97 protein-coding genes and 5 tRNA genes (2 of these 102 cut by a window edge) are annotated in these 115,343 nt (G+C 56.4%); 23 read left to right on the plus strand and 79 right to left on the minus strand.

Translation table 11 applies throughout. The features are described 5' to 3' along the window. The 10 genes from kdsB to PHACT_RS12885 form a co-directional block, all read right to left on the minus strand. Positions 1-385: the 5' portion of a 3-deoxy-manno-octulosonate cytidylyltransferase gene (gene kdsB / locus PHACT_RS12840; RefSeq protein ID WP_070118679.1), read on the minus strand. The gene continues 359 nt to the left of window position 1, outside the view; only the first 385 of its 744 coding nucleotides appear in the window; its start codon is at positions 383-385; the stop codon falls past the left edge of the window. Continuing rightward, complete coding sequence (locus PHACT_RS12845; RefSeq protein ID WP_070118681.1) at positions 382-570, minus strand: Trm112 family protein; 189 nt, start codon at positions 568-570, stop codon at positions 382-384. Before PHACT_RS12845 ends, kdsB begins: the two co-directional genes overlap by 4 nt. A 38-nt stretch (positions 571-608) precedes the next feature. Next, positions 609-1,676 (minus strand): tetraacyldisaccharide 4'-kinase, encoded by a 1,068-nt coding sequence (gene lpxK, locus PHACT_RS12850; protein ID WP_070118682.1) that lies wholly within the window; start codon positions 1,674-1,676, stop codon positions 609-611. Continuing rightward, positions 1,676-3,568, minus strand: a complete 1,893-nt coding sequence (msbA, locus tag PHACT_RS12855; protein WP_070118683.1) for a lipid A export permease/ATP-binding protein MsbA — start codon at positions 3,566-3,568, stop codon at positions 1,676-1,678. Before msbA ends, lpxK begins: the two co-directional genes overlap by 1 nt. After that, positions 3,565-4,005 carry an ExbD/TolR family protein gene (locus PHACT_RS12860; protein ID WP_070118684.1) on the minus strand — a complete coding sequence of 147 codons (441 nt, stop codon included), beginning with the start codon at positions 4,003-4,005 and terminating at the stop codon, positions 3,565-3,567. Before PHACT_RS12860 ends, msbA begins: the two co-directional genes overlap by 4 nt. After that, entirely contained in the window at positions 4,002-4,679 is a 678-nt protein-coding gene (locus PHACT_RS12865) for a MotA/TolQ/ExbB proton channel family protein (protein ID WP_070118685.1), read from the minus strand. Before PHACT_RS12865 ends, PHACT_RS12860 begins: the two co-directional genes overlap by 4 nt. Beyond that, positions 4,597-7,176, minus strand: a complete 2,580-nt coding sequence (locus tag PHACT_RS12870; protein ID WP_070118686.1) for a DNA internalization-related competence protein ComEC/Rec2 — start codon at positions 7,174-7,176, stop codon at positions 4,597-4,599. The genes PHACT_RS12865 and PHACT_RS12870 overlap by 83 nt, the downstream gene beginning before the upstream one ends. 123 nt (positions 7,177-7,299) lie before the next feature. After that, complete coding sequence (locus PHACT_RS12875; RefSeq protein ID WP_070118687.1) at positions 7,300-8,550, minus strand: lipoprotein-releasing ABC transporter permease subunit; 1,251 nt, start codon at positions 8,548-8,550, stop codon at positions 7,300-7,302. Further along, positions 8,547-9,395 carry a lipoprotein-releasing ABC transporter ATP-binding protein LolD gene (gene lolD, locus PHACT_RS12880; protein ID WP_397389520.1) on the minus strand — a complete coding sequence of 283 codons (849 nt, stop codon included), beginning with the start codon at positions 9,393-9,395 and terminating at the stop codon, positions 8,547-8,549. Before lolD ends, PHACT_RS12875 begins: the two co-directional genes overlap by 4 nt. Continuing rightward, complete coding sequence (locus PHACT_RS12885) at positions 9,396-10,643, minus strand: FtsX-like permease family protein (protein ID WP_070118688.1); 1,248 nt, start codon at positions 10,641-10,643, stop codon at positions 9,396-9,398. Positions 10,644-11,537: 894 nt separating this feature from the next. Here PHACT_RS12885 and PHACT_RS12890 point away from each other — a divergent pair. Then, positions 11,538-14,867, plus strand: a complete 3,330-nt coding sequence (locus tag PHACT_RS12890) for an Rne/Rng family ribonuclease (protein WP_245730796.1) — start codon at positions 11,538-11,540, stop codon at positions 14,865-14,867. Positions 14,868-15,060: 193 nt separating this feature from the next. On the opposite strand, the gene PHACT_RS12895 is transcribed toward PHACT_RS12890, so the two are convergent. The 5 genes from PHACT_RS12895 to nagZ form a co-directional block, all read right to left on the minus strand. Beyond that, positions 15,061-15,990, minus strand: coding sequence for an electron transfer flavoprotein subunit alpha/FixB family protein (locus PHACT_RS12895; protein ID WP_070118690.1), 930 nt, complete (start codon positions 15,988-15,990; stop codon positions 15,061-15,063). A gap of 14 nt (positions 15,991-16,004) precedes the next feature. After that, positions 16,005-16,754 carry an electron transfer flavoprotein subunit beta/FixA family protein gene (locus PHACT_RS12900; RefSeq protein WP_070118691.1) on the minus strand — a complete coding sequence of 250 codons (750 nt, stop codon included), beginning with the start codon at positions 16,752-16,754 and terminating at the stop codon, positions 16,005-16,007. 176 nt (positions 16,755-16,930) lie between these two features. Beyond that, positions 16,931-17,524 (minus strand): DUF1285 domain-containing protein, encoded by a 594-nt coding sequence (locus tag PHACT_RS12905; RefSeq protein ID WP_070118692.1) that lies wholly within the window; start codon positions 17,522-17,524, stop codon positions 16,931-16,933. Between the two features lie 26 nt (positions 17,525-17,550). Continuing rightward, positions 17,551-18,099, minus strand: a complete 549-nt coding sequence (locus PHACT_RS12910; RefSeq protein WP_281201750.1) for a hypoxanthine-guanine phosphoribosyltransferase — start codon at positions 18,097-18,099, stop codon at positions 17,551-17,553. A gap of 11 nt (positions 18,100-18,110) precedes the next feature. After that, a complete protein-coding gene (gene nagZ, locus PHACT_RS12915; RefSeq protein WP_070118694.1) occupies positions 18,111-19,145 on the minus strand; it encodes a beta-N-acetylhexosaminidase in 1,035 nt (344 codons plus the stop codon). A gap of 153 nt (positions 19,146-19,298) precedes the next feature. Between nagZ and lexA the strand changes: the two genes are divergently transcribed. Then, positions 19,299-19,913 carry a transcriptional repressor LexA gene (gene lexA, locus PHACT_RS12920; protein WP_070118695.1) on the plus strand — a complete coding sequence of 205 codons (615 nt, stop codon included), beginning with the start codon at positions 19,299-19,301 and terminating at the stop codon, positions 19,911-19,913. A gap of 328 nt (positions 19,914-20,241) precedes the next feature. On the opposite strand, the gene topA is transcribed toward lexA, so the two are convergent. After that, positions 20,242-22,872, minus strand: a complete 2,631-nt coding sequence (gene topA, locus PHACT_RS12925) for a type I DNA topoisomerase (protein ID WP_070118696.1) — start codon at positions 22,870-22,872, stop codon at positions 20,242-20,244. Positions 22,873-23,092: 220 nt separating this feature from the next. Further along, a complete protein-coding gene (locus PHACT_RS12930) occupies positions 23,093-24,157 on the minus strand; it encodes a branched-chain amino acid aminotransferase (RefSeq protein ID WP_070118697.1) in 1,065 nt (354 codons plus the stop codon). Between the two features lie 148 nt (positions 24,158-24,305). Here PHACT_RS12930 and PHACT_RS12935 point away from each other — a divergent pair, with 148 nt between their 5' ends. Next, positions 24,306-25,160 carry a TatD family hydrolase gene (locus PHACT_RS12935; RefSeq protein ID WP_070118698.1) on the plus strand — a complete coding sequence of 285 codons (855 nt, stop codon included), beginning with the start codon at positions 24,306-24,308 and terminating at the stop codon, positions 25,158-25,160. Here PHACT_RS12935 and PHACT_RS12940 read toward each other — a convergent pair. After that, the gene (locus PHACT_RS12940) at positions 25,129-25,383 is read right to left on the minus strand and encodes a glutaredoxin family protein (RefSeq protein WP_070118699.1); all 255 of its coding nucleotides are present in this window, start codon (positions 25,381-25,383) and stop codon (positions 25,129-25,131) included. The genes PHACT_RS12935 and PHACT_RS12940 overlap by 32 nt on opposite strands. Further along, a complete protein-coding gene (locus PHACT_RS12945; RefSeq protein ID WP_070118700.1) occupies positions 25,383-26,414 on the minus strand; it encodes a quinone-dependent dihydroorotate dehydrogenase in 1,032 nt (343 codons plus the stop codon). The genes PHACT_RS12940 and PHACT_RS12945 overlap by 1 nt, the downstream gene beginning before the upstream one ends. Before the next feature lie 257 nt (positions 26,415-26,671). On the opposite strand from PHACT_RS12945, the gene PHACT_RS12950 reads away from it, so the two are divergent. From PHACT_RS12950 to PHACT_RS12980, 7 genes are all read left to right on the plus strand, one after another. Continuing rightward, positions 26,672-27,631, plus strand: a complete 960-nt coding sequence (locus PHACT_RS12950; RefSeq protein WP_070118701.1) for an AAA family ATPase — start codon at positions 26,672-26,674, stop codon at positions 27,629-27,631. Positions 27,632-27,775: 144 nt separating this feature from the next. Beyond that, positions 27,776-28,747, plus strand: coding sequence for a DUF58 domain-containing protein (locus tag PHACT_RS12955; protein ID WP_070118702.1), 972 nt, complete (start codon positions 27,776-27,778; stop codon positions 28,745-28,747). A 5-nt stretch (positions 28,748-28,752) separates the two neighbouring features. Next, complete coding sequence (locus PHACT_RS12960; protein ID WP_169819477.1) at positions 28,753-29,319, plus strand: DUF4381 domain-containing protein; 567 nt, start codon at positions 28,753-28,755, stop codon at positions 29,317-29,319. Next, positions 29,312-30,373, plus strand: a complete 1,062-nt coding sequence (locus PHACT_RS12965) for a VWA domain-containing protein (RefSeq protein ID WP_070118704.1) — start codon at positions 29,312-29,314, stop codon at positions 30,371-30,373. Before PHACT_RS12960 ends, PHACT_RS12965 begins: the two co-directional genes overlap by 8 nt. Beyond that, positions 30,370-32,292: a vWA domain-containing protein gene (locus tag PHACT_RS12970; protein WP_070118705.1), complete on the plus strand. Its 1,923-nt coding sequence runs from the start codon at positions 30,370-30,372 to the stop codon at positions 32,290-32,292. The genes PHACT_RS12965 and PHACT_RS12970 overlap by 4 nt, the downstream gene beginning before the upstream one ends. Before the next feature lie 37 nt (positions 32,293-32,329). Further along, positions 32,330-34,111, plus strand: a complete 1,782-nt coding sequence (locus PHACT_RS12975; protein ID WP_211284408.1) for a BatD family protein — start codon at positions 32,330-32,332, stop codon at positions 34,109-34,111. A gap of 21 nt (positions 34,112-34,132) precedes the next feature. Beyond that, positions 34,133-34,486: a translation initiation factor Sui1 gene (locus PHACT_RS12980; protein ID WP_070118707.1), complete on the plus strand. Its 354-nt coding sequence runs from the start codon at positions 34,133-34,135 to the stop codon at positions 34,484-34,486. 17 nt (positions 34,487-34,503) lie between these two features. Here PHACT_RS12980 and purF read toward each other — a convergent pair whose 3' ends face one another. The 15 genes from purF to prmB form a co-directional block, all read right to left on the minus strand. Further along, positions 34,504-36,009 (minus strand): amidophosphoribosyltransferase, encoded by a 1,506-nt coding sequence (gene purF, locus PHACT_RS12985; RefSeq protein ID WP_070118708.1) that lies wholly within the window; start codon positions 36,007-36,009, stop codon positions 34,504-34,506. Positions 36,010-36,054: 45 nt separating this feature from the next. Continuing rightward, positions 36,055-36,531, minus strand: coding sequence for a CvpA family protein (locus tag PHACT_RS12990; RefSeq protein WP_070118709.1), 477 nt, complete (start codon positions 36,529-36,531; stop codon positions 36,055-36,057). A 79-nt stretch (positions 36,532-36,610) separates the two neighbouring features. After that, positions 36,611-37,294 (minus strand): SPOR domain-containing protein, encoded by a 684-nt coding sequence (locus tag PHACT_RS12995; protein WP_070118710.1) that lies wholly within the window; start codon positions 37,292-37,294, stop codon positions 36,611-36,613. A gap of 20 nt (positions 37,295-37,314) precedes the next feature. Next, positions 37,315-38,703 carry a bifunctional tetrahydrofolate synthase/dihydrofolate synthase gene (gene folC, locus PHACT_RS13000; RefSeq protein WP_070118711.1) on the minus strand — a complete coding sequence of 463 codons (1,389 nt, stop codon included), beginning with the start codon at positions 38,701-38,703 and terminating at the stop codon, positions 37,315-37,317. Positions 38,704-38,705: 2 nt separating this feature from the next. Continuing rightward, positions 38,706-39,587: an acetyl-CoA carboxylase, carboxyltransferase subunit beta gene (gene accD / locus PHACT_RS13005; protein ID WP_070118712.1), complete on the minus strand. Its 882-nt coding sequence runs from the start codon at positions 39,585-39,587 to the stop codon at positions 38,706-38,708. Positions 39,588-39,683: 96 nt separating this feature from the next. Continuing rightward, positions 39,684-40,517 (minus strand): tryptophan synthase subunit alpha, encoded by an 834-nt coding sequence (trpA, locus tag PHACT_RS13010; RefSeq protein WP_070118713.1) that lies wholly within the window; start codon positions 40,515-40,517, stop codon positions 39,684-39,686. A gap of 9 nt (positions 40,518-40,526) precedes the next feature. Continuing rightward, complete coding sequence (gene trpB, locus PHACT_RS13015) at positions 40,527-41,759, minus strand: tryptophan synthase subunit beta (RefSeq protein ID WP_070118714.1); 1,233 nt, start codon at positions 41,757-41,759, stop codon at positions 40,527-40,529. Beyond that, positions 41,746-42,384 (minus strand): phosphoribosylanthranilate isomerase, encoded by a 639-nt coding sequence (locus tag PHACT_RS13020; protein ID WP_070118715.1) that lies wholly within the window; start codon positions 42,382-42,384, stop codon positions 41,746-41,748. Before PHACT_RS13020 ends, trpB begins: the two co-directional genes overlap by 14 nt. Positions 42,385-42,527: 143 nt before the next feature. Next, positions 42,528-43,328, minus strand: coding sequence for a tRNA pseudouridine(38-40) synthase TruA (gene truA / locus PHACT_RS13025; protein ID WP_070118716.1), 801 nt, complete (start codon positions 43,326-43,328; stop codon positions 42,528-42,530). A 21-nt stretch (positions 43,329-43,349) separates the two neighbouring features. Further along, complete coding sequence (locus PHACT_RS16640) at positions 43,350-46,031, minus strand: FimV/HubP family polar landmark protein (RefSeq protein WP_070118717.1); 2,682 nt, start codon at positions 46,029-46,031, stop codon at positions 43,350-43,352. A 198-nt stretch (positions 46,032-46,229) separates the two neighbouring features. Continuing rightward, a complete protein-coding gene (locus tag PHACT_RS13035) occupies positions 46,230-47,249 on the minus strand; it encodes an aspartate-semialdehyde dehydrogenase (protein ID WP_070118718.1) in 1,020 nt (339 codons plus the stop codon). An 87-nt stretch (positions 47,250-47,336) separates the two neighbouring features. Continuing rightward, a complete protein-coding gene (leuD, locus tag PHACT_RS13040) occupies positions 47,337-47,984 on the minus strand; it encodes a 3-isopropylmalate dehydratase small subunit (RefSeq protein WP_070118719.1) in 648 nt (215 codons plus the stop codon). Between the two features lie 36 nt (positions 47,985-48,020). Beyond that, positions 48,021-49,463 carry a 3-isopropylmalate dehydratase large subunit gene (leuC, locus tag PHACT_RS13045; RefSeq protein WP_070118720.1) on the minus strand — a complete coding sequence of 481 codons (1,443 nt, stop codon included), beginning with the start codon at positions 49,461-49,463 and terminating at the stop codon, positions 48,021-48,023. Between the two features lie 88 nt (positions 49,464-49,551). Beyond that, positions 49,552-50,637: a chorismate synthase gene (gene aroC, locus PHACT_RS13050; RefSeq protein WP_070118721.1), complete on the minus strand. Its 1,086-nt coding sequence runs from the start codon at positions 50,635-50,637 to the stop codon at positions 49,552-49,554. Positions 50,638-50,708: 71 nt separating this feature from the next. Further along, a complete protein-coding gene (gene prmB / locus PHACT_RS13055; protein ID WP_245730797.1) occupies positions 50,709-51,590 on the minus strand; it encodes a 50S ribosomal protein L3 N(5)-glutamine methyltransferase in 882 nt (293 codons plus the stop codon). 157 nt (positions 51,591-51,747) lie between these two features. On the opposite strand from prmB, the gene folE reads away from it, so the two are divergent. After that, positions 51,748-52,296 carry a GTP cyclohydrolase I FolE gene (gene folE, locus PHACT_RS13060; RefSeq protein WP_070118722.1) on the plus strand — a complete coding sequence of 183 codons (549 nt, stop codon included), beginning with the start codon at positions 51,748-51,750 and terminating at the stop codon, positions 52,294-52,296. On the opposite strand, the gene PHACT_RS13065 is transcribed toward folE, so the two are convergent. From PHACT_RS13065 to PHACT_RS13125, 13 genes are all read right to left on the minus strand, one after another. Then, complete coding sequence (locus tag PHACT_RS13065; RefSeq protein WP_070118723.1) at positions 52,279-53,232, minus strand: DUF4892 domain-containing protein; 954 nt, start codon at positions 53,230-53,232, stop codon at positions 52,279-52,281. The two genes, folE and PHACT_RS13065, sit on opposite strands and share 18 nt — an antisense overlap. After that, a complete protein-coding gene (locus PHACT_RS13070; protein ID WP_070118724.1) occupies positions 53,225-53,824 on the minus strand; it encodes a DUF4389 domain-containing protein in 600 nt (199 codons plus the stop codon). Before PHACT_RS13070 ends, PHACT_RS13065 begins: the two co-directional genes overlap by 8 nt. Before the next feature lie 55 nt (positions 53,825-53,879). After that, entirely contained in the window at positions 53,880-54,911 is a 1,032-nt protein-coding gene (locus PHACT_RS13075) for an NAD(P)H-dependent glycerol-3-phosphate dehydrogenase (RefSeq protein ID WP_070118725.1), read from the minus strand. A gap of 30 nt (positions 54,912-54,941) precedes the next feature. Further along, positions 54,942-56,327, minus strand: coding sequence for a Si-specific NAD(P)(+) transhydrogenase (sthA, locus tag PHACT_RS13080; RefSeq protein ID WP_070118726.1), 1,386 nt, complete (start codon positions 56,325-56,327; stop codon positions 54,942-54,944). Positions 56,328-56,350: 23 nt separating this feature from the next. Next, complete coding sequence (nqrM, locus tag PHACT_RS13085) at positions 56,351-56,536, minus strand: (Na+)-NQR maturation NqrM (RefSeq protein WP_245730798.1); 186 nt, start codon at positions 56,534-56,536, stop codon at positions 56,351-56,353. Next, entirely contained in the window at positions 56,536-57,627 is a 1,092-nt protein-coding gene (locus tag PHACT_RS13090; RefSeq protein WP_070118727.1) for an FAD:protein FMN transferase, read from the minus strand. Before PHACT_RS13090 ends, nqrM begins: the two co-directional genes overlap by 1 nt. A gap of 203 nt (positions 57,628-57,830) precedes the next feature. Next, positions 57,831-59,057, minus strand: coding sequence for an NADH:ubiquinone reductase (Na(+)-transporting) subunit F (gene nqrF, locus PHACT_RS13095; protein ID WP_070118728.1), 1,227 nt, complete (start codon positions 59,055-59,057; stop codon positions 57,831-57,833). A gap of 43 nt (positions 59,058-59,100) precedes the next feature. Continuing rightward, positions 59,101-59,709: an NADH:ubiquinone reductase (Na(+)-transporting) subunit E gene (gene nqrE / locus PHACT_RS13100; protein WP_070118729.1), complete on the minus strand. Its 609-nt coding sequence runs from the start codon at positions 59,707-59,709 to the stop codon at positions 59,101-59,103. Next, positions 59,709-60,371: an NADH:ubiquinone reductase (Na(+)-transporting) subunit D gene (locus PHACT_RS13105; RefSeq protein ID WP_070118730.1), complete on the minus strand. Its 663-nt coding sequence runs from the start codon at positions 60,369-60,371 to the stop codon at positions 59,709-59,711. The genes nqrE and PHACT_RS13105 overlap by 1 nt, the downstream gene beginning before the upstream one ends. 13 nt (positions 60,372-60,384) lie before the next feature. Then, on the minus strand, positions 60,385-61,176 hold the full coding sequence (locus PHACT_RS13110; protein ID WP_070118731.1) for a Na(+)-translocating NADH-quinone reductase subunit C: 792 nt from the start codon (positions 61,174-61,176) through the stop codon (positions 60,385-60,387). Continuing rightward, entirely contained in the window at positions 61,166-62,383 is a 1,218-nt protein-coding gene (locus PHACT_RS13115) for an NADH:ubiquinone reductase (Na(+)-transporting) subunit B (protein WP_070118732.1), read from the minus strand. The genes PHACT_RS13110 and PHACT_RS13115 overlap by 11 nt, the downstream gene beginning before the upstream one ends. Positions 62,384-62,397: 14 nt before the next feature. Then, complete coding sequence (locus PHACT_RS13120; protein WP_070118733.1) at positions 62,398-63,756, minus strand: Na(+)-translocating NADH-quinone reductase subunit A; 1,359 nt, start codon at positions 63,754-63,756, stop codon at positions 62,398-62,400. A gap of 260 nt (positions 63,757-64,016) precedes the next feature. Continuing rightward, entirely contained in the window at positions 64,017-65,477 is a 1,461-nt protein-coding gene (locus tag PHACT_RS13125) for a glyceraldehyde-3-phosphate dehydrogenase (RefSeq protein ID WP_070118734.1), read from the minus strand. Positions 65,478-65,712: 235 nt separating this feature from the next. Here PHACT_RS13125 and mfd point away from each other — a divergent pair, with 235 nt between their 5' ends. After that, positions 65,713-69,192 (plus strand): transcription-repair coupling factor, encoded by a 3,480-nt coding sequence (mfd, locus tag PHACT_RS13130; protein WP_070118924.1) that lies wholly within the window; start codon positions 65,713-65,715, stop codon positions 69,190-69,192. Here the strand turns inward: mfd and PHACT_RS13135 are convergent. Beyond that, the gene (locus tag PHACT_RS13135) at positions 69,176-70,588 is read right to left on the minus strand and encodes an alanine/glycine:cation symporter family protein (RefSeq protein WP_070118735.1); all 1,413 of its coding nucleotides are present in this window, start codon (positions 70,586-70,588) and stop codon (positions 69,176-69,178) included. The two genes, mfd and PHACT_RS13135, sit on opposite strands and share 17 nt — an antisense overlap. Positions 70,589-70,849: 261 nt before the next feature. Between PHACT_RS13135 and PHACT_RS13140 the strand changes: the two genes are divergently transcribed. Then, complete coding sequence (locus PHACT_RS13140) at positions 70,850-72,100, plus strand: EAL domain-containing response regulator (RefSeq protein ID WP_070118736.1); 1,251 nt, start codon at positions 70,850-70,852, stop codon at positions 72,098-72,100. A gap of 15 nt (positions 72,101-72,115) precedes the next feature. On the opposite strand, the gene PHACT_RS13145 is transcribed toward PHACT_RS13140, so the two are convergent. Beyond that, complete coding sequence (locus PHACT_RS13145) at positions 72,116-73,552, minus strand: EAL domain-containing protein (RefSeq protein ID WP_245730812.1); 1,437 nt, start codon at positions 73,550-73,552, stop codon at positions 72,116-72,118. A gap of 494 nt (positions 73,553-74,046) precedes the next feature. On the opposite strand from PHACT_RS13145, the gene PHACT_RS13150 reads away from it, so the two are divergent. After that, positions 74,047-74,940, plus strand: coding sequence for a CsiV family protein (locus PHACT_RS13150; RefSeq protein WP_070118738.1), 894 nt, complete (start codon positions 74,047-74,049; stop codon positions 74,938-74,940). On the opposite strand, the gene PHACT_RS13155 is transcribed toward PHACT_RS13150, so the two are convergent. Then, entirely contained in the window at positions 74,906-75,688 is a 783-nt protein-coding gene (locus PHACT_RS13155) for an S-methyl-5'-thioinosine phosphorylase (RefSeq protein ID WP_070118739.1), read from the minus strand. The two genes, PHACT_RS13150 and PHACT_RS13155, sit on opposite strands and share 35 nt — an antisense overlap. A gap of 120 nt (positions 75,689-75,808) precedes the next feature. Here PHACT_RS13155 and PHACT_RS13160 point away from each other — a divergent pair, with 120 nt between their 5' ends. Beyond that, entirely contained in the window at positions 75,809-76,738 is a 930-nt protein-coding gene (locus PHACT_RS13160; protein WP_070118740.1) for an FkbM family methyltransferase, read from the plus strand. A gap of 396 nt (positions 76,739-77,134) precedes the next feature. On the opposite strand, the gene PHACT_RS13165 is transcribed toward PHACT_RS13160, so the two are convergent. The 5 genes from PHACT_RS13165 to PHACT_RS13185 all read right to left on the minus strand — a co-directional run bounded on the left by PHACT_RS13165 (position 77,135) and on the right by PHACT_RS13185 (position 80,768). Beyond that, positions 77,135-77,211 (minus strand) — tRNA-Arg (locus PHACT_RS13165). A gap of 82 nt (positions 77,212-77,293) precedes the next feature. Continuing rightward, positions 77,294-77,369 (minus strand) — tRNA-His (locus PHACT_RS13170). A 48-nt stretch (positions 77,370-77,417) separates the two neighbouring features. Continuing rightward, positions 77,418-77,494, minus strand: a tRNA-Pro gene (locus PHACT_RS13175). An 86-nt stretch (positions 77,495-77,580) separates the two neighbouring features. After that, positions 77,581-78,978: a cysteine--tRNA ligase gene (gene cysS / locus PHACT_RS13180; protein ID WP_070118741.1), complete on the minus strand. Its 1,398-nt coding sequence runs from the start codon at positions 78,976-78,978 to the stop codon at positions 77,581-77,583. After that, positions 78,978-80,768 carry a glutamine--tRNA ligase/YqeY domain fusion protein gene (locus tag PHACT_RS13185; protein ID WP_070118742.1) on the minus strand — a complete coding sequence of 597 codons (1,791 nt, stop codon included), beginning with the start codon at positions 80,766-80,768 and terminating at the stop codon, positions 78,978-78,980. Before PHACT_RS13185 ends, cysS begins: the two co-directional genes overlap by 1 nt. 201 nt (positions 80,769-80,969) lie before the next feature. On the opposite strand from PHACT_RS13185, the gene PHACT_RS13190 reads away from it, so the two are divergent. Both PHACT_RS13190 and PHACT_RS13195 read left to right on the plus strand, forming a co-directional pair. Beyond that, complete coding sequence (locus tag PHACT_RS13190; protein ID WP_070118743.1) at positions 80,970-81,476, plus strand: peptidylprolyl isomerase; 507 nt, start codon at positions 80,970-80,972, stop codon at positions 81,474-81,476. A 40-nt stretch (positions 81,477-81,516) separates the two neighbouring features. Further along, complete coding sequence (locus PHACT_RS13195) at positions 81,517-82,299, plus strand: UDP-2,3-diacylglucosamine diphosphatase (RefSeq protein WP_070118744.1); 783 nt, start codon at positions 81,517-81,519, stop codon at positions 82,297-82,299. 44 nt (positions 82,300-82,343) lie between these two features. Here PHACT_RS13195 and PHACT_RS13200 read toward each other — a convergent pair whose 3' ends face one another. Further along, positions 82,344-82,799 carry a DUF1289 domain-containing protein gene (locus tag PHACT_RS13200; protein WP_070118745.1) on the minus strand — a complete coding sequence of 152 codons (456 nt, stop codon included), beginning with the start codon at positions 82,797-82,799 and terminating at the stop codon, positions 82,344-82,346. Positions 82,800-82,992: 193 nt separating this feature from the next. On the opposite strand from PHACT_RS13200, the gene acnB reads away from it, so the two are divergent. Continuing rightward, positions 82,993-85,587 carry a bifunctional aconitate hydratase 2/2-methylisocitrate dehydratase gene (gene acnB / locus PHACT_RS13205; RefSeq protein ID WP_070118746.1) on the plus strand — a complete coding sequence of 865 codons (2,595 nt, stop codon included), beginning with the start codon at positions 82,993-82,995 and terminating at the stop codon, positions 85,585-85,587. 563 nt (positions 85,588-86,150) lie between these two features. Here the strand turns inward: acnB and PHACT_RS13210 are convergent. Continuing rightward, positions 86,151-86,504, minus strand: coding sequence for a hypothetical protein (locus PHACT_RS13210; RefSeq protein WP_070118747.1), 354 nt, complete (start codon positions 86,502-86,504; stop codon positions 86,151-86,153). A 354-nt stretch (positions 86,505-86,858) separates the two neighbouring features. Here PHACT_RS13210 and PHACT_RS13215 point away from each other — a divergent pair, with 354 nt between their 5' ends. Continuing rightward, positions 86,859-88,100 (plus strand): PQQ-dependent sugar dehydrogenase, encoded by a 1,242-nt coding sequence (locus PHACT_RS13215; protein WP_211284409.1) that lies wholly within the window; start codon positions 86,859-86,861, stop codon positions 88,098-88,100. A gap of 92 nt (positions 88,101-88,192) precedes the next feature. Here the strand turns inward: PHACT_RS13215 and pepN are convergent, their stop codons facing one another. The 9 genes from pepN to PHACT_RS13260 all read right to left on the minus strand — a co-directional run bounded on the left by pepN (position 88,193) and on the right by PHACT_RS13260 (position 97,695). Further along, positions 88,193-90,913 carry an aminopeptidase N gene (gene pepN, locus PHACT_RS13220; protein ID WP_070118749.1) on the minus strand — a complete coding sequence of 907 codons (2,721 nt, stop codon included), beginning with the start codon at positions 90,911-90,913 and terminating at the stop codon, positions 88,193-88,195. A gap of 29 nt (positions 90,914-90,942) precedes the next feature. Beyond that, entirely contained in the window at positions 90,943-91,773 is an 831-nt protein-coding gene (locus PHACT_RS13225) for a DUF2797 domain-containing protein (protein ID WP_070118750.1), read from the minus strand. Positions 91,774-91,840: 67 nt separating this feature from the next. Continuing rightward, the gene (locus tag PHACT_RS13230) at positions 91,841-92,107 is read right to left on the minus strand and encodes a YeaC family protein (protein WP_397389521.1); all 267 of its coding nucleotides are present in this window, start codon (positions 92,105-92,107) and stop codon (positions 91,841-91,843) included. Positions 92,108-92,210: 103 nt separating this feature from the next. Beyond that, positions 92,211-93,047 carry a rhomboid family intramembrane serine protease gene (locus PHACT_RS13235; RefSeq protein ID WP_070118752.1) on the minus strand — a complete coding sequence of 279 codons (837 nt, stop codon included), beginning with the start codon at positions 93,045-93,047 and terminating at the stop codon, positions 92,211-92,213. Further along, complete coding sequence (locus PHACT_RS13240) at positions 93,040-93,930, minus strand: NAD(+) kinase (RefSeq protein WP_070118753.1); 891 nt, start codon at positions 93,928-93,930, stop codon at positions 93,040-93,042. Before PHACT_RS13240 ends, PHACT_RS13235 begins: the two co-directional genes overlap by 8 nt. Before the next feature lie 174 nt (positions 93,931-94,104). Next, positions 94,105-96,387, minus strand: a complete 2,283-nt coding sequence (locus tag PHACT_RS13245; protein ID WP_083264638.1) for a M12 family metallo-peptidase — start codon at positions 96,385-96,387, stop codon at positions 94,105-94,107. A 54-nt stretch (positions 96,388-96,441) separates the two neighbouring features. After that, entirely contained in the window at positions 96,442-97,368 is a 927-nt protein-coding gene (locus PHACT_RS13250) for a 1-aminocyclopropane-1-carboxylate deaminase/D-cysteine desulfhydrase (protein WP_070118755.1), read from the minus strand. Positions 97,369-97,491: 123 nt separating this feature from the next. After that, positions 97,492-97,568, minus strand: a tRNA-Asp gene (locus PHACT_RS13255). Positions 97,569-97,619: 51 nt separating this feature from the next. Further along, positions 97,620-97,695, minus strand: a tRNA-Val gene (locus tag PHACT_RS13260). Between the two features lie 139 nt (positions 97,696-97,834). On the opposite strand from PHACT_RS13260, the gene queD reads away from it, so the two are divergent. Continuing rightward, a complete protein-coding gene (gene queD, locus PHACT_RS13265; protein WP_070118756.1) occupies positions 97,835-98,191 on the plus strand; it encodes a 6-carboxytetrahydropterin synthase QueD in 357 nt (118 codons plus the stop codon). A 38-nt stretch (positions 98,192-98,229) separates the two neighbouring features. Here queD and PHACT_RS13270 read toward each other — a convergent pair whose 3' ends face one another. The 4 genes from PHACT_RS13270 to prfB form a co-directional block, all read right to left on the minus strand. Then, entirely contained in the window at positions 98,230-99,417 is a 1,188-nt protein-coding gene (locus PHACT_RS13270; RefSeq protein ID WP_083264639.1) for an NAD(P)/FAD-dependent oxidoreductase, read from the minus strand. 3 nt (positions 99,418-99,420) lie between these two features. Next, positions 99,421-100,134, minus strand: a complete 714-nt coding sequence (gene ung / locus PHACT_RS13275) for a uracil-DNA glycosylase (protein ID WP_245730799.1) — start codon at positions 100,132-100,134, stop codon at positions 99,421-99,423. 13 nt (positions 100,135-100,147) lie between these two features. Next, positions 100,148-101,695, minus strand: a complete 1,548-nt coding sequence (gene lysS / locus PHACT_RS13280) for a lysine--tRNA ligase (RefSeq protein WP_070118757.1) — start codon at positions 101,693-101,695, stop codon at positions 100,148-100,150. A gap of 4 nt (positions 101,696-101,699) precedes the next feature. After that, a protein-coding gene (gene prfB, locus PHACT_RS13285) for a peptide chain release factor 2 (protein WP_139141581.1) occupies positions 101,700-102,795 on the minus strand; the annotation gives its coding sequence in 2 pieces (ribosomal slippage) (positions 101,700-102,722 and positions 102,724-102,795; 1,095 coding nt in all). Between the two features lie 180 nt (positions 102,796-102,975). On the opposite strand from prfB, the gene mnmC reads away from it, so the two are divergent. Continuing rightward, entirely contained in the window at positions 102,976-104,988 is a 2,013-nt protein-coding gene (gene mnmC / locus PHACT_RS13290) for a bifunctional tRNA (5-methylaminomethyl-2-thiouridine)(34)-methyltransferase MnmD/FAD-dependent 5-carboxymethylaminomethyl-2-thiouridine(34) oxidoreductase MnmC (protein WP_070118759.1), read from the plus strand. 1 nt (position 104,989) lies between these two features. Here the strand turns inward: mnmC and PHACT_RS13295 are convergent, their stop codons facing one another. Beyond that, on the minus strand, positions 104,990-106,315 hold the full coding sequence (locus PHACT_RS13295; RefSeq protein WP_070118760.1) for a M18 family aminopeptidase: 1,326 nt from the start codon (positions 106,313-106,315) through the stop codon (positions 104,990-104,992). A gap of 98 nt (positions 106,316-106,413) precedes the next feature. After that, positions 106,414-107,109, minus strand: a complete 696-nt coding sequence (locus PHACT_RS13300; protein WP_070118761.1) for an FKBP-type peptidyl-prolyl cis-trans isomerase — start codon at positions 107,107-107,109, stop codon at positions 106,414-106,416. A 143-nt stretch (positions 107,110-107,252) separates the two neighbouring features. Here PHACT_RS13300 and PHACT_RS13305 point away from each other — a divergent pair, with 143 nt between their 5' ends. Continuing rightward, positions 107,253-107,867, plus strand: a complete 615-nt coding sequence (locus tag PHACT_RS13305) for a leucine-rich repeat domain-containing protein (protein ID WP_070118762.1) — start codon at positions 107,253-107,255, stop codon at positions 107,865-107,867. Between the two features lie 61 nt (positions 107,868-107,928). Here PHACT_RS13305 and miaE read toward each other — a convergent pair whose 3' ends face one another. The 6 genes from miaE to PHACT_RS13335 all read right to left on the minus strand — a co-directional run bounded on the left by miaE (position 107,929) and on the right by PHACT_RS13335 (position 113,250). Continuing rightward, positions 107,929-108,585 (minus strand): tRNA-(ms[2]io[6]A)-hydroxylase, encoded by a 657-nt coding sequence (miaE, locus tag PHACT_RS13310; protein ID WP_245730800.1) that lies wholly within the window; start codon positions 108,583-108,585, stop codon positions 107,929-107,931. Further along, positions 108,569-109,828 (minus strand): DNA recombination protein RmuC, encoded by a 1,260-nt coding sequence (locus PHACT_RS13315; RefSeq protein ID WP_070118764.1) that lies wholly within the window; start codon positions 109,826-109,828, stop codon positions 108,569-108,571. Before PHACT_RS13315 ends, miaE begins: the two co-directional genes overlap by 17 nt. Before the next feature lie 8 nt (positions 109,829-109,836). After that, entirely contained in the window at positions 109,837-110,907 is a 1,071-nt protein-coding gene (gene bamC, locus PHACT_RS13320; RefSeq protein ID WP_169819480.1) for an outer membrane protein assembly factor BamC, read from the minus strand. A 30-nt stretch (positions 110,908-110,937) separates the two neighbouring features. Continuing rightward, a complete protein-coding gene (gene dapA / locus PHACT_RS13325; RefSeq protein WP_070118766.1) occupies positions 110,938-111,813 on the minus strand; it encodes a 4-hydroxy-tetrahydrodipicolinate synthase in 876 nt (291 codons plus the stop codon). Positions 111,814-111,944: 131 nt separating this feature from the next. Beyond that, complete coding sequence (locus tag PHACT_RS13330) at positions 111,945-113,009, minus strand: AI-2E family transporter (protein ID WP_070118767.1); 1,065 nt, start codon at positions 113,007-113,009, stop codon at positions 111,945-111,947. A 7-nt stretch (positions 113,010-113,016) separates the two neighbouring features. Continuing rightward, entirely contained in the window at positions 113,017-113,250 is a 234-nt protein-coding gene (locus PHACT_RS13335; protein ID WP_070118768.1) for a sulfurtransferase TusA family protein, read from the minus strand. Positions 113,251-113,403: 153 nt separating this feature from the next. Here PHACT_RS13335 and PHACT_RS13340 point away from each other — a divergent pair, with 153 nt between their 5' ends. Continuing rightward, on the plus strand, positions 113,404-114,858 hold the full coding sequence (locus PHACT_RS13340) for a M48 family metalloprotease (RefSeq protein WP_070118769.1): 1,455 nt from the start codon (positions 113,404-113,406) through the stop codon (positions 114,856-114,858). Positions 114,859-114,884: 26 nt separating this feature from the next. Here PHACT_RS13340 and nadA read toward each other — a convergent pair whose 3' ends face one another. After that, positions 114,885-115,343 carry the end of a quinolinate synthase NadA gene (nadA, locus tag PHACT_RS13345; RefSeq protein WP_070118770.1) on the minus strand. Its footprint extends 627 nt past the window's final position, so only the last 459 of its 1,086 coding nucleotides appear in the window; its start codon lies off the right edge, out of view; its stop codon occupies positions 114,885-114,887.

The raw sequence follows: 115,343 nt of genomic DNA on the forward strand, positions 1-115,343 counted from the left end.
GATACAGACTGCTGATACCAGCACCGGCATGATGTTCCAGATTTGCGGCCACCTGATTGATGGTGGCCGGCGGAATCAGGGGTTCATCACCCTGCACATTAACAACAATGGCTGAGGCCGGCAGTGCCAGTGCCTGTGCAACTTCCTGAATACGGTCAGTGCCCGACTGGTGATCCTCGCGAGTCATCACCACTTCGGCGCCAAACTCGCGCGCGGCACTGGCGATCCGTTCATCATCGGTTGCGATGTAAACCGCCGAGGCACCGCTTTCGCAGGCACGCTCGTAGACATGACGGATCATCGGCTTGCCGGCAATATCCAGTAACGGTTTACCCGGCAGCCGGGTCGACGCATGACGCGCCGGTATCACCACAATAAAACTCATTTGCGATTCTCACGCTCATCAGAACTCAGGGTTCGGGCTTCGTTTTCCAGCATCACCGGAATATCGTCGCGAATCGGGTAAGCCAGGGCATCGGCATAACAGATCATCTCGCTCTGTTCACGCACAAATACCAGCGGTCCTTTACAGACCGGACATACCAGTATGCTGAGTAATTTTTTATCCACGCTTATTCTCCGCGTTTATCTGATTGCTGCCAAATAAATTATTGCTGCTGTGCTTCCTGCTCGCTGACGGCCATGTGTGTCTGCTGTTTGCGCACCGCAAGCATGTGTGCCACCTGATCACAGAAGGCTTCGCTGAATCCCTGGTCAAGTTCTGCGCTGACCACCAGAGACCACCAATGCTCGCCCGCAAACGACTCGCATTTGACGGCGTCCTTTTCTGTCATCAGTAAAACCTTATCACGGGCAAAGGCCAGCTCAACAGCGCTGTATGCATGATGATCATCGTAGGCATGACATTGTGCCTGCCAGCCCAGGTCCTGCAAACTGTCAAAGAAACGCTGCGGGTTGCCAATACCGGCCAGCGCGTGAATATCCTGGCTCAGCGCCGTGGGCACCGGCAGTGACTGCAACTCGGCTCGGGCACCGGTTTTAACATTAACCCAGTACTCGGGCACCAGGCGCATGGTGGTGACCGGGGTCTCGCCCGCTGACAGCGCATCCTCGTTGAGTGCCCGGTTGGCGCCATTAATAACAATATAATCCACCTGCGTCAGTCGTGCCGGTGGTTCGCGCAGCGGCCCTGCCGGCAGACACCAGCCATTGCCCAGGCCACGTGTGCCATCCACCACCGCGATCTCCATATCGCGCCACAACCGGTAGTGCTGCAGACCATCATCGCTGATCACAACATCACATTGATGGCTGTCGATCAATGCCTGCAGGCCGCGCCGACGTTGCGGGTCTACCCACATCGGGCCGTCATGGTGACGGCGAAGCAGACGGGCTTCATCGCCGCTATGACGGACATCGCTGTCGACAGTGACTACAAAAGGATACTGCGGCGCCCTGCCGCCATAACCCCGGCTCAACACACCGGTGCTTATGCCGCGCTCATGCAGCGCCTGGCTCAGTGCCAGTACCAGTGGCGTTTTGCCGGTACCACCCACCGAGATATTGCCCACGACAATAACCGGAACCGCTGCCTGTTGCTGCGATGCTTGCTGTCGCTGCCGTCGCCCCCGCGCCAGTGCACTGAACAAAAAACTCAGCGGCCGCAACAGGATCAACCAGCCTGCCTTGTTGTACCAGGCGCGGACCAGAAACATCAGTCTGCTGCTCCAGACTCAGTGCTGTTGTTATCGTCAGAAGATCTCTCGCTGGCTGAAGGCTCGCTGTCAGCAGAATCATCAAGCGACGACTCGGCAAACTGCATCCGGTGCAGACGCGCATAATGCTGACCCAGCGCCAGCAGTTCTGCGTGAGTGCCTGATTCAACAATCCGGCCTTTGTCCATCACCAGAATGACATCGGCGTTTTCAATGGTCGACAGACGATGGGCAATGACAAAGGTGGTGCGGCCGCGCATCAATTCATTCAGGGCTTGCTGAATACGCTGCTCGGATTCGGTATCCAGTGCTGAGGTGGCTTCATCCAGAATCAGCACCGGGGCATCTTTCAGGAATGCCCGGGCAATCGCCAGACGCTGCCGCTGACCGCCGGACAACAAGGTACCGCCGTCACCGACCTGGGAATCAAACCCTGCCGGCAACTGAGACGCAAACTCGGTGACGTGGGCGTTGTCCGCCGCGCGCTGAATCTGTTCCGGAGTGACTTTGTCGGCAATGCCATAGGCGATGTTTTCCGCCACACTGCCCTCAAACAACACGACATCCTGCGTGACAATGGCAATCTGTTCGCGCAGGTTGGCGAGCCGGTAATCCGTCAATGACACATCGTCCAGACGGATATCGCCGCTGCTGAGGTCATAAAACCGTGGCAATAAACTGACCAGTGTCGACTTGCCGCTGCCGGAGCGACCCACCAGCGCCACCGTGGTGCCCGGCTCCACCTGCAGGCTGAATCCCTGCAGCACCGGTTCGTCTTCATTATAGCAAAAACCAACATCGCTAAATTCAATCTGGCCACGGGCGCGTTTCGTTTCATCTGTTCCCTGATCGTTCTCGGGCGGTGTGTCGATCAGCTCAAAAATACTGGTAGCCGCAGAGATACCACGCTGTATCACCGCGTTCACGCCGGACAACTGCCGCATGGGTGAACTGAGCATGCCGGCCACAGTCAGGAATGACACCAGTTCACCGGGCGTGGACGAGGCCAGCAGCTCTGGCGACAGCGCAAACCAGATAAGAATGGCCATGGCGATGCTGACAAACAACTGGATCAGAGGTTTTGCGGTCGACTCAGTCACCACCATTTTCATGTTCTGCCGACGGTTCTTTTCACTGGCCGTGGTGAAGCGGCCGGACACGTAATCGCTGGCATTAAAGGTACGGATGACGCGCTGGCCTTTGATGGATTCGTTGGTGATCTGGGTGACGTCGCCCATGGAATCCTGCATCTGCCGACTGTAGCGGCGATAGCGTACCGTCGCAAGGTGCACAATATAGGCGACACAGGGTGCCACCAGCAGAAACACCAGACTCAGGCGCCAGTTCACCCAGAAAAGATAGACCAGCAGGCCGATCACGGTCAGACCCTCGCGCATGATCACGGTAATGGCGTTGGTTGAGGCACCCTTGATCTGGGCAACATCGTAAGTGACCTTGGACACCAGACGGCCAATGCTGTTTTTGTCGTAGTAGCGCACCGGCACGGTCAGCAATTTTTCCACGATCTGGCAACGCAGTTTGTGCACCACATGATTGGCAACATGCTCCAGCGCATAATGGCCCAGAAAACCGCCAATGCCCCGACACACCACAATCAGGATACAAAGTGCCGGCGCCAGAATGCGCGCATCGGGATTACGGATGGCGACCTGGTCAATGGTCCAGCCCAGCCAGGCTGCTGTGGCAGGTGTGGTGGCAGCAAAGATCAGGTAACCCAGCACACTGATGCCCATAAAACCCATGTAGGGCAGGATGTAAGCCAACAGCCGTTTATAAACCTGCCAACCGGTCATCTGCGACACGGCGGATTCATCGGCGCCAGCGCTTTGATCTGATGATGGTTCGGGTTGTGGTATACCGGATTTACTCATGGGGTAGCTCCGGCACCGTTGCTTTCATCGGCGCGGCGCGTGGCAATACTGAGCCGGCTGAAGCCGGACTGACCGATAGCATCCATGGCGGTCACCACGGATTGATGCGTGGCTTCAGCATCAGCGATCAACAATACCGGCGTGCTGCGATCACCACCGGCGGCATCAATCAGGGCACGGCCCAGGGTCAGCAACTGACTGTCGGAAAGAACCTGGTCATTGACGCTGTAACGCCCCCCCTGGCTCACCAGCACTTCAATCTGATTGGGAAGGGACTCGGCCTGTTCGGCATCGGCTTCCGGCAGATTAACCGCGATTCGGGTTTCCCGGGTAAACGTGGTTGTGACCATAAAAAAGATCAGCAACAGAAACACCACATCAATCAGTGGCGTCAGATTGATGGCGGGATCCTCCAGGGTGCGCCGGGGAAATTTCACGCCGGATGCTCTTGTTCAGGGGCGGTGGTTGCCGGGGCCGGAGTGTCGCTGGCTTTTAAGTCCAGTTCAACCGGCACCTTGTCGAGGGCATCAACCAGTTTTGCCGACTCCTGCTCCAGCGCCAGCACCAGCGAATCCACTTTGCGAATAAAATACCGGTGACAGGCGTAGGATGGAATCGCCACACACAGACCGGCAGCCGTGGTAATCAGTGCTTCGGAAATGCCGCCAGCCAAGGCGCTGGCATTACCGGTGCCCTGAATCATGATCTCGGTAAACACCCTGATCATGCCAATCACGGTGCCCAGCAGGCCCAGCAACGGTGTTATCGCGGCAATGGTGCCCAATGTACTGAGATAACGCTCCAGCTCATGAATGACCACCGAGGCACTGTGGGCAATGGCGTCCTGCATCTGCGCACGGCCCTGCCGGGCGTGCAACAGGCCGGCGGCCAGAATCTGCCCCAACGGTGACGACAGGCGCAATTCACGCATGCGGGTGGAATCCAGCTCGTTGTTCTTGATCCACGTCCATACCTGACCTACGGCATAACGCGGCGCGATCCGGTTGGCCGATAGAGACCAGGACCGCTCAATGACAATCGCAATCGCCAGAATGGAACACAGAATTATTGGCAGCATCAACCAGCCACCCGCCATCACGATCTCTACCACAAATGTCGCCTCCCGCTGTTTCGGTCGCTACTTTACCATATTCGCCCGACGGGATGTTATGCCAGAAACGGCGATATTGCTGACGATGCGTCGCTGACAATCGTGGCCCGGCGGCCCCGCCCAGCTCGACCTGAACGGCGCCCGTGGACGGCGTTTGACAGACCACACTGCCAACGTTGTATAAACGCTCAAGCACCACCGGCGCCGGATGTGAAAACCGGTTGCGATAACCCGCCGACACCACTGTCAATTTGGGCTGCACGGCCTGCAGGAATGCCGGCAAGGATGAACTGGCGCTGCCGTGATGCGCCGCCTGCAGGACATCCGCACGCAACCCTGAGGTCCTGGCATGATCCTGTAGCAGGTCGCGTTCAGCTTCACGTTCGATATCACCGGTCAACAGCACGTGCTGGTCACCGGCACTGACCCGCAACACACAGGCGTTATTATTTTCACCGGCATAACGCTGCCCGGCCGGGTGCAATATCTCGAATACCACGCCGTCCCATTGCCAGCGCATGCCAGCCCGGCAACGTTCAAAGGACGCCGGTCCACCCAACGCCTCCGGCGCCGATTCCGAGCCGCCCGCCAGTCGGCGCTTTATGGCAAACTGCTGCGCCACCGACGCCGCCCCGCCGCTGTGATCCTGATGCCAGTGACTGATGATAAGCATGTCCAGCGCCCGCACATGCCGTGCACGCAAGTACGGGACGATGACTGCACGGCCGGTATCGAATTGCGGCCCCATGGCCGGACCGGTATCAAACAGCAGATGGTGATTGTGTGTATGCACCACCACGGCAAGGCCCTGACCGACGTCGAGAAACTGCAGTTGCGCCTGTCCCGGTGGCGGTCGCACTGCTTCGGCCGGCCACAGCAGAGGCATCAACAGGCAGCCGGGCAACAACCAGGGAGTCCGCGTTGGTATCAGCCCTCTGGGCGCCAGCAACAGCACCACCGCCAGCGCTGCCAGCGTTGACGCCATCAGGCCCGGCGGTGAGGGTTGCCACAGCGCAGGCCCGAACTCGACCACGCCGGCCAGTGCCACAAACAATCCGTTCAACAGCCAGTCAGCCAATGCCAGTGGCCAGATCGCCAGTGAGGGTATGAGCATCAACAATACGGCGCCAAGCAATGCCAGCGGCACCACCAGCAAACTCACCAACGGGATGGCCAGAACATTGGTCAGCGGTGATATCAGCGACATCTGCCCGGTCCACAGCAATAGGGGCAACAACAGTCCGACACTGACTGCCCACTGCGGTTGCACCCAGTTGTGCCACAGCCATTGGCCTGGTGATGCCAGCGATGGCGACGCTGGCCGACGATAGCCGCTGAAGGCAAATAACAGAGCCGCCACGGCGGTGAATGACAGCCAGAAACCGGCCTGGGTCACACTCATGGGCGCCAGCAGCAACACCAGCGAAGCTGCCAGCAACAGGCTGTAGCTGGGCAAAAACCGTCGTCCCAGCACATGCCCCGACATCAACACCAGCACCATGATCAAGGCTCGCTGGGTCGGTAGCGAAAAACCCGCCAGACCGCTGTATACCAGAGCCGCCAGTACCGCAGCCAGGGCGCCGTAATGCTGCGCCGGCAACCGCAACAGTAAGGCCGGCAGCAGCCTCACCAGCAGGTTGATCACGGTATAGGCGGTCAAGGCAACAAAGCCGACATGCAGGCCGGAGATGACCAGCAGATGATTGGTGCCGGTGCGGGTCAGCAGTTCCCATTGCGCTGAACTGACACCGTCACGATCGCCCAGGATCAGGGCACTGAGCAGGCCCGGGTTCTGCAACCGCGGCGCCAGCGCAAACAGACGTGCGCGCAGACCGGCGCGGGCCGACTGTAACCCAGGCCCGGCCGCGCTCAGGCGTTTGTTGAAAGCGGTATCACGCACATACCCCCGAGCCATAATGCCCCGCCCGAACAGGGCGGCTTCGTAGTCATAACCGCCGGGATTGGCAAAACCATGCGGCCGGTTCAGCCGCACCCGAAAGCGCCAGCGCTCGCCGGGCCACAGCGTCAGACCGGCATACTCGTTGAGACTGATCCGCGCCCCGCGCATTGGTGTCGGCTGGTCTGAGTCGGGGATTGCATCCGGGGAGACACAATCGCGAGGATGCAGACGATAGCAGGTAGAGTCGATACGCAACTCAAACTGCTGAAACTGCGCCCGCGGTGAGGGCAGACTGACAATGCGCCCGCTGACCCAGAAATCCACCCCTTCCAGTTCGGACGGCAACTGCTGCTGCATCTGGCGAGAGGCATCAAAGCAGAACCACAACAGACCCAGCACCAGGGCCATGACGAGTTGCAGGCTCAAGGCCGCAAGGCGCCATCGGCCCCTTTCTGGAGACCACGCCACCGCGACCAGCAGCACAGTAGTGGCCAGCAGCATCAAACAAACAATGGCGGCCACCGGCCAGGGCGGCAACACCGGCAACCGACTGAACAGCCAGATGCCCAGACAAAACGCCAGCATCCCTGCGCGCATAACACGTCATGGCCGCCATCGTAGCGGCTTCCTGTTCAGATTGGGGTTAATCAGTGTGTAATGGCAGATATAGCAGATGCACCGGGGCTTTACCGGAAAAACCAGGGCTGATCACAGACGGCGCTATTCGCTGCGCAGGGCTTCCGCAGGCAACACACGGGCTGCTCGCCAGGCAGGATAGAGGCTGGCCAGCAGGCACAGGACCAGCACACCCAGGCTGACGCCAAGCAGATCGGACACACGCAATTGCGACGGCAGGAAATCGACCGGGTAGACATCAGCACTGAGCAGTTGGGCACCGGAAAGCTGTTCAATCCAGGCGAACAGATCACTGACACTGAGAGCCAGCCCAATGCCCAGCACCAGCCCGGCCAGTGTACCCAGCAACCCCACCAGGCAACCCTGCAATACAAAAATGCGGCCAATCATGCCGGGAGATGCGCCCATCGTGCGCAAAATGGCGATATCGCCGCGTTTGTCACGCACAATCATGATCAGGCTCACCACCAGATTAAACGCCGCCACCGCGACCAGCAGCCACAATAAAAAGCCTACGATGGTGCGGGACAGACGGATATTCTCGTATATTGCGCCAAACCACTGGGTCCAGGTTTCCAGATAAACACCCTGCGGCAACAGCACCTCAATGTTATCGCGCAGCGCATTCACCGCCAGCACGTCATCGGTGCGCAGGCGCAGACCCGTGAAGCGGTCAGGCTGGCGATACAGGGCCTGGGCATCGGGCAGCGCAATCATCACCAGCCGCTCATCAAGCTCCTGCGTGCCCACCCGGTAAATGCCACCCACGGTAAAGCGTCGTTGCACCGGCAGCGGCGCCACCGGGTTGATGGACACATTCAGTGAGTACAGTGTGACGTTGTCGCCCAGACCGACGCCCAGACGTTGCGCCAGCGTTTCGCCAAGCACCAGCTGAAAACGTGATTCCGCCAGCGACATCAGGCTTCCTTGCCGCATAAAACGGGACAGGCGGGAAATGTCAGCTTCGCGCGCCGGATCAACACCATTGACCAGTACGCCGACATTGTCTTCCGGCCCGGCAATCACGCCATTGGCCTCCAGTACCGGCGCACTCAGATTGACACCGGGCACCGCCAGCACCTCACTGTCGAGCTGCGCCCAGCGCTCACTGTCGATATGCTCTGGCGTGCGCAGGGTGGCGTGCGGCATGATACCGAGCACATTCTCCCGCACTTCGCGATCAAAGCCATTCATGACCGACAACACGGTGATCAGAATACAGACGCTGAGTGCCAGCCCGCCAATGGTCAGCATGGACATAAAGCTCACCAGTTCACTGCGTCGCCCCACGCTGACATAGCGCAAGGCAATAAATGCTGACAGGGAGCGCGTCATGCCTGCAGACACCCGTTGTTCAGCAGCAGCACACGGTCCAGGCTGGCAGCGAACTGTTCATCATGGGTCACCACCACAAAACTGGTGGCCAGTTGCTGATTCAGGTCCTGCATCAATTCGTGAATACCACTGGCGGTGCGGCGATCAAGGTTGCCTGTGGGCTCGTCCATCAGCACACAACGCGGGGAAGCCACCAACGCGCGGGCAATCGCCACACGCTGCCGCTCGCCGCCCGACAGTTCCGCCGGTTTGTGACTGAGCCGGTGCTGCAAACCGACCCGGCGCAACAGTTCTGCTGCCCGGTCTCGGGCATCAGCCACCCTGGCGCCGCCGATCAGCAGTGGCATGGCAACATTTTCCAGCGCACTGAATTCACCGAGCAAATGGTGAAACTGGTAAACAAACCCCAGATAACGATTACGCAGCAAACCACGCTCTTTGTCTGACAGCGCCGACAATGCCTGACCGGCGACGTCGATTTCGCCACCACTGGGCATATCCAGCCCGCCCAACATGTTGAGCAAGGTGGTTTTGCCCGAGCCCGAACTGCCCACGATGGCGATGCGCTCACCGGGCATGACGTTGAGGTTGATGTCCGTCAACACTTCGACCTGCTGCGGCCCCTGCGTGTAGATTTTGCTTAAATGGCGGCAACTGATCACCGCGCCGCGTGCCACGGATTGCTCCGGACTGCTGTCGTTAGGCTGTCTTCGCTCTGTGTAGCGCGGCTCTTGCCCTGTGTCACGTGGCTCTTGCCTTTGGTCGCGTGGCTCTTGCCTTTTGTCGCGTGGCTCTGGCCCTTTATCGCCCGGCTCTGGCAGTGTCATATCTGGCTCCAGCGTCATTTATTCGTACCTGAGAACATCGGCGGGCTGGATGCGCGAGGCACGCCAGGCCGGGTAAAGCGTTGCCAGCAGGCTGACCAGCAACGCACTGGCGCAGACCAGCGCCACATCAGCCCACTGCAATTCCGACTGCAGGTGAGCAATCATGTAAACATCGCCGGGCGCCAGTGCACTGTTGAGCAGCGACTGGACGGCCTGGGTCAGGTCACCAATGCTGGCTGCCAGCGCCACACCCCCGAGCGCGCCCAGCAGGGTACCAAACACCCCGGCGGCCAGGCCCTGAATCACAAACACGGCCATCACCGTGCCGCGCCCGGCGCCCATGGTGCGCAGAATCGCAATGTCGGCGCTTTTATCAGCCACTGTCATCACCAGTGTGGCCACAATGTTAACGGCGCCAATAATGACAATCATCAATAACATGAACCCGGTCAGCACCTTTTCCAGGCGCAGGGCATCAAACAGGCTGCGACGGCTCTGATCCCAGCTGTTGACCCGATAGTCAGCCGGTGGCAGCGCCTGCGCTGCACGAGAGCTCAAGGCAGCGGCATTAAACAGATCATCCACCCGCAATCGCATCTGCATGCGCCCGGTGCCCGGACCGCTGCCGGCAAACAGGGCCTGCGCCGCCGGCAAATTCACCAGCGCCGTGCTGGCATTGTCATAAAACCCGAAGTCGGCGACACCCAGCACCCGAAAACTGCGGGCATCGCCGGTATCCCGACTCAGCAGACTGGACAGGGGCGTCACCGACAACTGCATGCCATTAAACAGTGCCAGCCGGGAGGCCAGGCGGGTTCCGAGAATAATGCCATCCGGCGTTTCTGCCAGCGCCGCCAGCAACTGCTCCAGATGAGGACTGTCCTGCTGCAACACAGCTGGCTCCGAGGCCGGATCGACACCGCGCACGGCAACAAACTCGCCATTACCATCAGCGCGCAGCCAGGCTTCGCCCTCAACAAACGGCGCTGCCGCGACTATGCCGCTCTGTTGCTGCAGGGTCCGCGCCGCTTGCTGCCAGCCGATACCACCGGCAGGCAACACCAGGCCGGCATGCGGCACTGACTTCAGGGTTTCGTTACGCATGGTGCTGGTCGATGCATTGATTACCGACATCACCGCAATCAGAGCCAGCACACCCAGTGCTATGCCCAGCATGGAGATCAGCGAGACAAAGGACATCAGCTGATTTTTTTTGCGGGCTCTGACAAAACGCAGCCCGACAAACAGGACCAGAGGTTGGTACATGAACGGTTTATCCTGAACGGCACGGGATCGACGGCAAGGATTCTAGTCGAGGCACCGGAGTAAAACAAACTTCCATCGCCAGTGCCTGACCGCCTGCCCCGGCACAGTTAAAAACGGACTGTGAATAAGTAACACAGGTGATTGAATGGGAAAGGTTTTGCTGTTATAGTCGCGGAGCTGTGAAAGTGGTTGGTTGCCAAACCGTGTATACACAAATTGTAGAACTTGCAGCACGGGACATGTCGATTACATGTCAGCGCCAACACGTTGTTAACACAGCAGTTATGCGAAACAAACATCGTGACAACGAATTTTGCAGTACCGGATTTTTAAAAGCAGTACTTAACCGAGCAACCAGACTGAAGACTCGGGTGAATGATTTTTGCGCGGGGGCACACCGAAAGTGAATGCCCCGCCGCATCCCGCTCCAGCAGGATCTCAACCACACAAGTTGAGCCGCTGAGCCGGAAAGCCGGGCACACAAACGGCGACAACATACAAGCAAGGCGCTGCACTGATTTTGATGTTTGGGCTCTGATTTGCGAGCTCTGATTTTCGAGCAGATGCAGCCACCGAAAGACCGTGACCTCGACACGACCGGGCAACGATTCATCGACCCGATTCCGATACCGAAACACGGTTGCAGTGACAGCAGGACACCTGAACTTTATCCATGGGTTCGGTTAGCAGTAGCGGCAATACCAGTCCACCGGGCCCGGCAGTTTAAGGCACCGAGACCGGACACCGCCCTCTTTGCGCCCCCTGTCACCGGCATGTCCCACAGCCTTATTCCGGCTGTTTGCGCATGCTCTCGGCTTGTCCTGTCCCGCCCCGCCTGCGCAAATCATCTCCCCCGAATTGACTGATCTGGTTCAACAGAGATGTGAATTCACTATGAAAAGAATGTTGATCAATGCCACACAGGAAGAAGAGTTGCGGGTTGCCCTCGTTGACGGCCAGAAACTTTACGACCTGGATATTGAAAACCGCACCCGTGTACAGAAAAAGGCCAGCATCTTCAAAGGCCGTATTACCCGCGTAGAACCCAGCCTGGAGGCCGCCTTTGTTGATTTCGGCGCCGAGCGTCACGGCTTCCTGCCCCTGAAAGAAATTGCCCCTTCGTATTTCCGTAAAGGCATCGAAGGCGGCCGCGTCAATATCAAAGAAGCGGTTGCTGAAGGCACTGAAGTGATTGTGCAGGTAGAAAAGGAAGAGCGCGGCAACAAAGGCGCGGCGCTGACCACCTTTATCAGCCTGGCCGGTCGTTACCTGGTGCTGATGCCAAACAACCCGCGCGCCGGTGGTATCTCCCGCCGCATCGAAGGTGACGAACGCTCCGAGATCCGCGAAGCTATCAATGGTCTGAATATTCCTGACGGCATGGGCATCATTGTGCGCACCGCAGGTGTCGGCAAGCAACAGGAAGAACTGCAGTGGGACCTGGATTACCTGCTGTCGCTGTGGCAGTCGATCACAGAAGCTGCCGAGAAAAAATCAGCGCCCTTCCTGATCTATCAGGAAAGCAACGTCATTATCCGTACCATTCGTGATTACCTGCGCCAGGACATCGGCGAAGTGTTATTCGACACCCAGGAATCCTATGCCGAAGCCATCGACTTTGTACGTCAGGTGATGCCGCATTACGAATCGCGTATCAAGTTGTATCAGGAAGCCCTGCCGCTGTTCAATCGCTTCCAGATTGAAGCCCAGATTGAATCGGCGTTTCAGCGCGAAGTAAAACTGCCTTCGGGCGGCTCCATTGTCATCGACCCGACTGAAGCGTTGATCTCCATCGACATCAACTCTTCTCGCGCCACGCGCGGGTCGGACATCGAAGAAACCGCCTTGAACACCAACCTGGAAGCGGCCGATGAAATTGCCCGCCAGCTGCGCCTGCGCGACATGGGCGGCCTGGTGGTTATCGATTTCATCGACATGAGCGCTGCCAGAAACCAGAAAGAAGTTGAAAACCGCATGCGCGATGCGCTGGAAGCGGACCGTGCACGAGTACAGGTCGGCCGCATCTCCCGCTTCGGCCTGCTGGAAATGTCACGTCAGCGTCTACGTCCATCGCTGGAAGAAACCAGCGCCGTGGTATGCCCACGCTGCAATGGCCAGGGTGCGATTCGCGATGTGAAATCGCTGTGCCTGTCCATTCTTCGAATCCTGCAGGAAGAAGCCAACAAAAAGAAAAGCGCCGAGATCCATGCCATTGTGCCGTTGTCGGTCGCCTCTTACCTGCTGAACGAAAAGCGTTCTGCAGTGCTGGCCATTGAAGCACAGAGCAAAACCCGCCTGCTGATCATTGCCAACCCGGCCATGGAAACACCGCACTACGAAATCCAGAGCATCAGCGCACAGGATGGCAGCACCTCGTCGCATCGCGCCAGTTTCGAAATTGAAACCGGTGGTCCGGATGACGATGTCATTCAGGCGAAGAAATCGGCGCCGGCACAACAGGCCGCCGTACAGGCGCCAACGCTGGCCCAGGCACCGGCCCATGTGCCGACCACTCGTCTGGCACCGCCCGCACCAAAGAAAAAAGGTTTCCTGGGATCACTGATCTCCGTCTTCACCGAAGTCTTTACAGGCGCGGCCAATGACGAAGAAGATGAGAAAGAGGAAGAAAACAAGGATCGCAACTCGCGCAATCGCGAGCGTCGCCCGCAGAACAACCAGCAGCGACACCAGAAGCAGGGTCGCGGCAATCAGCGCGGCAACCGCAATGATCGTGGTGACAAGGCGGAGCGCGGCGAAAAATCGGAGAGAAACGACAAAGGCGGCGACGACAGGTCCGATCGCTCCGAGTCCTCGCAGGGCCAGAGTCAAGGGCAAGGCCAGGGTCGTCGACGTGGCGGCCGCAATCGTTCACAGAACGACGAGTCGGACACTCGCAAGGACAACAACGCTGCAAACAGCAACAACGATGCCGCGTCCGGTGACGCGTCAGACGACAACAAGGGCGGCGAAGGTCAGAGCCGTCGCCGTCGTGGCGATCGCCGTCCGCGCAACACCACCAAGCGTCAGCGTGGACCACATCCCGATGCGGCCGAGAATGAAAATGCAGTGACAGACACTGCCGCCAGCGACGATCAGTCCGCTAATCAGGACAACAAGGCTGCGGACGATAAAGGCAGCAAGCCCGGCGCTCGCACAAAGGCGGCTGACACGTCAGACGACAGCAGCAACACTGAGAACTCAGGTGACAATTCGGCGAGCGAAACCAACGAAGACGGCACAGCAAAACCCCGTCGTCGTCGCAGCCGTGGTGGCAGCCGCCGCCGTGGCCGCGGCAACAACGCCGAGTCGCAGGACAAAGATGGCAACACCAGTGATGGCCAGGAGAGCCAGGAGAGCCAAAACAGCCAGGACGGCAATAGTGCTGCCGACGCTGATGGCAACACAGCAGACGAGCAGAAAAAACCCGCTGCTGCAAAAGCCAAAGACAGCAGCGATGATCTGCCCGAGGCGGCAAAAGCTGTGCAGGAAGCACAGGCCGCCGAAGCAGCCCTGAGAGAACCGAAGGCCAAAGCAGCGGGCGAAGACAAAGCCGCGGCCTCAGGTGAGGAAAAGGCCTCTGGCGAAGAGAAAGCCACTGACGAAGCGAAGGCCCCTAGCGAGAAGAAAGCTTCTAGCGCAGAAAAAGCCTCAAGCAAAACAAAGGCCGACGCAGCTGCGAGTGATGAGAAAGCCGTGAGCGAAGAAGCAGCCGTGAGCGATAAGAAAGCCGCGAGCAACGAAGCAGCCTCGAGCGATAAAGCCGTCGACGGTGCCTCCGAGAAAGCATCTGCTCAGGCCGACCTCGACAAATCTGCTGGCACGCCCGAAGATGCGGAGCCCGAGAAAAAGCCGACTCGTAAACGCGCACCTGCTCGCAAGCGCGCCACCACCAACAAGAGCAAAAAATCTGCAGACGCTGAGGCTCAGGCCAACGCAGAGCCGGCAAGTGATAAAGTTGCCGCTGCGGATTCAACGCCCGAGGCCCAGAGAGCTGAGCAGACAACTGAACAGCCTGCCCCGAAAAAGGCGGAATCAGACAAGTCTGGCATCGACACAAAGGCAGCGCCACTGGCTCCGACTCCGGAAGAAGCCAAGCAGGCTCCCGCCACCTCTCAGGGAGCCATCCCCGAAGGCGGCCGTGCACCCAATGACCCGCGCGAAATCAAACGCCGACGCCTGGAAGAGGAAGCCCGCAAAAAGGCTGAATCAGAAGGCAACGAGTAAACGACTGGGCACGGAGGAGAATCTCTCCTCCGTAAACAAACAAAAAGGGGCGGATGAGTTATTTCTCATCCGCCCCTTTTTGTTGTGACTTCTAGAGGATTTTAAGGGGACGTTTTAAGGGGACGGAGGAGATACTTTTTCCGGAAAGTATCTCCTCCGTCCCCTTAAAATCCCCGCCCCCTTAAAATTTATATCACAGCTTTTCTTCCAGCTCCGGTATCGCCTGGAACAGGTCTGCGACCAGACCATAATCAGCCACCTGGAAGATCGGTGCCTCTTCGTCCTTGTTGATGGCAACAATCACCTTGCTGTCCTTCATGCCGGCCAGGTGCTGAATCGCGCCGGAGATGCCCACCGCAATGTACAGATCTGGCGCCACGATTTTACCGGTCTGGCCTACCTGCATGTCGTTGGGGACAAAGCCCGCGTCGACCGCTGCGCGCGACGCACCAATGGCAGCGCCGAGTTTGTCAGCGACTTTTTCCAGCATGGCAAAGTTCTCACCGTTCTGCATGCCACGGCCACCGGAGATAACGATCTTGGCGCCGGTCAATTCGGGACGCTCAGATTCAGTCAGCTCTTCACCGACAAAGGTGGCAATGTCCTGAGATTTGACGATGTCGAGTGCTTCAACGCTACCAGAGCCACCCTCTTTGGCTGCCTCATCGAACGCCGTGCCACGCACCGTGATCACCTTGACGGCGTCACTGGACTGGACTGTTGCCAGTGCGTTGCCCGCATAAATCGGTCGCACAAAGGTGTCCGCACCTTTAACTGCGGTAATGTCTGAAATCTGGGCAACACCCAGCAAGGCTGCCACACGGGGCATGAAGTTTTTGCCGGAGGTGGAAGCCGGTGCCAGAATGTGTGAAGAATCCTTGCCCACTTCCGCAATCAGCTCAGCCAGGTTTTCCGGCAGCTGATTCTCGTAGGCGGCATTGTCGGCCACCAGCACTTTGCTGACGCCATTGACGGCAGCGGCCTGCTGCGCGACTGCATCGCAGCCAGAGCCAGCAACCAGTACCGTAATGTCGCCGCCGATTTCGCTGGCTGCGGTGATGGTGTTCAAGGTCGCCGGTTTCAGGGCGGCATTATCGTGTTCTGCAATTACCAAAATACTCATATCTGCTCGTCCCCTTAAATCACTTTGGCTTCGGTTTTCAATTTGCTGATCAGCTCGTCTATGCTTTCCACCTTGATGCCGGCAGAACGCGCGGGCGGTGCTTCAACAGACACGACTTTCAGACCGGAACTGACATCAACACCCAGCTCATCCGGAGTGACCGTGTCGATCTGCTTTTTCTTGGCCTTCATGATGTTCGGCAATGAAGCATAGCGCGGCTCGTTCAGTCGCAGATCCGTAGTCACTACGGCTGGCAGCTTCAGTGACACGGTCTGCTCACCGCCATCAACTTCACGCGTGACCACCGCTTTACCATCAGCCACTTCCAGCTTGCAGGCAAATGTACCCTGCGGCATGCCAGTCAGTGCGCCCAGCATCTGTCCAACCTGGTTGTTGTCGGAATCAATGGACTGCTTGCCCAGCAGCACCAGATCGATGCCTTCTTTCTCGACCAGCTTCTGCAGCACGCGGGCCACGGCCAGTGGCTGCACATCGGCAGCGGCATCAACGTGTATGCCCCGGTCGGCACCCAGTGCCAGTGCCGTACGGATCTGTTCCTGGCAGCTCTTCTCGCCAATGGACACGGCAATGACTTCGTCAGCCACGCCTTTCTCTTTCAGACGAATGGCCTCTTCAATGGCAATTTCGCAGAATGGATTAACCGCCATTTTGGCATTCGCCAGATCAACGCCACTGCCATCTGACTTGACTCGGATTTTAACGTACGCATCAACAACACGTTTAACTGCTACCAGAATCTTCATGGATTCTCCAATTTACTGTTTTAAATTAGCTCTTTAAAACCCAGGGCCCATTGGGATCCAGATCTATTACCTGAACCTGAGTAAGCGAAACAGAGGCAACAAAGCCCCCAGAAAAGGCCGCCAATGATGCCGGTTTTAATTGCCCTCGTCAATAAAAAGGCTCAGCCGGGAGCCGCTCAGCGGCCACTCAATGCGAAAAAAACGCCATCACTGACGACACCAATATCATCTTCAGAGTTGTTATTTTTCAAAGCCTTAGTGTCAGCCGAAGCATCCCTGCCAGACTCGGCCAATGCCACCATCTGATAAAAAACCGAACGGCTGATCAGTGCTTTGAGGCCATGACGAACCTCGATCACCGGGTGTGGTTGACCGGCTTCGTCGGTGGTCACTTCGATCGCATTATCGGCGCCTGCAATCACCGTTTCACCGGTATTCAGGGTGAAGGTCAACTGCTGCCCCGAACCCTCTCCGCTAACATCCAGTAACTGGGCGACAAAGGGACAGTCATCCACTGTGATGCGCACCTTCTCCACCGGCGTCACCAGATAATGATGGCCGTCATCGTCCAGTCTCAGGATAGAGGAAAACAGCCGCACCATGGCGATGCGACCGATAGGCGAACTTTCGTGGTACCAGCGGCCATCGGCCGCGATACGCATGTCCATCTCACCGCAGTAAGGTGGGTCCCAGTCATGAACAGGTGCCGGACCTTTCTGTTTACCAATCTGCTTGAGCAGATTATCAGGACTTGCCGTCTTCTCTGTCATAATCGCCTCCAGTCTCTTTAGCGCCTTCAGAAGTTGACTGCGTAAATGCCCGGCGCGTTTCTCCAGTAACCTTTGTAATCCATGCCGTAGCCAAACAGGTATTTGTCTTCAGCGGTCAACGCCGTGAAATCCGCTTTCTTCAGGGTCGCTGTTTTACGGTCATGTTGTTTATCCACCAGCACCGCGGTATAGACTGCCGAAGCACCCTTGCCTTCACACCAGCTCTTGATGCCCGCCAGTGTTTCGCCTTCATCAAAAATGTCATCCAGCACCAAGACCACCCGGCCCTTGACCTCAGTAGCAGGTGTCACCCGCCACTGCAGGTCACTGCCCTGCAGCTGCTCGCGGTAACGCGTGGCATGAATATAATCCAGCTGTAGCAGGAAATTCAGTTTTGGCACCAGCTGCCCGGTAAGCACAATGCCGCCGTTCATGACGCACAGGACCAGTGGATTCTGATCCGCCATCACCTCACTGATCTGTGATGCCAGCGCGTCCAGGGCCTGATCTATGTCGCGGCCGGTATACAGGCACTGCGCCTCATCCATGACCTGCTGCAGATGTTGCTTGTTCACGTCTTCTCCACTCATTTTACGGTTTCCGCCTGTATCAGGGCCTCCAGCCGGTCGCGCGTCTGCTGCCAGCGTGGTGTCGCCTGCAGCGCTGCAAAATCCAGATGCTGTTTACCCTGCATACGCAGGAGCCGGGCGTTGGGTTCAGTGTTCAGGCCTTCCAGCGCAGCCAATGCCTGCAGCGCCGCTTCCCGATCATTGCAGACCAGCAACATGTCGCAGCCGGCTGCCAATGCTTTTTTGACCCTATCTTCCATATTGCCGGCCGCTGCAGCCGCCGCCATCACCAGATCATCACTGAAAATGACGCCCTGAAAATCGAGCTGTTTCCGCAGCACAGTCTGTAACCAGAATTCGGAGAAACCGGCACAGGCATCATCGGCCTGCTGGTATATTACGTGCGCCGGCATCACCGCATCCATGACCGGCATGCAGCGCACGAAGGGTTGCATATCCTGCTCACGAATCTGTTGCAACGGGCGCTTATCCAGCGGCAAGTCATGATGGGAGTCTGCGGTAACGCTGCCATGCCCGGGGAAATGTTTACCGGTGGTCGCCATACCGGCCTCGTGCATGCCCTGCATAAAGGCGGTGGCCAGCGCGACCAGGGTATCCTGATCAGCGGAGAAAGCCCGGTCGCCAATGACCTCGCTCAGGCCGGTGTGCAGATCCAGCACCGGTGCAAAACTGAAATCAATATCACACGCCCGGACTTCGGCTGCCATCAGCCAGCCACAATCCTGTGCCAGTGTCTTCGCCGCGGACTGATCCCGCTGCCACAGCTCTCCGAAACGCAGCATCGGCGGCAGGCGGGTAAACCCCTCACGCAGACGTTGTACCCGTCCGCCTTCCTGATCTACCGCCAGCAGAATCTGGGGCCGACAGCGGCGAATATCAGCCACCAGCGCCTGTACCTGGGCCGCATCCTGGATATTGCGGGAAAACAGAATGACACCACCAACCTGCGGGTGTCGCAGCAACGACCGCTCATCCTCGTTCAGCACCGTGCCTTGCACATCCAGCATTAATACGCCGGGTAAATCACTCATCGCCAGCCCCTGCCATGGTTAGGTATTGGTTGATCAGGACGTGCCCCGAAAGAGCAGCCTGAAAGACCGGCATTATCACAGATTCAGGAAAGGTTTGCGTCGCCGAAATAACTGGTTATAATTACAGTAACTGACACAGCCAAGGGAACCGCTATGCATGCACTGACGCCCAGACAAGCAGAGATACTGGCATTTATCCGTCGCTACCAGCAGGATACCGGTTACCCGCCGACCCGCTCGGAAATTGCGCAGGAGATGGGGTTTCGTTCCCCCAACGCCGCCGAGGAGCACCTGAAGGCGCTGGCACGTAAAAAAGCCATCGAGATCATTCCCGGCGCATCACGCGGCATCAAGCTGCCCGATCTGGAAGAAGAAGCCCAGGCCGGTCTGCCCGTGATCGGCCAGGTTGCCGCCGGCAGCCCGATTCTGGCTCAGGAATGCATTGATGAATACGTCAACGTACCCGCCGGTCTGTTCAATCCAAAGGCCGATTACCTGCTGACCGTCAAAGGCACCAGCATGATCGATGTCGGTATTCATGAAGGTGATTTACTGGCGGTACACAAAACCGCGCAGGCCCGCGACGGCGATATCATCGTCGCCCGCCTGGACGAAGACGTGACCGTGAAACGCCTGCAGCACACCGCGGAAAAACACCGCCTGTTGCTGATCGCCGAGAACGAAGAGTTTGCCCCCATCGAGGTCGATCTGCGATCGCAGCAATTTATCATTGAAGGCATCAGCGTCGGCGTTATCCGCCGCCATTAAAAGCTATCATCGTGGCCGCTGCGGCGTTGAAGTGTATTTTTTATTCAGTCACTTACTTAATGTAAGCTCCTTCATAAAAAATACACTTCGCCTTGCATCGCCTGCCTCGATAACGCTATTAAATTTAGAATTCAGGTTCTTCGAGAGTTGGTCAGGATGCGAACGAAGTGAGCGGCTGGCCGTGGCACTGTAAACTGAGCTGGAAACGTAGGCGAGGCAGTCGGGGCAAGGCGAAATCAAATTTTGTGAGGGAGCCTACATTCAGTAAGTGACCGATTAAAATTTTATTTCAACGCCGCCCCGGCAACGCAGGTAGTTTCCAGACAGTTTACTTACTTTCGACGGTCCATTTGCCATTACGGTAGTGTGCCTTCCAGCCTGTGGCTTTTTTATCCACCTCAGTCAGCAGATACTGCTCCTTGGTCTTGCGGCTGAAACGGACCACCGTCGGGTTACCATCTGAATCGGCAACCGGCCCTTTGAGCAGGTAGTGATACTTCTCGTCCAGCGCATCTTTGTGCGGCAGGATCTCTGCCAGCAACGGCGCCCGGGTTTCCCTGTTTTTCGGGAACTTGCTGGCGGCGAGGAACAGACCGGCAGCGCCGTCGCGCAGCACATAGTGGTCTTCAACTTTTTCGCAGGCAAGTTCAGGCATTGGAATCGGATCCATCTTGGGCGGCGCCGCCTCACCGCTGCGCAACAGCTTTCGGGTGTTTTTGCATTCGCTGTTGGTACAGCCAAAATACTTGCCGAAGCGTCCGGTTTTTAGCTGCATGTCGGAGCCACACTTGTCGCATTCGATCACCGGGCCATCATAACCCTTGATCTTGAAACTGCCCTTCTCCACTTCGAAACCGGAACAGTCCGGGTTGTTGCCACACACGTGCAACTTGCGCTCAGTGTCAATCAGGTAGCTGTCCATGGTGGCGTTGCACAACTTGCAGCGCTTGCGTTCACGCAGGCGACGGTTCTCGACTTCCTCGGCCTCTTCGGCGTTGTCCGTGTTGATGGCCTCTTCACCCGGCGTCAGATTGATGGTGCACTTGCAGCGCTCTTTGGGTGGCAGGGCATAACCTGAACAACCCAGGAAAACACCGGTAGACGCTGTGCGAATCTGCATATTACGGCCACAGTCCGGGCACGGAATATCGGTTTCAGTCGGATTGTTCTCGCGCATGCCATCTTCGTCAGCGGAGGCACGAGCCAACTGGTCAGAGAAGTCGGCGTAGAAATCGTCCAGCAGCTTTTTCCAGTCTTTGTCTCCGGCGGCAACCTTGTCCAGCGAGTCTTCCATCTTCGCGGTGAAGTCATAATCCATCAGTTCGGTAAAACTTTCCTGCAGCCGCTCAACCACGATATCGCCCATTTTCTGGGCGTAAAAGCGCCGACTTTCCACTTTGACATAACCACGATCCTGAATCGTGGAAATGATGGCGGCATAGGTTGAAGGACGACCAATACCGCGTTTCTCCAATTCTTTGACCAGACTGGCTTCAGTGTATCGCGCCGTGGGCTTGGTGAAATGCTGTTTTGGTTCCAGCTTCTGCAGCGCCAGCTCTTCGCCCTCACTGACATCCGGAAGCACCACGTCTTCCTCTTTGGTAGGCAGTACCCGCAGATAACCGTCGAACTGCATGATGCGACCTTTGGTGCTCAATTCAAAATCACCGGCGGTCACCGATATTTTGCTGCTCAGGTAGCGTGCCGGCGGCATCTGGCAGGCTACAAAATGCGCCCAGATCAATGCATACAGGCGCTCGGCATCACGCTCCATGCCTGACAGCGAGGTTGGTGAGGTATTCACGTCAGTCGGCCTGATCGCCTCGTGCGCTTCCTGTGCGCCTTCACGCGCACTGTACTGAATGGCTTTTTCCGGCAGATACTTACTGCCGAACTGATCCTCAATATAGTCGCGACACATCTGCAGGGCATCAGCACTCAGGTGCGTGGAATCGGTACGCATGTAAGTGATGTAACCGGCCTCGTAGAGGCGTTGCGCCATCATCATGGTTTTCTTGACGCCAAAACCAAGGCGGGTGCTGGCGGCCTGCTGCAGGGTTGACGTGATCAGTGGTGGACGCGGTTTTGAACTGGTTGGTTTATCTTCGCGAGCGCTGACCACAAAGGTGGCATCTTTTAACGCCGCTTCCGCTTTGGCCGATGCCTCAGCACTGCCTGGCCGGTAGTTCGCACCTGCCTGTTTCATCACCTGCAGGCGAATGGCGTCTTTTGCCTTGTTAGTGGTATCGGCAAACAGCTCCCAGTATTCTTCCGGTATGAAGGCACGGATTTCACGCTCGCGCTCGACAATCAGCAGCACGGCCACTGATTGCACACGACCGGCAGACAGACCGCGGGCCACTTTCGCCCACAGCAGTGGCGACACCATGAAACCCACGACACGGTCGAGGAAGCGACGCGCCTGCTGCGCTTCCACATAACGCATATCCAGATCGCCGGGATGCGAAAACGCCTCATTAATGGCTTTTTTGGTGATCTCGTTGAAAACCACACGCCGGTAACGGCTTTCGTCACCACCAATGGCCTCCTTCAGGTGCCAGGCAATGGCCTCCCCCTCTCTGTCCAAGTCCGTTGCGAGATAAATGGTGTCAGCGCTTTTGGCCAGACGCTGCAGTTCGGATACCACTTTTTCCTTGCCAGGCAGGATTTCGTAACGGGCTGCCCAATCGTGCTCAGGATCAATACCCATGCGGGCAATCAATTGCTGCCGGGCCTTTTTCTGTTTGTGCGCTGCTTTTTTCTCGGGGCTGAGTTTACGCGTTTTGGCAGCTTCCTTGGCACGCTGGGCCGGCGTTGTTGTTGAGCTCGACGCGCTGCCGGAGACCGGAAGATCGCGAATATGACCCACGCTGGACTTCACCACGAACTCGTTACCGAGGTATTTGTTGATGGTTTTGGCCTTTGCGGGCGACTCGACAATAACTAAGGATTTACTCATGAAGCTGCACAATTCCTGATGTTTGTTCGTGATATCTGTTGCTTCTCAGCGCCTTCCCAAGCACGATCGGCAACAAAAAATCAGAGCGGCTTACTCTGACGAAGCCGTCATATATAAAGATTCACTCACTGAGGGTCAAGCGTTAGTTGAGTGTAAGTTAAGTTAGTCGGCCGGGAGTCCGATGTTCTGAACCCCCTCCGACCCGGTGCCAGTGCCGTTGTCAGTCGAGCGGCACTTCATGGGTCCAGCCGTAGGTATCGGCCAGTTCACCGCGCTGAATTCCGACCAGCAGCTCATACAGTTTCTGCATCACAGGGCCAGCCTGTTCACCACCGCCATAGAAGCTGTGCCATTTGCTGTCCAGCCAGATACGACCGACCGGAGACACCACAGCCGCGGTGCCGCAGGCGGCCACTTCTTCAAACTCATCAATTTCCTTGCGCAGATCAATCGGTCGCTGCTCAATGGTCAGACCCAACTCGTTCTCCGCCAGCGTCATGATGGAACGACGCGTGACGCTTGGCAGTACGGCACTGGAGCTGGGCGTGACAAAGCGGCCTCCACGCATTGCCACCACAATATTGGCCGAACCCGCCTCATCAATGTAGCGGCGCTGCGCTGCATCCAGGAACAATGCTTCATTGGCGCCCAGTTGCTGCGCCAGACGCGTGGCCAGCAGACCACCGGCATAATTCGCGCCGATCTTGTAATTGCCGGTGCCGGATGGCGCTGCCCGGTCAAGGTCGGACACGGCCAGTGAAATCACTGCCAGGCCGGCGCTCTGGTAATAAGGCCCCACCGGCGACACGAACACACGGAATTCGAACTCTTTGGCGGGTTTCAGGCCCAGGTTCTCGCCGACACCGATCAGCATTGGACGGATATAGAGCGCCGCGCCGGAGCCGTGTGGCGGAATCCAGGGGTAATTGGCACGCACCGCCGCCTCCACGCCGCGGATAAACAGTTCTTCTGGCACTTCCGGAATCAATAGCCGGGTCGCCGCCTGGCGCATACGCTCAGCGTTCAGCGTCGGGCGGAACAACAGCACCCGGCCGTCAGGCGCCGTCTGCGCTTTCAGACCTTCAAAGCACTGCTGAGCATAATGCAGCGCCGGCGCGCCTTCGTGTACCGAGATCATTTCCGAGGTAATCAGCTCGCCCTCGGTCCATTGACCGTTGACAAAAGAGGCGCGAAATCGGTAATCCGTTGGCCGGTACTGGAAACCCAGCTCCGCCCAGTTCAGATCCTTTTTGGTGTTTGCCTGTGTGCTCTTGTTCTGTTCCAACGTCGTTCACCCTGATTTAAAGTCTTCGGTACTGAATATGTTTTTTGTATCGCGTGGCGTTCAGCCGGTGGCCGGGCGCTGGCGCGCAGCGGCGGTATTATCCTTGATACGCAATGAATCTACCACATCTCTGCTATAATCGCGCGCCATGACAAATCCTCTTATCGATATCGGCGCCAACCTGGGCCATGAATCCTTTGCCAGCGATCTGCCCGACGTCCTGCAACGCGCACGTGATGCGGGGCTTGTGCATCACCTGGTAACCGGCACCACGCTGGCTGCATCGGAACATGCACTGGACATCTGTACCCGTTACCCGGACCTGTCCTGTACTGCCGGCATCCATCCGCATGAAGCAGCAACTGCCAGTGCCGAGGTGCTGTCCGGCATTCGTGCATTGCTGAATCAGCCTTTGGTAAAAGCGGTGGGCGAAACCGGGCTGGATTTTAATCGGGATTTTTCACCAAGACCGGCGCAGGAGAAAAGTTTTAACGAGCATCTGGCGATGGCAGTGGAGACCGGCAAACCGGTGTTCCTGCATCAGCGTGATGCCCATGAGCGCTTCCTGCCAATTCTGAAGGAGCACCGCGACAGCCTCAGTGGCGGCGTTGTGCATTGTTTTACGGATTCGCGCGAGGCCCTGTTTGATTACCTGGATCTGGACATGTACATCGGCATTACCGGCTGGATATGTGATGAGCGCCGGGGCAAACACCTGCACGAACTGGTCGCCAGCATTCCCGCCAACCGCCTGTTGCTGGAAACCGATGCGCCTTATTTATTGCCCCGCAGTCTGCGGCCCAAACCCAAAACGCGCCGCAATGAGCCGGCCTGGCTGACCGAAGTGCTGGCCACTGTGGCGCGGTGCTGCGAGCGACCGGCCGCTGACATTGCTGCCGGCACCACGGCCAACGCTGTGCGGCTGTTTGGTCTCGACGCTGTTAATCTGGAAACGACAAACCTGAAAACTGTTAACCCTGAGCCTGTGACAGATACGCTTTGACGGTAGCCTCATCAAACGGCCAGCCCAGATCCTGCGCCCGGTCAGCAACCTTTATCACCGGAATGCGCAGACCATAGGCGTCCACCAGTGCCGGATCGTCACTGATATCAACCGGTATCCAGCGCAAGGCCGGTTGCTCGGCAGCAACCCGGCGTAGAATCGCTTCTGCCTGCTCACACAGATGGCAACCGGCGGTGGTGTAAAACATCAATTGCTCTGCCATCAGCTCGCTGCCCCGTTACCCAGGCCTTCAACAATCTCACGCACCAGCGGCGGCCCCTGATAAATGAAACCACTGTAGATCTGCACCAGACTGGCACCCGCTGCCAGTTTTTCGCTGGCGTGGTCCAGCGACGCAATACCACCCACGCCAATAATGGGAATCTGCCCGTCCAGCGCCGACGCAAGCCGGGCAACAACCTGGGTCGATGCCTGGCGCAGTGGTGCACCGCTGAGACCGCCCGCCTCGGTGTGCAGTGGATTGTCTTCAACACCGTCACGAGACAGCGTGGTGTTGGTGGCGGTGACGCCGTCAATGCGGAATTCCAGTAACGCCTCAGCAATCAGTCCTGTTTCGTCTGCATTCAGATCCGGCGCGATTTTGATAACCAGTGGCACATGACGCCCATCCGCCTGGGCCAATGCCAGCTGCTCCTGTTTCAGCAGCGCCAGCAGGCGTCGCAACTCTTCGCCGTACTGCAATGTCCGCAAGCCCGGTGTGTTGGGGGAAGACAGATTGACCACTACGTAGCTGGCATGTGGCCAGGCTTTGCGCAGTCCAATCAGGTAGTCATCGGCGGCCTGTTCTACCGGGGTATCAAAGTTCTTGCCAATATTGATACCCAGCACGCCTTTGAAAGCGCTTCGCTGAATTCTGTCCAGGGCATGGTCGATCCCTTTGTTGTTGAAACCCATGCGGTTGATGATGGCCTGCTGTTGCGGCAGGCGAAACAACCGTGGTTGCGGGTTGCCCGGCTGCGGCCGCGGCGTCACCGTGCCGATTTCAATAAAACCAAAACCCAGCGCGGCCAGCCCGTCAATATGATCCGCATTCTTGTCCAGGCCGGCTGCCAGCCCCAGCGCATTGGGAAATTCGATCCCCATCACCGTTACCGCCTGGCTACGTCCGCTACGGGCACCGCCGAGCAGGCCACTGGCACCCAGTCCATGCGCCAGATCAAGGCTGCGCATGGCAACACTGTGGGAGGCTTCGGTGGGAAGATTGAATAAAACGGAACGCATCAGGGAGTACATGTCGGGACTCTTGTCAGGAATTTGCCTGCTATTATAAAGGACTGCATCAACCCCTGCTGCCACAATATGCGACAAACTCAATACCGTGGTAGCTAGACATCAGCCCTGAATTGGTTACAATCGCTGACTTCCGGCCCAAACCTGACACCTGAAACAGGCCTGATATTTAAAGCTGGACAGAGATTTAAAACAGGCCCGACAATTAAAACTGGCCCGACACCGATATAGCAGGCCCAACACCTATAACAGGGAAAACTATGAGTCACCACAACACCATCACTGCTCTCAAGACCTGGCTTACCCAGCAAATTATCGGCCAGGAACGTCTGGTTGACCGCTTGCTGATAGCGCTGCTGGCCGACGGCCATCTGCTGGTCGAGGGTGCGCCGGGCCTGGCCAAAACCAAAGCCATCAAAGACCTGTCCCGGGCCGTTGAAGGTGATTTCCACCGTATTCAGTTCACACCCGACCTGCTGCCCAGTGACATTACCGGCACCGAAATCTATCGTCCCGAAGACGGCTCGTTCCGCTTTCAGCCTGGCCCGATTTTCCACAACCTGGTACTGGCGGACGAAATCAACCGTGCCCCGGCCAAGGTGCAATCAGCGCTGCTGGAAGCAATGGCGGAGCATCAGGTGTCAGTTGGCCGTGAATCATTCAAGCTGCCGCCCCTGTTTCTGGTGATGGCAACACAGAACCCGATTGAGCAGGAAGGTACCTACCCCCTGCCCGAAGCCCAGCTCGACCGCTTTCTGATGCATGTATCCATCGGTTATCCGGCCGTGGAAGCGGAGCGCGAAATTCTGCAGCTGGTGCGTGATGAAGCCCGTAATATCGCCCAGACCACGCCTGCTGTGGTCAGTCAGGAAGATCTGTTTGCAGCGCGACAGGAAATTCTGTCCATGCACATGGCACCAGCCGTCGAGGAATACATTATCCAGCTGATCATGGCGACCAGAAACCCGGCTCTGTACGGTGACGACCTGGCAGCGTGGATCGATTTTGGCGCCAGCCCGCGTGGCACCATCTCTCTGGATCGTTGCGCCCGCGCTCATGCCTGGATTCAGGGCAAGGACTTTGTCAGCCCCGATGATGTCCAGGCCGTCATGTTTGACGTACTGCGTCACCGCGTGCTGCTGAGCTTTGAAGCCGAAGCCAGCGGTGTTACGCCGGACAAGGTGTTGAGCACAATCCTGGAAAGAGTGCCTTCTGCCTGAAGACTGATCATTTGCAGGCCACCAGCGCCGGCAGGCAGTTGAAAACAGCCCGCGTCGATCTCAGTCGGCCCGGGCCATCAGGCACACGACCCCCGTACATAAAACAGTTTTGGCAGTCATGACAGTCATTATAAGAGACACACTATGAGTAAGCAGGCTCGCACACTCCCGCACCAGGCGCTTTACCAGGCCACAGGTGCCGTGATCAGCCTGCAGGATCTGCTGTTGCAACGCTATGCCGCCCGCACCCTTGAATACGCCTCTCACAAGCGTTCGGTGGCGGGCATCTCCGGCCAGCACCTGTCCAAGATCCGTGGCCGTGGTATTGATTTTGAAGAGTTCCGTCCCTATCAGGCCGGCGATGATATTCGTACCATTGACTGGCGTGTCACCGCCCGCACCGGCAAACCTTTCACCAAGGTGTTTCGTGAGGAGCGTGAACGTCCCGTGCTGATTGCCGTGGATCAGTCCAGCTCCATGTTTTTTGGCAGCCATGTTGCCTTCAAGTCAGTCGTGGCAGCGCAGGCCGCCGCCATTTTCTGCTGGCTGGCCATCGACAATGGCGACCGCGTGGGTGGTCTGGTGTACAGCGACGACAATTTTGCCCTGGTTCGCCCCAAGCGCAGCCGTCGTTCCGCCCTGCACCTGCTCAATCAGGTACAGCTCGCCAATGCCGACCTGGCGTCCGGCCCGATACAGAAACCACAGACGGAAGACGAGATTGGTGGTCTGGCCACGGCGCTGGGCCGCATCCGCCGCATCACCAAACCCGGCAGCACGCTGTATGTGATCAGCGATTTCAGTACCATCGATGAAGCAGGCTTTCAGTACCTGTACCAGTTGTCGCGCCACAACAACGTGGTGTGTTGCTTCATTCACGACGAACTGGAAGAGAATCTGCCTGTGCCCGGTTACTACAGTATTACCGACGGACGCGATAAAGGTACCCTGAATACCTTCAGCAAGAAGGCACGTGACAACTACCGCGGCGTATTTCAGCAGCGACTGGAAACACTGCGAGCCGAATTGACCAAACTGCAGATACCGCTGCTGACAATCAGAACCGATGAACCGGTCGTGGAACGTATACATCAATGGACTTCGCAGACGCTTTAACTGACATGGCAGATATTCATCTGCCCGCAGAACCCGGATTCTGGCCGCTGGCGCCGGGCTGGTGGGTGCTGGCTGCACTGCTGCTGGCGCTTCTGATCTATGGTGCGTATCGACTTCACCTGCGCCTGCAGTTGCACCGCCGCTACCGCAGTGCACTGCGTGAACTGGATAAATGCCTGGCGAGCCTGCAGGCCAGTGCCGGCGCAGATGGCCCGGATATGGAGCAACGTCTGATTTATGTTAACCAGGTCAACAGCGTGCTGCGTCGTGTCGCCCTGCTGCACTTTGAACAAGGCCGCGTGGCAGGTTTGAACGGTCAGGCCTGGGTAGCCTTTATCAAACAGCATGATCGCGCCGGACGACTGACGCCGGAACTGGCCAGCGCGCTGGCGGAAGGCCGTTTTGCACCACGCTGTGATGTCGACACGCAGGCCTTGCATCAGATGGCCAGTGCCTGGATAAAGAATCTGTACCTGGCTAAAATCAAACCCGATGCGGCGCCGGACACTGACACTGATTCGACACCTCAATCAACAACCCAGACACGTACAACGGCTGATCATCATGCTTGAGTTTTCCTGGCCCTGGGCGTTGCTGGCCCTTCCCCTGCCACTGTTGATCTATTTCCTGATTCCGCGGGCACCGCGACAGGACGCAGCCCTGCGTGTACCTTTTTATCGACGTCTGGTGCAGTTGCATACCGACTCTTCACGCAGTTTCAACAAGAACATCCTGATTCTGCTGTTCTGCACACTGATCTGGTTACTGGTAGTGGCGGCCGGCAGCCGTCCGCAATGGGTCGGTGAACCGATTGAGATTCCCACCACCGGGCGTGACATGATGCTGACCCTGGACCTGTCCGGCAGTATGGAAGCACGTGACATGTTCCTCAACAATACCCAGTTGTCGCGCTTTCAGGTGATGAAAGCGGTGATCAGCGATTTTGTCGAAAAACGTCAGGGTGACCGCCTCGGCATCGGCCTGTTTGCCGCCCATGCCTACGTCATGACACCCATGACACGCGATCTGGAAACGGTGGGACGTCTGGTGGAAGAGCTGGAAATCGGCATGATTGACGAATCCGCCACCGCCATTGGTGACGCCATTGGTCTCAGCGTCAAACATCTGCGCGAACAGCCGGACAACAATCGCATCCTTATCCTGCTGACCGACGGCATTAACAATGCCGGCGAGCTGACACCCTCACAGGCGGCGCAACTGGCCCGTACCGAAGGTATCAAAATGCATATCGTGGGGGTTGCCTCGGACCAGTTTGCCCAACGTTCGCTGTTTGGCAATCGTGCTGGCGCACTGGTGTCGGAAATTGATGATGACGCCATGGCCGCCGCTGCCAACATGACCGGCGGCGAATATTTCCGCGCCCGCACGCTGGAAGACATGATACGTATCTATGACGATCTGGACGCGATGGAGCCGATCGAGCAGGACGAACAGACCTACCGGCCCATTACCCAGCTGTTTCACTGGCCACTGGGCATTGCTCTGCTGTTGAGCTTTTTGCTGGCCATGAGCGCGATGCCAGCGGCTGCGCGCACAACTGGCACAAACAGCAGCAAAAAAGATGACAAAGCGGGTGCCGCGGCCGAGCCGGGAGCAGCCTCATGACTGAATCATTAACCCTGATGCAGAGCCTGGCCCAGTTTCACTTCCTGCGGCCGTTGTGGTTGCTGGCATTGTTGCCCGCCCTGTTCTTCTTCAGCCGCCTGTGGCGTCTTGATGCCCAGGGCAGCGCCTGGCATAAAGTCATTGACAAAAGTCTGCTGCCTTACCTGCTCAACGCCAGCAAAAGCACATCCCAGCGCATGCCGCTGATACTGCTGATTGCCGCCTGGGTCATCGCCACCCTGGCACTGGCCGGACCCACCTGGACCAAACAGACGCAACCGGTGCAGGAACGGCAGGAAGCCCTGGTGATTGTGCTGGACCTGAGTCTGGGCATGTTTGCCAACGACCAGGATCCCAACCGCATCACAGTGGCACGCCGCAAGATCATGGACCTGCTTGATACCCGCCGTGAAGGCCAGACTGCGCTGGTGGTGTATGCCGGCGAAGCCCACATGGTAACGCCGCTGACCGATGATTCAGTCACCATCCGGGCCATGGTCCCTGCGCTCAGCCCCAATATCATGCCGGTTATCGGCAACAACCCGGCGGAAGCCATCGCCATGGCCAACGCGCTGATGGACGACGCGTCGGCGGTCAATGGCCGTATTCTGCTGGTAACCCAGAATGTACCGCGCGACCAGAACACCGCGATTCAGGAAATTCTCAGCCACAACCGCTACCCGCTGCACATCATCGGTGTGGGTACGCCCCAGGGCGCCGCCATTCCGGTCAGCAACGGCGAGTTCCTGCGCGACAACAGCGGCCAGATGGTGGTCAGCGCCATGGACCGTGGCAACCTGCAGGCGCTCAGTAGCAGTCTTAATGGTCGCTACAGTGACATCAGCATCAATGCATCGGACCTGGAATCAGTTTTGACTGACAGCCTGCTGCGCGGCGATGATGACAGTTATCTGGAATCGGACGAAGAAGTTGAATTATGGCAGGACGCAGGCCCCTGGCTGCTGCTCCTGCTTTTGCCACTGTGTGCGCTGTGTTTCCGACGTGGCTGGGTGCTGCAGATTTCTCTCGGCGCGGGCCTCGTGCTGGCAGCATTGCCACCGCAACCGGCGATGGCCCAGCAGGATCCTCTCGAGCAGCAGGCGGAGCAACAGGCACTGGAAGCACAACCCAACGCCCCGACCCTGCTTAATGAGGAAGACCTGCAGGAAATGGCCATTGGTGGACCACCGGGTCAGGGTGAAGCGCAGCCTGCCCCCGAGCAGGGCTTTGACATCAGCAGCCTGTGGCTGAACCGTGATCAGCGTGGCGTGCGCGCATTGCAACAGGGGAACCCGCAAACGGCCACCCGCCTGTTTGAAACTCCCGAGTGGCAAGGCGCGGCCGCATTCCGTGCCGGTGACTATCAGGCGGCGATCAATGCCTTCAGTCAGGGCGACGACATCGACTCCATCTACAATCTGGGCAACGCGCTGGCCTTTGCCGAGCGCCTGGAAGAAGCCCTCGCCGCTTATGATCGTGTGCTGGCGCAGGACCCACAGCACGAAGATGCGCTCAAGAATAAAGCCATTGTTGAAGACCTGCTGGAGGAACAGCAACAACAGGAGCAGGAGCAACAGGAACAGGAAGAGCAGGAACAACAGGAGCAGCAGGATTCACAAAGTGAATCTGACAGCGACGACAGCGAACAGGATCAACAGCAGGAACAGCAAGAGCAGGAGCAGCAGGAACAGTCGGAACAAGAACAGGAGCAACAGCAGCAGGAAAGCGAGTCGGAAAATGCCGATCAGGGTCAACAGCGCAGCGATGCCCAGGTGGAGCAGGAGGAAGACCAGGAATCACTGGAACAATTCCTGCGACGCATTGAAGACGACCCGGGCGAGCTGCTGCAGCGAAAATTCCAGTTTGAGTCGCGCCGACGTATGATCGAACGCAGAACCAGTGGACAGAACTCACAGTGAACGGGGACTTATGAGACAACACATCAGGCTTTCAGGATTGACGTCGTGGTCTGCACCACTCGCCGTGCTGACGCTCACTTTGTTGGCACTGGTTTTACTGACACTGCCAACCAGCGTGCTGGCACAGCAGGCGCGGGTTGAAACCGAGCTCGACCGCACCGAACTTGCCCGTGGCGAAACGGTCACTCTGCGTATCCGCGTGTATGGCCAGCAGGGCGGCGTCGCCATTGACCTGGACCCGTTGCGCGAACAGTTTGAAATCGTCAGCACGCGCTCTGCCAGTCACCTGCGCTCAGTCAACAACCGCATAGAGTCCTGGACCGACTACATGCTGGTGCTGTTCCCGCTGGAACTGGGCGAGCAGCAGATTCCCCCGGTCGGTGTGGCCGGCCAGTTTACCGATCCCTATACCATCACTGTGAACGAACCCAGCGTCTCCGGACTGGCCAGCGGTCAGGACGTGCACATGGAAACGGTGATCAGCAAAGAGTCGGTCTACGTTCAGGAACAGCTGTTGTTTACCATCCGTCTGTATTACACCATTGCCGGCATCCGCAATCCGAATTTCACCGAAGTGGAGCCGGAGAATACCGTGGTGCAGTTGCTCGGGCAGCCACACCAGTATGAGCAGCTGATTGATGGCCAGCGTTACGGTGTATATGAAAAAAATTATGTGCTGTTTCCCCAGCGCAGCGGTCCTCTTGAGATTCCCAACATCGTTTTCCGTGGTGAATTGACAGACGGCTCCAGCAACTTTGTCTTCCGCAACCCCAACATGAGGCCGGTGACGGCGTTCGCGCCAGGCTACAGCATTGACGTTAAAGGGCGACCAGACGCCTTCCCTACAGACAGCACCTGGCTGCCAGCCAGCGACATCCGGGTCGAGGAACGCTGGAGCGATGATATTACCCGTCTGCAACCAGGCCAGTCGGTCACCCGGACCCTGACGGTCACTGGCAATGGCCTGGATGGCGCTGCACTACCACCATTGGGCCGCCCGGAAATAGACAAAATGAATGTCTATCCGGAACCGCCGGTGATAGAACGCAGCATTATCGACGGCAATGTGGTCGGCAGCCGCACTGAAACCTACGAACTGGTCGCCACGGAAAACGGTTCGGTGGTGATACCGGAAATCAACCTGCCCTGGTGGGATGTTAATAACGACAGTCTGCGCCAGGCCATCGTGCCCTCCTCGTTTATTGTCGTGGAAGCACCTGGCAGCGCCGACATTGCTGACGAGGCTGCCACTGATCCGGCCAGCGACGGCGCACCGGGCAACCTGCTGCAACCCGAGATCACCGACGAGCTGCTCAGCGGCCGTCAGACGCCGGCCTGGATCCTCAGCAGTGTCTTTGCCTTACTGGCGCTAGTTGCACTGATTGCCTGGTGGTTTTGGCAACGCAATCGACAGACAACGTCCAGCAAGCCGACCGTGGTGCGTACCCCGGTTTACGAGCGCGACATCGCCGAAGGACAGGAAAAGCTGGCATTCAAACAGCTTGAGTCCAGCCTGGCTGCGGCAGAACCCCTGCAGATTCGCCAGCACCTGATTGCATGGGGGCGTCAGTACTTCCGCGATGCTGGCCTGCACAACCTTGATGACCTGTCTGCCCGTTTTGCCAACAGCGAGCTGACAGCGTCGTGTCAAGCCTTGCAGGCAGCGATGTATGGCAGCAGCCAGGATCAGACCTTTGGCCGCACTGAACGCGATCAACTGTCCTCTCTGCTCAGCGCCGAACGCCGTGCGCATCTGAAGAATGACCAGCGTCTGCAGCAGGCACAGCATTTTGACCTGCCGCCGCTTTACCGACAATGAAGCAACAGTAACGCCTTGCCAATGAAGAACTCACGCCCGGTTTACAGCACAGACAAAGGCCGTCTGTGCCCTGCCTGTCTTAATGCCACCAGCGCCTGCACCTGCAAGACCGAGGCGGCAGCGCTGCCGGTCGGTGATGGTAATGTCAAAGTACGCCGGGAAACCAAAGGCCGGAAAGGCAAAGGTGTCAGCCTGATAGAGGGACTGGCGCTGACGCCAGCGGAACTGGATGCACTGGCCAAACAGTTAAAAACGCGCTGTGGCAGTGGCGGTGCCGTGAAGAACGGCATCATCGAAATACAGGGCGATCACCGCCCTGTGATTATCGAATTTCTCAAAAACAAAGGCATCAACGCAAAACTGGCCGGTGGCTGAAACGCGTCACCAGGGACTCACGCTTCAGCCTCGTCGGCTGGTTCCGGCACCTTGCGTGTGCGTTTTTTGGCCAGGTCATTACGCGCCTCTTCCAGCGCCTTCAGGTAAGCATCATCCACATCACCGGTGACGTATTTACCGTCAAACACAGCGCAGTCAAACTGCGTGATGTTGGGATTGCCTTCGTGTGAGGCGGAAATCAGATCTTCCAGGTCCTGGAAAATAAGCCAGTCGGCACCTATCAGCGTTTCCACTTCTTTCTCGGTGCGACCATGCGCGATCAGTTCCGTGGCAGCCGGCATATCGATGCCATAGACGTTGGGGTAACGCACCGGTGGCGCAGCCGACGCAAAGTAGACATTGCGCGCTCCAGCATCGCGTGCCATCTGGATAATCTGCCGGCATGTGGTACCACGCACAATGGAGTCATCCACCAGCAGTACATTCTTGCCACGGAATTCCAGTTCGATGGCATTCAGCTTCTGACGTACCGATTTACGGCGCTCGCTCTGCCCCGGCATGATGAAGGTACGGCCAATATATCGATTCTTGACAAAACCTTCACGGTATTTGACGCCAAGACGATTGGCCAGTTCCAGCGCGGAGGTACGACTGGTATCCGGGATGGGAATGACCACATCAATATCATGATCAGGACGCAGCTGCTGCAGTTTATCTGCGAGCTTTTCACCCATGCGCAACCGGGCCTTGTAAACGGAAATGCCATCCATCAACGAATCCGGGCGAGCAAAATAGACGTGTTCAAAAATACAGGGAGTATACGGCGCGGGCTCGGCGCACAGCCGGGTATGCAGGTTGCCATTAATATCAATATAGACACCTTCGCCCGGTGCCACATCGCGGACCAGAGTAAAACCCTGCGAATCCAGTGCAACGCTCTCGGAGGCCAGCATGTATTCGGTTTTACCGTCGCGCTCGCGCTTGCCAAACACAAGGGGGCGGATGCCATTCTTGTCACGAAACCCGACAATGCCATAACCCGTGATCATCACCAGGGCGACGAAGCCGCCACGACATCGACGATGCACGCCTTCCACGGCAGCAAACACATCATCTGCCGTTGGTGCCATTTTGCCGACCTGTTGCAGTTCATGAGCAAACACATTGAGCAGGACTTCGGAGTCGGAGTCGGTATTGATGTGACGCAGATCTTCAGAGAACAACTCCTCACTCAGTTCGGCGGAATTGGTCAGATTGCCGTTGTGGGCCAGGCACAGGCCGTACGGAGAGTTGACGTAAAAAGGCTGGGCCAGTGCCGGACTGGAACTGCCGGCGGTCGGATAACGAACATGACCAATGCCCATCTTGCCTGCCAGACGGCGCATGTGGCGGGTACGAAACACATCCTTGACCAGGCCGTTGTCCTTGCGCAGATTCAGATTGCCGTTGTCGTCCGTTGCGATCCCTGCGGCGTCCTGCCCACGGTGCTGAAGCACCGTCAGGGTATCGTATAAACTCACTGCCACGTCAGACTGACCGACAACTCCGACTAAACCACACATGCAAAATACTCCGTAAACCGCGTCAACAACAGGTTGCGCAAAAAATCAGATTTCTGTCTCCGGCTCGACAAAAAAGCCACTGCCCCAGTCGATGACAATCTGGATATAGGGCAGAGACCGGGATTCTATCCACCAACTTCGATCCGAATAGAACTCGGCAGCAAAATACACCGCCACGGCGACAATCAGTACGCCCCGGGCAATGCCAAACAACGCGCCCAGCAACCGGTCAGTGACCTGTAAACCTGCCATGCTGATCAGACGGGTCATAAAATGATTGATCATGGCGCCGAGCAACAGGGTGACAAAACACAGCAGTGCGAATGCCAGCACATAACGTGCCGTTTCGTTATCGGTAATACTGTCAAACAATGGCGCCAGATGCGGGCTGTACAGGCGCGCCACAACAATGGCGGCGATCCACGCCAGCAGTGACAGCACCTCGCGTACAAAACCGCGCCACAGACCAAAAATGCTCGACGCTACCACCACCAACAGTATGCTGATATCCAGCAGGTTCATGCTGCACTCTCCTCTTGATCAGACCCTTGATCAGCGTCTGTTTTCGGCGTCACTGCAATCGGATGCGAACTGTGCAGTTTCACAGCGGCTCGATTTCGTATCGCACGATCAGTCCGTTAAGCTCAAAATCCTGCCGCAATTGTTCCAGTAGCGTTGCCGCTGCATTACGGTCCACAACGGGTCCGACAAATACACCGGTCAGTATGCCCTGGCTGGAGTCCATGCGTCGGGTGTAAGCCCGGTGGCCGGCATCCTGCAGGCGGGTGACCAGATTGCTGGCATTGGTGGCATTGCCAAATGACGCCAGGCGCACACTGAAACCTTCCGGTAAGCCCTGGTTATCCAGCGTCGGTGCAGTGGTGGTCGCTGTGCTGGCGGTGGCCGGTGTTGCCTCCGGTTCATCCGGTGTCTGCGCCGGCGCTGGCGAAGATTGTGAGGATTGGGAAGAGCCTGCTACCGTCCCGGATTCCGGATCGGCAGTCGTGTCGGTTTCAGACGCGGGTGTGGAGACGACAGAAGTAGCGTCAGGGTCGGCGCCGGTATCGGGCACATTACTGAGCCGAATCGCGTCAGTGTCGGCAGTAATCACCGGCCGTTGCGGATCGGTGCGCGCGGCTTCAGGCCGGGTCGGACGTTCAGGAATGCTGGTTTGCAGCACGGGCTGATAACTGCCCTCTCCATCAAAAATCACCGGCAGCAGGACCAATGCCACCACGGCCAGCACCAGTGTACCTATCAGTCTTTGCCGGGTGTTCTGATTCAAAGCGTGTCTGCCTCTTTCAGTCACTGTCGAGCCGATATGCTCGACATCGCGTCTGACACTGTAATAAACGAACCGGTCACCACAATGATGTCGCCGTCTTCGGCATCGTTGCAGGCTGCAGCGAGTGCCTCACCCACGGATGTGAAGGGCGTCAATGCTGCCATTGTACGCCCGGCGGCACCCAATTGACGTAGTTTTTCCGTCAGGGTTTCGGCCGGCAAGCAACGGGGCAGATCGAAGTGCGCAATATACCAGAAGTCAGTCTGCTTTTCTAAGGCCTGATAGAATCCGGCATGATCTTTATCTGCCATCATCGCCAGCACCACCCGCACCGACGCAATGCGGCCTTGCTGAAGCAATATCTGCTGTCGTCGATGCTGTATCGCGGCGGCCAGTGACTGCCCCGCTTGCGGGTTATGGGCAACATCCATGACCACAGGCACCGGGACCTCCGGCGGCAAGATCCACTGTTGCCGACCGGGCAGCTGGAGCCGTGCCAGGACGGCAGGAAGTTGTGATTGCAGCCAGGGTTCGGGGGGCAGCAGACCGCTCAGGCAGACCGCCTGCAACGCGCCGGCAATATTGTTGACCGCCAGCGTTGCCGGCGGTAGTCCGCTAACTGTCAACTGCCGGGATTGGCTGACGCCATCTGACGCTGACGGCGCTGACCGACCTCGCCAGCTCCAGCTGTCATCAACCAGCGACGGCGATGCCATAAAATCGTGACCTGCGCGATACACCGGACATGACAGTGCAGCTGCTGCCTGCAGCAAGGCAGCGGGTGGATCTGATTCGGTGCAAACCACCACTTTACCCGCGCGGAAAATGCCGGCTTTTTCCACCGCAATCGCATCGCGGGTATCGCCCAACCATTCCTGATGGTCAAGACCGATGCTGGAGATTACTGCAATATCGGCATCAACAATATTGACCGCATCCAGGCGCCCGCCCAGCCCAACCTCCAACACCATGACATCGAGCCCGGCCTGCTGAAAAATCAGCAGTGCCGCCAGCGTGCCGAATTCGAAATAGGTCAGGGAAACGTCTTCACGGGCCTGCTCAATGCTGACAAAGGCCTGCACAATGCTGGCGTCGCTGACCGGTTCGCCCTGTATACAGATGCGTTCGTTGTAGTGAAGAAGGTGGGGAGAGGTATAACTGCCGACACGTTTGCCAGCGGCGCGCAGAACGGCATCAATAACAGCGACATGACTGCCTTTGCCATTGGTGCCGGTTACCGTAATGACCAGAGGTGAGTCGTCAGTGCGCGTCAGCGTCAGCCCCAGTCGCCGGGCAACGACGTCCAGCCGCTCCAGCCCCATGTCTATTTCATTGGGGTGAAGCTGCTGTATTCGGGCCAGCCAACTTTTTAGATCCAGATCCAGACCCAGATCAGCGGCTGCGGTCATGGTCAGGCAGCCGGTGGCAGTTGCATCAGCTTGCCAACAAGCCCGGCAATGGTATCGCGCATCTCTTTTCGATGACAGATCATGTCAATGGCACCGTGCTCAAGCAGGAACTCGGCACGCTGGAAACCTTCCGGTAACTTGACCCGCACCGTCTGCCGGATAACGTCAGGACCGGTAAAGCCTACCAGCGCTCGTGGTTCAGCGATGTTGATATCGCCCAGCATGGCCAGACTGGCCGAAACGCCGCCGTAGACCGGATCCACGAGTACGGAAATAAAGGGCAGACCATTTTCGCGCAGCCGTTCCAGTGCGGCCGAGGTTTTGGCCATCTGCATCAGGGAAATAAGCGCTTCCTGCATGCGCGCACCGCCACTGGTAGAAAAACACACCAGCGGCAATTTCTGGGCGATACAACTGTTAACCGCCTGCACAAATTTTTCACCGACAACCGCACCCATGGAGCCGCCGATAAACCCGAATTCAAACGCCGCGATAATCATGTCCACGGACATGACCCGACCCTGAACCACGATCAGGGCATCACGCTCACCCGTGCTTTTCTGCGCCGCTGACAAACGGTCTTTGTACTTCTTCAGATCTTTGAATTTGAGGATATCAACCGGTTCGATATCGGTGAACAGCTCCTGCTGCCCTTCGGTATCGAGGAACAGTTCCAGGCGCCGACGCGCCGAAATACGCATATGGTGGTCACACTTGGGGCAGACCTCCTGATTACGTTCCAGGTCCGGACGGTACAGCACCGCTTCACAACGCGGGCATTTTTTCCACAGCCCCTCGGGCACACTGGACTTCTGTTTGCCGTTGCCTTCCGGGGTGGTACTGCTGTTTCGAATCGATGGGAGGATCTTGTTAATCCAGCTCATAGTAGGGTCCTGTCGTGCTAAATCCTGTGCTAACTATAACATTTCCGGCTTTTTTTTACCTGTTATAGTGTTTGATATGCGTTTTCTGGCCGTAACTCAGACGAACTTCTCGTCCAGGGCCTTGCGAATTGACGCGATCAGCGCGGTCTTGTCCGCCAGCATACCGGCATCACCTCCGGCTTTGCCTGCGTCAGACTCACTGAGCTCACCAATCTTCTGCACCAATGCGCTGCCGACAATGACACCATCGCTGATAGAGGCCATGGCGATCGCCGATGCGTTGTCCTTGATGCCGAAACCGACCATGATGGGCAAATCGGTCCGACTGCGCAGTGCCGACACACGTTGCTCGATTTCTCCGGTATCGCTGATAGCTGCGCCGGTGACGCCCTTCAGAGATACATAGTACAGATACCCCGAGCTTTGGTCACAGATTGCTGCGATGCGCTTGTCCGTGGTCGTCGGCGCCACCAGAAAAATGACATCAATCTCACGCGGACGGGTAAGCGCGAGCAGGCTCTCAGCCTCACTGACCGGCAGGTCCACCAATAGCAGCCCATCCACACCGGCGTCGGCTGACTGTGCGACAAAGCTGTCATAACCCAGGGTTTCAATCGGATTCAGGTAGCCCATCAGCACCACTGGCGTCCGGTCATCCTGCTGACGAAACTGCTTCATTATCGAAAACACAGTGTCCAGCCCGGCACCATTTCGTAACGCGCGCTCAGCACCCAGTTGAATCACGGCGCCATCAGATGAGGGGTCACTGAAGGGCATACCGAGTTCGATAATATCGGCGCCATCCTGCACCAGCTGGTGCATCAGGCTGACCGTGGTGCCCGTGTCCGGGTCACCGGCCACAATATAGGGAATCAGCGCTTTGCGCCCCGCCGCCTGGGCTGCGGCTATACAAGATTTAATCCGGCTCATCTCTTATCCTTAAATGGTGATGCCGTCGATATCGGCGACGGTATGGATGTCTTTGTCGCCACGCCCGGACAGGTTGACCACTATGGTCTGTTCAGGCGACATGGTGGCAGCCAGCTTGCAGGCATAGGCAATGGCATGGGCAGATTCCAGCGCCGGAATGATGCCTTCCAGACGCGTCAGCGCGCGGAATGCCTCCAGCGCTTCGGTGTCAGTGACAGAGACGTAGTTGACGCGTTTGATGTCCTTCAACCACGAGTGCTCAGGTCCAACACCGGGATAATCCAGACCCGCAGACACGGAATGGGTTTCCACGATCTGGCCGCGCTCATCGCTCATGACATAGGTGCGGTTGCCGTGCAGAACGCCCGGCTTACCAGCCGACAGGGGCGCGGCGTGACGGCCGGTGTCAACGCCATCACCGCCAGCCTCAACGCCGTACATGGCGACATCGGTATCGCGCAGGAAGGGATGGAACAGACCAATGGCATTGGAGCCGCCACCGACACACGCTACCAGTGCATCTGGCAGTTTGCCGTATTCTTCCAGCGACTGGGCCCGGGCTTCCCGGCCAATGATGGCCTGAAAGTCCCGTACCAGCATGGGATAGGGATGCGGTCCGGCCACGGTACCAATAATGTAGTAAGTCGAATCGACATTTGTCGCCCAGTCACGCAGCGCTTCGTTGAGCGCGTCCTTCAATGTGCGCGAACCCGAGGTCACCGGAATCACATGCGCACCCAGCAGTTTCATACGGTAAACGTTGGCGGCCTGACGCTTGACGTCCTCGGCCCCCATGTAAACGTGGCATTCCAGACCCAGACGGGCGGCAACAGTGGCACTGGCAACGCCATGCTGACCGGCGCCGGTTTCCGCAATCAGTCGCGGCTTGCCCATAAACTTGGCCAACAGCGCCTGGCCGATGGTGTTGTTGATCTTGTGTGCACCGGTGTGATTGAGGTCTTCGCGTTTCAGAATGATTCTGGCACCGCCGTATTTTGCGGTGAGACGCTCGGCCAGGTACAACGGCGACGGTCGACCAACATAGTGCTTCATGTCGCGATCGTACTCTTGCCAGAAGGCGGGATCTTTGGACAGCTTGCGATAGACCTGATCCAGCTCTTCCACCGCTGCCATCAGGGTTTCGCCAACAAATATCCCGCCATAGCGGCCAAAATGGCCGGCCAGGTCGGGGCCGCTGAACTGATCCTGTTCCGTTGTTGCTACTGACTCAGAGTCGGACACGATTTACCTCGTTAAAAAATGCCTGTAAACGATGCCGGTCTTTGATACCCGGCTCTCTTTCCACCCCACTGCTCAGGTCCAGCGCCCAGGGGTGTACTTCCTTGATGGCTCTGGCTGCATTCTCTTGCGTCAGGCCACCTGCCAGCACAATCGGCAGCGGACTGCGATCGACACAATGGCGGGCCACCGTCCAGTCAAAACTCTTGCCGGTGCCGCCGGCCTGATGTGGATCAAAGGTATCCAGCAAAACTGCCGACGCCTGCCGGTATTTTTTGATATCAGGCAATGGGTCAGCGCCAGATCGCACACGAACCGCCTTCATATAGGGCACCGCAAATGAGTGGCAAAACTCCGGGGTTTCATCGCCGTGAAACTGGAGGCAGTCCAGACGCAGGTGATCGAGCACTTCGTCCACCTGATTACGCTCCGGATTAACAAACAGACCGACCACACTGACAAAAGCTGGCACCACGGCGCGAATCTGCTGTGCCTGCGACAGGCTCAAGCCCCGGGAACTGTTGGCATAAAACACCAGACCCAGTGCATCCGCGCCCAGCTCGGCCGCCAGCAGCGCATCCTCGGGGCGGGTAATACCGCAGATTTTTACACGGGTACGTTGTTGCACCGGGTCTCCTTTAGCAGCCAGTTGTCCGCAAAAACCTCAATTAACAGGCCATGCCCGAATCGACATGACACATAAGGCGGGGAATTTTACCAGAGATCGCCGCAGGCTGCTTATACAAAGCACGTCCGGGTTTCGCTTTCTGCTTACAGGAAACAGGGTCCCAGCGGCAGCACTGGCAAACCAAAACGCTCCGGATAGGCGACATTGACCAGATACAGGCCATCAGGTTTTGCCGTTACCGCGTTCTGTCTGCGATCCCGCGTCGCCAGCACCTGTCGAATCCAGTCCGGCGGCCGTCTGCCGGCGCCCACTTCCAGCAATGCACCGACGATGTTGCGCACCATATGCAACAAAAACGCATTGGCTTCGACTTCCACAACAATAAACCGCCGCTGGCGACTGACGCTGAGTTCATTGATGCAGCGCATCGGCGTTCGCGACTGACAGCCGGCGGCACGAAACGCACTGAAATCATTCTCTCCCAGCAAATGCTGAGCGGCCTCATGCATTCGGATGACGTCCAGCTCGTCTTTGACGTGGGTCAGTTGCTGATACAGGGCCGCAGGCCTGACTGCGCCAGTGTAGATGACATAGCGGTAACGACGGCTTAACGCGGAATGACGGGCATGAAAATCATCGCTAACGGTCCGTGCCCATTGCACCCTGACCTGTGGCGGCAGGTGGCTGTTGGTGCCCTGAATCCAGGCTTTTTCCCCTCGCTCCGCCGTCGATTCGAAGTGCACGACCTGGCCGGTTCCATGCACACCGGTGTCAGTGCGACCGGCGCAGTTGACGGTGACCGTCTGGTCGGCGATCTGCGATAGCGCGTGTTCCAGTGCCTGCTGCACGGTGGCAATAACAGGTGCTGACTGTCGCTGCCAGCCATGAAAGGCGGCACCATTGTATTCAACGCCCAGGGCTGTACGAGTCGTGTTTGCGGTCATGGTGGTCTGTCTGGCGTGATATCAGAGCCGTTCCAGCAGCGATTCAGCATCGCGGCGCTGGGCTTCAGTGCCCTCTTTCACGACTTCAGCCAGTATTTCACGGGCACCGGCGCTGTCCCCCATGTCGATGTAGGCACGCGCCAGATCCAGTTTGGTGGCGGCTTCATCACTGTCAGACAGGAAGGCAAAGTCTTCCTCGTCGTCTTCGTCATCATCGAAAGAGTCTTCATTGGAAATAAAGGCCAGATCATCAAAGTCGTCTTCGATTTTATCGGCTGGGTTGTCCTTTTCATCCTGATCAGCCTCATCAACCTGGCCAACCTCACCAACCTGTCCAGCCTCATCAACCTCTGCATCGTCGTCTGCTTCCTGAATGACGGTGCTGGTCGGTTCGGGCTCGAGTTCGGGTTCCAGCTCTGGTTCAGGCTCTGGCTCTGGCTCTGGCTCGGCAGCAGGCGTATCGGTCTGGTCTGCCGCTTCGTCGTAAATCTCGTACTCGGCATCATCGGTGACGACCTGAGTGTCAGCGGGCTCAGGAGTTTCAGGTGTCACTGGCGCGGCATCGGGCCAGCCCTGCTCGTCGTTGTCTTCCGCTGCAGGAGTAACGGCCGTGGCATCTGGCCAACTCAGATCGTCATCATCATCCAGCACGTCTTCTGTTTCAGCGGACACTTCTTCAGCGGCAGCTGTGTCAGCCCCGGCATCGACAGAACCATCGGCGCTGCTTTCCTGAAGATTAATGTCATCATCTGCGTCGTCAACATCGTCCAGATCAAGATCAGCATCACCCCAGTCCGGTCCGTCGTCCGTCTCGTCACCGTTTTCGGCAGGCTCATCCGTATCGGGTTCGGCGTCAGGATCGCTCTCCAGGGTATCGTCCAGGGCAAACTCATCATCAAACGTGGTGTTTGAGTCAAATGCCATGCCTTCCGGCGAAACATCGTCGGCTGAGCTTTCCTCCGAGTCTTCGTTTTCAAGACCGCCATCAGCGCCGTAAGTGACACTGTCAACGGCTTCCAGCGAATCATCGCTGTCTGCTTCAGACTTGCCATCGCCGGACGCGTCATCTGCATCATCTGCTGCAGTGTCTTTGTCTGACTCGCCGTCCTCTTCTTCAGCGGCTGCTGCCGCAGCGGCGACACCCGAGAACAGAAGCTCGTCGTCATTGTCTTCGCCCAACGGCATGTCGTCATTCTCGCGCTGCGCTCTCTGTTCATCCGTTGAGGCAGCACGGTTACGGCGTATCAATACCAGCACCAGAAGCAACACCAGGACGGCAACAGCGGCCAACAACGCCCAGGTATTATTGAGCATCATATTGATGAAACGCTCCACGGGCCCGGCATCCGGGGCCATGGTAATGGTGGTGGTCTGCTCCGAATCGGTATCGGTGTCAGCGGCGGCGGCAGGTTCGGCCTCGGCCAGCTGCGTCTGCAGCTGCGCCAGTTCGAGATCGCGCAAGCGGATAATTTCCTGCGCCGAGCTAATCTGCTGCTGCAGCATGGCCAGTCTTGAATTAAGTTCGGTATTTTCCAGGTCCAGACGATCCAGCTCTTCCTCGCGCTGCGCCATGCTGTCTTCCAGCGCTTCGAGCTGTTCGTCATTGCGTGCGATCTGCTGTGCTGACGATTGTGCGCTGGCAGCCGACGCTGACGCATCAACAGGTTCATCCGAGTCATCGTCGGCAGTGACTACCCGCAACTGACCCTGCGCCGCACCTGATGTCGCTGCGCCCGGTCGCTCGGTTACCGGTTCGGAACCAACGGGCGTGGTGCCTCGCTGCTGGAAGGCAAGGTTCTGGCGAGTGACCTCGGCAATGGCTTCAGTCGCAGCCAGCCGACGAATTTCGCTCAGCTCCGGCACCCGCAACACTTCGCCCCGCTTAACACGGTTGATGTTATTACCCAGAAAGGCATCGGGATTGAGTCGCTGCAACGCAAGCATGGTTTGCTGGACACTGACCGAATCATCCGGTCTGGCCCTCAGTGCCAACTGCCAGAGCGTATCGCCGGCGTTCACGGTGAGCGTGCTGGCATTGGCCAGATCATCCGCGCTGGCCATCGGCGCCGTCTGAGCCGGTTGGCTCTGGCCCTGATCAGTGGCAGGCGCAACATTGGTGGCGCTGCCAGCAGTGTTCGTGTCTGTGCTGTCTTCAGCCGCAGCGACAGTCGCTGTTGCCGGCGCTGCATTGTCAGCCTCGGTTTCGGGGGAATCCGCATCTGAGTCAGTCGCAGTATCAGCATCGTCGACTAACGGTTCAAAGACCGACTGCGTCGGCGCCGCTGTCACTTGCTGATTGCTCTGTGCGCTGAAAGCCGGTGATTCCAGCCGCAAGGTATACTCGGTCAGCACCCGGCCCGCTGGCCAGCGTGTGTCCAGCACCAGGCTGAGAAAGGGTTCATCAATAGAGATCGGGCTGCTGAGTCGCAGAATCGGTGCACCATCAACAAAGGCGACGCTGATAGTGAGGTTGTCCAGCGCAGCGATGCGCTCAACATCAAAACGTTGAAAGTCGGCAGCGGACGCTACCATGGCAGAAATATCAGAGACGGACAGACCCTCGCTGTCCAGCAACTCGATGCTGGCCTGCAGAGGTTCACCGGCTGACGACTCCAGGGTGATGTCACCCAGGCTGAGTGCATGAATCTGCGACGCTGCCAACAGCAGCAAAGCAGAGAAGATCGGCATCAGCCTTTTAACCATACTTATTTCCTTAGGCGCTCTGGGCAGTTTTCCGTCATCCGGCTCTGGCTATTCCGCCCGCTCTGGGCAGTGTTCCTTCGTCCGGTTCAGCTCTGGGCAGCTTTCCCTTGCCAGCTCTGGCTGTTTAGCTTTAGCCGGTTCGGCGCTCAGGCAGTCATTGCGAGAGCCGGGAAATCATGCCCCGACCCTCGCAAGTATTCATGATAAGTAGTCTTTTATCAACACTTCGGCAATCTGGATAGAGTTCAGCGCCGCGCCTTTGCGCACGTTGTCACCCACAATCCACATATCGATGCCGTTGGCATGAGAAATATCCTTGCGGATACGACCGACCAGAACCTCATCCTTGCCGGCTGAATCGCTCACGGCGGTGGGATAACCACCGTCCTTGCGCTCATCGACCACTTTGACACCGGGAGCCTTACTGAGCAACTCGCGCACCTCTTCCGCACTGATGGGCGTCCGGGTTTCCAGATGCACCGCTTCCGAGTGTGAAAAGAACACGGGTACCCGAACACAGGTAGCGTTGACTTCGATGCTTTCGTCCAGGATTTTTTTGGTTTCCCAGGACATTTTCATCTCTTCCTTGGTGTAACCATTATCAAGGAAAACATCAATATGCGGCAGTGCGTTAAACGCAATCTGCTTCGGATAAACACTGCATTCGGCTTCTTTGCCATTGAGCAGCGCTGCCGTCTGTGCCGCCAACTCCTCGATAGCCTCTTTGCCAGTGCCTGACACGGCCTGATAAGTCGACACATTAATGCGGGTGATACCCACCTTGTCGTGAATCGGCTTCAGTGCCACCAGCATCTGAATGGTGGAGCAGTTGGGGTTGGCAATGATATTGCGGTTGGTGTACTGCGCAATCGCCTGCGGATTGACCTCTGGCACGACCAGCGGAATGTCTTCATCCCGGCGGAAATGCGAGGTGTTGTCGATGACCACACAACCTGCTTTACCGGCTTTTTCGGCATACATTTCGGAAATGCTGCCACCGGCTGAAAACAGACCAATCTCAGCCTGGCTGAAGTCAAAGTCGGCCAGGTTCTGCACGGTGACCGGTTTGCCACGGAACATCACGGTGCTGCCGGCAGAGCGTTCACTGGCCAGCGGGAATAGTTCGCCCACCGGAAAGTTTCGCTCTTCCAGAATACTGATCAGCGTCTCGCCTACTGCGCCTGTTGCACCAACAACCGCTACATTATAAGTCTTCATTAAAATCTCCTTTTTAAAGCCCATGGGACCTTATCCAAAGCACGTCATTGCGCCCGGTGGTCGCTCAACATCCAGCTGCCCGCAGGCTTAAGCTGGTTTGTTGAAATACCATGGTGATTTTTCCCGCCACTGGGATTCGAAACCGTTAATGGCTTCGGCGTCTTCCAGGGTCAGGCCGATATCGTCCAGACCGTTCAGCAGGCAATGCTTGCGGAACGCGTCCACCTCAAAACTGATGGTGCTGCCGTCAGGTCGGGTGATGGATTGCGCCGGCAGGTCCACAGTTAATGTGTAACCTTCGGCGGCATTTACCTCTTTAAAGAGATCATCAACAATTTTCTTATCTAAAACAATTGGTAATATTCCATTCTTAAAACAATTGTTAAAGAATATATCAGCAAAACTGGGTGCTATCAGCACCCGAAAGCCGTAGTCGTCCAGCGCCCAGGGCGCGTGCTCACGACTGGATCCGCAACCAAAGTTGTCACGTGCCAGCAGCACCGTGGCACCCTTGTAACGAGCCTGGTTGAGAACAAACTCCGGGTTGACCGGACGCTGGCTGTTGTCGGCATCAGGCTCACCTTTGTCGAGGTAGCGGTGCTCATCAAACAGATTGACACCAAAGCCACTGCGCTTGATCGACTTCAGAAACTGCTTCGGGATTATAAAATCCGTATCAACATTGGCGCGATCCAGCGGTAACGCAACACCAGTATGTACACTAAATTTTTTCATATCTATGGTCTCGAATTCGGTTACTGTTCAGCGCGCTCAGTGGGGTCGTTCAGAGTCGAGCAGGATATCGCGCACATCAACAAAATGCCCATGAATGGCGGCAGCTGCGGCCATGGCCGGGCTCACCAGGTGGGTACGCCCACCAAAACCCTGACGACCCTCGAAGTTGCGGTTGGACGTTGACGCGCAATGTTTACCCGCAGGCAATTGATCGGCGTTCATTGCCAGGCACATGGAACAGCCCGGTTCGCGCCATTCCAGGCCCGCTTCCAGGAAAATCTTGTCCAGACCTTCTGCTTCCGCCTGCTTCTTGACCAGCCCGGACCCCGGCACCACCAATGCCAGCTCAATGCTGCTGGCGACCTTGCGCCCTTTCACTACGGCTGCTGCAGCACGCAGATCTTCAATGCGGGAGTTGGTGCAGGAACCAATGAACACCACATCGAGTTTGATGTCCCGGATGGCCGTACCCGGTTTCAGCCCCATGTATTTGAGGGCCTGCCGGATGTTGTCAGCGCGGCCGCTGTCGCTCTCCAGCTCTGGATCGGGCACATTGCCGGTCACCGGAGCGACCATTTCCGGGGACGTACCCCAGGTCACCTGTGGAATGATATCGGCAGCATCAAGCACCACCACGCGATCGAAGTGCGCATCGCTGTCGCTGACCAGCTGTAACCAGGCTTTGGCTGCGTTGTCGAACATCTCGCCTTTAGGTGCAAACGGACGGCCCTTGATGTAATCCACGGTGGTCTGATCAACCGCTATCAGACCGGCCCGGGCACCTGCCTCGATGGCCATGTTGCAGATGGTCATGCGACCTTCCATGCTCAATGACTGTACCGCCTCGCCACCAAACTCGATGGTGTAACCGGTGCCGCCAGCGGTGCCAATTTCACCAATAATGGCCAGCACGATGTCTTTGGCAGTCACGCCCGGATTCAGCTTGCCATCCACCCGGATCAGCATGTTTTTCATCTTGCGCTGAATCAGGCACTGCGTTGCCATCACGTGCTCAACTTCCGATGTGCCAATGCCGTGCGCCAGTGCACCCAGCGCACCGTGTGTGGAGGTATGGGAATCGCCACACACAATGGTCATACCCGGCAGTGTTGCACCCTGCTCTGGCCCCACCACGTGCACAATACCCTGACGCTCATCGTTCATGTCCAGTTCAAGAATGCCAAATTCACGACAGTTGTCATCCAGGGTTCGCACCTGAATGCGCGATACCGGGTCCATGATGCCTTCCAGACCGCGACTGCGCTCACTCTTGGTAGTCGGAATGTTGTGATCCGGCGTGGCCAGGTTGGCGTCCGCACGCCAGGGCTTGCGCCCGGTCAGGCGCAACCCTTCAAAGGCCTGGGGCGAGGTCACTTCGTGGATCAACTGGCGATCGATATAGATCAACGCCGTGCCATCGTCCCGCTGCTTCACCAGGTGAGAGTCCCAGAGTTTGTCGTACAAGGTTTTTCCAGCCATGAATAGTTCCCGATTTAACCTGTCAAAAATCAATGTCTATATGTATGCATTTCCAGCTATAAATAGTTTATCTATCTTAATGATCTTTTTATATTTTTGGTGTTTCGCAGCGCACATCAAAATTCTGTGCGCGATGCCTGAGCAAATGATCCATCAGCACAATCGCCAGCATCGCTTCGGCAATTGGCACCGCGCGAATGCCGACGCAGGGATCATGCCGCCCGGTGGTCACCACCTCAACCGCATTGCCGTCGACGTCGATGGAGCGGCCCGGCAGGCGCAGACTCGAGGTCGGCTTTAGGGCAATGTGTGCGACGATGTCCTGGCCACTGGAGATACCACCCAGCACGCCACCGGCGTTATTGGACAGAAACCCTTCCGGCGTCATTTCATCCCGGTGCTCGGTGCCCTTCTGGCTCACCGACTCGAAACCGGCGCCGATTTCAACACCTTTGACGGCATTGATGCTCATCAATGCATGCGCAATGTCGGCATCCAGCCGGTCAAACACAGGCTCACCCAGCCCTACCGGTACTTTTGACGCCACCACCGAAATCCGGGCGCCAATCGAATTTCCTTCCTTGTTCAGCGCCGCCATGTAGTTTTCCATCTCCGACACTTTGCTGACATCGGGACAGAAAAAGGCATTCTGCTCCACCTGATCCCAGTCGAACTGCTCAGCCTTGATGGGTCCGAGCTGGCTGAGATAGGCACGTACCTGAACCCCAAACTGCTGCTCCAGATACTTCTTGGCAATGGCACCGGCGGCAACGCGCATCGCGGTTTCGCGCGCCGAGGAACGGCCGCCACCACGGTAATCACGCATGCCATACTTCTGCTGATAGGTATAATCAGCATGAGCAGGTCTGAATATATCTTTGATATTGCTATAATCTTTAGACTTTTGATCAGTATTCTCAATCATCAGCCCAATCGGTGTGCCTGTGGTTTTACCTTCAAACACGCCCGACAGTATTTTTACCGCGTCGGCTTCTTTGCGCTGCGTGGTAAAGCGTGACTGGCCTGGTTTACGCCGGTCAAGATCACGCTGCAGGTCTTCGGCTGACAATGCCAGCCCGGGTGGGCAGCCATCAACGATACAGCCCAGTGCCAGCCCATGACTTTCGCCAAAGCTGGTTACAGTAAACAACTTACCTATGGTATTCCCGGACATGTGTTTGGGGCTCCAGCACAACCTGTGTCAATGGCGTCAGCGCGTCGAAAAGGCGCAAATTATACACGAATTCAGCGTTCGGCACGAATCAGCGCGTCACGACCGATGGCCAGTACACCTTCGCCACCACCATCAAAGTCCAGCCAGGTCACCGGAAACTGCGGATAACGTTCATCCAGCAGACCCCAGGTATAACCCAGCTCAAGCACCAGCACACCAGTCGCACTCAGATACCTGGCCGCCTGCCGCAGTATCTGCAGCGGGATGGCCAGACCATCTTCGTCAGACAGCAGCCCCAACGCCGGTTCGCGCTGATATTCGGGTGGCAATGCCGCGACCTCCTGCGCCGACACGTACGGTGGATTGGAGACAATCAGGTCATAGTCGCCCTGCACGCCGGCAAACAGGTCCGAGGTGACTGTTGTAACCCGGTCCTGCAGACCATGACGTTCAATATTCTGTTGTGCCACCACGAGCGCATCGGGTGAAATATCCGCCAGTTCAACCGTCGCCTCGGGGAACATCAATGCGGTCGCGATACCAATACAGCCACTGCCAGTGCACAGATCAAGGACACGTGCTGGCGCTTCCAGCAGCAATGGCTGGTACTGTTGCAGGATCAGTTCGGCAATCGGTGATCGCGGCACCAGCACGCGCTCATCAACATGAAACGGCAGGCCGGCAAACCAGGCCTCGCCCAGCAGGTAAGCCATGGGGACACGCTCGCTGCTGCGTCGCTGCGCCAGACTGTCGATGCGCTGCCATTCGTCAGGCTCTACCTGGCGCCGGGCAACCGCGAGCTGGCTTTGCTCGTCATCACCGAAGGGCAGACCCAGCACCGTGAATACCAGGTACACTGCCTCATCCCAGGGATTGTCGGTGCCGTGGCCGTAAAAAAGCTCCGAAGCTTCAAAAAGCGTGCAACAATGTTCTACACATGTCTGTACATTCATGCCGGGGTTCCTGCTCAATCGCATCGCTGTCAGCAGCGACGCCAAAAATCACTTTACGCTTGCGCAGCGATATCGTACGGTATGCCTCTTTTTTTGACGACACTCTTTATTTTAGTTTTTTAAACCTCTTTTTCATTACACAGGATTTCTCACTGTCATGACCATTGAATCTGCCTACAGTGAAATCATCAGTGCCATCGGCGAGGATCTTTCCCGCCCCGGACTGCGCGACACACCGTTGCGGGCGGCCAAGGCCATCCAGTTTCTGACCCGTGGCTACCAGCAGGACATTGATGACGTGATCAACAACGCCATGTTCCCGTCAGACTCGGAAGAGATGGTGATCGTCAAGAATATCGAATTATATTCCATGTGCGAGCATCATATGTTGCCTTTTATCGGCAAATGTCATGTTGCCTATCTGCCCAAAGGCAAAGTCATCGGGCTGTCGAAAATTGCCCGCATTGTTGACGTGTTTGCCCGTCGCCTGCAGATACAGGAAAACCTGACCAAGGAAATTGCCGAAGTGATCATCCACAAGACCGGCGCCGCCGGGGCTGCCGTGATCATAGAAGCACAGCATATGTGCATGATGATGCGTGGTGTGGAAAAGCAGAATTCGGTGATGACCACCTCATGCATGCTGGGTGCATTTCGCAGCAGCCAGAACACGCGCAATGAGTTTCTGTCACTGATCCAGCGCTAACACCAGTTCGATGCGCTGACCACAGGGGCCCGGTCGACACACAGGGGCCAGCGGTCCCAGTCCATGGGCCTGCATGCGGTCAGCGTCAATACCCGCAGCCACCACCCGATCAATCACGGCACGGGCGCGACGTTCCGATCTTGTCTGTAGCTGCGTCAGCGACCCGCTGTCCTGCAGGTGCCCCACGACATACACTTTCATCAAGGCATTGCGGCGCAGCACATCAACGATCAGGTTGATACCGTCAGCGTTATCCAGTTCGTCATTGTCATTAAAGCTCAGACCGGTGATGACCACCGCGCGCTCTCGCGCCAGGCGCTGTTCCAGCGCCTGCGGGGTGGTGTCGAGCCCCGCCAGTTGTTCCGCCGCCAATGGCGCGGGCAGCTCCAGAAAATCAAGGTGGGCATACATGCGACGATTTCCCCGCGTCACCACATACAGGGCGGCGTAGCCTGCAACCTCTGACTCATCACTGACACCCTGATAGGTGCTGGCCAGGTAGTACTGATTGGTTTCCGGGCCGTACAGAATTCTGTTTTCAAACACATCATTGGCCCAGAAATTACTGCTGCCACAACCGCGACCCTGGCAGGTATACAACGCCTGCTGGCCCTGATTCAGCAGCTGCTCACGATAAAACGCAAAAACTTCTGCTGCCGGAAAGCCATCGGGAATCTCATAGGTGATGCGTCGCAAATGCCCCTGAAAGCGTTCAGCACGACTGGCTGCCACGGTGCCGGCGGCTCGCTGCATGCGCCCCAGCGCCAGGTTGTAAACGGCCGACGTCTGCTGGCGATAATCAACGATGGTGGCGCCGGGAAAGCGCTGAAAACTGGCGTAATCCGAGGATCCGGCGACGTCAGCAACAAGCCGGGGTGAACCCAGTGCCGTAAACAGCAGAAGAATCAGTAATGCGGGACGTCTTCTGTCAAACATCGTTAGCCTTCTTATCGACGACATCGGTCACTCCCATCCCGGGAGCTGCATCCGGTTCAGGGCTGACCGGTTTCTTGCTGGCTGTGGTCTTCCGGACTGCGCTTTTTGCGGCGGTGGTTTTTGTAGCGGAACTGGTTTTTGCCGCTTTCGAGGCTGTTATGGGAGATCTTTCTGCTGCACGCCGCGCGGCGGATTCCGCCATCACCTGTGCCGCCGAGTCGGCAGCGCTATCCATGCCCGGGTCGGTGCTTGCAGTCGCCGTGGAGGGCGGCGTCACGACGGTATCTGCAGCGGTTACGTCATCAACCTCGTCCTCTGTTACCAACGGAAAAGGCGCAAACGGAAACGGTTTTTCTTCACTGTTATAAGTCAGAAATGCCAGTATCTGTGACACATAAAGCGTCAGAGCGCTGCCCAGCCGGCGCAGGTTGCTGTTGTCATCGCCGGTAATCAGACTGAACAGTATCTGGGCCAGCATCAACACCAGTAATACGACACCAACCACGTACAGCGCCACAGCAAAACCGAGCATAAACAGCACGCGCAACCACGCCGAAGTTCTTTTCAGGTTATTCACTAACTCATCAGACATGTCCCAGGCTCCTGTCATTATATTTTTGAGCTGACTCGACCCGGTCACTCATTGGTCAGGTCAGCGTTTTACTGCGGTGTGCCTCGTACTCTACATCCAGCGCGCCTTCACCCAGCATCAGGGCTGAAATAACCTGGCTGACCGGCTTTTCTTCATACACAATCTGATAAAGACCTGAGGCCAGCGGCATATAAATGCCCAGTTCGTCCGCCTTTTCCTTGACCAGCTTCAGGGTGTTGACACCCTCGGCAACTTGTCCGGTCTCGGCGACAGCCTCGGCCAATGATTTCCCCTGCCCCAACGCAAAGCCTACACGAAAATTGCGACTCAGCGAAGATGAACAGGTGACGATAAGATCGCCAACTCCCGACAGGCCCAGAAAGGTCATCGGATCTGCGCCCAGTTCCCGGCCCAGTCTTGCCATTTCAGTGAGGCTGCGAGTGATCAGCATGCCGTTGGTATTCTGTCCCATCCCCATGGCTGAGGCGAGTCCGGCGATGATCGCGTATATGTTCTTCAGGGAACCGCCCAGTTCCACACCAAACATGTCGTCATTGGTATAGACCCGAAAATATTCCGACTTAAGCACATCTCGCACGCGGTCACGGACCTGATCATCCGCGCTGGCAACCACCGTGCCCGCGAGGCTGCGGGCGGCAATCTCACCGGCCAGGTTGGGTCCGCTGAGCACACCAATGCGTGCAGTCGGTGCTTCCTCGCGCATCACCTGGCTCATCAGCAAAAAGCTGCCCGCCTCTATGCCCTTGGTGGTGCTGACCAGTATGGTGTCCGCCGTCAGGGCTGGCAACATCTGCTTCACCACGCTCCGGAAATAGGCACTGGGTACGGCAACAAACACCAGCCGGCTGCCGCTGACCGCCTGCTCAATATCGGCGGTGGCCGTTACGTTATCATCAAGTCTGTATCCGGGCAGGTAGTGCGGGTTCTCGTGGCTGCGATTGACCTCGTCGACCCGGTCCTGGTTCCGCATCCAGAAGTTCACTTTGTAGCCGTTGCCGGCCACGATATTGGCAATCACTGTGCCAAAACTGCCGCCTCCCAGCACGCTGACGGTTTGCGTCGGCATTTCCTTTCTCCCGCTAAATCCGATCGGTATTCAGAATACCCGGTTAAGGCCATCAAGCGCCGCGATGCGATAGGCTTCGGCCATGGTCGGGTAGTTGAACGTGGTATTGAGGAAGTATTTCATGGTGTTGGCCTTGCCGTGCTGCTCCATGATGGCCTGACCAATGTGGACAATCTCCGAGGCCTGGTCACCGAAACAGTGAATACCCAGAATCTCGAGTGTTTCAAAATGGAAGATCAGCTTCAGCATGCCCACCTGCTCACCGGTAATCTGGCCGCGAGCGGTGTTGTTGAAAAACGCCTTACCAACTTCATACGGCACCTGGTCAGCAGTCAGCTCCTGCTCGGTCTTGCCCAGCGTACTGATCTCAGGGATGGTATAGATGCCCGACGCAACCCGGTCGATGGCAACAAATTCATCGGGATCAACAATGGCGTTGCAGGCAGCGCGGCCCTGATCATAAGCGGCGCTGGCCAGCGAAGGCCAGCCGATGATATCACCGGCCGCGTAGATATTTTTCTGTGCGGTCTGATAACGCTCGTTGACCTGCACCTGGCCCCGGGCATTGATTTTAATACCCAGCTCTTCCAGACCCAGCCCATCAGAGTTACCGGCACGGCCATTGGCCCACAGAATGATATCGCTTTTGATCTTTTTGCCCGAAGCCAGGTGGGTGACAACATATTTGTCGTTATACTCGATGGATTCATATGCTTCGTTATGACGGCTGCGCACGCCAATATCGCGCAGGTGGTAACTCAGCGCATCGGATATTTCCCAGTCAAGAAAGGACAGCAGCGACTCGGCCGGATTGATCAGTTCGACCTTGCAGCCCATGCCACCAAAAATGGAGGCGTATTCACAGCCAATAACACCGGCGCCAATCACCGTCACTTTTTTCGGGGAATGATCCAGCGACAGAATCTTGTCGCTGTCGAAAAGGCGGGGGTGCGTAAAGTCGACGCTTTCAGGCCGATAGGGACGCGACCCGGTGGCGACGATAAAGTAATCGGCCTTTAATGTGGGACCTTTGGTTCCCAGCTTGATGGTATTGGCATCAAGGAACGTTGCCTGGCCCTGAATAACTTCAACATCATTTTTTTCGTAATAATTGCTACGCAGGTACACCTGTTCGTCAATCACACGATCAGCGTGACACATGATTTCCTGAAAACTGGGTTTGTGCAGGGTGGCGAATTCGCGCAACAACGGGTTGGAGCGAAACTGCATCATCTGTTTGACGTAGTGTCGCAATGCCTTTGAAGGGATGGTACCCAGGTGCGTGCAGCTGCCGCCCACCTTGTCCCGGTCAGAGATCAACGCAACACGTTTGCCATGCTTGGCGGCATTGATGGCGGCCGATTCGCCGGCCGGGCCGCTGCCAACCACAATGATATCGTAGGAATTTTTTGCCATGCTCGGTGCTGCTCCTGTTTGATCTACTTCGAGGTTTCCTCGCACTTGGCGGGGTTGCCGCCACACAACTCACAGCTTCCTTCGACACCGGCATTGTTCAGACCACCGCAGGAACCCTTGATTGGTTCGCGGCCGAACAGTACACCAATCGCCATGCCGGCGACGACCATCAGCATAATAACCAGACTGGCAATTAACGTTGTCATCATCAGTTCTCCCGGTTGTTGCCGGCTGACGTGCTGTCGTCGTCCGGCAGGTATCTCGTAAAGTGTGAGGTATGGCTACTATCAAAGCCCTCACCCGCTCGTCGCTTGTTAATAAAGTACGCTGCCAGGTTAAGTTGCTCGGACAGCGCAAATGCGCGCTCGGTTCCCATCACCATGAAGGCGGTTGCCAGCGCATCTGCCGTGGCTGCGGTGTCGGTGATGATGTAGACCGCAGCCAGATCATGTGTGACCGGTCGTCCGGTGAATGGATCGATCTCATGAGAGAATCTTACACCATCCTGTTCAAAAAAATTGCGGTAATCGCCTGACCCGGCAATTGCCAGGGGTTGTCCATCGACAACAATGATGTCATGAACCTGGGGCGCGCCCTGCCCCGGCGTTTCTATCGCCGGCACCCAGCTGCTGCCATCGGGCTTGATACCCCGAACGCGCAATTCGCCGCCGATTTCAATAAAATAGCTGTCCAGGCCAACCGCATCCAGGTAATCAGCAATGACATCAGCACCGAAGCCTTTGGCAATACCACTCAGGTCAACCCGCACATCAGCAAGCTTTCTCAGTTGAGGCGGATCCCGACTGACTTCCAGCTGGTGATAACCGACCTGTGCCTGCAACTGCGTGATCTCTGCATCCGTTGGGATGCGTGGCGAACCCGCCATCTCCTGTACCGGCCCAAAACCCCAACGATCAACCAGTGGCCCTACGGTAACATCAAAGTAGCCGTCGGTCAGGTCACTGATCTCCTGCGCTTGCGCCACGACCTCGGCCAGCTCGGCTGACACCTCTACCCAGGGCCCGACTGCCGAGCGATTAAAGCGCGATAATTCGGACTCCGGCGCATAGGTCGACATCAATTCGCGATCGATGCGGTATAGACGCTGCTCAATACCGCTGGCAAGCTCGTTGTCGGAGATGTCGTCCGGGAAACTGGTGACCAGGATACTGTAACGAGTGCCCATGGTTTCGCCGTCAAGCTGATACACCTGAGCCGGGCTGTCCGGCCGCAACCACACCCAGGCGAAAAACAGCGCCAGGAAGGCCAATGTAAAACTGTAACGGCGAAGGTACTTCAACCGGGTTCTCCACCTTGATTATCAGGCCACAAACCAGCCAGGCACGTTAATTCACTAAATACCGGGCCCGCCAAAAACAGACACCAGAAACAGACAGGGGAGCCGGACTGCCAATACACAGCACCTCTGCTCCCCCCGCTCCATACTCCTGCCCCTGATGCGTCGCCCGGGAAAATCGATAATGGGCGACACACGCAGTAAAATCAGGAGAATTCGTCCAGTGCGATATTTTCGTCTTCTACGCCGAGATCTTTCAGCATCTTGATGCACGATGCGTTCATGATGGGCGGACCGCACATGTAGTACTCACAGTCTTCCGGCGCCTCATGATCAATCAGATAATGGTCGCGCACCACGTTGTGAATAAACCCGGTGTAACCTGTCCAGTTGTCTTCAGGTTGCGGCTCAGACAGCGCAACATGCCAGACAAAGTTGTCGTGCTTGGCTGCCAGCTGGTCAAAGTCCTCAACGTAGAACATTTCTTTTTTGCTACGCGCACCATACCAGAAGGAGATTTTGCGGTTGCTGTTAAGTCGACACAGTTGGTCGAAAATGTGTGAACGCATGGGCGCCATACCGGCACCACCACCAATGAACACCATTTCGTTCTCGGTTTCCTTGGCAAAGAATTCGCCGTAAGGACCAAATACCTTGATCTTGTCGCCAGGCTTCATATTAAAGATATAGGACGACATGATACCCGGTGGATAATTGGTGCGAGGTGGCGGCGTCGCTACCCGGATATTGAATTTGATGATACCGAACTCTTCCGGATAGTTGGCCATAGAGTAGGCCCGGATCGTGGTTTCATTGCACTTTGAGCTCAGATCAAACAGACCAAACTTCTGCCAGTCATCGCGGAATCGTTCGTCAATCTCAAAGTCTTTGTATTGTACTTCGTGCGCTGGAATCTCCAGCTGCACGTAACCACCGGCGCGGAAATCGACCACTTCGCCTTCCGGAATCTTCAGCACCAGCTCTTTAATAAAGGTTGCCACGTTGTGATTGGAAATAACTTCGCATTCCCACTGCTTGACACCAAAGAACTCAGGATCAACTTCAACTTTCATATCCTGTTTGACTGCAACCTGGCATGACAGGCGCCAATTTTCCTTGGCTTCACCCATGGTGAAATGACCCGCTTCGGTTGGCAGCATGGAACCACCGCCATCCATGACCTTGCATTTGCACTGGGCGCAAGTACCGCCGCCACCGCAGGCCGAGGAAAGGTAAATACCGGCGTCCGCCAGCGTGTTAAGCAGCTTGCCACCCGCCGGTACGGTGATGGACTTATCCGGGTCACCGTTGATCTCGATCTTCACGTCACCAGAACTGACCAGCTTGGCACGTGCGGCAAGAATCAACATCACCAGCAGCATTACCACGACGGTAAACATCAATGCGCCAGCTACAATCGTTGTGATATCCATTATTTCTGAAACCTTTTCACTTTAACGTGGGTTACAAAACTGTTTACAGCGTCAGACCACTGAAAGACATGAAGCCAAGTGACATCAAGCCGGTACTGACAAACGTGATGCCCAGACCACGCAGACCTGCGGGCACATCGCTGTATTTCATTTTCTCACGAATGCCGGCCAGCAATACGATTGCCAGCGCCCAGCCGAAACCGGCACCAATGCCATACACAACACTCTCGGGGAAGGTGTAGCTACGCTCCACCATGAACAGCGAGGCGCCGAGAATGGCACAGTTCACAGTGATCAGTGGCAGAAACACACCCAGTGCGTTGTAAAGTGCCGGCACAAACTTGTCCAGAAACATCTCCAGGATCTGCACCATCGCCGCGATCACGCCGATGTAACACAGGAAACCCAGAAAGCTGAGGTCAACATCGGGCATGCCTGCCCACGCCAGCGCGCCATCCTTGAGCAGGTAGTGGAAAATCAGGTTGTTCACTGGCACGGTGATCGCCTGCACCACCACCACAGCAATGCCCAGACCGATGGCCGTCTCTACCTTCTTGGACACCGCCAGAAAAGTACACATGCCCAGGAACAGCATGAGTGCCATGTTTTCCACAAACACCGCACTGACAAAAAGACTCAGATAATGTTCCATCAATGCGCTCCTTTCTCAGCAGTGTGCGGGGCCATGACAAATTCGTCTTTCTCAACCTGTTCGGCATACTTGTTGCGCAAAATCCAGATAAAGAAACCGATAATGAAGAAGGCGCTCGGTGCCAGCAGCATCAGACCGTTAGGCTGATACCAGCCGCCATTGGCAACTGTTGGCAGAATAGTGATACCCAGCAGTGTGCCTGAACCAAACAGCTCGCGCAGCGTACCGACAACAATCAACACCACGCTGTAACCGAGGCCATTGCCAATACCGTCCAGGAAACTGGGGATCGGTGGATTCTTCATGGCAAAGGCTTCGGCCCGGCCCATGACAATACAGTTGGTGATGATCAGACCGACAAACACGCTGAGCTGCTTGCTTATCTCGTAGGCAAAGGCTTTCAGAACCTGGTCTACCAAAATTACCAGCGATGCAATAATCGTCATCTGGATGATGATACGAATACTGCTGGGCATGCGATTGCGCAGTGTGGAAATAAACAGATTGGAGAAGGCCGTTACCGTGGTCAGTGCAATACACATCACCAGCGTTACCTGCAGGCTGGTGGTAACCGCAAGCGCCGAACAAACGCCAAGAATCTGCAGCGCAATCGGGTTGTCTGCAAAGATTGGTTTGATCAGAATGGTTTTATTCATCGACATTGTTTAATCCTCTTCAGCTCTGCACTTCATTACGCAGGAAAGGCGCGAAACCACGCTCCCCGAGCCAGAATTCAATCATGTTCTCGACACCGCGGCTGGTCAGAGTCGCGCCTGAAAGCGCGTCCACTTGATAATCGCCCTGACCACCACCTTTGACAACGCGGAACGCAATGTCGCGCTCATCATTGTAGATCTGCTTGCCCAACCACTGTTCCTGCCAGCGCGGGTTGCTGATCTCGCCGCCCAGACCGGGCGTTTCCTGATGATCGTAAAAACCGATACCCCGCACGGTGTTGCCGTCACTTTCAAGTGCCAGGTAACCGTACATGATGCCCCACAGGCCATAACCACTGACCGGAATAACAACGGTTTCGTACTCATCCTGATCATTCTGGATGACATACACGGTGGCATAATCAGCACGTCGGCGCACAGAGGCGACATCTTCCTGCCCGGTGAGCGCTTCGGACATGGCCGGGTCATTTTTGGCTGACTGCTGGTCGAAGGTCTGCGGATCCAGCCCCAGCGTCTGCATTTCTTCATCGGTCAGGTAGCGCCCTTCATCCAGATCTACCATGCGCGGCGTGAATTCTTCAAACATGCCCGCGACATCGGCATTGGTATGCACTTCCGGGTCAAACAGGCCGGCAGCGATCAGGATGTTCTTGTTGCGATCCAGAATCTCATTGGCTGTCTGCATCGGCTTCAGGATCACCGCGGCACTGGAGATGACAATGGAGCACACCACGCACAGGCCAAAAGCCACTTTTAAGGTATTCCCGACGGAGTTCACATTAGACGACATTGCGGGCAATCCTCCGTTTGATGTTGGCTTTCACGACAAAATAGTCGATCAGCGGAGCTGACAGGTTGGCAAACAATATCGCGAGCATCATACCTTCTGGATACGCAGGGTTGAGCACACGGATCATCACGACCATGAAACCGATCAATATGCCGAACACCCATTTGCCGGTGTTGGTCATTGATGCTGACACCGGGTCAGTCGCCATGAACACCATGCCGAAAGCAAAACCACCCAACACCAGGTGCCAGTACCAGGGCGTGGCAAAGGCGGAGTTGGTGTCGGAGCCGATCAGGTTGAGCAGGGTCGAGAAAATCACCATGCCCAGGAACGTACCCAGCATGATTCGCCAGGACGCGATGCGCGTGATCAGCAGTATTGCGGCACCGATCAGTATCGCCAGCGTGGACACCTCGCCTATGGAACCCTGCATACGACCGATGAACGCATCCAGCCAGGTCAGTTGCTCACCGGTTGCCATCATCAGGGCCGGCAGGCCATCGGTAGCGATCTGGCTGAGCGCGGTGGCGCCGGAAAAACCATCCACTGCGGTCCACACCGAGTCACCGGAAATCTGTGGGGCATAAGCAAAAAACAGGAAAGCACGACCGGTGAGGGCCGGGTTGAGGAAGTTCTTGCCGGTGCCGCCAAACACTTCTTTGCCCACGATGATGCCAAAGGAGATACCCAGTGCTGCCTGCCACAACGGCAATGAGGCCGGTACAATCAGGGAGAACAGAATGGAGGTAACAAAAAAGCCTTCGTTGATTTCGTGGCCACGCTTGATAGCAAACAGCACTTCCCAGAAACCACCAACGATGAACACCACGGCGTAAATCGGAATATAGTGGACAGCGCCGTACCAGAAGTTGTCCCAGATGCTGGCGGGATCATTGCCTGCCAGCACACCCAGGATTGCCCCGCGCCAGCCATCGAGCCCTTCCAGGCCCATGTTGACGATTGCCATGTTGGCCTGATAGCCGACATTGTACATACCGTAGAACATGGCCGGGAACGCACACAGCCAGACCGTGATCATGATACGTTTCAGATCGATACCATCGCGCACGTGCGAGCCGGCCACAGTGACTTTGCTCGGGCTGTAGAAAATGGTGTCCACCGCTTCATACAGTGGATACATATTTTCGTATTTGCCGCCTTTCTCAAAATGCGGCGCTAAATCATCGAGTATTTTACGCAGACCCATGTGTCAGATTTCCATTAAGTCTCTTTTTCGATTCGCGTGAGATTGTCACGCAGAATCGGACCGTATTCATATTTGCCCGGGCACACATAGGTGCACAGACCCAGATCATCTTCGTCCAATTCCAGCGCACCCAGATTCATGGCGGTTTCGATATCGCCCACAATCAGGGAACGCAGTAACTGAGTCGGCAGAATATCGAGCGGCATGACTGTCTCGTAGGTGCCAACTGGCACCATGGCGCGCTCGCTGCCATTGGTTGTGGTTGTCATGTCGAGCTTTTTGCCTTTGAACAGGCTGCTCAGGTAAATCCCCAGGTTGGAATGTCGGTTGGCGCCCGGAGACAGATAACCAAACAGAGGTCGCTCACGACCTTCGCGCAGCACCGTCACCTGCTGGTGATAACGCCCCAGGAAATCTTCCGGCGCATTGGCTTTGCGGCCCGACAGAACGGAGCCGGTCACCAGGCGATTTTCACCCTCATTCAGCTCGCCGTCAGTCAGTTCGCTAAGGCTGGCTCCCAGTCGGGTACGCAGTAAACGGGGCTGATTGACCTGAGGGCCGGCCAGAGCGATCAGCCGCTCTGTCCACAGCTGACCGGTAGCAAACAGCTTGCCGGTGGCGATGACATCCTGAAAGCCAATGGTCCAGACCCACTTGTTGAGGCTGACCGGATCCAGGAAATGAATGTGGGTACCACTGAGCCCCGACGGATGCGGACCGGCAAAGGCCTCGATTACAACATTGTCAGCAAAAGCTTCGTTTTCAAGCCCGTCAAAGCTGCCCTCACGACGGCACAGGAATACTTTGCCCTCGGTCAGCCGCGCCAACACGTTAACGCCACGCACAAAATCCTGGGAATACTCACGTGCGACCACTTCCGGGTCCAACGCCAGCGGGTTGCTGTCCATCAGGTTGATGAAGATTGAGGACGGTTTGCTTTCCGGATCCGGCACCTTGCTGAACGGGCGGGTACGCAGCGCCGTCCACAAGCCGGACTGAAGCATGTTCTCAACGACTTTTTCACGCGCCAGCGTTGCAATGTCGGCATCCGGATAGCTGGCAAAGCTGACAGCCTCGTTATCATTGTCATCCAGTTCAATCACCAGCGACAGGAAAACCCGGCGCTCGCCGCGATTGATGGACTTCACGACACCACTGCCCGGGGCGGTGTAAACAACACCCGGCGTTTTTTTGTCGGTGAAAACCGTTTGCCCCAGCTTGACCTTGTCGCCTTCCTTGACTTCCATGGTGGGCTTCATGCCCACGTAGTCATGCCCCAGGACTGCCACTGTGCGGACCGGTCTGGCGTCATGGATCGCCTGTTCCGGAGCGCCATTGATAGGTAAGTCCAACCCGCGCTTAATTCTGATCATTCATCAGGCCTAGTCATAATTTTCAGGATTAACAGTTGTTTGTCATGCACGTGCATCGCAGCGTTTGCTCGCCGCTGGCATTAAGAGATAACACTACCGACAAAGAATGATTGGCGATGGCCGCCAATAATCGGCACAGGTGTCGGCGGGTGCCGTGAAAACGCGCACAATTATAGTGCCAAGCCCGCTGATTTACCAGAATTTTTTATTATTTCCAACGAAAATCGGCACCCGGCTAACCGGGCACCGACATCCCGCGTTTATGCTTCGCGCGGATAAACCCGATAGCTGACGCCGGCCATTTTGTAGACCATGCGCACTACCTGGTTGCAGTAACCAAACTCATTGTCATACCACAGATACAGTACGCAACGGTTGCCATCAACAATGGTCGCGGTGGAGTCGACGATAGCCGCTTCGCGCGAGCCGACAAAATCGCTGGAGACCGCATCCGGGTCCTGCGTGTAGCTGATCTGATCCTGCAATGGCGAGTGCAGTGCCAGTACGCGCAAAAACTCGTTGATTTCGACCTTGCTGGTCTCCGAACCCAGGTTCAGCATCAGGATAGCCATTGACACATTGGGGATGGGGACGCGCACAGCATTGCCGGTGAGTTTCCCGGCCAGCTCGGGCACTGCCTTTACCACGGCCTTGGCGGCCCCGGTTTCCGTCAGCACCATGTTCAGCGCGGCACTGCGGCCACGGCGATTACCGGTATGGTAATTGTCAATCAGGTTCTGGTCATTGGTGTAGGCATGTACGGTTTCCACGTGGCCACTGACCACACCAAACTTGTCGTTGAGTACTTTCAGCACTGGCGCGATGGCATTGGTTGTACAGGAGGCCGCCGTGATGATGGTGTCATCCGGGCTGATCTGGTCATGGTTGATACCATATACAATGTTTTTCAGGTTGCCTTTGCCCGGCGCCGTCAGCATGACCTTGGCCGCCCCTTTGGACTTCAGGTGCAAAGACAGGCCGGCTTCATCGCGCCACTTGCCGGTATTGTCGATCACCAGTGCATCGTTGATACCATACTGCGTATAGTCGATATCGTCAGGACCATTGGCATAAATGATATGAATGACGTTACCGTTGGCTATCAGACAATTGTTTTCTTCATCGATACGCACCGTGCCCTGGAAAGCGCCATGCACAGAGTCTGTGGTAAACAGGCTGGCACGCTTGATCAGGTCACCTTCCTGGCCAGGTCGGACGACAACGGCACGCAGACGCATCACTTCGCCAGTACTGGTGCGCTCGATCAACAGACGGGCAATCAGACGGCCAATGCGGCCAAACCCGTAGAGCACGATATCCTGAGATTTTTCGCTGGGCGGTGTTTTGACACCCACGAGGCTCTTTAACTCGTCGGCAACATAGGAATCGACATCCGGTGCATTGCCTTTTTCCTGCAATTCCATGTACTTGACGGTAAGCTTGCCCAGGTCAATCTGGCAGTGCCACAGGTCCAGTTTGGCAAAGGCCATCAACACCGGGTGACTCTCGAACTCGGACATTTCGTTGCGACCGACCTGACGCACAAAACGATGGGATTTCATGATGCTGGTAACAGATTTGTTATGCAGGGCGCGGCCGTAAATGAATACGCCAACATTGCGCTCACTGTAAAGTCGGCCCACAACAGGAATCATTTCCTGAGCGAGTGCCTCGCGTTGCTTCCAATCACTGAAATAGTCGTCCGGGCTGGGTCTTGTCACGTGGGGTACCTGTCTGCTCGTCGAGTGAATTAAACTGGGTTCTGAAGACGGCGCATATTATCTTGTTATTGAGGCGTCGGTGCAACTTTATCGGCCGCACAGCAGGCGATTAAAGTCGGTGGCCGCGGATGCCATGCAGACCGGTGCGGACCCCGTCCGGGCAATACAGGCCGGTTGGGATTGACTCTCGATTGTGCCAGAATACGCGCCCATTGCCATCAACAAGCCCGACATCATGCCTGCATTCAACCTATTACGCCCCGAGTTGCCCGCTGCCAGGCATTCTGCGCAATGGCCGGTGCTGCCCGACAGCCAGCTCAGTCTGGCGCTGGTGCAGGCCGCTCAACAGGCGCCCGGCCCGCTTCTGGTCATCACCAACAGCAGTGAGGAAGCCGAGCAGCTGCGCCGTGAGCTACAGTTTTTTAGCGCCGGCGCCAGCGGTGACAAAACAGCCGGCGGCGAGCACAACGCGCTGCCGGTTTACACGTTTCCGGACTGGGAAACGCTGCCCTACGATACCTTTTCACCGCATCAGGACATTGTCTCCGAGCGCCTGAATGCGTTGTATCACCTGCCAGACATGCGCCGCGGCATATTGATTGTACCGGTCAACAGCGCCATGCACCGCCTGCCGCCTCCCGCCTATGTGCAGGGCAACAGTCTACAGCTGAGCACCGGTGAAACGCTGGATACCGATACCCTGCGCCAGCGTCTGGTCAACGCCGGCTATCAATACGTCGACTCGGTGTATGAACACGGTGAATTCACTGTGCGCGGCGCCATCATGGACATCTTCCCGATGGGCAGTAAGCTGCCCTACCGAATTGATCTGTTTGACGACGAGATCGAATCGTTGCGCATTTTTGACCCGGAAACCCAGTTATCGCTGGAGAAAGTGACCGATATCCGCCTGCTGCCCGGCAAGGAATACCCGCTTGACGAAAACGGCCGCCGGGGCTTCCGCGCACGCTTTCGTGAGTTATTTGATGTTGATACCCGGCAATGTACCCTGTATCAGGATATCAGCGAGGGCATTCAGAGTGCCGGTGTCGAGTACTATCTGCCACTGTTCTTTGACGACCTCAGCCATCTGTTCGAATACCTGCCAGCCGATACGCTGATTGTGCGCAGCCGGCAGATGGAGCCGCCGGCACTTCGCTTCTGGCATGATATCGAGTCGCGTTACGAAGATCGTCGCCATGATCGCCAGCGCCCGATTCTGGCGCCCGCAACGTTGTTCCTGTCACCCGAGGATGTCTTTCGACATATCAGGAATTTCAGCAGCATTTCCCTGCAAAGCGGCGACGAAACAGTCGGCACTGGCAGTGACTTTCCCAGTCTGGCCGCCGACAACACACGCGCAGAACCGTTGCAGGCCCTGAAAACTTTCCTGATGCAACATGATGGCTTTCGTGTGCTGTTTTGCGCCGAAAGCGCCGGGCGCCGCGAAGTGCTGACCGAGCTGCTGCGCAGTGCCGGACTCAGCCCGGTGCCGGTTGCCAGTTGGCAGGCGTTTGTAGCCGGCTCACAAAGCATTGGCATTTGCATCGCATCGCTGGACAAAGGCCTGCTATTGCCCTCAGAAAAGCTGATGATGATTACCGAGACCCAGCTGCTGGGCCGGAAAATTGCGCAGCGTCGACGGCGTCGCCGCGCCCAGGACAACACTGACTTTATTATCAAAAGCCTGACCGAGCTGCACCTGGGCGCAGCGGTAGTGCATATTGATCATGGTGTCGGACGTTATTGCGGGCTGCAGACACTGACCATCGAGGATGAAACTGCCGAGTTCCTGACCCTGGAATATGCCAACCAGGCCAAACTGTATGTGCCGGTCGCCTCCCTGCACCTGATCAGTCGCTATGGCGGCGCTGATCCCGAGCTGGCCCCGCTCGACAATCTGGGCAGCGATCAGTGGCAGAAGAACAAGCGCAAGGCTGCCGAGAAAATCCGCGATGCGGCGGTGGAGTTGCTGGATATTTATGCCAAACGCGAATCCCGCGGTGGTTTCCCGTTCCGCTGTGACGACATCGACTACGACAAATTTGCCGCCAGTTTTCCGTTTGAAGAAACCCCGGATCAGCTTGACGCCATCAATGGCGTGATCGCCGATATGCAGTCCGCCCGCAGCATGGACAGACTGGTGTGTGGCGACGTCGGCTTTGGCAAAACCGAAGTGGCGATGCGGGCAGCCTTCATTGCCGTACAGAACCACAAACAGGTGGTGATGCTGGTGCCGACCACCCTGCTTGCGCAACAGCACCATGACAGTTTCCGTGACCGCTTTGCTGACTGGCCAGTCAATATTGATCTGATCTCGCGGTTCCGTTCCGGCAAGGAGCAGGATGCCACGCTGGAAAAGATTCGCACTGGCAAGGTCGACATTGTTATCGGTACTCACAAGCTGTTACAGAATTCAATCAAGTACAAAGACCTGGGTCTGCTGATCATTGATGAGGAACATCGGTTTGGCGTGCAGCAGAAAGAGCGCATCAAGGCATTGCGTGCGGAGGTCGATATCCTGACACTGACAGCAACACCAATTCCGCGCACACTGAACATGGCCATGTCCGGCGTGCGCGACCTGTCCCTTATTGTGACGCCACCGGCCAAACGCCTGTCGGTTAAAACCTTCATTCGCGAACAGCAGGACAGCCTGGTCAAAGAGGCCATCCTGCGCGAACTGTTGCGCGGCGGCCAACTGTTCTATCTGCACAACGAAGTCAAAACCATTGAGCGAACTGCCGAACATCTGCGCGAACTGGTGCCTGAGGCACGGGTTTGTGTAGCTCACGGGCAGCTACCGGAACGTGAACTGGAAGTCATCATGGCCGACTTCTATCACAAGCGTTACAACATTCTGGTGTGTTCAACCATTATCGAGACCGGCATCGATGTTCCCAGCGCCAATACCATCATCATCGACCGGGCTGACAAACTGGGTCTGGCGCAACTGCACCAGCTTCGCGGACGCGTTGGCCGTTCTCACCACCAGGCTTATGCCTACCTGCTGACACCGCCGCAAAAATCGATGTCCGCGGACGCCAACAAACGTCTTGATGCCATCACCGCAGCCAGCACCTTGGGCGCCGGTTTCACGCTGGCCAGCCACGATCTGGAGATTCGCGGTGCCGGCGAAATTCTGGGCGAGGAACAGACCGGTCACATGCAGAAGATCGGTTTTACGTTGTACACGGAAATGCTGGAAGAAGCCGTCAAGGCCATTCGGGAAGGTCGTACGCCCAATATCGATCTGGTGCTGCAAAGCGGCAGCGAAATCAACCTGCGGGTACCGGCACTGATACCGGAAGACTACCTGCCCGATATCCACACCCGCCTGATCATGTACAAACGCATTGCCGGTGCCCGCGACGATGAAGAACTGCGTGATCTGCAGATTGAAATGATTGACCGTTTTGGCCTGCTACCCGATTCCGCCCGCATCCTGTTTTCAGTGACTGAGCTGAAATTGCGTGCTGAGGCCATGGGCATCAACAAGATTGACGCCAGCGCTCAGACCGGACGCATTGTGTTCCGACAGCACACCCGTGTAGACCCATTGTCCATCGTGCAACTGGTGCAGAAACATTCGCGCCTGTACAAGCTCACCGGCCCTACCCAGCTGGGGTTCACACACGGGCAGGAGCAGGCCGTGGCCCGCATCGAATTCATCAACAAGACGCTTGATCAGCTTCGGCTTACGGCTCAGCAGTAGATTTTGGGGCCACCGCTGCCGGATCATCCGGCCCGCGTCGGAGACGATCAAAATAATCCCGCGCCGCGGCGGTAACCTTGCCTGCTAACAGAAAGGTGACCGTCATCGTGGGCACTGCCATCAACGCATAACCCGAATCGATAATGGCAAACACTGCCTCCAGCGGGATGATGGCGCCGACCAGTACCAACAGCGTGTAATAATACTTGTAACTGTCCTGTCGGTGGGCCCCTATCAGGAAACCAAGACACTTGGCGCCATAGTACCAGAAGGTAAACATGGTGCTGGACGCAAAGATCAGGACCACAAAGGCAATCAAGTAGGCGCCGACATTGCCCGGCAACACCTGGGAAAAGGCCATGGCTGTCATGGTGACACCGTCCACCAGACCGTCCTGCCAGACGCCGGTCACCAGAATCACCAGCGCCGTGCAGGTACAGACGATCAGGGTATCAATCACCGGCCCCATCATCGCCACCAGCCCCTCTCGCACCGGCTCTTCGGTCTTGGCGGCACCGTGCGCCATAACCTCGGTGCCGATGCCGGCTTCATTGGAGAATGCACCGCGCATCACACCAATGGTCATTACCCCGACCAGACCACCGCCCACGGCCTGAGGCGAGAACGCCTCACGTACGATCAACCATAAATAGCCCGGCAATTCCGTCACGTGAACGGCCAGTACCAGCAGCGTCATGATCATGTACAGCGCCACCATTGACGGCACCAGGCGCACGGCAACATAGCCTACACGTTTGACGCCACCAAAGATGACTGAGGCAACCAGCGCGGCCGCAAACAGCCCAAACAACAGATTGAACAGGAAGGGTTCGTTGCCGTTGGCCAGGCCAGCCGGCACAAACACCACTTCCCGCATGACCTGGGTCAGCTGATTGATCTGTACAATCGGTAAGGTACCGACCAGTGCCGCTGCCGCAAACAGCGTCGCCAACCAGTGCCAGCGCTTGCTCAGGCCTTCACGGATAATATACATGGGGCCGCCCTGCACATCACCGCGACTGTCCTTGCCACGGTACATAACCGCCAGCGTGCAGGTGAAGAATTTGGTGGCGACGCCGACCACGGCTGTTACCCACATCCAGAACACGGCACCGGGGCCACCCAGACCAATGGCCAGTGCCACGCCGGCAATATTGCCCATGCCCAAGGTCCCGGACAGCGCAGCCGACAAGGCCTGTATATGACTCAGATCGCCTGGGTCGTCCTTGTTGTCATAACGTCCGCTGAGAATGGCAATGGCATGAGGAAAATAGCGGTAAGGTTGCAAACGGCTGATGACCGCAAAATAGACACCACCACCCACCAGCAGAATAATCAGGGGGATGCCCCACAAGAATCCAGCCAGTGCCTGCAGGCCATGTGTTATTGCATCCATCAGCTCTTCACCTTTGTTTTGATAGACATTATTGTTAACTTATTCAGTTGCCTCAGTTAAGAGTACCAGACTCTTACACAGAGTGAAAAACTGCCCGGATCTATTACCCAATGAACATTGACTCATCTCAGGCTCTGCGCAAGAATACAGGGCGAGTGCCTGCAGCGCATTGCATCGTCATACTCTGTTGACGCCCTATAGATGGCACTCTATCGCAAGAAGGAAGCGGCCGAACCCGAGCGCCCCAGCAATGAGCGATTAATGAGAAAGAAACGACTGCTGATCATCAATGACGACCCCACTGTTAGCCAGACTCTCCAGTCCCTGGCCAAAACCAGTGGATTTGAGGTTATCACCACCGATACCAACATTGCGTTTTTTGCGCAGCTCGCCCTGTTCGAGCCCGATGTCATCATCGCTGATATCGAAATGTCCATGCAGGACTGTCTTCGCATGGTTGATCAACTGGTAGAGTTAAACCCGAGAGCCCAGCTGGTCATTTTAAGCAACCTCGATAACAGTTCACTGGACACCATCGCACAGCATGCAACCGGACTGGAATTGATCGTGCTCGGTATTCTGCATAAACCCGCGCCAGCCGAAAAAGTGCTGCAACTGCTAAAACTGTACCTCAATGCTGGCAAACGCGGACTCATCAATCGTAATGCCTGGCAGGGGCAGGTTCACAACAAAAACTGGATGCCAACGCAGTCGGACCTGATTGAGGTGATAGAAAAAGATCTGCTGACATTGCGCTATCAACCCAAGCTGGATTGCGTAACGGGCAGCCTTATCGGTTTCGAAGCCCTGGCAAGATGGGAGATTGAAGGCAAAGGCACTATCACACCCGATGTATTTGTACCTCTGGCTGAAAACAGCCATTTAATGAGCGTGCTCACATGCAATATAGCAAGGCGCGGGCTACGCTGCCTCAGCACAATCCAGGCGTCTCCGTTTCTGTCCAGGCGTAACTCGCACACAGAGTTTTCCGCGGCACCTTTGACCCTGTCGCTGAATCTGAGTGTGAAATGCTTGGAAGATCAGGATATGCCGGAAAAACTACAGGAAATATGCCAGCAAACCGGTGTCGATCCGACCAGCATCGTCATAGAAATAGGTGAGTCCAGTGTCATGCAAGACCCCGAAGACCTTTTGCAGGCACTGAATAAATTTCACAAACTCGGGTTCCAGTTGGCGATCGACGACTTTGGTACCAGTTTTTCCTCAATGCTCTATCTGGTCAGGATGCCTCTTAGTGAAATCAAAATTGACAAGGATTTTGTCCGCATCGCCGATGATTCTGAAGAAGCCCGCTCCATAATCAAATGCAGCGTAGAGCTGGCAGGCAGTCTCGGTATCAGATCAGTGGCAGCAGGCGTAGAAACTGAGGCGACGCTGCAGTATCTGAAGACATGTGGTTGTGATGCTTTTCAGGGTTATTTGGTATCCAGGCCCGTTGATGAAGATAAGGTGCTGGCTTGGAGTAAACAGTATTGCGAGTCTGTTCACTAGTGGTGGGTGCATGTGTCATACCCTCAGGCGGGCCCAGGGAATAGAAACCTTCGGCAGCGCCTTGCTTATCATTGGCCCTTGAAGCTCTGCGCATTCCAGTGCTCGCAACATTTTTAAACCGTCACTGGTTGCAACACCATCAGCAATGCTCAATAAACCGCGGGAATGAATCAATTTTATCGTGGATGCCAATTCTCGACGCTTTTCCGTGTGCAGAAGGGCCGTTTTAATGATCTTTGGTGAAAATTTGATGGCATCTACTGACATCATGAACAGGTCCTGCACGTTTGTGCCTCCTACTCCGAAATTTGACACTATTATTGATACTTCATTCTTTTTCAGTTTTTCAAGATAATTCGTGCTCTTCGCGTCTGCAGCCCGTAACGACTGCTCACTGACTTCAATTCCAAGCCATCCCGGTTTGAACTTTCGTTTGGAAGATTCAGCCAGGGCATAGGCGAGCGCGGGCGCACACAATCTATCGTTGATGGTGACGTCCACCGTGATCCTGAATTGGTAGTTGTGACGCGCCCACTCGTCCGCATCTGCGAACGCCAGCTTTAACATCCAGCCACAAAGCCCCTGAACCGACGCGGGATCTTTCAACATGGATTTAAAATCATCCAGTAACAGATCTCCTTTTTGCGGGTGATGCCAATGCACAATACCCTGCAGTGCAGAAAAGTATCCCGTGCGGGTATTCAGCCTGGGCTCGTAGAAGAGCGAGAACTCATGCTTATCCATGGCAGCACGCAATTCTGCACCGTCTGCATCGCCACCAAAATCATGAATAGCTTCATTCTTACCGCTGGATTTTAAGCTCTGTTTATCGGCCTGGGCAGCGCTCGCCATTTTTGCTGCCTGGTCGACCAAAGCCTGCGGGTTATTCTCTGTGTCATGCCTGCCTTTGCGATGCAGGCCAGCGCTAGCGGTCAACTGGTAGTCTTTGCCATTGATACTAACGGGCTTTGCCAGCAGTTCTTCGACCAGTTTCTGCATACTGGATGCGTCAAGATCCTGCCCAACCTGGATACCCAACAGCTCGTTGTCAGACAGCTGACTAACATGAGCCCCCTCACCCAACCGGGCCTTAAGCTGCTCCGCCAGTGCTCGAATCAGCTGATTGGTAGTTTCTTTGTCCGCGCTCTGACGGATATGGTCCAGGTTGTTCACACGGACATTGAGCAAGTCCAGCTCCTGAGTATCGAGACTGGCAGACTTCAACACTTTCTCAAGGTATTTGATGGTCGCCTTCTCATTGGGCAGACCGGTACCCCTGACATGATGCTGCGCCACGTACAGCTCGGATTGCAACCAACTGATCAGGCGCTGCAACAGCCCCCCAAGTAAACCTCCGCCAAACAGCCCTGTGCTTCTGACCCAGAACTCAGCATCAACGGTTTCGACGCTTACAAATAGTCCACCCGGACTCATCAATGCGGCACACACCATCGCAGTCACACAGCCTACTATTGGGCCACTGGCCAGACCCACCAGAAACACAACCAGCGTTATCCATATTTCGATGTCAGATGGCAGACCGCCGCCAATAAAGGCTATTCGCATCAAAATCGCGATACACACCCACAGCACGATGCAGACCAGTGTCTGTAGCTCGGCAGGCAGCCGGTAATACGCATTGACGATCGTGTTGAGCTTACTCATGAATCTTCGGATATGGGCCATATGCAGTCAGGGCTCCCTACCTTTTTCAGCTTTGCGCTTTTGCGCTTTTGCGCTTTTGAGCTTTTGAGCTTTTGTTGTTTTTGTTTTTACTTACCTGCGTGCTGCAAACTCCCCGGATTGACTATACCGTAACACTAGGCAAAAATAGAAGCTTACCTGCGCACAAGGTTCCAATGAAAATTTCCCTCGTCCCAGCATCATTACAACAGTTTGTGTCTCACCTGGTTTTGGCGACGCCGACCTTTGTCAGCATTTGCTTGATGGCCACTGCTATAACTGCATCAGCACAGGACGGCAATCGCTGGTATCAGATTGAAGTTACCGTGTTTGCGCATGAGAACTCCAACCTGCAGCAGGAGCAATGGCCCACCCAGGACCTGGCGCTCAGTTATCCAGAGCAAACGCGCGAACTGGACAGCCTGCTGAAACACCTGAGCCTGGATGACTGGAGCGTGCTGCAGCCAGTCTCGGCAACCCGGATGCCAAACAATGAGATTGCCGTAGACGGGGACAGTGATGAGCCCCTGTTATCACCCGGACCCAACGCGTTGCGCAGCAGTAATTACCGTTTGCCGGATACCTTGCGCGATGCGTTTGTCGCCCTGCTCGCCGCAGATCACGACTTTACCCAGACCAATCGGGCCCTGACGCAGTCAACGGCTTACCGGGTGCTGTATCACAATGCCTGGCGCCAGCCGGTATTACGGGCGCCAGATGCCACGCCCATCGCCATTGCCGGTGGCCGCCAGTTTGGTCAGCATCATGAGCTTGAAGGCACACTGACCATTCGTTTCAATCAATCGCGGGACCGTGTGCTGCTGGACACCAATTTATGGCTGGCCCGTTTCAGTAGCCAGCTCAACAGTCAGCCACCGGAGCAGTCGAACATGCTGCAGTTGCCACAGTCGCCCTTCGCACCAGACCTGCCTGAACAGACACCTGACCTGATCAGCACTGCATCAGACAATCAACCAGCGCTAACAGAACGCTACTATGCATCACAGGTCTTTGCCATGAACGACAGCCGGCCCATGCGCAGCAATGAATTTCACTACCTCGATCACCCGGCCATCGGCGTTCTGGTGCAGGTATTCCCCTACGAGCCGCCAGCGCCTCCCGCTAGCGCATTTCCGGGAAGCGGCGCGCCGCTGTAAGTAACAGATGATGAATCTGATCCATGCCCTGCGCCAGCACCGCACGGATGGCAGGCATGGTGATGACATCGTCTGACAGACCCGCCGCCCAGTTCACCGACAGACACACGCTGGCATACGCCAGACCCAGTTCACGTGCCAGCGCCGCCTCAGGCATGCCGGTCATACCCACCATATCGCAGCCATCATTCTGCAGACGGCGGACTTCAGCCACGCTTTCCAGCCGCGGCCCCTGCGTGGCGCCATAGACACCCTGCGGCCAGACCGGCAGATTCAGCTCATCTGCACTGGCCATTAACAACTGCCGCAGCGACCTGTTATAAGGCTCGGTAAAATCGATGTGAGTGACACTGGCCGTGAAACGGTCCACAGACTCAATATCAACCGCATCGCCGTCAAAATAGGTGTGTGCCCGACCATGGGTGTAATCAATGATCTGCTCCGGAATGGCGATGACACCAGGCCCCATCTGTCGATGGATACCGCCCACCGCATTAACGGCCAGCACCGAGGTGATCCCCAGCTCGCGCAGAGCAAACATATTGGCGCGATAGTTGATACGATGTGGCGGCACTGTATGTCCGTCCCCATGACGCGGCAGAAAATGCACGGCCGCTGAATCACCCGGCAGATGGCCGCGCGCAACCGGCACCGCCGCATCCTGATACGGCGTCTGCACCTGGGCCACCCGTTCCACCTCAAAACCGGGCAACTGATTCAGGCCGGTGCCACCAATAAACGCTAACATACACTGTCTCCGAATTTGTCAGCAGGCAGTATAACAACGAAATCGTCCTGCCGGAGTTGACAGCATGAGCAAAATTATTCCTAAAATGAGCGTTTCGACATATCGGTCATGGATTTCCCGATGAAACGATTATTGATGCTGCTGTGGCACCAGAAACAGCGACTGCCGGGCGCGCTGCCCCGCGCCATCTACAAACAGATGCGCAGACGCGGCTACGCGCCCGCCTATGAATTCACTTCGGATTTTTTTGGTCTGGAATATCATGGCAATCTGAGTAACAACATTGATTTCGCCATTTATTTCTACGGCGCATTTGAAAAACCACTGCTGTATTTCATGCGGGACGCGATTGAGGCCATTGCCGAACACGACGGTGTGTTTGTGGATGTCGGCGCCAATGTCGGCCAGCATTCGTTATTCATGTCGCAACGCGCCAAATCTGTCATCGCCTTTGAGCCCTATGCGCCAGTCCGCGAGCGCCTGGCGCATCAGATTCGACTGAATGCGATACGCAACATCAAGGTAGAGTCGTTGGGCCTGAGCGATGACAACACCCTGCAGGCGTTCTATGCCCCTACCGGCGATAACGCCGGCATTGGCTCTTTTGACGAAAGCACCACTGAAAAGGGCAATGTCCTGCTCGGCGAGCTGGAGTTGATACGGGGAGACGATTACTTTGCCGACAACCCACCAGACTATCTGCACATGATCAAGATTGACGTGGAGGGTTTTGAAAAACCGGCCCTGCAGGGCTTGCAGAAAACCCTGCAGCGCTACCGGCCACTGATCATCTGTGAACTGAGCTACGGCAATGCCCTGTCATTCAAAACCCGCGACGAAATCATGCAGTGCCTGCCGGAGAACTACGTGCTGCTGCAGTTCAACAAACGCAACTCTGACGGCAGCAAGAACCGCCGCAAAGACGGCAAATCACGCATCAGCGGCGCCTATGACCTGATTCCCTACGCCGGACCACTGGACACCGGCCAGGATGACCTGATCGCCTGCCCGCTGGAGTACCGGCAAACGATTCCCCGGGTCGGTGTGTAAGTCCGCGAGATCCCAGCTCCCTTCGACGCTTGCACAAGGCCCGGGTAGCGGGTGGCAGCATTCAGCCCAATCAGGCCGCGCTTTTCCTTTTGCGGATCACCCGATCAGCGGGAGGACTGTCTGAATCCCGAGCAGCGCAGCTGCGAGGTTGAGTTCCGCCCCGCCGGGTGATCCGTGAAAGGAGGCGGTCGGGCTGGATCTGCTACCCGCTGACCGGGCCGCTCTCGAACATAGCCGAATCGGCAGGAATGACGCGGGCCATCCATGGCCCTTGCCCTACGGGTGACCTGCGGTCATCCAAAACGGCTTTCCTGCCGTTTTGTCGAACCGGCAGGTTCAATTCTGCTGCCGGGCGCGCCAAACAAAAAAGGCCACCCTAAGGTGACCTATTATGTTTGGCGCGCCCGGCAGGAATCGAACCTGCAACCCCCGGCTTAGAAGGCCGGTGCTCTATCCGATTGAGCTACGGGCGCAAAGCAGGCTCTGCTCCGCTGCTGACAACCCGGTCTGCCTCCTTGCCGGAAAACAGACCTTCAACGGGATGCGCTGGGAATATGGGGTGGCTGATGGGGCTCGAACCCACGACAACCGGAGTCACAGTCCGGGGCTCTACCAACTGAGCTACAACCACCATAAATCAACTGTCGATCGTAATGACCAATGTATACGTTTGCGAAATTGGTCGGGGTAGAGAGATTTGAACTCCCGACATCCTGCACCCAAAGCAGGCGCGCTACCAGACTGCGCTATACCCCGAATTCGCCCCGAAAACATACCATCGTCATCGCGAGGACGGCATAATACTCATGGAGGGCAGGTCCGTCAACGATTGATTGGAAATTCTACTCCCTTTCAATACGCCAGCGGCTGCCATCCGCGCCATCCTCCACCACCACTTTCATGGCATTAAGTTTATCGCGAATCTCATCCGCCAGCGCCCAGTTCTTGTCCTGACGCGCCTGTCGCCGCTGCGCGATCAGATCATCAATGGCCGCCGCATCCACGTCAGCAGCGCTATTGCGAAGAAAGTCCTCCGCTGAACCCTGCAACAGGCCCAGAACCCCACTCAGCTTCACCAGCAGTCTCGCCAGCTCACCCGCATGCGCCGGGTCCTCAGCTTTCGCCTTATTCAGGTCCCGTGCCAGTTCAAACAGGATAGCCACGGCCTCAGGCGTATTAAAATCGTCATCCATGGCCTGGCGAAACGCTTTTTCATAACGGCTGTTGGTCAAGTCACGGGCTGTCTCCGCGCCCGCATCACGAATTGCCAGATACAGCCGCTCCAACGCCGCTGCTGCCTGTTCCAGCCCCTGATCCGAATAGTTGATGGGGCTACGATACTGGCTTGCCACCAGCAGATAGCGCACCACTTCTGCCGGATACCTGGCCAACACCTCACGCACCGTGAAAAAATTGCCCAGCGACTTCGACATCTTTACATTGTCGACTCGCACCGATCCATTATGCATCCAGTAATTGGCTAAATGTTTGCCAGTGGCTGCTTCCGATTGTGCAATCTCGTTTTCGTGATGTGGGAACATCAGATCGGAGCCACCGCCATGGATATCGAACGACTCCCCCAGGCAGCAAGTCGACATTGCCGAGCACTCAATGTGCCAACCCGGTCGACCATAACCCCAGGGCGAGTCCCAGCCCACTTCCTCGTCTTTGGCCGCCTTCCATAACGCAAAATCACGCGGATCACGCTTCAGCTCACCGACTTCGATGCGGGCGCCAGCTAGCAACTCCTCCGGGTTCTTGTTGGAGAGTTTGCCGTAACCATCAAATTGCCGCACTGCGTAATACACATCGCCGTTGCTGGCGCGATAGGCATACTCCTGCGCAATCAGCTTCTCGATCATGGTAATGATCTCAGTGATATGCGCGGTAGCGCGCGGCTCGTGATCAGGACGCAAAACAGACAGGGCTGCTTCGTCTTCATGCGAAGCGGCAATAAATCGCTCTGTCAGGTCGGCAAAATACTCATCGTTTTCCTTGGCGCGGCGCAGGATTTTGTCATCTATATCAGTGATATTACGCACATAATTGACGTCATAACCCAGATAACGCAAATAACGCACGATGACATCGAAGGCAACAAACATGCGTGCGTGACCAATATGGCAGTAATCGTAGGTCGTGACACCGCAGACATACAGGTTCACCTTGCCCGGCTGCATGGGCACAAAGCGCTCTTTTTTGCGTGACAGCGTGTTGTAGATCTGTAAATCGTTATTCATCATCCTGATATCTTCGCCCATGAGTCTCGCAGGCTGACCGTACGGTTGACCACCAGTTTGCCTGGCTCACTGTCAATGCGGTCAACACAGAAATAACCTTCGCGTTCAAACTGAAAACTGTCTTCGGCTGCTGCCAGCGCCAGCGACGGCTCTGCCAGACAACCGGTCAGCACCTGCAATGAGTCCGGGTTCAGGCTGTCCTTGAAATCATCAAATGCCCTGTCGTCGGGATTGGCATTCAGGAACAATCTGTCATAAATACGGACTTCAGCCGCGACTGCGGTGGCGGCTGGCACCCAGTGAATCACACCCTTGACCTTGCGACCTACCGGGTTCTGCCCCAGGGTCTGGTCATCATAGCTGCAACGCAACTCAATCACCTCGCCTGCATCATCCTTGATGACTTCGTCGCAACGAATCACGTAGGCTCCACGCAGGCGCACTTCCGAACCTGTGGTCAGGCGTTTAAAACCGGGCGGTGGTACTTCTTCAAAGTCGCTACGGTCGATAAACAACTCCGCTGCAAATGGCAGCTCACGGTGCCCGATATCTTTTTTAGGATGTTTCGGCAATTGCAGCAGTTCCTGCTTGCCGGCCGGATAGTTGCTCAACGTGACTTTTAACGGACGCAACACACACATGGCACGCGGGGCGTTGCTATCCAGATCATCACGAATGCTGCTCTCCAGCATCCCCACATCAACAATGCTCTCACTGCGGCTCATGCCAATCATGTCGCAGAAGTGACGAATGCTGTGCGGGGTAAAGCCACGGCGGCGCAGGCCCGACAGGGTCGGCATGCGCGGATCATCCCAGCCCGAGACCAGGCCCAGCTCCACCAGCTCTTTCAGTTTGCGCTTGCTCATCACCGTATAGTTGATATTCAGGCGCGCAAACTCGGTCTGTTGCGGCATCACATAAGCCGACTCCGCAGTTTTGTTGCCCAGCGCGACACAGGCGGCATTCAACGACTCATCCGGCAGGTTCTGCAGGATCCAGTCATACAGTGGCCGGTGATCTTCAAACTCCAGCGTACACAGCGAATGCGTGACATGTTCCAACGCATCGGAAATGCAGTGCGCGTAGTCGTACATCGGGTACACCTTCCATGTTTCCCCGGTCTGGTGATGGTTGATGCTGCGAATGCGGTAAATAACCGGGTCACGCATGTTGATGTTGGGCGATGCCATGTCTATTTTTGCGCGCAGGCTGTGCGCCCCGTTGTCAAACTCGCCCGCCTGCATGCGGGTGAACAGGTCCAGGTTCTCCTCGATAGTGCGACTGCGGAACGGGCTGTCACGGCCGGGTTCGGTGAGGGTGCCACGGTACTCGCGCGCCTGGTCCGGTGTCAGACTGCACACATACGCCTTGCCCAGACGAATCAGCTCAACGGCAAAATCGTAGAGATGCTGAAAATAGGACGAGGTATAACGAATATCACCCTGCCAGTTGAAACCCAGCCAGCGGATGTCCTCACGAATGGCGTCGATATACTCCTGGCTTTCTTTTTCCGGGTTGGTGTCATCAAAACGCAGATTGCAGGCGCCTGTATAACCGGCATCGGAATAGGACTGCGCCAGACCAAAGTTCAGGCAGATCGATTTAGCATGACCAATGTGCAGGAAGCCATTGGGTTCGGGCGGGAACCGGGTCTGAACGCGGCCACCATGTTTGCCTGCCGCCAGGTCCTGATCCACCAGATGCCGGATAAAATTTGATGGACCCTTGCTGTCGGACTTGTCAGCATTCGCGGGGATTTCAGCGTGATCGGTTTTGCTTGCGTCTGTCATAGTGGCAATTCTGCTTTCTCAGGAGGCTCAAAGCCATTAGTATAACGATTCGCAGCCTTTCTCATAAGAGGCGATGGCGGTTTAAACGTGCCCGAGCGCTGGCAAACAGCCCCAATCCGGCCATTTTTTTGCCCGACCGCACCGATACATGACAATTAAACGATATCACCATCCATTTATACCTTAAGAGCACAGTGCATCATGATTGTTTTAAAAACCAACTACGGCGACATCCACATTGAACTGGATTTTGACAATGCTCCCCTGTCCGCTGCCAATTTTCTGGCTTACGCCCGCAGCGGCTTTTATGACGGCACCATCTTTCATCGTGTCATCGATAACTTCATGATTCAGGGCGGCGGTTTCGAGTCCGGCATGGAACAGAAAGACAACGGCGACCCTATCCAGAATGAAGCTGACAATGGCCTCACCAATGATATCGGGACGCTGGCCATGGCACGCACCTCCGATCCGCATTCGGCCACCTCACAGTTTTTCATCAATGTCGGTGACAATGCTTTTCTTAATCACAAGAACAAAAGCTCGCAAGGGTGGGGTTATGCCGTGTTTGGCAAGGTCACCGATGGCATGGATGTCGTGAACCGCATAAAACAATGTAAAACCGGTTATGTCGGTGGGCATCAGGATGTACCATTGGATGAGGTGATTATTACCGCCACGGAAGTCACCTACCCCGACGACAAGTAACCACCAACGATACAAGTCATCAACGGATTCATGGCTGAATATGAGCGATAACAAGAACAAAACCCTGTTTATCTCCGATCTGCACCTGGATACCGATACGCCGACCATTCTGCAAAGTCTGCTCGCGATTCTGCATACCCGGGCGCCAGGGGCGGATGCGCTCTATATTCTGGGGGATCTGTTTGAGGCCTGGGTCGGTGACGATGATCAAAGCGACGTCGCCGATCAGGTCGCCGCCGAGTTGATGACACTGAGCCAGGCCGGCACCCGCATTTACCTGATGCATGGTAATCGTGATTTTCTGATCGGTCAGGATTATGCTGAGCGTTGTGGTGCCGAGCTATTGCAGGAGCCCACGGTCATTGAGTGTTATGGCCGGCGGGTGGCGTTGGTGCATGGCGACAGCCTGTGTACCCGGGACACGGCCTATATGGCGTTTCGCAAGCAGATGCGCGATCCCGTCTGGCAACAGACCTTTCTCGATCGCCCCTTGCTGGAACGGCACATGGTCGCACAGCAGATTCGTCAGAAGAGCCAGGATGCCAACAGTCAGAAAGCCTCTGACATCATGGATGTGACCCATCAGGAGGTCATCAACCTGATGGAATCCCTGCAGGTCAATATTCTGGTGCACGGGCACACGCACCGGCCCGGCATCCATACCATCCGGCTGCATGATCATCCGATCAACGGCAGCGATGAAGCCGTCCGCATTGTGCTGGGAAGCTGGGATCAGAAGGCCTGGGTGCTGGAGTTCAGTGCGGATGGTTATGACCTCAAACCGTTTGCGCATCCGGAGAAGGTCGCCGCCGCCAACGCCTGAGTGTCGAAACGGGTACCTCGATGTTGAACAGGCAAGTTTCCGAGTCAGGACATCAATTCCGGGAAATAGCGCACGCGGTGTGCTTCGCATAAGCGCAGCAACTGCACATCCATGTCTTCCGCCAGTTCGGCCAGCGTCAGGTGCTGCCACTCCTCGCGAACATCCACACCATACTCCGCTAAGCTCTGGATCTGGCGATGCCGCTTCTTCAGCAGGCTGTGCAGCCAGCTGGCCGGCGACATGTCCGGATTACAGGGCACCGCCTGCCGTTTCAGCCCTGCCGCCAGCTCCTGGCTGTTGCGGATGATGAAACGGGCTTCCACGATGGGTTGTACCAGCGCCTCAATGCGCTGCAATACCGCCAGTTTTTCCTGTTCGGAGTAGGCATTCCAGTCGATCACCTCAAAGGCAAAACGTTTGCAGCCCCGGCAGATGGGGTCGCCAACGGAGGTGGTGGAGCAAATTCCGATGCACGGTGTCTTGACCGCCGCTTTTGTCATGGTCTGTCCTGGGTTGTCTTTGGTTATCTTGGGTTGTCTGGGGTTGTCTTAGGATGTTTGTGTCGAACTGTGCACGTCCGCCTGCGTATGAGTGGACGTACAACTGGAAATTTTTGCCATTTTACACTAAAATCATGGCCCATTTTTCACCGCTTACCCAATCTATCATCATACCAAGCTGAAGGGGATTACTGTGTTAGAAGCATATCGCAAGCATGTGGCTGAACGAGCTGAAATGGGCATCGTGCCCAAACCACTGGACGCAGCACAGGTTGCCGAGCTGGTAGAACTGCTCAAGAACCCGCCGGCTGGCGAAGAAGAGTTCATTCTGGACCTGATCACCAACCGTGTACCCGCCGGAGTTGATGAAGCAGCCTACGTGAAAGCGGGCTTTCTGTCAGCCGTTGCCAAAGGTGAAGTAAAATCACCGCTGATCGACAGCAAACACGCCGTTAAACTGCTGGGCACCATGCTTGGCGGCTACAACATTACCACCCTGGTTGACCTGCTGGATGACAAAACACTGGGCGAAGCAGCGGCGGAAGAGCTCAAGCACACCCTGCTGATGTTTGATGCCTTCCACGATGTGGAAGAAAAAGTGAAGGCCGGCAATGCCAACGCCAAAGCTCTGATGGAATCCTGGGCCGAAGCCGAATGGTTCCTGAACCGTCCGGAAGTGCCAAAGAAGCTGACCGCCACCGTTTACAAAGTGCCTGGCGAAACCAATACCGATGATCTGTCACCGGCACCCGATGCCTGGTCACGTCCGGATATTCCGCTGCACGCACTGGCTATGTACAAAATGCCACGTGAAGGTGTCACCAATGCTGCCGAACAGATTGCCGAATTAAAAAAGAAAGGCCACCCGGTCGCGCTGGTCGGTGACGTCATGGGTACCGGTTCATCACGCAAATCCGCCACCAACTCGGTGCTGTGGAACATTGGTGATGACATCCCCTTTATTCCCAACAAGCGCGATGGCGGTATCTGCATCGGCAGCAAAATTGCCCCGATTTTCTTCAACACCATGGAAGATGCCGGCGCCCTGCCCATTGAATGTGATGTGGAAAACATGAATACTGGCGATGTCATCGACATCTACCCCTACGAAGGCAAAGTACTCGCGCACGGCAGCGATGAGCTGGTCTGCGACTTCGACTTAAAAACCGATGTGCTGCTGGACGAAGTTCGCGCAGGCGGCCGGATTCCGCTGATCATTGGCCGCGGTCTGACCGACAAGGCGCGCGCGTCCCTGGGCCTGCCTCACTCTACCGTGTTCCGCATTCCGTTCCAGGTAGCCGAAAGCGACAACGGTTTTACGCTGGCACAGAAAATGGTGGGCAAGGCCTGTGGTGTTAAAGGTGTGCGTCCGGGCAGCTATTGCGAACCCAAGATGACCACCGTTGGCTCACAGGACACCACCGGTCCGATGACCCGTGACGAACTGAAAGACCTGGCCTGTCTGGGCTTTTCTGCCGATCTGGTGATGCAGTCGTTCTGTCACACCGCGGCTTACCCCAAGCCGGTCGACATCGACACGCAGCACACGCTGCCTGACTTTATCCAGACCCGTGGCGGCGTTGCCCTGCGCCCTGGCGACGGCATCATCCACAGCTGGCTGAACCGCATGCTGTTGCCTGATACCGTTGGCACCGGTGGTGACTCTCACACCCGTTTCCCGCTGGGCATTTCTTTCCCGGCCGGTTCCGGCCTGGTGGCGTTTGCGGCTGCCACCGGCGTCATGCCATTGGACATGCCGGAATCAGTACTGGTGCGTTTCAAAGGCGAAATGCAGCCAGGCATCACGCTGCGCGACCTGGTCAACGCGATTCCTTACGCGGCGCTGCAGTCGGGCGACCTGACCGTGGCCAAGAAAGGCAAAAAGAACATTTTCTCTGGCCGCATCCTGGAAATCGAAGGTCTGCCGGACCTGAAAGTGGAACAGGCATTTGAGTTGTCTGACGCCTCCGCCGAACGTTCGGCTGCTGGTTGCACCATCCGTCTGGGGCAGGAGCCGATCAGTGAATACTTCCGCTCCAACGTTGCCCTGCTGCGCTGGATGATCAGCGAAGGTTATGGCGATGCGCGGACGCTGGAGCGTCGTGCCCGCGCCATGGAAGCCTGGCTGGAAGAACCCAAGCTGATGGAGCCGGACGCGGATGCGGAGTACCACAAGATCATCGAGATCGACCTGAATGAAATCAAGGAGCCTTTGCTGGCCTGTCCGAACGATCCGGACGATGTGAAAACGCTGAGCGATGTTCAGGGCACCAAGATTGATGAGGTGTTCATTGGCTCGTGCATGACCAACATCGGTCACTTCCGTGCGGCCAGTGAAGTACTTAAGCAGGTTACCGGCTCTCTGCCGACTCGCCTGTGGATTTCACCGCCCACCAAAATGGACCAGCATCAGTTGACCGAAGAAGGCATCTACAGTGTCTTTGGCGTCGCCGGCGCACGTACCGAGATGCCGGGCTGCTCACTGTGCATGGGTAACCAGGCGCGGGTGGCTCCGAGATCAACGGTGATTTCAACGTCGACACGGAACTTCCCGAACCGTCTGGGTGATGGTGCCAATGTATACCTGGCGTCGTCGGAGCTGGCAGCAGTAGCGTCGGCTCTGGGCAAAATCCCGACCATGGATGAGTACATGTCGTATATGGGCAATGTCAAAACCATGTCTGACAACATCTACCGTTATCTGAACTTCAACGAGATCAAGTCGTACATGGAAGCCGCGGAACGCCAGAAAGCGATCCCGGTGACCAACATCGCTAACGTGGCGTAACTCCTAAGTTATTGCCACATCCTCAAGCGGCACGGGCAGTGGGTCTCAGACTCCTGCCCGTTTTTTTTGGACAACGGCCCGGCCAGCGGGTGGCAGATTCAGCCCGACCGCTTCCTTTCACGTGTCACCCGGCGGGGGGGAACTCGACCTCGCGCGCTTCGCGGGCTCGGGACTCAGACAGTCCCGCCCGCTGATCGGGTGACCCGCAAAAGGAAAAACGCGGCCTGATTGGGCTGAATGCTGCCACCCGCTACCCGGGCCTAGTGCACGCATTCAGTCGCAGATTGGCACAAGGGCCGGGGGCTGGAGGGAGCACTGGGAACCAATCAGGCCATGTATTCTTCTTTTTCCCCACACCCGATCAGCGGTAGGACTGTTTGAGTCCCGAGCAGCAGTGCTGCGAGGTCGAGTTCCGCACCGCAGGGTGTGGGGGTAAAGAAGATGGTCGGTTCCCAGTCCTTCCTCCAGCCCCCGGCCCGGTCTCAAGAAACACCGACTAGTTCATAGCAGAATAAAAAAAGTGCCGGGGCAAGTGCAGCCCCCCGACACCAAAGGTGAGTTCGTTAGCGTTTCTCAACCCAATAATCTGTCACCACCCCATCACTTATCTCCAACGCCAACGTCTCCGCCGATTCACGTTCGATATTGATGTTGAACAACAGGAACAGGCCAATCTCCGACTCCCGTTCCGATGTGTTGCGATAGCGCCATACTTCCCGGCCATTGTCATAAGTGCTGACTCGATCCGGGCTGCCAAAATTGTTTCGTATCCAGTCTGCCCGCGTGCTACCCACATCGACACGATCCAGCTCCCCCTGGTCCCACTGTTGATCACCAATGCTCTCGCGCGAATCAACCACGAACAAACAGCCCGTCATCGTTGCTGCCACCAATACCAATCCGATTAATCTGATCATGCGGTTTATAACTCCTGTTATTGTTAAATGTTCCACCTGCACCTGCACGTGTCATGACAGGGCAAATGCAGCTTTCGTGCCAGACTCAAAAAACAGCGCATGCTATTGATTTATATTATGTTTATTTAAAGCCAATAAACATCACTGTTGCCAACGCCGCCGTAAAGTCTCAGCGACGACCACCTGTTGGCAAAATCCGCCAACCCGGCGACCGTTATTACTGCACGATCAGACTTAACAACAACTGAACCAGGAACGGGATGCATGACCGCAAGCATGCGGCAGAGCGAGGTGACGCAATTATTCGCTAACCCTATACTGAATGCCTGCCATTTCACGTACCGGGACGTCACTATGAAACAATGGAACCTCAAACTGAACAAAACCATTTCCACCACCCTGCTTGGCGCCCTGCTCACCACCGTGTCAGTGCCCGTTCTGGCACAGAACGAAATTATTCGGGGTGAGCTGCCGCCAATGCCGACAGTACAATGGATATCCGAGCCTTCAGATTATAAAGTAGAAGAATTTGCCAACGATCTGCAGGTGGTCTGGAGCATCAAATTTGCCCCCGATGGCAGAATGTTTGTTACCGAACGTCCTGGCCGCGTTCGCATCATTTCCGCCGATGGCGTCATGGATCCACAACCCTGGCTGTCAATTGAAGAGCGCATCTTTTTCCAGGGCGAAAGCGGCCTGACCGGCCTGGCATTCCATCCCGACTACCCTGCCGATCCGCGCGTCTATGTCATGTATACCTACATGACTGATGAGGGGCCCTACAATCGCATCAGTTATTACACAGATGATCAGGGTCGTGCCGGTGAAGAAACCGTGCTTTATGATGAGCTGGCAGCGCAGGCACAGGGCGGCAGCCACAGTGGCGGCACGCTTCAGTTCGGTAGCGATGGCATGTTGTATGTAGCCACTGGCGATGCCTTTGAACGGCAACGTTCCAACGATCTGAACGACCTGTCCGGCGCCGTGCTGCGCATCACCCCTGAAGGAGAGGTACCCGCTGACAACCCCTGGGAAGACAATCCGATCTGGGCTCATGGCATGCGCAACCCGCACGGGCTGAGCTGGCAACCCGCCACCGGCAACCTGTTCACCGGCGACCACGGTCCTACCGGCGAAGATGGCCTGATGGCACATGACCGCATTGTGGTGCTTGAAGGTGGCCGCCACCATGGCTGGCCGGTGATGGTGGGTGCTATTGACTCACCGGATTATGTCGATCCGATTCTGACTTTCGTACCGTCTTCTCCGCCCGGCGATGTCATGTTTTATGACAATGACCTGATGCCTGAATTGCAGAACGATCTGTTTGTATCCGTACTGGGGTTTCAGCCTCAGGATCGTCAGAATCTGATGCGAATCCGTTTCCAGGATCCGTCAAACCCGAGCAAACCCACAGCGATTGAGCGCTGGTTTAACGACGGTGAAGGAAATAGCGTTTACGGTCGGTTGCGCGCGCTGGCAACGGGTCCTGATGGCGCCATCTATGTTGGTACCAGCAATCACGATGGCCGACAGATGACGGCACACCATCGCGAGCAGCCCGACCGTATATTGCGAATCACGCCTGCCAATTAATTTTATTGGGGCGGAGGTTTATGTATGGGGACGGAGGAGATACTTTTGCCTACGGCACAAAGTATCTCCTCCGTCCCCATAAATCACATAAATCAGTTGGCCTTCAGGCTCTTGCTGACCACTTCATAAACATCCCTGGACAGTTCCGGATCCGCCTGGATGCGTTCCAGTTCGGCTTTCATCAGATGCTGACGCTGTTGATTGTACTTCTGCCAGCGTGTCAGGGGTGTCAGCAGCCGCGCTGCAATCTGCGGATTCAAGCGGTTCAGGGTAATAACCTGATCCGCGAGGAAGGTGTAACCCTCGCCGCTGAGGGCATGGAAGTTCACTGCATTCATGTTGCAGAACGCACTGATCAACGCCCGCGCCTTGTTGGGATTGCGGATATCAAACGCCTTGTGATTCATTAGCAGTTTCACCTGCGCCAGTGTGCCCGGACGAGACGCGATGGCCTGCACACTGAACCACTGATTGACCACTAGCGACTCATGCTGCCAGCGTTCATAGAAATCATTAAGTGCCTGCGTCCGCAGTGGTTGTGCTGCCTCCGCCGGGCTATTGACCAGCAGACGCAGGGCCGCATCGGCGTCGGTCATGTTGCCGGCTTCATTGAACTGTCGGTAGCAGATCTCCAGCCAGCGCGGTTCCTGTGTGCGGACCAGATAGGCCAGGCAGCAATTCTTCAGCGTACGACGGGCAATGCTGGCGGCGTCGGCGCTGTAAGGGGCATCTGACTGACACAGTTTATACAGATCAGCAAAGTTTTCCGCATGTTCCACCGCCAGCGCATCGGCCAGGGTTTCCCGTGCCCAGTGAATACCATCAACATCAATTTCATTGGACAACTCACTGAGATAGGCTTCTGAAGGCAGGCTCAATAGCTGCGCCAACATCGCCTGATCAAGTTCACCTGAGCCACGGGCATCAGCGACGGCGCTGCGCAGGATATCGCCCACCGCATCAAGCAGCCGCTTATCAATACCAGGCGACTGCCCGCGCTGGTGTTGTTGCAGAATTTCCTGGATAACAGCAACCGCCAGATCCTGTGCCGCACTCCAGCGATTAAAACCATCACTGTCACGCGTCATGATAAACAGCAGATCATCACGCGAATAATCAAACTGCAGTTTCACTGGCGCCGAGAAACCACGCAGCAGTGAAGGCACCGGCCTGGATTTAACTCCCTTGAACACAAAGCTCTGCACATCACTGGTCACGTCCAGAACTCTTTCGGTGGGGGCATCCGATGCCGCCGGCTCGCCCGACAGTACCAAGGGCAGTTCATCGCCATCAGCATTCAACAGACTCATGCGCAGCGGAATATGGAAAGCGTCCTTGTGAGACTGTTCCGGCGTTGGCGGGCACGACTGTCTAACCAGCAGTTCGTAGGTTTGCGCCGATGCATCATAGTTGTCACTGATTTTTAATTGTGGCGTGCCAGCCTGCGTATACCAGCGCCGGAACTGCCCCAGGTCAACACCACTGGCCGCTTCCATGGCCAGCACAAAATCCTCGGTGGTAACCGCCTGGCCGTCGTGACGGTCAAAATACAGGTCCGATCCCGCGCGGAATTTCTCCGGCCCTAACAGCTCACGGATCATACGCACCACTTCGGCACCCTTCTCATAGATGGTCAGGGTGTAAAAATTCGATATCTCCATATAGGAGTCAGGTCGCACTGGATGAGCCATGGGCCCGGCATCTTCGGCAAACTGGGCGGTGCGCAGGAAACTGACGTTTTCAACGCGCTTGACGCTACGCGATCCCATGTCGGCAGAGAATTCGGCGTCACGAAACACCGTGAAGCCCTCTTTCAGGCTTAGCTGGAACCAGTCACGACAGGTGACCCGGTTACCCGACCAGTTATGGAAATACTCATGCGCCACCACCGCTTCCACGCGCTGGAATGCCAGATCGGTGGTCGTGGCCGGATTGGCCAGTACACAGGAGGTGTTAAAAATATTGAGGCCCTTGTTTTCCATGGCCCCCATATTAAAATCATCAACTGCCACGATCATGAAGATATCCAGGTCATACTCGCGACCATACACCTCTTCATCCCAGCGCATCGCATGCTTGAGCGAGTCCATGGCGTGATCGCATTTATCCAGGTCTTTTTCTTCGACAAAAATACGCAGCGTGATATCGCGCTGGCTGCAGGTGGTGAAGGTATCTTCGATATGTTTCAGGTCGCCGGCTACCAGGGCAAACAGGTAGCAGGGTTTACGAAACGGGTCTTCCCATGTGACCCAGTGCCGGCCGCCATCCAGATCACCGTGCGCGATATCATTGCCATTGGACAACAGCACCGGATACTTGTCCTTGTCGGCAACAATAGTGGTGGTGAACACTGACATGACATCAGGCCGATCAAGGTAATAGGTAATCTTGCGGAACCCTTCCGCCTCACATTGCGTGCAGAACATCGTACGGGACTTGTACAGGCCCTCCAGACTGGTATTTTCCTGGGGCTTGATTACAGTCACGCACTCAAGCACAAACCCCGCATCCGGCGACTGGCTGGCAAACGCCGATACCGAGTTGATGGTTAATGACTCATCGGCCACGACATAATCATTTGATGACAGTTCGTTGCCGTCAATGCGCAACGACTCCAGCACCATGTCCTGACCGTCCAGCTGCAATGTGTCCTCAACATTCCCTGCCAGATCCGGATTGCGCCGCAAAACGAGCCGGGACGTCACCCGGGTCCGGGTTTCATCAAGATCAAAATGCAACTCGGTCTTTTCGATCAGGAATGCAGGTGCCTGGTAGTCTTTCAGAAAAATGGTTCGGGCCTGTGCGTCTCGCATGCGCTTGTTTACCTCTGTGTGTCGATGCCTTATGTGCTGCTCAATTCAATATGGTAACCGCCGTAACGGCGGAGATTGATGACGCCGCCGTCAAACATCAGGTACTGCCCCTTGATGCCCAGCAGTGTTCCCTCCACCAGCGGGTCCTTGTCAAAATTATACGACGCGATTTTGTCCGGGTAACCTTGCACCGGATAACGGATTTCAATCGGGTCAACGCCGTGCAATACGCTGATCGCGTGAAAACCGAAGCGCTGCACAAGGTCTTGCAGATCGTCATGACACAGATCCAGCAGCCTCGCTTTTTCGGCATTCAGATCAACCACCTGATCGCCCTCGCGTAGCATATCGCGCCAGTTGGTTTTGTCGGCCACATGCTGTTTGAACATGACTTCAATCGCCCCGCTTTGCAATCGGGTTCTGACTCTGACAATGGGCAGAGCCTGCACGGCACCCTGATCCACCCAGCGCGTGGGCACCTGTGTTGCGCGGGTGATACCGACCTTGATGCCGGAAGAATTGGCCAGGTAAATGATGTGATCCTGCATGCAGTATTCTTCACCCCAGGCTGGTTCGCGACAGGTACCCTGATCGTAGTGGCATTTCTCCGGGTGGATAATGCAACTGTCGCATTGCGCCAGCGACTGGAAACAGGGATAGCAGTAACCGGAGTTAAAACTTTTGTTGGTGTTACGACCACAATGTACACACTGAATCTTGCCGGTATAGCGCAACCTGACAGTTTTGCCTAACAGCGCATTCATGGGTATCAGTGATTCGGCCAGCGGCAATTGATAGTCCACCGGCGTCTCAAGTCGACTATGCATCTTGCGCATCAGGCCCTGGGCCAGAACTTGCATCCGTTGTTTTCTCCTGTGGTCGCCTGCCACCCGTATCAGCAGGCAGCCGGCATGCGTCAGTCCCGACTCAGTGTTTGGTTACGTTGAGGGGCATGACTTTATTGGGATCTGGGTTGGAACCTGAGTTGGAATCAGCGTCATCACACTCGGTTTTTTTCAATCCGGTGCGATCGATATAACCGACCCGCTGCTGCTCCGGTAAAAACTCCTGCTCATAGGCGATGATCGCCTGCAGGCAATATTCCAGTTGTTCCGGGCTCAGTTTACGGCCATCGGGCCAACGTCCAAGCTCCACCGCCGTCTTCAGATTCATATGCACCTCAGGATTCATCATGGCCAGAATATCCTGCAGCGATTCAAATTTTTTGTCAGACATAACAACCTCTTTTATATGCCACCTGTATCATTGTTCAATCAAGGCCATCGTTTTATCAATGTCATCTGTGTCGACGCCAGGCACCCAGGGCAAGCCCGGCCAGCATGCCACTGACCAGCCCGCCCAGATGCGCAGCGGTGGCGATCATGCCCGATGCCAGTACACCCATCAACACCAGCGCAACCAGAAACACGGTGATCATGGCGGTGGGCAGGCGCAACACAGACTGTGGCTGCAGGGTCTGCCACATCCAGATAAAACCCAGCAGACCGTAAACCACGCCCGACATGCCGCCGAACATGCCATTGCCGGCCCACAGATATTGCGCCATGTTGCCGCCAAAAGCCGTCAGCAGAACCAGTGCCAGCATACGCCACCAGCCCAGCACCGGCTCTATCATGCGCCCAAAATACCATAGCCATAACAGGTTAAACACCAGATGCACGGCGCCAAAATGCAGTAGCGCCGGCGTCAGTGTCTGCAGAAATACCCGTGGTGAGTCAAACAGACCCAGCTGCCGTAGATCCGGAAAGAACAGCCCGCGCACTGCCATCGGATCGGCACCAAGATCACTGATAAGCGCCACCAGCAGACACACAACAATCAGCAACACGCTGACCGGTGCCAGCCACGCCGCGCTTAGCAGATTCTGCAACAGGGTTTTACCGGAAAACATGGGCACTGCAGCAGTACCTTCGGTGCCCACGGGAATATCCAGCTGGTCGCTCTGCCATTTCGCAAACAGACCGGCAATCAATTGGGCCTCAGTCTCCGAGCGCGCCCATACCACCAGATTGCCGGATTCCTCGGTGATATGGTGTGGCATCGCACGCGACTGCAGATAACGAACAAAGGGACGCAGGTCCAACGCGGCATCAACGGCAACAGCTCTATGCATCGTCTCTGACCAGTCGGTTGCCCCAACCCAGTTTGCTACGACAGACTTCGTAGTAACTGTAGTCATGCGGATGAATCAGTCGCAGCGGCTGTGCCTTTTTGCGGATAATGATTTCATCACCCGGCTCGGTGTGAAAGCGCACCGCGCCGTCACAGCTGATGACGGGGGTTATTGCGCGCTGCTTGACCACGACAATACGAATCTCATTGTCGGCATCCACCACCAGCGGGCGGCTGCTCAAGGTATGGGGATACATGGGGACCAGCACCAATGCGTTCAGGCTGGGGTGCATGATGGGCCCACCGGCTGACAGCGAATAAGCCGTAGAACCGGTAGGCGTGGCCACGATCAGGCCATCGGACTGCTGGGAATTGACAAACTGACCGGCAATAAACAACTCAAACTCGATCATTTGTGCCGCCGTGCCCGGGTGCAGAACAACGTCGTTCAAGGCGGTGCCACCTGGCAATAGCGCACCGTCACGTGACACTTCGAACTCCAGCATAAAGCGCGACTCTTCGTGATAGTGCCCATCCAGCACTGCGCCCAGAGTCTCTTCAATTTCATCAGGACGAATGTCGGTGAGAAAGCCCAGTCGTCCTCGGTTGATTCCCAGTACCGGCACATTGTGATTGACCAGTACCCTGGCGGCATTGAGCATACTGCCATCACCGCCGACCACCACGACCAGGTCACTTTCGGCGCCCAATTCGTGTCGCTTGCAGATACGGGTGCTGGTATCGGGCAACAATTCGGCGGTGCTGTGCTCCAGAATGATGTCCAGATCACGCGAATGCAGAAATTGAATCAGTCGCTCCAGCGTGTCGACCACACCCGTGTGACCGGGGCGTCCCACCAGACCGATCTGCCTGAATGTTGTCATAACCTTGCGTCCCACCAGCTGCCAGAGTCCTGTTTTTCGGGGTCACGGCATCGATTGCCATGGTTCACGCGAGCGCGAAACCGACCGTTGGCGAGTATAACACGGGGGGCTGTGGCAAAGGGCTGTTGATTGGAGGGCTGATTGCCGGGCTGATCGGGAGACGTTTTCGCTGGTTTACGGCGCGGCCCTCACGTCAACGACCAGAGGCTCCGGCGTATAAATCAGTTCGCCGGAGTCGAGCAGACGATAGGCCACAAACAATACGATCGGCTTGCCGGCCAGTTCAGACAAGGGCTGAAAGTCATTCAGGATACGAAGGTATTCAACCGAACTCAGGTTGTCGGCCGCATTAAATGGCACCAGATTGTTGACGTCGCCACGCCAGTCAAACACTTCACCGCGATCATTGAGCTGAACAAAGCCAAGACCGGCACTGCTCAGATCTGCCAGCACATGGAAGTGACCGCGGCGTCCAATGTGGGAAGGGTCTATATAGAATTCCGCGCTGATATCCATGGTCTGCGACAGGCCAACCGAGGCGGTGGTGCTGAGGCCCTTGTCAGTGCTCGCGACCACGCCGATATAGGTAGAGCTGTTGCCGCCATCAATTGAACCCGCCAGTCGCCCCGGACGCTGGGCCACCCGGGTCGGTTTAAAGCCGGCTACCTGGAACCGAACCAGATTCAGTGTGCGCACGGCATCGGCGCCAAAGTGTTGGTCCCGATGGTCAACCCCGCAGGGTAAGCCGGCGCAATCAAGTGTCGGACTGGAAAACAGCGGAATGCGTTCACTGGCAGTGAAGGCCTTGGGGTTGGCCATCACCGTGGCGAAACCGTGATCAACGCCGTGGCCGGTGGCAAAACTGAAGGTGCCACCGCCGCCATCTTCGCGATGCGAGTGGGTCAGCCCCATGTTGTGTCCAAATTCGTGTGCCAGCACACTGCTGACAGGGCAATCTATGGCCGCCAGGGAATAGGCAAAGTCGCTGTTATCAAACGCGGTCAGGTCACCGTTGGTACGGTATCCGCCCAGGTTGGCGAGACCACACAGAGCACTTTGCGCGGCCAGAGGCCGGAACACTACCGTCAGGTCAGCGCCATAGTGCTCACGTAAGGCGGCTACGTTGGCAAAGGCACTGTGTTCTCCGTAGGTCAGTTGTTGCAGCATGGTATGCATGTCAGCCTGAGCAGCCGGGTACTCAACACGACCGTGATAAACCGGCCGCAACGTGATCGCGATACCACTGTCATGATAAATCTGGTTCGCCACACTGATCAGCTGATTGATCCGGGTAGCGGTATGAATACCATAAACCGCTTGTGCATCAGGTGTGTACAACGCCATGACATCAACAATGACATTGCCCAGCCGATCAACATGGCTTTTTTGCGCCAGACGCTGATTAAAAGCACTGATTTCGCCCGGCTCACCGCTACCCACGACATCGTTGACTATGTTGATATGGGCGTCGTGACGGTGCTCACCTGTCAACACCGTACTGACAACACGACCCGGCTCGGCACGTGGTCCAACCCTGACCACAAAACTGAAGGAGCGGCGACTGCCTGGTGTCAGCGTGCCACTGAGTTCGCAACTGAGGACTGGCTGCGGTGGATTGGATTGTGTGGTGCGTCGACGACAGGCTGGTGCGCTGACCAACTCGGCATCTTCCAGAATAAAGTAGATATCGGCACCGAGTCGGGAAAAGCTGCTGCTGCCCTGATTATCAAATTCGACCACGATTTCAATTTCAGCGCTGTTACCCAGCGTGACCGCATCCTGACTGAAGCGCTGGCTGATCTGCAGCCCGGCCTCTGAACGGGCCACTTTTGCGCCTGACGATACCGGCTCCTTCAAGGTCAGGGGTTCGGCCTGGCGTAACCAGCGCGAATCGAGACGGGGAATGACAAAATCGGACTCTACACCCTCGCCTGACGCCATCGCGCCGTTTTGCTGATAGAACCAGCCATTCAGGGTTTGCCCACCTTCGGCAGAAATCAACCAACGCTGATCTTCAATACCCAGGTCAGCAAACAGCACCTCCTCGCCCAGCGTCAACACAAAGCTCAGTTCGCCGCTGGCGCCTGCGCCAACACCCCGCAGCACCCGATCACCGTTAATATAGGCGTCGATGTGGGTTACCCGGCCATGAATGACATCCAGTGTCCTGCCCGACGCCAGGGTAATACTGGTACCGGGCAACATGAACTGAAACTCACTGCCCTCCTGCAAGGCAAGCAGGTCTGTACGCGGAAAGCTGACCGGCTCCGCCGACGTGGCGTTAACCGGAGGTGTCGGCCAGTCAGCAGCATCAGCCTGCGCCAGGCCTGCCCATGCCGTAAACAGCAACAGGCTCAGCAGCATTGTCGGCATCCATGCATACCACAACGACGGGGCCGTGGTTGGCGCCCGGCTGACCGATGCGATGAATGCCCGATAGCTTGTCAAAACTGGCATAGGACTACACTTTCCATAATTGTCGGTTCATAGCATAACCCGGCGTGGGAATTTTTACCACACCGGTCGCAGGCCGCCTGTATGCAAGGCCAAAATACGGCTGCCAGGAGCATAATGGCCAGCCCCGATTCGCTGGTACAGCGCCTGCAACAGCTTGCCGGTATAGACCGGCTCCAGCGGAATATTGTGCCGCAGCTGGAAACTGGCAATAAAATCGAGCAGTCCCTGCCCGGCCCTGGCGTAGCCGCCGCCATGGTATTCCGTCTCCAGTGCCCAGCACTCATCAGCGTGCGTGACGTCCTCGCCGCTTAGCCACTTCCGGATATCATGGCGCAGAAAATCGGCACCTTTAAGTACTGCAAATCCGCGCGTAAAGGGCTGCGCTGCAAGCTCACGACGATAGCACAGCTCCCCCAGGCCACGGAGCAGTCCGGCCAGTGTGGTACCAGTGCCACAAGCCAGGGCAATTTCACAATGGGCAAGATCTGGTACCCGTTGTGCCAGTTCGAAGGCCATCTGCTCACAGCCCTGCACGCCCGCCGCATTGGCGCCGCCTTCCGGTATCAGGTAATAGGGGCCGTACTGTTGTTGTAACTGAAGGAGAAAGTCCGCCTCGCTGCGGCGACGGTAATCGGCACGGCTGACCGGAATCAGTTGCATGCCCCGGCTGCGGGCAAATGCCAGGGTAGAATTCAATGGCGTCACCAGCTCGCCGCGAATAACACCCAGCGTGGCAAACCCGGCGTCTGCGCCCGCAGCGGCCAGCGCATAGATGTGATTGGAATAGGCGCCGCCAAAACTGAGCAGGCGGGTCGCACCCTGCGCGCGGGCGAGTGCAAGATTGTGCTGTAATTTATACCACTTGTTGCCACCCACGACCGGGTGCGCCAGGTCAAACCGGATGACACGCAGACTGACATCGTGCGATCGCAGAAACTCGTCGTCGACAGTCTGAACGCAGATCTGGTTGCTGGTATGCATGAGGATGGCTGTGGCGCTGGTTCTGGTTCCGAGTCTGCATCTGGCTCTAATGCTGGACCAGGGAAATTATGAGGCCGGAAATAAAAAAGCCCTTGCTGAACAAGGGCTTTTTGTCACATATAATGGCGGACCGGACGAGACTCGAACTCGCGACCTCCGGCGTGACAGGCCGGCATTCTAACCAACTGAACTACCGGTCCGCGGTAGCGCAACACTTTAACATCAAATGACGTCAACAACGAGCCATTTGTTGGTGGGTTGTGAGGGATTTGAACCCCCGACATTCGCCTTGTAAGGGCGACGCTCTACCAACTGAGCTAACAACCCGCTGTGTTGAGTGACGCGCATTTTACCGACTTGAGCAGGCATGTCAAACAAAAAGTTTAAGTTTTAATGACAAGCTTAAGGTGACGGGCATCTGGTGCCTCTGTACAAGTTGCAAGGCTGGGGTTAGACTTGCCGCCCTATGGAAATCTACAAAGAATTTAACTTCGAAGCAGCGCATCGCCTGCCTAATGTTCCGGCCGGTCACAAGTGCGCGCGCCTGCATGGTCACTCCTTCCAGGTGACACTTGTGGTCAGCGGCCCGGTGGGTGAACATTCCGGCTGGGTGATGGATTTTGGTGATATCAAGTCAGCGTTTAAACCCGTATGGGAGCAGTTAGATCACCATTACCTGAACGAGATCGACGGACTCGACAACCCGACCAGTGAGAACATCGCACGCTGGATCTGGCAACAACTGAAACCCGGACTGCCAGAATTGTGCCGCATCGAAATTCGCGAAACCTGCACCAGTGGCTGCATCTACACCGGCGACTGAATCACCTCTGCGTAAAACGGTCTGCGTGATCAGATTGGTTAAATAGCAGCCTTCAGCGCCATAAAGTCTTTCGGTCGTCTAACGCAGTCAGCCGCAATCAGCTTGCCTTCACGCAAATACTGAATCACAAAGCCCTGTGCATCAGCTGGATCCAGACTGCCTTCCAGCACCGCTTCATCATGACCATCCGACAATCCCACTGACTGCAGCTTTATATCAAACTGATCAGACCAGAACCAGGGCGTGACCTGGTATCTGTCAGCGCCACCGCAGATATTGATGGCGGCGATGCGGGCCTGATCATTGGCATTTTGCACCGACTCCAGCCGCACCCGGCGTTGATACCGCGCATCCGGATACGAGGCGCAGTCACCGGCCGCAAAAATATGACTGTCACTGGTGCGACAGTATTCGTCCACGTAAACGCCGTTCTCAATTCTCAGCCCGGCCTCCTGCGCCAGCGTGGTCTCCGGTATGACACCGATACCCACGATGACGATGTCGGCCGGGTAGTTGGCGCCGTCAGCACAATTTACCGAATCAACCACGTCCTGACCATTGATACCAATCACTTCGGCATTACAGACGATGTCGACGCCGTGCGAACGGTGCAGGTCAGTAAAATAGGTCGATACCTGCTCGCCGGTGACACGTTGCAGCACCCGCTCTGCGCGCTCCAGCACCGTCACCTTCAGGCCCAGTTGCGCCATGACAGCGGCAGCTTCCAGGCCGATGTAGCCGGCGCCAATAACCACCGCGCGCTGTTTACCCTGCAGCTGCTTCCGAATGACTTCAACATCCGCGTAACTGCGCAGGTAGCAGACACCCGCCAGACCGTCACCCAGCGGCAGCTTGATGGGGCGGGCACCGGTGCATAAAGCCAGTTTGTCGTAGTTCAGGGTTTCGCCGTTGGCAAGCACAACGTGTTTCTGGTCCGGCACAATACTGGCCACGTCAGTGGCCAGGCGCAGAGCTATTTCGTTGTTGGCATACATGGCTTCCGGGCGCAGCAGAATATTGTCCAGGGTTTTGCTGCCGGCCATCACGGTTTTTGACAACGGAGGACGGTGATAAGGCAACTGCGCTTCAGCGCCTAACAAAATAATCTCACCCGTCCAGCCCTGTTTGCGCAAGTTCACTGCCAACTGGGAACCGGCATGGCTGGCGCCAATGATCAGGCACCGCTCTTCGCTATTGCTGTCTTTGAGTTTCAGCGTGTCACTCATGAATTACTCCACTCGCCAGTCAATGGGCGTTTTGTTGTGTTCGAGTAACCAGGCATTGGCTCGGGAGAAATGCTGGTTGCCAAAAAAACCACGGTGAGCCGACAACGGTGACGGGTGGGGTGACTGCAACACCAGGTGCCGGTCGCGATCAATCATCGCGCCTTTGCGTTGCGCATAACTGCCCCACAACAGAAACACCAGATTTTGTCCGTGCTCGTTCAGCACATGAATCACCCGGTCGGTAAACACTTCCCAGCCCTTGCCCTGGTGAGACGCCGCCTGCCCGGCCGCCACTGTCAGCACCGAGTTCAGCAATAACACGCCCTGCCGTGCCCAGGCATCCAGACAGCCATGTCGGGACACCGGCAAATCCAGGTCCGCGTGTATTTCTTTGTAGATATTCTTTAATGACGGCGGTAAGGCAACACCGGGGCGGACCGAAAAACACAGACCGTGCGCCTGATCCGGACCATGATAAGGATCCTGGCCCAGAATGACGACTTTTACCTGATCAAACGGCGTACTGTTAAGTGCGTTAAAAATGTCCGCACCGGCGGGATAGATCTGTTTGCCCTGCTGCTTCTCCGCGACCAGAAACTGTCGCAGCGAATGCATATAGTTCAGGGCAAACTGATCGGCCAGTAATGCTCTCCAGGAGGCTTCCAGCTGAACGTCGCGCTGCTCACCGGACATGTCGCTGTGGCCTGTTGTGCTCATTACCGGCTGCCTGTCATTGCGGTTCTTTTACCGGACGCATATGCGGAAACAACAGCACATCCTTGATCGACGGCGCATCGGCAAACAGCATGACCAGGCGGTCAATGCCAATGCCTTCGCCAGCCGTTGGTGGCATACCGTATTCCAGTGCCGTGATGTAGTCGGCGTCGTAATGCATGGCTTCATCGTCGCCGGCATCCTTCTGCTCGACCTGCTCCCGGAATCGCGCAGCCTGATCTTCGGCGTCATTAAGCTCGGAGAAACCGTTGGCCAGTTCGCGGCCGCCGATCATCAGTTCAAAGCGATCGGTGACGTCGGGATTATCATCATTGCGTCGCGCCAACGGCGACACTTCGGTGGGATACTCGGTAATGAACGTAGGCTGTAACAGATGATGTTCAACTTTTTCGTCAAAAATCTCCATCACGATTCGACCCACTCCCCAGCCTGCCTCGGATTTAATACCAAACGATTCGGCCAGTGCGGCAGCCGCGTCACGTGTCTCCAGTTGCTCCGGCGTCACCTCGGGGCAATACTTCAGGATCGACGCTTTCACCGGCAGGCGGGTAAATGGCTGCGCAAAATCGAGCTCCAGGCCCTGATAAGTCAGTTTTGTGGTGCCCAGCACGTCCATGGCAATGCTACGGAACATGTCTTCGGTAAAGTCCATCAGATCATGATAGTCGGCGTAGGCCTGATAAAACTCGACCATGGTGAACTCAGGGTTGTGACGGGTCGACAGGCCTTCGTTGCGGAAGTTGCGGTTGATTTCAAACACCCGCTCAAAGCCGCCGACGACCAGACGCTTGAGATAAAGCTCTGGCGCAATACGCAGATACATGGTCTGGTCGAGCGCATTGTGATGCGTGACAAAGGGTTTGGCTGTGGCGCCACCGGGGATGACCTGCATCATCGGCGTTTCCACTTCCATAAAATCATGTTTCTGGAAATAGTTGCGCATGCTGTTGACCAGTTTTGAGCGCAATTTGAATGTGCGACGCGACTCTTCATTGGCAATCAGATCAACATAACGCTGCCGGTATCGTACTTCGGTATCCGACAGACCTTTCCACTTGTCAGGCAAGGGACGCAGCGCCTTGGTCAGCAGCTGCAGCGAGGCAACATTGACAGTCAGTTCGCCTTTGCCGGTACGGAACACTTCACCGTGCACGCCGACGATATCACCCAGATCCAGCCCTTTGATCTCCTCCATCTGTTCAGGCGACAGGGCTTTGTGATTAACATACAGCTGCATGGCATCGCTGGTGTCCTGGATCACCGAGAATGGACCGCGCTGGCGCACCAGACGCCCCGCCACCACCACCTTGCGCGCAAGCTGTTCCAGCTCTTCGCGTGTGGTGTCAGCATATTCAGCGTGAATCTCGCTGGCTAGGGTGTCGCGCCGGAAGTCATTCGGGAACGCGTTGCGTTTGGCCTGAATGGCGTGCAGTTTGTCACGACGCTGGGCGATCAGTTTGTTTTCTTCCTGAGCCTGAAGGGTCGGGTCGGCGCTGGCTGCCGTTGCAGCCTGGTCGTTGCTGTTACTGGAGTTAGAGCTCATCTGATCACAATCCCATTTTTAAACTGGCTTCAATGAAGCGATCCAGGTCACCGTTGAGTACGGCGCCGGTATTGGTGTTTTCCACATTGGTACGCAGGTCCTTGATGCGCGACTGGTCCAGCACATAGGAGCGGATCTGACTGCCCCAGCCAATGTCGGCCTTGTCAGCTTCCACCGCCTGTGCCTCCTCTCTGCGTTTGAGCTCTTCCAGCTCGTACAGCTTCGCCTTCAACTGTTTGATGGCCTGGTCCTTGTTCTTGTGCTGTGAACGCTGATTCTGGCACTGCACCACGATACCGGTCGGCTCATGAGTCAGGCGAATGGCGGAATCGGTCGTGTTAACGTGCTGTCCGCCGGCGCCACTAGACCGGAATGTATCCACGCGGACCTGCGACATATCAAGATCGATTTCAATATCATCATCAATTTCCGGCGACACAAACACTGAACTGAATGAGGTATGGCGTCTGTTGCCGGAATCGTAAGGTGACTTTCTGACCAGGCGGTGTACGCCGGTTTCAGTACGCAACCAGCCAAACGCATATTCACCGCCAAAATGCAGGGTTGCCCCCTTGATGCCGGCAACCTCGCCCGAGGACACATCCATGACTTCAACGTCGAAGCCTTTGTCTTCGCCCCAGCGCATGTACATACGCATCAGCATTTCAGCCCAGTCCTGTGCTTCGGTGCCACCGGAACCGGCCTGAATTTCCAGATAGGCGCCGTTGGCGTCCATCTTGCCCGAGAACATGCGGCGGAATTCCAGTGCGTTAAGCTGGGTCTCCAGCTCATTCAGCTCAGACACGACTTCTTCGTGAAGTTCAGCGTCATTCTCTTCTTTTACCAACTGCAACAACTCAAGGTTATCGGCCAGACCGGTGTAAAGCCGGTCGATGGTGCCGACCACCAGTTCCAGGCTGGCCCGCTCACGTCCCAGCGCCTGCGCCAGTTCAGGATTATCCCAGACTGTAGATTCGCCCAGCTCCAGCTCGACCTCGGTCAGCCGTTCCTTTTTGGTATCGTAGTCAAAGATACCCCCTGAGCGTATCGGTACGCTCGGTAAAGTCTTTGATCTTTTGGAGTAAAGGGCTAATTTCCATGAAATATCCTGTCAAAACGCGATAGAAAATGCGAAAAAATGCGATAAAGTGCGCGGGCAAAATCACAAGAGCGGCATTTTACACCACTCAGCCCCGCTTTTCACACGGCGATTACCGGCCCGGCCGCCTCACGCCTGTACTGGCAACGCCGGATCATGCAAATACGGTACAATCAGCGCCATGACAAAACCTGCAGCCAGCAAACCATCCGCCAACAGACCGCCCTCCAACATTGAGAATGCCCATATCAGCTGGCAGGAAGACGGTGCGCCCTACTCCCCGGACTACGATGATGTCTATTTTTCCCGTCAGGGCGGCATGGCGGAGACCGACCATGTCTTTCTCACGGCCAATAACCTGCAGGCGCGATGGCGGACCGCAGACCAGCATCCTGATGCCGGTGTATTCACCATAGCCGAACTGGGTTTTGGTACCGGCCTGAATTTCCTGAGCTGCTGGCGTTTGTGGCAACAGACCGCCTGTAAGCGCCTGCGACTGCATTTCATCAGTTGTGAAAAACACCCACTTAGCGTCGACGCCCTGCACCAGGCGTTGTCGCAGTGGCCTGAACTGAGTGACCTCAGTGTGCAATTGCTGTCACATTATCCCGACCACAGCGGTGGCTACCATCGCCTGCTATTGCGCGCGGGGAATAACCAATCAAACCGTGTCGTGCTGGATCTGTATTACGGTGACGCACTGACGCTGCTGCAGCAACAGTCGAGTGCGCAGGCACGCGTTGACGCCTGGTTTCTGGATGGTTTCAGCCCGGCTCACAACCCGGATTTATGGAGCGATGCCATGCTGGCCGGCATCGCTGCATTGAGCCGACCGGGCACAACACTGAGCAGTTACAGTGTCACCGGGCGTGTGGTCAGAGCCTTGCGTGTGCTCGATTTTGACGTTGAAAAACGCCCGGGCTTTGGCGCCAAACGGCAGATGCTGTTCGCTCGCAAGGCGCAAGCGCCTGATTCACCACCCGAACCCAGCCTGACAAACAACGTGCAACATGCCGTGGTCATTGGTGCCGGTCTTGCCGGTGCCACCGTTGCCCGGGCGTTGGCCGATCGTGGTATTCGCGTCACCGTACTGGAACAACTTCCCGCTATCGCCAGGGGTGCCTCAGGTAACGCTCAGGCCATTGTACAGATGCGCTTGAACCGGCAGGCTGACACCCACTGGCAATTTCACCTGCACAGCTATCTGTTCGCACTGCGCTACTATCGGGATCTGGCCGCGATCAGTGACAATGCCATTGCCTGGCACAGTTGCGGCGTCCTGACACTGGACAGTGCCTACACCAATACCCGACATCAGGCAGGCAATGCTGCGCGCCGGCGCGAGCCGGATGCCTATGCGCATTACCCGACCCGATTGTTGCGTCGTGTCAGTGCCGGGGAAAGCAGGGAGATTTGTGGCATCGATCTGACTGAAGACGGCTACCTGCAACCGCAAGGCGGCTGGCTGAACCCGGCAGCCACCTGCCGCGTCTGTCTCGAACATCCTCTTATCACCGTTCGCCGCAATGTCCGTGTGGCCGCCATCAGCAATAACGCTGGCCGCTGGCAGTGCCTGGACGACCATCAGCAACCAATGAGCGACAGCGATGTTCTGGTCGTGGCCAACAGCTACCTGGCTCGCGAGTTCCAGCAGTCTGCCACCTATCCGGTAACCGCGCTGCGCGGGCAAATTACCGAGGTAGCGGCAAGCGACGCCAGCGCAGCGCTGAAAATGGTTGTCTGTACTGAAAGATACCTGGCACCAGCGAACAGCGACGGGCTGCATTGCATCGGTGCCAGCTACGTTAAAAACAGTACTGCCACTGACTTGAGTGAGAACGAACAGGCGGAAAATCTGGAGAAGTCAGCACTGATTCGGCAGCCGGTAAACCTTGGCGCACCTGCCGGGCTTAGCGGCCGCGCCAGTGTTCGCGGCGGCTCTGGCGACTATATGCCCATTGCCGGCGTGGTACCTGATCCGGATTTGGATGGGACAGACCCTGCGCCGCTGCCCGGACTGTTTATCAGTACCGGTCATGGCTCACATGGCACGGCAAGCTGCCCGATCCTGGCCGAGCATATTGCCTGTCTGGCACTGGCAGAAGCCAGCCCACTGCCTGTAGCACTGGCCGAGTGTATTGCGCCGATGCGTTTCATTCGGCGACAACGGCGTCGTCAGCTAAAGTCGAACTGATTCAGGACTGGAAAAAACGTTTGACGACGCGCGCCAGGTACCAGGCATCATCGCTGCCGGCCAGTTCACGAATCGAATGCATGCCGTAGGTCGGCACTCCAATATCGATGGTCTCGACACCAAGGCCGGCGGCCGTGATCGGGCCAATGGTGCTGCCACAACCCATATCGCTGCGCACAACAAAGGATTGCACCGGTACTTCGCTCTGCACGCACAGACTTTTGAACAGTGCCGTGGTACGGCTGTTGGTAGCATAGCGCTGATTGGCATTGACCTTGATAACAGGCCCCTGATTCAACAAAGGTCCGTGGTTATTGTCATGCTTGTCAGCGAAGTTGGGATGCAGGCCATGGGCATTGTCGATGGACAAAAACAGGGAGCGACGTATCATGCGCTCGACAGCTTCGGGGGCATCGCCTGCGCTCAATTGTGCACTGATACGTGCCAGCACGGAACGCAGGAACGGCCCTTGTGCGCCACAGGAGGAATTGCTGCCAACCTCTTCATGGTCATTACAGACCAGAAGCGCAAAATTCTCTGCCTGCGTACTGTCATCCGCCAATAGAGCCTGCTGTCCCACATAACAGCTCAGCAGATTATCAAGCCGCGCCGACGCAATGAAGTCTTCATGCAAACCCACCATGGCCGGGGCTTGGGTGTCATAAAAATAAAGCTCATGAGCCAGCACACTGTCCACATCATCAATGCTCTGTTGTGCGCTCAAGGCATCAATAATCCAGCGATTGAAGTCAAAGTCTGCGGCCGATGCCTGTAACGCCAGTACCGGCGGCAGATCTTTCTGGGCGTTGATGGTGCGATTGCTGTTGGCTTCACGGTCCAGATGGATGGCCAGACTCGGGACTGTAGCCAGTGGTCGCTGCCAGTCCAGCAATGCAGACCCCAGCGACCCATCAGACCGGCGATATTCCACCCGGCCGGCCAGCGACAGGTCGCGATCAAACCAGGGCGCCAGTAATGCTCCGCCATACACCTCGACGGCAAACTGTAATGCGTTACCGGTTTGCGGGCTGGTCGGCATCACTGCATTGGGTTTGAGCTTGAGACAGGGGCTGTCAGTATGCGCACCGCTCATCCGGAAACCGGATTCAGCAGGATCTCCCGATCCCAGGGTAAAGGCGATAACAGACGATCCATTACGCTGCACAAGATAGCGCCCACCAGGCTTAAGGTGCCATGTATCTTCTTCTTGCAATAACTCAAATCCGGCCGTATGCAAGGTCGACTGCATGGTTGTCACAGCGTGAAACGGTGTTGGTGACTGCTGCAGAAACTGCAGCAGTCCCTGATTAAACGAATGTTTATCCACGATAGTCCTGTACTCGGGAGATTTAGCTGATGTTTGGGGTCAACGCTCGGCTCTTAAGGGTTTACCCTCTTAAAGGATTGGCTCTTAAGGGTTGGCTCTCAAGGGTTGACTTCAAGCAGCTCCACTTCAAATATCAAGGTTGAATGCGGAGGGATCGGGCCTGAACCACCGGGGCCATACGCCAGCTCCGAAGGAATGAACAGGCGCCATTTGTCACCGGGCTGCATCAGTTGCAGACCTTCAGTCCAACCCGGGATAACCTGATTCAGGACAAATTCGGCCGGCTCACCGCGTTCAATGGAGCTGTCAAAAACATCTCCATTAACAAAACTGCCTTCGTAATGTGCCAGCACTGAATCGGTAGGCTGTGGCGAGGGGCCACTCTCCGGGCCGGACTCAAGAACCAGATACTGCAAGCCGGACGCTGTTGTGGTAACACCCTCTTCCTGCGCATTGGTGGCCAGGAACGCTTCGCTTTCCGCCCGCGCTGCTTCCTGCTCCGCCTCAGCGCGATCCATCAACTGCTGCTGAAAACTTGTCAGTGCCTGCATCATCTGGTCTTCGCTCAATTGCGGCTCACCAGCGACAATGTCCCTGAATCCGACAATAAAGGCATCCAGATCGATGTCGTCGGTCAGGCCCTGCATGACCAGCCCCTGTCCGATATTGACACCAATACTGTAGCTGATCTGGGTGCTTTCATCGGTCAGATCAAGCTCCTGAGCCTGCGCAGATCCAGCCAGTGCAGCCAGCGACACCGCCAGGCTCAGGCCCGTGGCACGAATAGTTTTCATAGTATTATCCTGTCTTGGTGGTAAATTCAGTTAACGGGCAGCATACTAAACCGACTGCGAGCCGATTTCCAGTGTACAGATTGCCGGCCAGCCCGTATGCTTTCAGTCCTCAACTACCCATTCAGTCACGGATTACCACGGCCATGGACGTACAAAACGCCTTAATCTCACCTGTCACAGCGACTGCCGCAGAGGCAGCGGGCCAATCCATCCAGACGCCCACCCGAACGGCCACACAACCACACGCAAAATTTCGGGTGCTGGCGCTAATCATGCTGGTATTGTGCGCGCTATTGCTGGCCAACTGCTCGCGTAAGTTCTCGGTCAGCGTTAACCAGAATGTGCTGTACGATCCGCGTCCTGGCCACGCTGTTACTGTCACCGACGCCGGTCTGCAAAGCTGTGTAAATGTCGCCATGCGTGACGGTAGCCTCGACAACGCCGACGATGTGCAGATACTTGCCTGTCCGGCGCTGGAGATTGAATCACTGGGCGGCATAACCCAGTTGCAGAACCTGCGTTATCTGGATCTGGCCGGCAATCAGTTGGAACATCTGGACGAGCTGCGCCGTTTGAACCGATTAAGTTCGGTCAATGCGCCCAACAACGCCCTGACCGATATTTCCGGCCTGCTGTCCATTGCTTCTCTTACCAGCGCCGTACTGACCGGCAACACCGGCATACCCTGCGATCAGCTGGATACACTGGCGCAAAAACTGGGTCAGAACCTGCTCCGCCCCGCCAGCTGTGTTGAATAGCAGGCGCATCAGTCCGGGCAGGGGCAACAATCTGCTGCTTGTCGGAGTCAGGTGGCCGGAATCAAACAGTGGCTGGCGCAGCGCTGGCAGGCACACCACTGTGGAAACGAAATTCATCATCCTCTGATTCGATCAGGTCTTTTTCCACTCTCAGAAAATACTGCACACGAGGCTGGATATCCTCGTCAGTGTATTGCGCTGCCAATGCCAGGTAATCCTTGTAGTGACGTGCCTCAGAGCGCAACAGACTGACATAGAACTTAGCCAGTTTGTCGTCAAGCAACGGTGCCAGGGTGGCAAAGCGTTCGCAGGATCGGGCTTCAACAATGGCGCCGACGATGAGACTGTCGGTCAGCGCTTCTTCGCGCTTGTCAGTGCGCATGTGTTCGCGCAGACCGGCCGCGTACCGCGAAGGACCAATGCGCTGATAACTGATGCCGCGCTCGGCCATCAAACCAACGACCTGTTCAAAGTGCAACAGTTCCTCGCGCGCCAGCTGTGACATTTTGGTCAGCAGATCGGTGTGCGCGACATGACGGTACATCAACCCCATGGCATTGGATGCTGCCTTTTTTTCACAGTTGGCATGATCGATCAATAACAATGGTTGATTCTGCAGTGCCCAGTCGAGCCAGGCAACGGGCGTGGGGCAAAGCAGGAAAGCCTGCAGTTCCCTGCTCAGCTCAGTGGTGTCTTGTCGCTCATTCAGCGCGTTCATCGCCATCATCCTCGTTATCATTTTCCAGGGCGCGCTCCAGTCGCGCCGCATCCTGCTGCTTGGTTGCCCGGGCACCCAGTGCTTTCAGGTGCTCGGTGCGACTGATCAGATTGCCCTTGCCGCTTTGCAGTTTATTCATGGCCGCGTCATAACTACGCTGGCTGGCGTCCAGCTTTCGGCCCAGGTCGTCCATGTCGGCAACAAAACCGACAAATTTGTCGTATAGCGCACCGGCGCGGCGGGCAATGTCCTGAGCATTCCGGCTCTGCTGCTCGTAGCGCCAGATATTCTGTATGGTACGCAAGGTGGCCAGCAGGGTTGACGGCCCCACCAGGACAATATTGCGCTCAAACGCCATATTGAACAGCGCCGGCTCATGCTGCAGCGCCTGCGAGAAAGCCGGTTCAATTGGTACAAACAACAGCACAAAATCCAGCGAATTCACCTGTGGCAGGTTCTGGTACTGTTTCTCACTGAGCTGACGTACATGGTTTTTCATGGACGCGACGTGCTGTCGCAAATATTCTGCCTGCTCGTCAGCATCGTCCGACGAGCAATAACGTTCATAGGCCGTCAATGACACCTTGGCATCGATAATTACCTGTCGGTTGTCCGGCAGATACACCACGACATCCGGCTGGCTGCGTCGGACATTGCCGGCGGCCGTGTGGTCACCCGGCACTGCATCAAGGCTGCGCTGGGTTTCGTATTGCTGACCTTCGATAAGTCCGGAGGCTTCCAGTATCGAGCTGAGAATGAATTCGCCCCAAGTGCCCTGGGTTTTGTTTTCACCTTTCAAGGCGCGAGTGAGATTGAGCGCGTCTTCGCTGATGCGTGCGTTGAGTACTTGCAGATTCCTGATTTCTTTTTCCAGCGAAAACCGTTCTCTGGCTTCCCGGTTATAGCTCTCTTCCACCTTTTTTTCGAAGCGGGTGATTTTATCCTGTAATGGAGACAGGATATCACCCAGGCGCTGGCGGCTGGTTTCGGAGAAGCGGCGGGTTTTTTCGTCCAGGACGTCACTGGCGAGCACACGAAATTGATCGCGTAACTCTTCACGCGCCTGCGTCAGCACTGTCAGTTTTTCCTGGGTCTGGGCTTTTTCCTGTTGCAGCAGGGTTTGCAGTTCCACGATACGGTCGCGGTAGCGCATGCGCAGGGCGAGACCCGTGATCAGCGCCCCCAGCAGCAGTGCTACCGCAGCCATGCCGAGGGCTAGAACCAGCGACACTGATTCTGTCATGGACACCGTCAGATAAGATTATCGTTAATGGTGCGTATCAACAGATCCTGCTGGTACGGCGCAGGCTGTCCGGATGCAGGCTCGGCCTGTACCGTGATGATCTCCCCTGCTTCTTCCACGATGATATCGAAGTTGATCACTTCTTCGTCACCGCCGCGACCAAACAGGCGACCAAAGAAACCAGGCTCGTCTTCATCTTCTGCACCCGAAAACGCGACATTAAAACGCAGCGCATCACGGTCGGAGTCCAGCACCTCAATATTGGCGTTGTTGATGGCCTGGTTCAACTGACTCCACGCACGATCAATGTCCAGGTCCAGCTCCAGCCGCGTGTCTCCGGCGCTTGCCGAGATCACGCGTGCCTTGCCCTGAGCTTCGATACTGCCCGCCAGCATGGAGACTGACGACGCCCGGTACAGGTCGGTACGGTCGGCCAGGTATAAAGAGATGGACGCCAGAATGGTGTTTTCCCGCTCCTGACTATCCGATTCTTCGGGAAACTGCGCGGGCTCATCGGGAGCGCTTTCACCGTTGTCACTGACATGGCGAACATAGATTTCCGAATTGCCTGCATGCAGGCCCGGTTCTACCCACACCTGATACTTATGCCGCAGGTCGGTATCTGGCTGCGGTAACCAGACTGTTTCCAGCACACCTGTTTCAGCGCTCTCCATGCTCAGGGCAATTTCTTCTGTCGACCAGTAATCGCGTAATCGCGGCCATACCTGACCACTGGTAGCACCGATCACGATCCATGCACGTTCGCCGAAGCGCTGCACCACAACCCCTTCACGCACGCGCGCATCAATGGGTTTGGGCGCCGGCGGCACGATGTAAACGTCGCGGTCGCCAGGCGTTATTTCGGGAATGTAATAAAGTTCGTCAATTGTGTAGCTGTCCAGTTCCGGCGGAATCTCCATGGTCGGGGTTATTTCCGCCTGCAGGTACTCACCCTGCCGGTCACGCAACCAGCCATCCTCACCCCCTACGCCAAGCCAGGAGCAGGCACTGACACTGGTCGCCGCAGCCAGCAGGGCCAGGGTACGTAACAATCGGGCTTTATTTAGGGGGGTGCTCACTGACAACATGTATTTTTAACCTGTGACGAATTAATCAAGTCCGGCGTGCCGGATCGCTTCACGGACCGGAATTCGATACGCGCTATTCAAAGGCACCAGGGGCAGACGGATACCGCTCTGGATGTAACCCAGCTCCATCAGGGCCCATTTGACAGGTACCGGGTTTGATTCCAGAAACAGGGCGTTATGCAAACCGGCCAGTCTGGCATTCAATAAACTGGCTTTTTCGCTTTCACCTGCCAGTGCCAGGCGACACATTTCATGCATCTGCGCCGGCGCCACATTGGCAGTGACGGATATATTGCCATTGGCACCCATCAGAATCAGGTCCATGGCAGTAGCATCATCACCGCTGTAAATTGCGATACGTTCGGCACAAAGGCTGATGACATGTTTACCACGATCAAGATCGCCGGTCGCTTCCTTGATACCAACAATATTGGTCAGATCAGCGAGCCGGTCTACCGTCTCAGGCAGCAGGTCACAACCGGTGCGCGAGGGTACATTGTAAAGAATCTGCGGAATATCGACGCTTTCGGCAATGGTTTTAAAGTGCTGGTACAGGCCTTCCTGACTGGGTTTGTTGTAATACGGCGTCACCAGCAGGCACGCATCCGCGCCGTGGTCTTTGGCCGACTGCGTGTAATAGATCGCTTCCCGGGTCGAATTGGAGCCGGTGCCGGCAATGACCGGTATCCGGCCATTGATGGTTTTGACACAACGGGCAACAACCGCGGTGTGCTCGTCCATGTCCAGCGTCGGCGATTCGCCGGTTGTCCCTACCACCACGACCGCATCGGTGCCACTTTCAATATGCCACTCCAGCAACCGGTCGAAAGCCGGGTAATCAATATCGCCATTGGGCAACATGGGTGTAACGATGGCAACAATACTGCCCTGAATCATGCAAACCTCGACTTAAATCCATAGTATTCGACTTGAAACGACAAAAAGCAGCTGCACACACCGTCTCAGGCTGCTGACTCTACCACAGCGCGCGGTCCGGGAAAAACCAGACTGCCACACCGGACACCTGATCAGGGCCCGCCCACGTCCTGATGCGTTGGCCAGGCATTGATGATTGCCTTGATCAGTGTCGCCAGCGGGATGGCAAAAAACACACCTGCCAGCCCCCACAAGCCGCCGAACACCAGGACCGCTGCGATGATGGCAACCGGGTGCAAATTCACGGTTTCAGAAAAGATGATGGGCACCAGAACATTGGCGTCCAGCAGCTGGATGACTGTATACAGCGCCATGATGGTGACAAATTCACTGCCCATGCCCCACTGCGCATAGGAAACAGCGGCTACCGGAACGGCAACAACGGCAACCCCGATAAAGGGAATGATCACCGACAGACCCACCAGAATAGACAACAGCAGGGAGTAATTAATTCCCATCAACATGAATGCGATGTAACTGACAAACCCCAGTATCACGATCTCCAGCGCCTTACCACGTACATAGTTGGCCACCTGCAGATCCATTTCCTGCCAGATTTTGCGCATCAGGGGTCGGTGCCGGGGAAGCAGCCCGGCGACCCAGTTAACCAGTACCACTTTGTCTTTCATCATGAAAAACACCAGCACTGGCACCAGAATGATAAACACCAGCCAGTAGAAGATATTGGGAATACTGGCGATGGAGTAAGACACCACATACTGCCCGAACAGGGCCAGTTCGCCGCGCAGACCCCGGATAAACTCCTGGATCTGCAGCTCTGTCACCAGATTGGGATAACTCTCCGGCAACAATAGCAGTAAGGACTGGCCTTCACTGATCAGACGCGGCAGCTCATTGACCAGCAGCGCGGCCTGACGCCAGGCCTGCGGCAGCAGCAACAGCAGCACAGCAGTAAACGTGCTGATAAACAGCGCATACACAATGACTACAGCCAGCAGATAACTCAGGCCCAGTCGCTGTAGCGTACCAACGAGTCCCTGCAGCAGGTAGGCCAGGATCAGCGCAGCGATCAATGGCGCGATAATAGAGCCGATGGTCAGCAGCACAACAAGCGCCGTCAGCAGTATCAGGGTAAAAATGACGGACTCTTCGTCATGAAAATAGCGATCAAGAAAGCCTCTGAAAAAATTGCGCATGGTTAACTCAGCCCTTCCGGATCCAATAACTGTAAGTATCAGCGTTTTTTTCAAAATCCAGAATCTGGTGGCGACTCTGCTGTACAAAAGCATAAAAGTCGCGTTCAGAACCCGGGTCTGTTGCCACAACCTTCAATACCTGCGCGGGCGCCAGCGCGTTTAGCGCCAACTTGGCTTTTAACAATGGCATCGGGCAATGCAGCCCGGTGACATCCAATTCCTGATCAGCATGTATTTCCATAGCCGATTATTTTATCAAGCAATGGGAAGCCCTGCATAGCACTGTCTTGCTGGCGCGACCGCCTGCCACGAGGAAGGCTGGCCGGGGAATTATTTGTGTTATTATCGGTCTATTGACTCAAGCTTGTCGTCTAACTGAGCAACCGGTTTTATTATGGGTAAATTTCGTCGAATCACCTCTGTAGCAACCAGTATCATGCTGCTTTGCACCTCAGTGCCGGGCCTGGGTCAATCCCAGCTGCCATCACTGGGAGACCGCATTTCCGGTATCTATTCTCTGGACGAAGAATACAAGATGGGGCGAGAGTTCCTGCGCTCGGTGCGCCGCAGCGCCCCCATGATCACCGACCCGTTGCTCAACGACTATCTGGTCAATTTCACCCACGATCTGGCAGTGCACAGTGACCTGCAGGATTACCGGCTGGCCTTTGTCATCATTGACAGCCCGGCGCTCAATGCATTTGCCGCACCCGGCGGCATCATCGGCGTCAACGGTGGTCTGTTTCTGAACTCGCACACGGAAGGCGAATTTGCCTCCGTTATCGCTCACGAGCTGGCACACGTCAGTCAGCGGCATTTTGCCCGCAGCGTGGAAGATGCGCAGCGTCGGCGCATTCCGGAGCTGGCGACACTGCTGGCCAGTGTCGTCCTGATGGGCGCTGGCAGCAGCGCCGGCCCCGCCGCCGTGATGGCAGCACAGGGGCGCGCCATAGAAAACCAGCTGCGCTTCTCCCGGCAGAACGAAGCAGAAGCCGACCGTCTGGGACTGCGCACGCTTTATGGCGCCGGTTACAATCCGGATGACATGGCCAGCCTGTTCGAGCGCCTGGTGGCAATGTCTCGCTACTCATCGCGCCCCCCCGAGTTCCTGCTCAGTCACCCGGTGACTGAATCGCGGGTTGCGGACGCCCGCAGTCGCGCCAATCAGTATCCCGACCGGGCATCTCCCCCGGACCTTGAGTATCAGTTGATGCGTGCCCGCGTTCAGGTACATTACGAGCCCAATAAGAACAATGCCATCACCGATTTTAATCAGCGTTTGCAGGAGAACCTGGACGGCGGTAACACTGACGGGCTGCGTTACGGGCTGGCCATGGCCTACTTTGAGAATAAACAGCATGACCGGGCGCTGGAGTTGATCGAACAGCTACTGGCGAGCGAGCCCAACCGCATTACCTATGTTGCCAGCAAGTCCGAAATTCTGGTTGATGCGGGCCGACCGCAAGAGGCTTTGCCGTTTATTGAGCACCACTTGCGCATTAATCCAGCCAATCACCCACTGACCATGGCCAAAGCCAGCGCTCTGATCGAACAGCGTGATTACGCGGCCGCAGTCAAGGTTCTGGAAGCTCACTCTCAGCGTCGACCAGATGATCACAATCTATGGTACATGATTGCTGAGACCCAGGGTCAGGCCGGCGACATCAGTAAAGTGCATCAGGCCCGGGCTGAATATTTTATTCTGGTCGGCGATTTCCGCAGTGCACGTGAACAGTTGCGCTACGCCCTGCGAATCGAGAACGACCGTGAAGAGAATATTCCGCTGATATCAAGCCTGCGTCAGCGCATCACCGATGTTGAAGCGCTGCAGCGAGAACAGCAAAGCTGATCACGCTCGCCTGATACTGTGCCGGCTCAGGCTTTACCTTTGACCGCGAGCTGACGCTCGCGTGAGAAATCCAGCATGCGCTGCAATGGCACCATGGCTTGTGCGGCGAGGTCACGCTCTACCTGTATCCGGTTGCTGCCATCACGCAGCGATTCATACAGGGCCTGAAGGGAATTCATACCCATCCATGGACAACTGGCACAACTGCGGCAGCTGGCATCATTGCCTGCAGTTGGCGCCACGATCAGTGTCTTGTCTGGCGCCTGTTGCTGCATTTTGTAAAAAATACCCTGGTCGGTCGCGACAATAAAGGTCTTGTCCGGTAGTTCCACGGCCGCGTTTATCAGTTGACTGGTGGAACCAATGACATCAGCCATGGCCAGCACTGACGCTGGTGACTCTGGATGCGCGAGTACCTTTGCGTCCGGATACAGCGTCTTCATATCCATCAGGCCTTTGGCCTTGAACTCTTCGTGCACAATGCA

It is taken from the genome of Pseudohongiella acticola, from assembly GCF_001758195.1.
In the GTDB taxonomy this organism is placed as follows: Bacteria; Pseudomonadota; Gammaproteobacteria; order Pseudomonadales; family Pseudohongiellaceae; genus Pseudohongiella; species Pseudohongiella acticola.

What these genes read in the sequence shown, in the direction of transcription:
- folC (WP_070118711.1), bottom strand. Translation starts at nt 38,703, where the DNA reads ATGACCGCAGCCGCTGATCTGGGTCTGGATCTGGATCTAAAAAGTTGG.
- PHACT_RS13190 (WP_070118743.1), top strand. Translation starts at nt 80,970, where the DNA reads ATGATTGTTTTAAAAACCAACTACGGCGACATCCACATTGAACTGGAT.
- topA (WP_070118696.1), bottom strand. Translation starts at nt 22,872, where the DNA reads ATGAGTAAATCCTTAGTTATTGTCGAGTCGCCCGCAAAGGCCAAAACC.
- PHACT_RS12935 (WP_070118698.1), top strand. Translation starts at nt 24,306, where the DNA reads ATGACAAATCCTCTTATCGATATCGGCGCCAACCTGGGCCATGAATCC.
- ung (WP_245730799.1), bottom strand. Translation starts at nt 100,134, where the DNA reads ATGAGCACAACAGGCCACAGCGACATGTCCGGTGAGCAGCGCGACGTT.
- PHACT_RS12980 (WP_070118707.1), top strand. Translation starts at nt 34,133, where the DNA reads ATGAAGAACTCACGCCCGGTTTACAGCACAGACAAAGGCCGTCTGTGC.
- PHACT_RS12965 (WP_070118704.1), top strand. Translation starts at nt 29,312, where the DNA reads ATGCTTGAGTTTTCCTGGCCCTGGGCGTTGCTGGCCCTTCCCCTGCCA.
- PHACT_RS13065 (WP_070118723.1), bottom strand. Translation starts at nt 53,232, where the DNA reads ATGTTTGACAGAAGACGTCCCGCATTACTGATTCTTCTGCTGTTTACG.
- PHACT_RS12900 (WP_070118691.1), bottom strand. Translation starts at nt 16,754, where the DNA reads ATGAAGATTCTGGTAGCAGTTAAACGTGTTGTTGATGCGTACGTTAAA.
- lolD (WP_397389520.1), bottom strand. Translation starts at nt 9,395, where the DNA reads ATGACGCTGGAGCCAGATATGACACTGCCAGAGCCGGGCGATAAAGGG.
- PHACT_RS13120 (WP_070118733.1), bottom strand. Translation starts at nt 63,756, where the DNA reads ATGATCAGAATTAAGCGCGGGTTGGACTTACCTATCAATGGCGCTCCG.
- PHACT_RS13240 (WP_070118753.1), bottom strand. Translation starts at nt 93,930, where the DNA reads ATGACAACATTCAGGCAGATCGGTCTGGTGGGACGCCCCGGTCACACG.
- PHACT_RS13330 (WP_070118767.1), bottom strand. Translation starts at nt 113,009, where the DNA reads ATGCGCAATTTTTTCAGAGGCTTTCTTGATCGCTATTTTCATGACGAA.
- PHACT_RS12875 (WP_070118687.1), bottom strand. Translation starts at nt 8,550, where the DNA reads ATGACGCGCTCCCTGTCAGCATTTATTGCCTTGCGCTATGTCAGCGTG.
- PHACT_RS13115 (WP_070118732.1), bottom strand. Translation starts at nt 62,383, where the DNA reads ATGGGTCTGCGTAAAATACTCGATGATTTAGCGCCGCATTTTGAGAAA.
- PHACT_RS13250 (WP_070118755.1), bottom strand. Translation starts at nt 97,368, where the DNA reads ATGCATACCAGCAACCAGATCTGCGTTCAGACTGTCGACGACGAGTTT.
- nqrE (WP_070118729.1), bottom strand. Translation starts at nt 59,709, where the DNA reads ATGGAACATTATCTGAGTCTTTTTGTCAGTGCGGTGTTTGTGGAAAAC.
- PHACT_RS12945 (WP_070118700.1), bottom strand. Translation starts at nt 26,414, where the DNA reads ATGTACTCCCTGATGCGTTCCGTTTTATTCAATCTTCCCACCGAAGCC.
- PHACT_RS12970 (WP_070118705.1), top strand. Translation starts at nt 30,370, where the DNA reads ATGACTGAATCATTAACCCTGATGCAGAGCCTGGCCCAGTTTCACTTC.
- PHACT_RS13235 (WP_070118752.1), bottom strand. Translation starts at nt 93,047, where the DNA reads ATGCATAGAGCTGTTGCCGTTGATGCCGCGTTGGACCTGCGTCCCTTT.
- PHACT_RS13215 (WP_211284409.1), top strand. Translation starts at nt 86,859, where the DNA reads ATGAAACAATGGAACCTCAAACTGAACAAAACCATTTCCACCACCCTG.
- msbA (WP_070118683.1), bottom strand. Translation starts at nt 3,568, where the DNA reads ATGAGTAAATCCGGTATACCACAACCCGAACCATCATCAGATCAAAGC.
- PHACT_RS16640 (WP_070118717.1), bottom strand. Translation starts at nt 46,031, where the DNA reads ATGGTTAAAAGGCTGATGCCGATCTTCTCTGCTTTGCTGCTGTTGGCA.
- PHACT_RS12955 (WP_070118702.1), top strand. Translation starts at nt 27,776, where the DNA reads ATGAGTAAGCAGGCTCGCACACTCCCGCACCAGGCGCTTTACCAGGCC.
- truA (WP_070118716.1), bottom strand. Translation starts at nt 43,328, where the DNA reads ATGACCGCAAACACGACTCGTACAGCCCTGGGCGTTGAATACAATGGT.
- PHACT_RS12950 (WP_070118701.1), top strand. Translation starts at nt 26,672, where the DNA reads ATGAGTCACCACAACACCATCACTGCTCTCAAGACCTGGCTTACCCAG.
- PHACT_RS13070 (WP_070118724.1), bottom strand. Translation starts at nt 53,824, where the DNA reads ATGTCTGATGAGTTAGTGAATAACCTGAAAAGAACTTCGGCGTGGTTG.
- lexA (WP_070118695.1), top strand. Translation starts at nt 19,299, where the DNA reads ATGCATGCACTGACGCCCAGACAAGCAGAGATACTGGCATTTATCCGT.
- dapA (WP_070118766.1), bottom strand. Translation starts at nt 111,813, where the DNA reads ATGATTCAGGGCAGTATTGTTGCCATCGTTACACCCATGTTGCCCAAT.
- PHACT_RS13335 (WP_070118768.1), bottom strand. Translation starts at nt 113,250, where the DNA reads ATGGAAATACATGCTGATCAGGAATTGGATGTCACCGGGCTGCATTGC.
- PHACT_RS13270 (WP_083264639.1), bottom strand. Translation starts at nt 99,417, where the DNA reads ATGAGTGACACGCTGAAACTCAAAGACAGCAATAGCGAAGAGCGGTGC.
- PHACT_RS13160 (WP_070118740.1), top strand. Translation starts at nt 75,809, where the DNA reads ATGAAACGATTATTGATGCTGCTGTGGCACCAGAAACAGCGACTGCCG.
- lpxK (WP_070118682.1), bottom strand. Translation starts at nt 1,676, where the DNA reads ATGTTTCTGGTCCGCGCCTGGTACAACAAGGCAGGCTGGTTGATCCTG.
- PHACT_RS13185 (WP_070118742.1), bottom strand. Translation starts at nt 80,768, where the DNA reads ATGACAGACGCAAGCAAAACCGATCACGCTGAAATCCCCGCGAATGCT.
- queD (WP_070118756.1), top strand. Translation starts at nt 97,835, where the DNA reads ATGGAAATCTACAAAGAATTTAACTTCGAAGCAGCGCATCGCCTGCCT.
- PHACT_RS13200 (WP_070118745.1), bottom strand. Translation starts at nt 82,799, where the DNA reads ATGACAAAAGCGGCGGTCAAGACACCGTGCATCGGAATTTGCTCCACC.
- PHACT_RS12870 (WP_070118686.1), bottom strand. Translation starts at nt 7,176, where the DNA reads ATGCGCGCAGGGATGCTGGCGTTTTGTCTGGGCATCTGGCTGTTCAGT.
- PHACT_RS13340 (WP_070118769.1), top strand. Translation starts at nt 113,404, where the DNA reads ATGGGTAAATTTCGTCGAATCACCTCTGTAGCAACCAGTATCATGCTG.
- nqrF (WP_070118728.1), bottom strand. Translation starts at nt 59,057, where the DNA reads ATGGATATCACAACGATTGTAGCTGGCGCATTGATGTTTACCGTCGTG.
- PHACT_RS12885 (WP_070118688.1), bottom strand. Translation starts at nt 10,643, where the DNA reads ATGTACCAACCTCTGGTCCTGTTTGTCGGGCTGCGTTTTGTCAGAGCC.
- pepN (WP_070118749.1), bottom strand. Translation starts at nt 90,913, where the DNA reads ATGCGAGACGCACAGGCCCGAACCATTTTTCTGAAAGACTACCAGGCA.
- nqrM (WP_245730798.1), bottom strand. Translation starts at nt 56,536, where the DNA reads ATGATGACAACGTTAATTGCCAGTCTGGTTATTATGCTGATGGTCGTC.
- PHACT_RS13135 (WP_070118735.1), bottom strand. Translation starts at nt 70,588, where the DNA reads ATGGATGCAATAACACATGGCCTGCAGGCACTGGCTGGATTCTTGTGG.
- purF (WP_070118708.1), bottom strand. Translation starts at nt 36,009, where the DNA reads ATGTGTGGTTTAGTCGGAGTTGTCGGTCAGTCTGACGTGGCAGTGAGT.
- PHACT_RS13305 (WP_070118762.1), top strand. Translation starts at nt 107,253, where the DNA reads ATGGACGTACAAAACGCCTTAATCTCACCTGTCACAGCGACTGCCGCA.
- PHACT_RS13245 (WP_083264638.1), bottom strand. Translation starts at nt 96,387, where the DNA reads ATGCCAGTTTTGACAAGCTATCGGGCATTCATCGCATCGGTCAGCCGG.
- PHACT_RS12895 (WP_070118690.1), bottom strand. Translation starts at nt 15,990, where the DNA reads ATGAGTATTTTGGTAATTGCAGAACACGATAATGCCGCCCTGAAACCG.
- mfd (WP_070118924.1), top strand. Translation starts at nt 65,713, where the DNA reads ATGCCTGCATTCAACCTATTACGCCCCGAGTTGCCCGCTGCCAGGCAT.
- PHACT_RS13195 (WP_070118744.1), top strand. Translation starts at nt 81,517, where the DNA reads ATGAGCGATAACAAGAACAAAACCCTGTTTATCTCCGATCTGCACCTG.
- sthA (WP_070118726.1), bottom strand. Translation starts at nt 56,327, where the DNA reads ATGGCAAAAAATTCCTACGATATCATTGTGGTTGGCAGCGGCCCGGCC.
- PHACT_RS13110 (WP_070118731.1), bottom strand. Translation starts at nt 61,176, where the DNA reads ATGTCGTCTAATGTGAACTCCGTCGGGAATACCTTAAAAGTGGCTTTT.
- cysS (WP_070118741.1), bottom strand. Translation starts at nt 78,978, where the DNA reads ATGAATAACGATTTACAGATCTACAACACGCTGTCACGCAAAAAAGAG.
- leuD (WP_070118719.1), bottom strand. Translation starts at nt 47,984, where the DNA reads ATGAAAAAATTTAGTGTACATACTGGTGTTGCGTTACCGCTGGATCGC.
- mnmC (WP_070118759.1), top strand. Translation starts at nt 102,976, where the DNA reads ATGACAAAACCTGCAGCCAGCAAACCATCCGCCAACAGACCGCCCTCC.
- nagZ (WP_070118694.1), bottom strand. Translation starts at nt 19,145, where the DNA reads ATGAGTGATTTACCCGGCGTATTAATGCTGGATGTGCAAGGCACGGTG.
- aroC (WP_070118721.1), bottom strand. Translation starts at nt 50,637, where the DNA reads ATGTCCGGGAATACCATAGGTAAGTTGTTTACTGTAACCAGCTTTGGC.
- PHACT_RS13145 (WP_245730812.1), bottom strand. Translation starts at nt 73,552, where the DNA reads ATGGTGTGTGCCGCATTGATGAGTCCGGGTGGACTATTTGTAAGCGTC.
- PHACT_RS12940 (WP_070118699.1), bottom strand. Translation starts at nt 25,383, where the DNA reads ATGGCAGAGCAATTGATGTTTTACACCACCGCCGGTTGCCATCTGTGT.
- PHACT_RS13035 (WP_070118718.1), bottom strand. Translation starts at nt 47,249, where the DNA reads ATGAAGACTTATAATGTAGCGGTTGTTGGTGCAACAGGCGCAGTAGGC.
- PHACT_RS12990 (WP_070118709.1), bottom strand. Translation starts at nt 36,531, where the DNA reads ATGAACCTGCTGGATATCAGCATACTGTTGGTGGTGGTAGCGTCGAGC.
- PHACT_RS13225 (WP_070118750.1), bottom strand. Translation starts at nt 91,773, where the DNA reads ATGCAAGTTCTGGCCCAGGGCCTGATGCGCAAGATGCATAGTCGACTT.
- PHACT_RS13155 (WP_070118739.1), bottom strand. Translation starts at nt 75,688, where the DNA reads ATGTTAGCGTTTATTGGTGGCACCGGCCTGAATCAGTTGCCCGGTTTT.
- miaE (WP_245730800.1), bottom strand. Translation starts at nt 108,585, where the DNA reads ATGAACGCGCTGAATGAGCGACAAGACACCACTGAGCTGAGCAGGGAA.
- PHACT_RS13230 (WP_397389521.1), bottom strand. Translation starts at nt 92,107, where the DNA reads ATGATGAATCCTGAGGTGCATATGAATCTGAAGACGGCGGTGGAGCTT.
- PHACT_RS13300 (WP_070118761.1), bottom strand. Translation starts at nt 107,109, where the DNA reads ATGAAAACTATTCGTGCCACGGGCCTGAGCCTGGCGGTGTCGCTGGCT.
- PHACT_RS13140 (WP_070118736.1), top strand. Translation starts at nt 70,850, where the DNA reads ATGAGAAAGAAACGACTGCTGATCATCAATGACGACCCCACTGTTAGC.
- trpA (WP_070118713.1), bottom strand. Translation starts at nt 40,517, where the DNA reads ATGAGCCGGATTAAATCTTGTATAGCCGCAGCCCAGGCGGCGGGGCGC.
- PHACT_RS13315 (WP_070118764.1), bottom strand. Translation starts at nt 109,828, where the DNA reads ATGACAGAATCAGTGTCGCTGGTTCTAGCCCTCGGCATGGCTGCGGTA.
- PHACT_RS13075 (WP_070118725.1), bottom strand. Translation starts at nt 54,911, where the DNA reads ATGCCGACGCAAACCGTCAGCGTGCTGGGAGGCGGCAGTTTTGGCACA.
- lysS (WP_070118757.1), bottom strand. Translation starts at nt 101,695, where the DNA reads ATGAGCTCTAACTCCAGTAACAGCAACGACCAGGCTGCAACGGCAGCC.
- PHACT_RS12890 (WP_245730796.1), top strand. Translation starts at nt 11,538, where the DNA reads ATGAAAAGAATGTTGATCAATGCCACACAGGAAGAAGAGTTGCGGGTT.
- leuC (WP_070118720.1), bottom strand. Translation starts at nt 49,463, where the DNA reads ATGGCTGGAAAAACCTTGTACGACAAACTCTGGGACTCTCACCTGGTG.
- PHACT_RS13150 (WP_070118738.1), top strand. Translation starts at nt 74,047, where the DNA reads ATGGCCACTGCTATAACTGCATCAGCACAGGACGGCAATCGCTGGTAT.
- PHACT_RS12905 (WP_070118692.1), bottom strand. Translation starts at nt 17,524, where the DNA reads ATGACAGAGAAGACGGCAAGTCCTGATAATCTGCTCAAGCAGATTGGT.
- PHACT_RS12960 (WP_169819477.1), top strand. Translation starts at nt 28,753, where the DNA reads ATGGCAGATATTCATCTGCCCGCAGAACCCGGATTCTGGCCGCTGGCG.
- folE (WP_070118722.1), top strand. Translation starts at nt 51,748, where the DNA reads ATGACCATTGAATCTGCCTACAGTGAAATCATCAGTGCCATCGGCGAG.
- prmB (WP_245730797.1), bottom strand. Translation starts at nt 51,590, where the DNA reads ATGAATGTACAGACATGTGTAGAACATTGTTGCACGCTTTTTGAAGCT.
- PHACT_RS13210 (WP_070118747.1), bottom strand. Translation starts at nt 86,504, where the DNA reads ATGATCAGATTAATCGGATTGGTATTGGTGGCAGCAACGATGACGGGC.
- PHACT_RS13105 (WP_070118730.1), bottom strand. Translation starts at nt 60,371, where the DNA reads ATGTCGATGAATAAAACCATTCTGATCAAACCAATCTTTGCAGACAAC.
- accD (WP_070118712.1), bottom strand. Translation starts at nt 39,587, where the DNA reads ATGAGCTGGATTAACAAGATCCTCCCATCGATTCGAAACAGCAGTACC.